Origin of the sequence: Bradyrhizobium sp. CW1, from assembly GCF_023100665.1 — a bacterium.
GTDB classification, from domain to species: domain Bacteria; phylum Pseudomonadota; class Alphaproteobacteria; order Rhizobiales; family Xanthobacteraceae; genus Bradyrhizobium; species Bradyrhizobium canariense_D.
Window position 1 is genome coordinate 7,628,346 of sequence record NZ_CP064684.1, and the last position, 113,724, is coordinate 7,742,069.

A 113,724-nucleotide genomic window follows, 5' to 3' on the forward strand; every position below is an offset into this window, starting at 1 on the left:
AGCTCATAGGCGATCTGCTTGTTGAGCAATCCCTCCGACAGCATCATCAGAACCCGGACCTGCTGCGGCGTCAGCGTCACCAGCCGGTCGCGCAGGCGCGTCATGTCGGGGTCGGCGACTGCCGACAGATCAGTGTCGGCGGGAACCCAGACGTCGCCCTCCATTACCTTGAGGATCGCGTCGCGCAAGGTGTCGACGCCGAAGCGCTTCGGGATGAACCCGGAGGCGCCGAAGTCGAGCGAGCGGCGGATGGTGGCGCTGTCGTCGGACGCCGAGACGATCACCACCGGAATAGCCGGATATTGCGCGCGCAGATAGATCAGGCCGGAAAAGCCGGAGATCCCGGGCATCGACAGGTCGAGCAGGATCAGGTCGACGTCGGAGGTCTGTTCCAAAAGCTTGGTCAGATCCTCGAACGATCCAGCCTCGTCGATCCTGGCCGAGCTCAGGACGCCCGTCACCGCCTGCCGCAACGCGTCGCGGAACAATGGGTGGTCATCGGCAATGATGAGATGGGTCGAGGGAGCGTTCATCGTTCTCTTGCTGGCAATCGCACCGGGCCAGTAAGCCGGCGCGGGGCCCTGGTCAATTCTTTCCCGACCAGCCGTGGCATGCAAGTGGACATTATCCCTTTGCGGCAACGGGGTTAATCCACAGGCCGGCACTATGTTGCCGGATGGAAGGCTCGCAGTGTCAGGCGAGCGTCAGTGTGAAAGGCCGAAAGTCGTATTGGGGCGGGTTTCACGCCAATGTTACCTTGGGGGCAAGGCTTGGGTTGATCCGGCATGACCGGACATCCAGGGCGCGAGGAAACGATTTTTCGGGGAGCGACTCAACATGTCGACAATGGCTGTGTCTCAAGCAGGCGCGGGAGGGATGACGAAGGACGAACGGTTCGTCATTCTCGCCTCCTCGCTCGGTACCGTCTTCGAGTGGTACGACTTCTATCTCTACGGTTCGCTGGCCGGCATCATCGGCGCGCAGTTCTTCTCGGCCTATCCGCCGGCAACCCGCGACATCTTCGCGCTGCTGGCCTTCGCGGCCGGCTTCCTGGTGCGCCCGTTCGGCGCGATCGTGTTCGGCCGTGTCGGCGACATCGTCGGCCGCAAATACACCTTCCTCGTCACCATCCTGATCATGGGTCTGTCGACTTTCATCGTCGGCCTGCTGCCCAACGCTGCCACCATCGGCATCGCGGCCCCGATCATCCTGATCGCGCTGCGTCTCGCCCAGGGCCTCGCGCTCGGCGGTGAATATGGCGGTGCGGCCACCTACGTCGCGGAGCATGCTCCGAACGGCAAGCGCGGTTACTACACCTCCTTCATCCAGACCACGGCGACGCTCGGCCTGTTCCTGTCGCTGCTGGTGATCCTGTTCACGCGCTCCGCGCTCGGCGAACCCGACTTCGCGGCATGGGGCTGGCGCATTCCGTTCCTGGTCTCCGTGCTGCTGCTCGGCGTTTCGGTCTGGATCCGGCTTCGCCTCAACGAATCCCCGATCTTCCAGAAGATGAAGGACGAGGGGAAGAGCTCGAAGGCCCCGCTGACGGAAGCCTTCGGCAACTGGCAGAACGGCAAGCTCGTGCTGCTGGCGCTGTTTGGCGGCGTGATGGGCCAAGGCGTGGTCTGGTACACTGGCCAATTCTACGCGCTGTTCTTCCTGCAATCGATCCTCAAGGTCGACGGCTACACCGCCAACCTGCTGATCGCCTGGTCGCTCCTGCTCGGGACCGGCTTCTTCATCGTGTTCGGCGTGCTCTCCGACAAGATCGGCCGCAAGCCGATCATCCTCGGCGGCTGCCTGATCGCGGCGCTGACCTTCTTCCCGATCTTCAAGATGATCACCACCAATGCCAACCCGGCGCTGGAAAAGGCGATCGAGTCGGTCAAGGTCGACGTGGTGGCAGATCCCGCAGGTTGCGGCGACTTGTTCAATCCGGTCGGCACCCGCGTCTTCACCTCGCCTTGCGACACGGCACGTGCCTACCTGTCGCAGTCGTCGGTCAAGTACTCGACCACGCCAGGTGCGGCAGGCTCCGGCGTGAAGGTGATGGTCAACGGCAAGGAAGTTCCCTACGCCAACGCCAAGGACGGCAATCCGGCAGTGCTCGCCGCCGTGCAGGGAGCCGGCTATCCGAAGGCCGGAGATGCGGGCATCGTGAAGATGGCGCATCCGTTCGACATCTTCCGTCCGCAGGTGGCCGCGGTCGTCGGATTGCTGTTCGTCCTGGTGCTCTTCGTCACCATGGTGTACGGCCCGATTGCCGCGATGCTGGTCGAACTGTTCCCGACCCGCATCCGCTACACCTCGATGTCGCTGCCCTACCACATCGGTAACGGCTGGTTCGGCGGCCTGCTGCCGGCGACCGCCTTCGCGATCGTGGCCTCGACGGGCGATATCTATGCGGGCCTCTGGTATCCGGTCATCTTCGCGTCGATTACCGTCGTGATCGGCTTGTTCTTCCTGCCGGAGACCAAGGACGTCGATATCAAGTCGACCTGATCGACGCAGATCGAGATCAACACCAACCGGCCGCGGTCTCCGCGGCCGGTTTTGTTTTGGCCTACTGATTGCTACCGAGGAATTGCAGCACCACCTCGCGCCGGTGCGGGCGGGCGCGATGCTCGATCAGATAGATCGCCTGCCAGGTGCCAAGCGCGAGCTTGCCGCTCAGGACCGGCACATGAAGCGAAGTCTGGGTCAGCATTGTCTTGACGTGCGCCGGCATGTCGTCCGGTCCCTCGGCATCATGCGTCCAGCCGGCGTTCTCGGGCGCGAGCCGGGACAGAGCCGTGGTGAGATCCACGAGCACGGAAGGGTCGGCGTTCTCCTGGATCGTCAGCGATGCGGAGGTGTGACGAACGAACAGCGTCAACGCGCCGTCTCGCGCGCCTGCCTCCGCCACGAACTTCGCAGCTTCAGCGGTGAGATCGGTGAAGCCGCGGCCGGGCGTCTGCACGGTCAGCAGCGACGATGCGATGGTGGTGGCTTGCACCGACGATGGCGCCGAGCGCGTGATGGATTTGGCTGATGTCATCATCACTCTCTCAATTCGGAAAGCTGCCATAGGTGGGCAAAGCGAAGCGTGCCCACCGACTCACGCAACGAAAACAAAAATGGTGGGCACGGCGCGTCGCGGCCTTGCCCACCCTACCGCATCTCGCCACGTGCTAAATCTTCCCCGACACGTCCTTCTGCACGCGGTTGGCCATGTCGATCAGCCGGCGCCAGGCCCTTTCCAGGAATGACATCACGCGATCGACGTCCTGGTCGCTCGGCAGCGGGATCTCGATCCTGCGCTCGCCCTCGGCGGCCTTTGGTGCTTGCGGCTCCGCCTTCTTGAGCGGATCCGTTTTCGGCAGCGCCTCGTCGATCTTGCCTGACACGGTCGGCCCCGCCGCAAGCCGTCCCTTCAGCGTCTCGACTTCGGCCTGGAGCCTGCCGATCTCGGCGTCGAGCGCGGTACGTTCATCGGGCACCGCGTAGCAGGCCCAGCCGGCGCCGCTGCGGGTGCAGGTCGACACCGTGCCGGTGCGGCTGTCGAGCCGCAGCACCCCCTCGGGGATGGGCGTCATGCTGTAGCGGCCGTTTTCGCTGTCGGGCGCGGATTGCGCGACGAGGCAGCCGCCGCTGATGGTCAACACCGCGGCGAACGCCGCCGCCGCCAGCCATGATGCTGTGGATGAATTCGCTGCTCTCATCGCGTTCTCCGCCACGACGCGCAGGTAGCACGTCCAAAGATGGCGCTCATAAAGGTGGCACGTCTCGCAATTCTACACCCCGGCGAGGCGATCCGCCGCCCAAAACGCGCCTTTGACATGAACGATCACGGCGCCCCCTTTGATCCCGGCAGCCGGGCGAAATGGCGACGGCATCCGCCGATCCAGCGGAGACCTGCTGCGGTGCGGCGTCACGCTGTGTGCAGCGCTGCCGCCCGCGCCGATATTGTAAGATAAATCAAATACATAACAGGAATGGACACAATCGTGACTTGGCTTGACTTGATTATGGGCCATCAGTATGGTCCGCGCGGCTTTTGAGGGTGGCGGGCGTAATTTCCATTCAACCGCGGCGTTTCGGGTCTTCGTTGCATGACACAGGGCACGGGACACGGCGAGAATGGAGATCGCGATAGATCGCCCGAGGAAGCTGCGCTTTCCGAACGGCTCGGAAATCTTGATCAGCGGTTGTCCGAATTTCGCGGCCGCCACGTCAAGACCGAGCAACCCGCAGGTGACGGTGAGGACAGAGCGGCCAGAGCCTCGGCGATGGCGCTTGGTTTTCGGTTATCCTCCGAGTTGGTCGCCGGGGTCGTTGTCGGAGCGGGGATTGGCTGGGGTTTCGACCGCTTGCTGTCGACGTCGCCTTTCGGATTCATCGTGTTCCTGCTGCTGGGCTTCGTCGCCGGCGTGGTGAATGTGGTGAGAACGGCAGGCGCGGGTCAAAACAGGCGCGGTGGTTCTTAGGCGGTCCACACCAGGAGAGGAATGATCGTGCCGGCTCGTGCCGGTACGGGCCGGGCCCGACCGGCAGACCGAGACCCGCCGGCATCGCCCGGCAGACCAAGAGATGCCGCGCTGATGAAAATCGATCCGATCCACCAGTTCAACATCGAGCCTCTCTTCACCCTGGGCCATATCGGCAACCACACGATCGCCTTCACCAACTCGTCGCTCTACATGCTGGTGGCGGTCGCGATCATCTCGATCCTGATGCTCGCCAGCGGCACGCAGCTGGTTCCCGGCCGGCTGCAGTCGGTCGCCGAGATCTCCTACGAGTTCGTCGCCTCCACCATCCGCTCGACCGCCGGCGCGGAAGGCATGAAGTTCTTCCCGCTGATCTTCTCGCTGTTCATGTTCATCTGCGTTTCGAACCTGGTCGGCATTATCCCCTACACCTTCACGATCTCGAGCCATCTGATCGTCACCGCGGCGCTCGCGCTGCTGGTCTTCTTCACGGTCCTGATCTACGGCATTGCCAAGAACGGCCTTAAATTCTTCTCGATCTTCGTGCCCCACGGGGTCCCCGGCTACATCCTGCCGCTGGTGATGTTCATCGAGATCCTGTCGTTCTTCCTGCGGCCGGTTTCCCACAGCGTCCGTCTGTTCGCCAACATGCTGGCCGGCCACATCGCGCTGAAGGTGTTCGCGGGCTTCGTCGCCATGCTCGGCTTCTCGCTCGGCGCCCTTGGCTGGGTCGGCGGCGTGCTGCCGCTGGCGCTCACGGTCGCGCTGTACGCTCTCGAGATTCTGGTCGCGTTCCTGCAAGCCTATGTGTTTGCGATCCTGACCTGCATCTACCTCAACGACGCCATTCATCCGGGACACTGAGCGGTCCGGGGAATTTCCACCCAAAACCCAATCTTTCTTCCAAGGAGTCTAAAATGGATCCGGCAGCAGCAAAACTTATCGGCGCGGGCATCGCATGCATCGGCATGGGCGGCGCGGGCGTCGGCGTCGGCGTGATCTTCGGCAACTACCTCGCCGCGGCCGTTCGCAACCCCTCGGCCGCTCAGGGCCAGTTCGGCAATCTGATCTTCGGCTTCGCCGTGACCGAAGCGCTCGGCATTTTCTCGCTGCTGATCGCGCTGCTGCTGCTGTTCGTTCCGCTCTGAGAACGATTTTTCGCGCCGCTTCAACCGAGGCGACGCGCATGACTGCAACAGGAGTACTCCATGGCTGAAAGTCATGGCGGGGCGAAAAGTCCGGCGGCGGGCGCCCACACCGGGTCCGAAGGCGGTCACGGTGGCGGTTTTCCGCCGTTCGAGAGCGGCACTTATGCTTCACAGCTGGTGTCGCTCGCGATCTTCTTCGTCGCGCTTTACGTGATCGTGTCCAAGCTCGCTCTGCCGCGCGTCGGCGGTGCGATCGAGGCGCGTCAGAACAAGATCGAGGGCGACCTCGCCGAAGCGCAGAAGCTGAAGGACCAGTCCGAAGCGGCGCTGAAGGCCTATGAAAACGAGCTTGCTTCGGCACGCTCGCGCGCGCAGGCCATCGGCAACGAATCCCGCGACAAGGCGAATGCGCAGGCGGACGCCGAGCGCAAGGCCTTGGAAGAGCAACTGGCGGCCAAGCTCGCCGAGGCAGAGAAGACCATCGCCTCGACCCGTGCGACCGCCATGAGCAACGTCCGCGGCATCGCGGCCGATGCGGCAGGCACCATCGTGCAGCAGCTCACGGGCGTGGTTCCGGACGCGGCATTGGTCAATGCCGCCGTTGATGCGTCCTTGAAGGGTTAATCGATATGTTCTTCGATCCTGAAACCTGGGTCGCCATCGCCTTCGTGATCCTGATGGTCGTGTTCGGCTATCTCGGGGTCTTCAAGAAGGCCATGACTGCGCTCGACCATCGCGCCGATCGCATCAAGGCCGAGCTCGACGACGCGACGCGCCTCAAGCAGGAAGCCGCCAAGGTGCTCGCCGACTACAAGGCGCGCACCGCCTCGGCCGAACGCGAGGCCGCCGACATCATCGCCAACGCGAAGAGCGAAGCCGAGCGCATCGCAACCGAGGCCAAGGCCAAGGTGGAAGATTTCGTCGCTCGCCGCACCAAGACCGCGGAGGGCAAGATCGCGCTCGCCGAGGCTCAGGCGGTGGCCGATGTTCGCGCCGCAGCGGCCGAAGCCGCCGTCCAGGCCGCCTCCACGATCCTGTCGAAGTCGGTCAGGGGCCAGGTCGCCGACGATCTGCTCGCCAAGGGCATCACCGAAGTCAGGCAGAAGCTGAACTGAGAGATCTTGCCTTCACCAATCAAAAAGCCGGCGCGATCAGCGCCGGCTTTTTTGTTTGTCGGGCACTGCATCGGCAAATCTGATGTCATCGCCCGCGAAGGCGGGCGATCCAGTATTCCAGAGACAGCCCTGATAGATCGAGAAGCCGCGGCGTACTGGATGCCCCGCCTTCGCGGGGCATGACGACTATCTTGACGTGGTTACTTCTTCTTCGCCCGCGCCTTCGGCTCGGGCGACAGCGCCTGCGGATCGAAGCCGACATAGAAGATGTAGCTATCGGCGTCCTTGGCCGAAGGCATCGGGTAGACCAGATCCTCGGCCACGAAGGTGAACGGCACGCTGCCGCCCTCCGACATTCCGACCGTGGTCCGGTAGGCCTTGGAAGCGATCACCTTCTCGCCGACGCCGCCCTGCACCACGGCGACGCGCAGCGGCACCTCGACGCTCGCAGGCGCGCCGGCGGGTCCGGCAATGACGCGGCCCTGGATGCCGATCCGGGCCGTGATATCGCCGCCATTGCGGGCGCATTCGCGCGCCATCTTGGTGATGGTGGCCTGGAAGCGGATCTCGTTGCCGACGGCCGGCTTCCCGGTGGCACCGACCGCGTAGGTGGAGGCTCCGGCACGCACCGTGACCTGCGGGCAATCAAGATCGTCATCAGCCGCCGGCTGGCCCGGCGCAGGCGCCGGCTTGGGTTGGGCCGGCTCGTCCGACTTGCCGCCGAACAGGCCCTTGAATCGATCGGTCAGCGACTGCGCCGCGACCGGCGAGATGGAGACGAGCGCAACTGACAACGCCAGCGCGACCGCCGCCCCCCGCCGCAACGCATTCCGCGATGACCGAAGCTCCTGCACCATCAACACCCATACTCCTGACGACATCCCGACCGATCACCGGCCGGGTTGCGCCGTTATATCGTCAAAACCGGCGAACCCAAGGCAGCAAACAAGGAGACTTTGGCCGCATCAATCAACGGGCTCAGCCGCGGAAATCCTCGTGCAGCAGGCCGAACAGCAAATGGTCCTGCCAGACCCCGTTGATGCAGAGATACCGGCGCGCCAGCCCCTCGCGGGAGAAACCGCACTTCTCCAGCACCCGGATCGAGGGCGCATTGGTCGGGATGCAAGCGGCCTCGACCCGGTGCAGATTGAGCTCCCCGAACAGCGTCGGCAGCAGCACCCGCAGCGCGGCCGTCATGTAGCCGCGCTGGGCGTGGGGCTTGCCGACCCAATAGCCGATGGTGCCGGCCTGGACGATGCCGCGGCGGACATTGGCGAGCGTGATGCCGCCGACCATGGCGCCGTCGAGCTCCCGGAAGATCAGAAAGGGATAGGACCGGTCCGCGGCGATGTCCTCGGAATAGCGGCGCAGGCGGCGGCGGAAACCGGAGCGGGTGAGATCATCCGACGGCCAGATCGGCTCCCAGGGGGTCAGGTAATCGCGGCTGGACTCGCGCAGATGGGCCCATTGCAGGAAGTCCGACATCTGAGGCGCGCGTAGCAACAGGCCGTTGCCGCGCGGCGCGAGAGCGGCGGGTCCACTGGATGGCAGGCGAAAGAGGGCCATGGTGATGCTTCCCGGGGCGGATCAACCCGTGCGCGGCTCCTAATGCAGCCGCGCCTTGGCGCGTGCCCGGGTCAATCCTTCCGCAAAAGACACCGCCGTGTCCAGACCCCTGCCACTGCCCAATGCGACAACCGCAGGGCGGCTGCGCGAAAGCAGCGCACGCGCCGCATCCCGGGTCGATTCGACGCTGACGGCGTCGATCCGGGCCACCAGCTCCTCGGCGGTCTGGGGCCGGCCATAGGCCAGCACATGCCGGGCGAGTTGCTCGGCGCGGGACGAGCAGCTCTCCAGCGCCATCAGCAGCCCCGCCTTCATTTGCGCCTTGGCCCGCGCGATCTCGACCTCGGTCAGGGTCTCGACCGAATCATTCATGATGTCGACCACGACCTCCATCATCTCGGGCGCATCGGCCGGATCGGTGCCGGTGTAGAGGCCGAAGAAGCCGGTGTCGGTATAGGGGGCATGGAACGAGTAGATTGAGTAACAGAGGCCGCGCTTCTCGCGCACCTCCTGGAACAGCCGCGACGACATCCCGCCGCCGAGGATGTTGGTAAAGACCTGGAGCGAGAACAGCGACAGATCGGTCTGCGGCACGCCCTCCAGGGCCAAGGTCAGATGCGCCTGCTCGAGCTCGCGATGCACCACCTTGGTGCCGCCCTTGCCGAATTGTGCGGGTTGCGGCTTGGGACCCGCTGTCCCCTCAAAACTGGCAAAGCGCTGCTCGACCTCGGCGACCACCTGCTTGTGATCGACCGCGCCGGCGGCCGCCACCACCATGTCAGGGCCGCGGTAGTGCGTCGACAGATAGTCGCGCAGCGAGTCGCGGCTGAAGGCACGCAAGGTCTTCGCAGTGCCGAGCAGCGAGCGGCCCATCGGCTGGTCGGGATAGCAGAGCTCGTTGAGATGCTCGAACACGACGTCGTCAGGCGTGTCCTGCGCCGCGCCGATCTCCTGCACGATGACGTTCTTCTCGCGCTCGAGTTCGTCGGGCTCGAAGGCGGGATTGGCCAGGATGTCGGCGAGCACGTCGAGTGCGAGCGGCACGTCGGCCTTCAGCACCCGCGCATAATAGGACGTGGTCTCGGTCGAGGTGCCGGCATTGAGGTCGCCGCCGACCGCCTCGATCTCCTCGACGATCTCGCGCGAGGAGCGCTTCGTCGTGCCCTTGAATGCCATATGTTCCAGAAGATGCGAGATGCCGTGCTCGTTGGGCTTCTCGTCGCGCCCGCCGACGCCGGCCCAGACGCCGAGCGCCGCGGTCTCGAGATGAGGCATCTTGTCGGTGACGACAGTGAGGCCGGACGCAAGCTTGGAAATCTCGACGCTCATCCGGCAACTCCCTGTTTCGCGGCGCGGCTGACCGACAGCACGAACCGCTCGACCTCGGTCTGGTCGTTCTTCATCACCTTCATGTGTTCGGATTTGGTCATCAGACCATCGAGCCAGGCCGGCAGTTGCGGCCGCTGGCCGCAGGCCGCTTCGACCGCATCGGGGAATTTGGCCGGATGGGCGGTGGACAGCACGATGCTGGGAACCGTCCTGTCCGTGGTGTCGCGGTCGGCGACCGCAAGCGCGACCGCGGTGTGGGGATCGACCAGCTCGCCGGCCTCGCGCCAGGCGGCGCGGATCGCGGCCGCGGTCTCGGTCTCGTCGGCCCGGCCTGCGTCGAACCCCTCGCGGATCGCGGCCAGCGTCGCATCGGGCAGCACGAAGCGTCCCGATTGCTTCAGTGAATCCATCAGACGGCGCACGCCGGCGGCATCGCGCCCGCCAGCCTCGAACAGCAGCCGCTCGAAATTCGAGGAGATCTGAATGTCCATCGACGGCGAAGCCGTCGCGTGGACCTCGCGCACCTCGTAGATCCCGGTCTTCAGCGTGCGCGCCAGGATGTCGTTGACGTTGGCGGCGATGCCCAGGGTCCGCACCGGAAGACCCATGCGCTTGGCGACATAGCCGGCGAAGATGTCGCCGAAATTGCCGGTCGGCACGACGAAGTCCACCGCGCGCGCGGGTGCACCGGCGGCAACGGCGGAGGTGAAATAGTAGACCACTTGGGCGACGATGCGCGCCCAATTGATGGAATTGACGCCGGACAGCGACGTCGCATCGCGGAAGCGATGGTTGTTGAACATCGCCTTCACGAGGGCCTGGCAATCGTCGAAATTGCCCTCGACGGCAAGCGCATGGACGTTGGCCGCGCCCGTCGTCGTCATCATTCGCCGCTGCACCTCGGAGATGCGGCCATGCGGGAACAGCACGATGAGATCGACATTTTCGAGTCCTGCGAACGCGTCGACCGCAGCACCGCCGGTGTCGCCCGAGGTCGCGACCACGATGGTGGTGCGCTGGCCGCGCTGGGCGAGCACGTGGTCCATCAGCCGCGAGATCAGCTGCATCGCCACGTCCTTAAAGGCGAGCGTCGGGCCGTGGAACAGCTCCAGCACGAACTGGTGCGGCGCCATCTGGCGCAGCGGCACCACCGCCGGATGGCGGAAGGTGGCGTAGGCCTCGTTCGCCATACGGCCGAGCTCGGCGTCCGAGATCTCGCCGGCGACGAAAGGGCGGATCACCTCGACCGCGACCTCCCAATAGGGACGCCCGAAAAAGCCGGCGATGGCGTCAGGCGAGAGTTGCGGCAAGGTGGCCGGCACATACAGGCCGCCGTCGCGAGCGAGCCCGGTCAGCATCACGTCGCAGAAGCCGAGTTCGGGGGCCTCGCCCCGGGTCGAGATATAACGAGTCAAACTGCCCTCCAAAGGCCGGCCGAGCCTGGACTCGGTCCGCAAGCCTTTGATTTTACGAAATTACTTGTTAACAGCCAGAGGCTTTGGGCCACCATAAAGTGTTTTGCGGCATCAGGAAACCGCTTCGCGCCTGGGGCCGTCCAAGGAAAAAGGCTGCCAACGAAAAGCGCTGCCAACGAAAAGGGCTGCGGCAATGCCGCAGCCCTCTCTTGGAAGGTCTGTCGTTGTGTGCAGACCGGTTTGGCGTCTTGGGGTCACCGACCCGCAAAAACTGTTCGCGCAAGCTTTCGTCGGCTGTCACGATATCGTCAAGGGACAAAACGGAATGTGTGAGAAAATGTTCCTGTTTTTCCCGACACGTTTCGGCGCGGGCAAACGTTCGCCAGCAGCTTGGCGTCACGCATTACCATTATATCCCGAACGACAGCACAGTTCGGGAACGAACGACGGCTGCGCTCATTGTGTCGGCGGATGGTGTCGGCGCTATCCATGCATTGCCCGGCTGAGCGCCGAGACCGGTCCGCCCGCCGAACCGGCAGCATCCTGGTGCAGCCGGTTCGGTGCCCTGAGGCGTCAGTTCATCCCGATTTCCACCGCGATCCGGATCAGGTCGGAATGGTTCTTGGCACCGAGCTTCTGCTTGAGCAGAGAGGTGGTGTTGGCGACGGTCTTGTAGGAGATGCCGAGCGCCTCGGCGACCTCGACGATCTTGTCGCCTCGCCCCAACAGGCGAAGAATCTCGAGCTCCCGCGGCGTCATCTGCGAGGCTGGATTGGCCTTGATCGCCGCGCCGGAAAACGTCACGGCTTCCGCGAGCTGCGGTGAGATGAAATTGTCGCCCGCAACCACCTTGCGCACCGCCTTGAGCAGGATCCGGGGATCGTCGCCCTTGGAGACGTAGCCCTGGGCCCCGAGCTCGACCGCCCGCACCACGAAGGCTGGATCATCGTTCATGCTGAACATGATGATCTTGGCGTCGGGATCGTCCTTGCGAATGCGCCGCATCAGTTCAAAGCCGGAGACGTCGGGCAGGCTGATGTCGATCACAGTGACGTCGGGCCGCCTGCTGACATAGGCGCGATGCCCGGATTTGGCGTCGGTCGCCTCGTCGATCCGGATCGAATGGTCGGAGGAGAACAGGGTGCGGCAACCGGACAACACCACGGGATGGTCGTCGACAATCAGGACGCGGGTCGCCGGCTTGGCAGTATCTTGCATTGTAACTCTCTAGTTTTTCGATTCATAAACCGACGGGAACAAATGGAAAGAGCAAAATCCCCTGATGCGCGTTAGAATTGACCTAATGTGGCAACGGCTGTCCTTCAGTACACAATTGTTTCTGCCGCTCGGCCTGCTGTTCATGGCGGCGCTGATCATGGGCGGCGTCCTGCTGCACGTCTTCACGACCGGTCAGCTCGCCGAGGAGAACCAGCCGGCCCAACGATCGACCAAAGCCGTGGCCGAGGCCCTCAACAACGCTCTGCGTTCATCCGACCATCCGCGAAGGACCCTGGATGACTTCGTGCGGATGCTGGACGAGTCCTCAGATATTCAATTCCTTCCTGCAGGAGCGGTTGCTCCTCCCTTTGCGTCGAGGGGCCTGCAAGGTTCGCATGGCCCACCAAAATGGTTCGTCAGTCTCCTTTCCATTCCGGACTTGCACATCGCATTTCCGGTATCCCTCAACGGCGAGCATTTCGGCGACATCGTGTTTGTGCCGGACCTGTCCGCAGCGCTGTTCGAGACCTGGGTGGGCTTCCTCGCCTTGGCCGGCTTCGTCGTCGCGCTGACCGGGCTGACAGGGGTCGTCGCCTATGTGTTTGCGGGATCAGCCCTGCGACCACTGCAGGATCTTGGCGCAGGCCTCACGCGGCTACGACGCGGCGACTACGCAACACCGATCTCGGTCGGGGGACCGCCGGAAATCCGGCAAAGCTGCGAGGAGGCCAATGCGCTGGCCGAAACGCTGGTGCAGTTGAGCCAGGACAATCGCGACCTGCTGCACCGCCTGGTCTCGCTCCAGGACGACGAGCGGCGCGATCTCGCGCGCGAACTGCACGACGAACTCGGTCCGCTGCTGTTCGGCATCCGCGTCGGCACCATCGCATTGGTCGATGCCTCGCCCCCGGCGGGAAATCTCAGCAGTTCGGCGCAGGAGGTGTTGCAATCGGTCGAGGCGCTCCAGCAGACCAACCGCCGCATCCTCGACCGGTTGCGACCGCTCTACATCGAGGAATTGGGTCTGGAGACCAGTGTGCAGACGCTGCTCCGAAATTTTCGCAAGCAGGCGCCGTCTATCGACCTGACGGACGCGGTCGATCCGAATCTCAACGCGATCGACGGGCCGCTGGCTCAAACCGTCTATCGCGTGATTCAGGAGGCGCTGACCAACGTGCTGCGTCATGCCGGCGCCAGCCATGCCCATGTGCAGGCGACCTTCGCCGGCGAGACGGTCGTCATCGAGATTTCCGACGACGGCGGCGGCTTTCCCGAAGGGAATCTGTTCGGCCGCGGCCTGACCGGCATGCATGAGCGCGTGCGCGCACTCAGCGGATCGCTGTCACTGCTGCGCGTGGACGACAGAACCTATGTGCGCTGCCGCCTTCCCGCCGAACCGGCACGCGAGGCGCCGGTCAGCGATTGAAGCGCTTTCGAGCGAAGTGGATACCGGTTCGCGTGAAGAAAACGCCAAAACAGAATCTGGTGTTCGGCTCTGATTAATCAGAACGGAAACTCTAGCACGCACAGCCAAGCTGCGCGTTCTGTCGCGCCGGCTCGCACAGCGTGGTGCGGATCTTGCCGTCGGGGCTGAAACAAAACGAGGCGCGAATGCGCAGCGCGCCGGCGACGGAATATTCGAGATCGACGCCGTGGGGTGCAGGATGGATTTCCTCCAACCCGAAACCGGCCGACGAGAAAGCGCTGAGCCGCGGCTGCCAATAGGCTTCGAGCTCGCTCCGGCCGCGATAGCGCTGCGTGCCGTTGCACGTGCATTCGACCTGGGCGTCATCCGCATAGAGGTCGAGGAGCGTCGCGAGGTCGCCCTTCCTGCAGGCATCCACCCAATCGACGACAATTCCCATCTGGTCGAAATCACTCACGCTGCAATCCTGTCTGCCGCGGAAAATTACTGGCGGCTTAGGACCACACTCGTGAATGTGCGCTGAATGGTAAACCCCGGGCGATACCGGGTTCCCTAAGTGGATCTACGGAGCTCAGCCCCGCCGCCGCCCTCTTGCCCACACGGCGAAGGCGATGAGCACGGCGCCTGCAAGGGTGAACCAGGTGATGGCGTATTGCAGGTGATCGTCCTTGAGATGGACGTCGAGCGGCCCCGGCCGCGGAATGCCATTCTCGGGCGCCGGCTGCTCGAGGTCGACATAGAACGGCGCAACCGCGCCCCAGCCCAGCGCGCTCGCGATCGCCACGTGATCGCGCACGAACCACAGCCGCTTGCCGCGGTTCTCCGCCGGGGTCAGCCAGCCCGGTGCCTCGGGGAAGCGCAGATAGCCGGTGAACGAGACCGCCTGCCCGGTGACGAGCTTCCTGACCGCGCGATCCTCGACGCTGCGATCCTGCATGGTGTTTTCGACGAAGCCCGCATCGATCACCACCGTCTCGCCGCTCGGCAGCCGCGCCGGCAGGAAGGCCCAGGTGCCGGGGCCCGACGCGTCCTTACGCACGGCGGATCCGGAGGAATAGACCATCGCATCGGGCAACGGCGCGTAGGTCGCGGTAAAGCTGACACGGCGGAATTCATCGCGCGCGGGACTTAGCGCGGCCCATCGTGCCGGCGGCGGCAGAGTGACCGGTGCCTCCGCGAGGCGCTCGGTCAGTGCGGCGATCAGCTCGTGCTTGGCGATGCGGCGCTGCAATTGCCAGACGCCGAGCGTGACGCAGACCGCGGTCAGGAAAAGCGTAAACAGCGCGAAGCCGGCCACGCGGGGCTTGCGCGCGGTCTCGTTCATTTCGCGCGGTCGACCAGCCGGCCCGGCGCCGCCTTATGGTGGAATTGCAGTGCGATCAGCAGCGACTTCATCGCGCGCAACGGCAGCAGGGTAGTCGCAAGGATCAGCGGCAGCCACAGCACCGCGTGCAGCCAGTACGGCGGCTGGTACTTGACCTCGATGACGAGCGCGCAGCCGACGACGATCGCGCCGGCCAGCATGATGATGAAGATCGCCGGACCGTCACCGGAATCGATGAAGGCGTAGTCGAGGCCGCAACGCTCGCAGCAAGGCGCAAGCGTCAGGAAGCCTGCATAGAGCTTGCCCTGGCCGCAGCGCGGGCATTTGCAGGCAAGCCCGCGCAGCGCGCTTTGCAGGACGGTGGCTTGCGGCTCGGACGTATCGGCGGCTTCGTTCATGGCAAAAGGTCTATCACAGTTTCTGCCGAAACCCCTGCGCGCAAAAAAGCAAAAGGGCGGCCCGGGGCCGCCCTTTCTCGATCCGAAGCCAGCCCGCTCAGTGCGCGCCGTGAGCCATGGTCTCGGCGCCGTGTCCCCAGACATAGATGCAGAGGAACAGGAACAGCCAGACCACGTCGACGAAATGCCAGTACCAGGCGGCGAACTCGAAACCGAGATGCTGGGTCGGCGTGAAGTGGCCGGCATAGGCGCGGAACAGGCACACCAGCAGGAAGATGGTGCCGACCAGCACATGGAAACCGTGGAAGCCGGTCGCCATGAAGAAGGTCGCGCCGTAGACGTTGCCGCCGAAGGAGAATGCCGCGTGGCTGTACTCATAGGCCTGCACGCAGGTGAAGAGCGCGCCGAGCACGACGGTGAGGATCAGGCCATATTTCAGGCCCTGGCGATCGTTCTCGAGCAGCGCATGGTGGGCCCAGGTCACCGTGGTGCCGGAGGTGAGCAGGATCAGCGTGTTCAGGAGCGGCAGATGCCAGGGATCGAAGGTCTCGATGCCGTGCGGCGGCCAGGTGCCCGGCACGGTGCAGGCGCCGGCCGCGGTCCCGAGACCACAGCCGAACACCGCATCGCGGGTAGCGTGGACGGCGTCGGCCGGGAATAGCGCCGCGTTGAAATAGGCCCAGAACCAGGCGACGAAGAACATCACCTCCGAGGCGATGAACAGGATCATGCCGTAGCGGTGATGCAGCTGCACGACGCGGGTGTGGTCGCCCTTGTACTGGGCTTCCCTGATCACGTCGCCCCACCAGCTCGCCATGGTGTAGAGCACACCGACGGTGCCGACACCGAAGATGATCGGCGCAGCCGAGAACATGTGGTGCATCCAGGTGATCGCGCCGACCGCCATGATGAAGGCGGAGATGGAGCCGACGACGGGCCATGGCGAGGGATCGACCAGATGGTAGTCGTGATGCTTGGTGTGCGCCGTTGCCATTTGCGGTCTCGCTCCTCAATCCCGTGCCTGTCAGGCACTTATCCCCTTATTCCAACCCCGGCGCGTGAGTCCGGAGATCAGAGATTTCCCTTGCGTTTGTCGTCTTCGCTGGCCGCGAGCGGCTTCACCACCGGATCCTTCACCGGATAGAACGTGTAGGACAGCGTGATCGTGTTGAGACCGTCGTTCTCGTGGTCGTCGGCAATCGACGGATCGACATAGAATACGACCGGCATCTCGCGCTTCTCGCCCGGCGCCATGGTCTGCTCGGTGAAGCAGAAGCAGTTGATCTTCTGGAAATAGGATCCGACCGTCAGCGGCGCGACATTGTAGGCGGCCTGGCCTGCGGTGGTCCGCGCGGCCTGGTTGGTCACCGTGTAGAAGACGGTCACGACCTGGCCGATATTGACCTCGATCTCGCTCTGCTCGGGCTCGAACTTCCAGGGCAGGCCGGGCGCGACGTTGGAATCGAAGCGCACCGCGATCTTGCGTGCGATCGGGCCGCTGGCCGGCGCCGAGGTCGCGACCTGGGTCGTGCCGTTGAAGCCGGTGGCGCGGCAGAACCAATTGTAGAACGGCACCGCCGCGTAGGAGGCGCCGACCATCAGCGCGACCACGCCGCCGCAGATCGAGGCGACCACCACGTCGCGGCCAAGCCCCCTGGCAGGCCTGCGCCCCTTGGTGGCCGTCCGGCTCTGATCCCGCGATATGGTCGGCTTCTGATCCATGTTTCCTACATCGGCCGGACGAGCACGGCCGGCCCCTTGACCATGGTCACGGCGAAGAACAGCACTACGAGCACGCCGAGCGCGAGTGCGATCGCGATCGAGCGCTGACGACGGCTCTTCTTCTGCGCCTCGGTGAGGACGATTCCGTCTATCTCGGGTTTGTCGGCCATCCCTGTGATCATGCGCCCCCTACCATCGGCGCAAGCGCCCGGAACACGACCTCGGCCAGCAAGGTCGCAAACAGCGCGAACAGATAAAGGATGGAGAACGCGAACAGCTTGCGGGTCGCCCGCAGCGATTGGCTGCGCTCGCGACGGACATAGACGTTGATGGCGAACCCCAGCATGCCGGCGCCGAGGATCAGCGAGACGATGCCGTAGATGGCGTCGAAGTAGCCGAGCGCCCAGGGCGCGGCCGCGACCGCGATCAGCACGATGGTGTAGAGCAGGATCTGAAGCCGGGTCGCGTCGGGGCCGGCGACGTTGGGCAGCATCGGAATGCCGGCGCGCGCGTAATCGTCGGAGCGGAACAGCGCCAGCGCCCAGAAGTGCGGCGGCGTCCAGAAGAAGATGATGGCGAACAGCAGTAGCGGCTCGACGTCGACCGTGCCTGTGACCGCGGCCCAGGCCACCACCGGCGGCAGTGCGCCGGCGGCACCGCCGATCACGATGTTCTGCGCGGTCCAGCGCTTCAGGCCGATTGTGTAGATCACGACGTAGAAGAAGATGGTGAAGGCGAGCAGCGCGCCCGCGATCCAGTTGACCAGGATGCCGAGCGTCATCACCGAGAAGAAGGCGAGCGTCATGCCGAAGGTCATCGCCTCGGGACGGGTGATGCGGCCGCGCGGAATCGGCCGGTTCGCCGTGCGCGACATCTTGGCATCGATGTCGCCTTCGAGCGCCATGTTGAGCGCGCCGGACGCGCCGGCGCCGACCGCGATGCAGAGCAGCGAGGTGATGGCCAGCACCGGGTGGAAATGCCCGGGCGCCATCGCCATTCCGACCAGCGCGGTGAAGATCACCAGCGACATCACCCGCGGCTTCAGGAGCGCGATGTAATCGCCAACCTCCGCTTCGGAGATGCGGGGATTGATGTCGATGGCGTTGTGGTCGAGGACGGACACTAGACTGACTCGCTTGGTTGTCGAGCCGCGGCGCCCGTCACGGGCGCCGCGAGCATTGGCTTACTGCACGCGGGGCAGCACTTCGAACTGGTGGAAGGGCGGCGGCGAGGGCAGCGTCCATTCCAGCGTGGTCGCACCTGCACCCCACGGATTGTCGCCAGCCGGCACCTTCTTCGCGAAGGCGTCGATCACGCAGTAGAGGAAGATCAGCACGCCGAAGCCGGAGATATAGGAGCCGACCGACGAGACCAGGTTCCAGCCCGCGAACGCGTCGGGATAATCGACATAGCGGCGAGGCATGCCCGACAGACCGAGGAAGTGCTGCGGGAAGAACACCAGGTTCACGCCGATGAAGGTGACCCAGAAGTGCGCCTTGGCGAGCCCTTCATTGTACATGTAGCCGGACATCTTCGGGAACCAGTAGTACCAGCCGGCGAAGATTCCGAACACCGCACCGAGCGACAGCACGTAGTGGAAGTGCGCGACCACGTAGTAGGTCTCCTGGAGCACGCGGTCGACGCCGGCATTCGCCAGCACCACGCCGGTGACGCCGCCGACGGTGAACAGGAAGATGAATCCCACCGCCCAGATCATCGGCGCGCGGAACTCGATCGAGCCGCCCCACATCGTGGCGATCCACGAGAAGATCTTCACGCCGGTCGGGACCGCGATGACCATCGTGGCGGCGACGAAATAGGCCTGCGTCGCCGAGGACATGCCGACCGTGTACATGTGGTGCGCCCACACCACGAAGCCGATGCCGCCGATCGCGACCATGGCGTAGGCCATGCCGAGATAGCCGAACACGGGCTTGCGCGAGAAGGTCGAGACGATCTGGCTGACCATGCCGAAGGCGGGCAGGATCAGGATGTACACTTCGGGGTGACCGAAGAACCAGAACAGATGCTGGAACAGCACGGGATCGCCGCCGCCTTCCGGATTGAAGAACGTCGTGCCGAAATTGCGGTCAGTGAGCAGCATCGTGATCGCACCGGCGAGCACCGGCAGCGACAACAGCAGCAGGAACACCGTCACCAGGATCGACCACACAAACAGCGGCATCTTGTGCAGGGTCATGCCCGGCGCGCGCATGTTGAAGATCGTGGTGATGAAATTGATGGCGCCCAGGATCGAGGAAGCGCCCGCCAGATGCAGCGACAGGATCGCGAAGTCCACCGCCGGGCCCGGATGGCCCGAGCTCGACAGCGGCGCGTACATGGTCCAGCCGGCGCCGACGCCGTTGGCGCCCGGCTCGCCCTCGACGAAGGTCGACATCAGCAACAGCGCGAACGAGGCCGGCAGCAGCCAGAACGAGATGTTGTTCATGCGCGGGAACGCCATGTCGGGCGCGCCGATCATGAGCGGCACGAACCAGTTGCCGAAGCCGCCAATCATCGCGGGCATGACCATGAAGAAGATCATGATCAGACCATGGGAGGTCACGAACACATTGTAGGTGTGCGTCTCGTGGAAGATCTGCACGCCCGGATACATCAGCTCGGCACGGATCGCGATCGACATCGCGGCGCCGATGACGCCGGCGATGACCGCGAAGATCAGGTACATCGTGCCGATGTCCTTGTGGTTGGTCGAATAGACGTAGCGCCGCCATCCGGTCGGATGGGCGTGCTCGTCATGTCCGTGGTCTTGCGCGTGATCGCCGTGTGCCGCTGCGCTCGTTGCCATTTTCTAATCCTGCCTTGCGTCCCGATCGGACCTCTGGAGGTCCCGCCTTATGTCGCCTTCAGTTTCCTCGAACCCTGCGCCCGGCGCTCACTGCGTCGGGCCGGCCGTGGAGGCGTAGGTGCTGGTGCCGCCGCTCGCATATTTCTTCTTCGCGGTCTCGACCCAGGAGGCGAACTCCTGGTCGCTCACCACACGGATCGCGATCGGCATGAAGGCGTGGTCCTTGCCGCACAATTCCGAGCACTGGCCGTAGAACATGCCGGTCTTGGTGGCCTTGAACCAGGTTTCGTTGAGCCGGCCCGGAATGGCGTCGATCTTGACGCCGAAGGCCGGCAGCGCAAAGGCATGAATCACGTCGGCCCCGGTCACCTGAACCCGAACCACCTTGTTGACGGGCACCACCATCTCATTGTCGACGCCCAGCAGACGGGGCTGCTTGTCCTGGGCCATCAGCGAGTCGAACTCGAACTTGCCGTTATCAGGATAGGCGTAGGACCAGTACCACTGCTTGCCGGTCGCCTTGATGGTCAGATCCGCCTTCGGCACGTCGAGCTCGAGGAACAGGAGGCGGAACGACGGCACCGAAATGCCGACCAGGATCAACACCGGCACGAGCGTCCACGCCACCTCGATCAGCGTGTTGTGCGTGGTCCGCGACGGCACCGGATTGGCTCTCGCGTTGAACTTCACGACAACGATCACGAGCAGCGCCAGAACGAACAGCGTGATCAGCGTGATCAGCACGAACAGGAAATTATGGAACCAGACGATGTTGTCCATCACCGGGGACCCGGACTGCTGAAGCGTCCACTCCCACGCAGCCGGCTGCCCCAGCCCGGCAAATGCCGCACCGCCCGTCGCCAGCGTCAGACCCGCCACGGCCAATCCCAGCAAGTGCCGGCCCACCGGGCCCATCGACATCTTCATGCCGTTCGCGCTCCCCTAACGAAATCACCCCAAGTGCATTCCCCTATTTTCGGGAAACGCTTTATTCGATCCCCCCGTCTGACAAACCGCCGCGCAAGAATACCTCTAAGAGGAATTGGGGCCAGATCGCTAGAACGCCGAAATCAAGCCTCTCAAACCATAATTCTTGATCTATCGCAATGCAGTCTTGAGCCTCGTCTGTCAGCCATCACCCGCAAGATATTTCCTAGTAACATCAGACAAAAATACCATTTCCCGGGATGCTGCCGCTTGACAGCGGAATTGCCCGCGGTAGGCACTTGGCGCACAGCCGCACAGGAACCTGATTCGTGCGGGCGATTGCGGCCGGGGCGGCGTGGAATTTGCTTGCGAATCGCCTTCAAGACGCCGTCATTCCCGTATCAGTCCGCCTGACGCGAGCGACCCAGGCGAGCAGAGGGACCGACCCGATGGGGTTTTCGAGATCCATGGCAAGGCGGGCTAAAAGCCAGGCTGGCAGCCTCACGATGCTGGCCGCTCTGCTGGCGGCGGTCGTCGTCCTGGCGCTTCCGGGCCTCGCCCATGCGCAGGGCGCGGTGCGCTCCGTCCATGGCGACTGGCAGATCCGCTGCGACACCCCGCCGGGCGCCCAGTCCGAGCAATGCGCCCTGATCCAGAGCGTGGTGGCCGAAGACCGCTCCAACGCCGGCCTGACCGTGATCGTTCTCAAGACCGCCGACCAGAAGAGCCGCCTGATGCGGGTGGTCGCCCCCCTCGGCGTTCTCCTGCCCTCCGGCCTCGGCCTCAAGCTCGACAACCAGGACGTAGGCCGTGCCGGCTTTGTCCGCTGCCTGCCCAATGGCTGCGTCGCCGAGGTCGTCATGGACGACAAGCTGCTCGGCCAGCTCCGCACTGCCAAGACCGCGACCTTCATCATCTTCGAGACCCCGGAAGAAGGCATCGGCTTCCCGCTCAGCCTGAACGGGCTCGGCGAGGGCTATGACAAGCTGCCGTAGTGCGAAGGGCGGTTAGGCCCGCGAATCCTATTGTTTCCGTAATGTGAGACTTGGCGCCCTCGCGGAAGTGCCGGGAAACCATTATCTTGCCTCACATCCCCCGATAATGGACGGACGCATGACCAACCCTGCCACAACCTCCCTGCTCGACCGCGCCAATCTCGACCGCGATCAGGTTCGCAACGAGCTCGCGCGCGGGCTTGCCGGTGCCGACGACGGCGAATTGTTCCTGGAATACAGCCAGACCGAAGCGCTGATGTTCGACAATGGCCGGCTGAAGCAGGCGACCTACGATACCTCGCAGGGTTTTGGCCTGCGCGCCGTCAAGGACGACGCCGTCGGCTACGCGCATTCCTCCGACGTGTCGCTGCCGGCGCTGATTCGCGCTGCGGACGCGGTCGCGGCCGTGCGCGGCGGTTATTCCGGCAGCTTCGCCGCGCCTCCTGCGCATACCAACGTGCGGCTTTATAGTGACGACAATCCGCTCGATGCCCCCGGCTTCGAGACCAAGGTCAAACTGCTCGCCGAGATCGACGCTTATCTGCGCGACAAGGATCCGCGGGTGCGGCAGGTCAGCGTCAGCCTGGGCGCGACCTGGCAGGTGGTCGAGATCCTGCGGCCCGACGGCGAGAGCTATCGCGACATCCGCCCGCTCGTGCGCGTCAACGTCTCCGTCGTCGCCGGTCAGGGCGACCGCCAGGAGAGCGGCAGCAAGGGCTATGGCGGCCGCGCCGGCTACGCCGAATTCATCGAAAGCAAGAACTGGCGCGACGCCGCCGACGGCGCGTTGCGTGAGGCTCTGGTCAACCTGGAATCGATTCCCGCCCCCGCCGGCGAGATGGACGTCGTGCTCGGGGCCGGCTGGCCCGGCGTGATGCTGCATGAGGCGGTTGGCCATGGCCTCGAAGGTGACTTCAACCGCAAGAAGACGTCCGCGTTTGCCGGCCTGATGGGCCAGCAGGTCGCGGCCAAGGGCGTGACCGTGGTCGACGACGGCACGATTGCCTCGCGCCGCGGCTCGCTGTCGATCGACGATGAGGGAACGCCGACCAACCGCACCGTGCTGATCGAGGACGGCGTCCTGGTCGGCTACATGCAGGACCGTCAGAACGCCCGCCTGATGAACATGAAGCCGACCGGCAACGGCCGCCGCCAGGGCTATGCCCACGTGCCGATGCCGCGCATGACCAACACCTACATGCTGGCGGGCGACCGCGATCCGGCCGAGATCCTCGCGTCGGTGAAGAACGGCGTCTTCGCCGCGAATTTCGGCGGCGGCCAGGTGGATATCACCTCGGGCAAATACGTGTTTCAGTGCACCGAGGCTTACAAGATCGAGAACGGCAAGATCGGTGCGCCCCTGAAGGGCGCCATGCTGATCGGCAACGGGCCGACCGACCTGCATCGCATCCGCATGATCGGCAACGACCTCGCGCTCGATACCGGCATCGGCACCTGCGGCAAGAACGGTCAGGGCGTGCCGGTCGGCGTCGGCCAGCCGTCGCTGTTGATGGAACGCATTACGGTGGGTGGAACAGGCGGATGAGCGTCGAGAAGATAACTGTCACCACCAAGCGGAAGAGCAGCGGCTGGGGCGGCCAGCTGGTGCAGCTCGCCGGCATCGTCGCGGCGGTGTTCATCGCCAAGGGTGCGCTGGCCGAGCCGTTCTACGTGCCGTCGGGCTCGATGGAGCCGACGCTGTTGATCGGCGACGCCTTGATCGCCTCGAAATTCCCCTACGGCTACGGCACCTCGTCGCTGCCGATCCAGATCAACCTGCCCGAGAGCGGCCGCGTCTTCGCGGAAACGCCGAAGCAGGGCGACGTCGTGGTCTTCCGCTGGCCCGGCGACCGCTCGCAGGCCTGGGTCAAGCGCGTCGTGGGCCTGCCCGGCGACCGCATCCAGCTGCGCCAGGGCCAGCTCTTCGTCAACGATCGCCCCGCCGAGTTGAAGCCGGACGGCGTTGGTGCCGCCGAGGACGACAATGGCGGCAGCGAACCCGCCTATCGCTATGTCGAGACGCTGCCGAACGGCGTCTCGCATCTGATCTTCAAGATGCGTGACAACGGTCCGCTCGACAACACGCAGGAAGTGACGGTGCCGGCAGGCCATCTCTTCGTGCTCGGCGACAACCGCGACAATTCCGCCGACAGCCGCGTGCCCTTGCGCTCCGGCGGCGTCGGCATGTTGCCGATCGACAATCTGGTCGGCCGCGCAGACGCCGTGCTCGGATCCTGGGATCTCGGTATCCGGGGCCAGCCGGTGTGGACCTGGCTGTCCGGATTTCGCATGGCGCGGTTTTTCACCGCCGTGCATTGAACCGATCTCATGACCTTCGACGACGTCAGAAAATTCGCACTGACGTGGCCGGAGGTCGAGGACGGTACCTCCTACGGCACGCCCGCACTAAAGGTGCGCAAGAAGATGCTGGCGCGTCTGAAGGAAGATGGCGACAGCCTGGTGATGCCGGACGTCCCGGTCGACGAGCGCGCGATGCTGGTCGAGAGCCAGCCAAAAATCTTCTACTTCACCGATCACTACGCCGATTATCCGATAGTGCTGATCCGCCTGTCCAAGGCAAAGCGCGCGATCGTGGAGTCGCTGCTGCGGCGGCGTTGGCGCGCGCTGGCTTCGAAGGCGGCGCGAGCGGATTATGATGCACGCGTGAGCGCGTGACGACTGTCATGGATGAGGCCCGCTTCCTCGCGCTGGCGCTAAAGAACCCGATTAACGTCGCGATTCTCGATGAGCTCCACCAGCTCGCGCTGCCCGATGCGTGGCTGGTCTCGGGATGTCTCGTGCAATCGGTTTGGAACGTGCTCACCGGCCGTGCGATCGATTACGGCATTGCCGATTACGACGTCTTCTACTTCGACCCTGACACCTCCTGGGACGCGGAGGACGTCGTGATCCGCAAGCTGCAAGCGCGCCTCGATCATCTCGGCGTCAAGATCGAGACCCGCAACCAGGCACGCGTGCATCTGTGGTACCCGGCCAAGCACGGCCTGCCCTATCCGCCGCTGTCGTGCTCGACTGACGGTATCGACCGTTTCCTCACACAGAACACGCAAGTGGGCGTGCGGCGCTCGGACGACGGTTTCCACGTTTATGCGCCGCACGGCTTCGATGACGTGGCGGGCTTGATTGCACGCCCCAATCCAAGCCCGAATTTCTCCGCAGCGAATTACGCGGTAAAGGCCGCGAGATGGAGGGCGTTGTGGCCCGAGCTTACGGTGATTGCGCCGGAATGATCCGAGCTATCTCACCACGCCCGACGTGAATCCCGCCTTCCGCCGCGGCGGCTTGATCTCCTTTTTCAGGAAACAGCGCGCTTCGCGTCCCGTGTAGCCCGGGCGGGCATAGGTGAAGGCGCGGCATTTGTTGTCGGCGGTGCAGACGGCCTTGCAGGCTTCTTCGCCTTCGCCGTCCTTCATCTCGAAATTGCGCAAATCGCCGCCGGGGCGGTCGATGGAGGTCTCCACGCCTTCGACACGCGGCTCGATCACACCGGCGCCGCGCACGCCGGAGATGCAGCAGCTTCCCGGCACGCGCGCAGGCACCGTGTTCTTCAGCCAGCACACCGCCGAGCCGCCTTCGATGTCAGGATAGTTGAAGCTCCACGAGCGGCAACGGCGGTCGCGCTCGCACAGCAGCGCGCAATCCTCGGGATCGCCCGACGTGACCGGAGAGCTGAAATAATCTCCGCCTGGCCGGTCGAACGCCGTCTGGGCGCGCGCAGGCCAGCTCGCAAACACGAGCGAAAGCAACGCGGCGCAGGCTACGACGCCTGCCAGGACGCTTGCCATGACGGCCAGGCGGCCCTTCCCCATCGGAACAGCTTTCGAGTTATTGACGACGCTCGGGTTTTTCAGCTGGCCATTTGATCGCCGCAAACCTGTACGGGCGATGAACGGCCCGAGTCCGATCGTTTTGCCTTGGGTCTAGAACGCGTATTCCGCGTAGGCCGGTTCCACCGAGCGGTTCCAGGGACCGTTGAACTTGTCGAGCATCTCCTCAGCCGGCGTGCGGCCGGAATCGATAATGCGATCGAGCGGCTCCAGATGCCTGGTCTCGTCGCGGCCAAGCTGGTCGATCCGGCCGCGCCGGCGCAAGCCGGCATGCGCCAGAACGAGGCACTCCTTGGCGATCTCGAACAGATAGCGGTCCTTGATTCGCGACTTGAACCCGAAGCGTGGCACGTCGTCGCGCAGCGCCTGACGCTCATGCGCGGTCCAGTGCTTCACGAGGTCCCAGGCGGCATCCAGCGACACATCGTCGTAGAGCAACCCGGCCCAGAACGCCGATAGCGCCGGCAGACGGCCCCACGGGCCACCGTCGGAGCCGCGCATCTCGAGATAGCGCTTGAGCCGCACCTCCGGGAAAATCGTCGAAAGATGGTTGGCCCAGTCCGACAGCGTCGGGCGTTCCCCGGGCAAATTGTTGTTGCGGCCATCGAAGAAGGCGCGGAACGAGGAGCCCGAGACGTCGATGTAGTCCTCGTCGCGCTTGACGAAATACATGGGCACGTCGAGCGCGTAGTCGACATAGCGCTCGAAGCCCATGCCGTCCTCGAATGCCCACGGCATCATGCCGGCGCGCGCGTTGTCGGTGTCGCGCCAGATCTCGGACCGGAAGGAGAGAAAGCCGTTTGGCTTGCCCTCGGTAAACGGCGAATTGGCGAACAAGGCGGTTGCGGCCGGCTGGAGCGCGAGCGAGACACGCAGCTTCTTGACCATGTCCGCTTCGGAGGAGAAGTCGAGATTGGTCTGTACCGTGCAGGTCCGGTACATCATGTCGAGGCCGTACTGGCCGACCTTCGGCATGTAATTGGTCATGATCTTGTAGCGGCCCTTGGGCATCACCGGGATGTCGGCGCGCGACCAGGACGGCGTCATGCCGAGGCCGAGGAAGCCGATGCCGAGCGGCGTTGCGATCTCGCGCACCTGCGCCAGATGCGCCATCAGCTCACTCTGGGTCTGGTGCACGTTCTCGACGGGGGCACCCGAGAGTTCGAACTGCCCGCCAGGCTCGAGCGAGATCGCGCCGCCGCCAGTGACGTCGTAGAGGCCGATGATGTTGCCCTTCTCCATGATCGGCTCCCAGCCGAGCAGGAGTTTCATGCCTTCGAGCAGCGCGCCGATACCGCGCGCGCCCTCGTAGGGCACCGGACGGTGGCCTTCGAGCGTGAACGGCGTCTTCTCGTGCTCGGTGCCCATGCGGAATTCGGACGGGTCCTTGCAACCAGCCTCGAACCACGCGACGAGTTCGTCGCGCGATTGCAGCGGCGTCATATCGATCTGGTCTCGCGCCATATCAGACTCTAATCAAAAGCGCTTCGATCGAACGCGCGTGGGTGACAGGGATGGTCCGCGCAGCCACCGGCTGCACGGACGAGCTGGTTTGCCGCGCGATCATCGCAACGGCGTGGTTTCGTTGACGTGGGCAGGCGGCAGTTTCATCTCGCCGCACGAGCAGCCCAGACGGTCGAGCAGACCGCTGAGCTTCACGGCATCCGCATCGGACAGCTTCGAACCGACATATTTCTCGATCGCGGCCGAATAGGCGCCCCACATCCGCTTCTGCAATTCGCGGCCGGCTTCCGTGATCTCCACGAACTGGCCGCGCTTGTCGATCTTGCATTCACGCCGCGAGGCGAGGCCTTCGTCGACCAGGCGGTCGATCAGCCGCGATGTCGAATATTGCGGGATCAGCATCTGCCGTTCGAGTTCGACCGGCCGAAGCTCGCCCGAGGGCGCCCGTGACAGTTCGAGCAGCGCGTCATACCATGCGAGCGGCGGGAAGCCGGCCTTCTTCAGGTCCTGCTCGACGCAATTGAGCACACGGCTCTGCACCCGCATCAAGCGGATCCAGGCGGAAGTCGCCTCGGTCGATGGTTTGCGTTTCATGGTCCCGCTCAAGCTCGTCGCCCGTCTCTTACCCTATTCGATGCACCTGCATCAATCTTGACTATTTCAAGCAGATGCATGTAGTCGTTCTTTCGCCTGAACCAAGCAACAAGAGGAGGAAATTCCATGAAATTGTACTATTCGCCCGGTGCGTGCTCGCTGTCCCCCCATATCGCGCTCCTGGAAGCCGGCCTGCCCTATGAACTGGTCAAGGTCGATATTCGGGCCAAGAAGCTCGAAAACGGTGAGGATTATCTGAAGCTGAACCCCAAGGGCCAGGTCCCTGCGCTGGGCCTCGATAGCGGAGAGATCGTGACCGAAGGCCCGGTGATTGTCCAGATGATCGCCGATCAGGCCTCAGCCAAGGCGCTGGCGCCGGCCCACGGCAGCGCCGAGCGCTACAAGCTGCTCGAATGGCTGAACTTCCTCACCTCGGAGGTCCACAAGAGCTTCGGCCCGATGTTCGCGCCGACGCTGAACGACGAGGCCAAGGCCTTCTTCAAGGACCGCGTCATGGGCAAGCTGAAATACATCGACAGCCAGCTCGCCGGCCGCGACTACCTCATGGGCAAGCAGTTCACGGTGGCCGACGGTTATCTCTTCACGATGCTGACCTGGGGCGACCGGATGAAGTTCGACCTCTCGGCGATGCCGAACCTTGCCGCGTACAAGACCCGCGTCGCGGCGCGGCCGCAGGTGCAGGAAGCGATGAAGAAGGAAGGGCTGATCCAGGCTGCCTGAGGCACACATGCGAAAGGCCGGATCGAGAATCCGGCCTTTCGTATTTTTCATCCCGGCTACGGTTCAGAGAATCACGCCGCCGCCTTCTTTGGCGCGAAGCGGCCGTAGAAGGTCTCGCCCTTCGCCGCCATCTCTTCGAGCAATTTCGGCGGGGTGAAGCGCGATCCGTATTTCGCCTCCAGCTTGTGGCAGAGTTCGACGAACTTCTTGGGACCCATGAAGTCGATGTAGGACAGCGTGCCACCGGTGAACGGCGCAAAGCCGAAGCCGAGGATCGAGCCGACATCCGCTTCGCGCGGATCGGTGATGACGTGGTCCTCAACGGTGCGCGCGGCCTCCACCGCCTGCACTACCAGGAAGCGCTGCTTCAACTCCTCGACGTCGAGGGTATCTGGGTCGAGCTGCTTGGGCTGCAGCGCGGACAAGCCGGGCCACAGGCTCTTCTGTCCCTTGCCCTTCTCGGGGTAGTCGTAGAAGCCCTTGCTGTTCTTGCGGCCCAGACGGCCCTGCTTCTCGACCATTTCCACCATCAGCTTCTTCTGATCGGGATTGATGGCGTTGGGGCCGAGATCGGCTTCCGTCGCCTTCATGATCTTGAGCCCGAGGTCGAGCGCGACCTCGTCCGACAGCGAGAGCGGGCCGACCGGCATGCCGGCCATCTTGGCGCAGTTCTCGATCATCGCCGGCGGCACGCCCTCGAGGAACATCTCGTTGCCCTCGGCGACGTAGCGGCCGACGCAGCGATTGGCGAAGAAGCCTCTGGAGTCGTTGACGACGATCGGCGTCTTGCCGATCTGCCGGACGTAGTCGAGCGCGGTCGCGATCGCGAGATCGCCGGTGTTCTTGCCCTGGATGATCTCGACCAGCATCATCTTCTCGACCGGCGAGAAGAAGTGGATGCCGACGAACCTGCCTTGGTCCTTGAAGGATTCCGCCAGCGAGGTGATCGGAAGCGTCGAGGTGTTGGACGCGAAGATCACGTCCGGCTTCATGTGCTCCTGCGCCTTGGCAAAGGTATCAGCCTTGACCTTGCGGTCCTCGAACACGGCCTCGATGACGAGATCGACGTCCTTGAGCGCGGAATAGTCCGCGGTCGCCGTGATGCGCGCGAGCAGCGCTTCTGCGTCGCCGGGCTTGGCGCGGCCCTTCTTGATCTGCTCCTCGATCACCTTTTGCGCATGCGCCTTGCCCTTGTCGGCGCTCTCCTGGTCGCGATCGATCAGGACGACGTCGAGACCGGCACGGGCTGAGACATAGCCGACGCTCGCGCCCATGAAGCCGGCGCCGATCACGGCGATCTTCTTCACCTTGGTCGGCGGCACATCCTTCGGACGGCGCGCGCCCTTGTTGAGCTCCTGCATCGACAGGAACAGGCTGCGGATCATCGCAGCCGCTTCCTTCGAGCGCAGCACCGAGGTGAAGTAGCGCGACTCGACACGGAGCGCGGCGTCGATCGGCAGCTGCAGGCCCTCGTAGACGCAGCTCATGATCGCGCGTGCGGCCGGATAATTGTCGTAGGTCTCGCGGCGATAGATCGCGTTGCCGGCCGGGAACATCATCATGCCGGCCTTGGAGAACACCGGACCGCCCGGCAGCTTGAAGCCCTTCTCGTCCCAGGGCGCAACAGCCTTGCCGCCGCCCTTGATCCAGTCCTTTGCCGCCTTGACGAGGTCGGCGGCGGGAACGATGGCGTGGATCAGATTCAGCGCCTTGGCTTTCTCGATCGTGACCGGATCGCCCTTGAGCAGGATCGTCATCGCGTCCTGCGGCGGCACCAGGCGCGGCACGCGCTGCGTGCCGCCGGCGCCCGGGAACAGGCCGACCTTGACCTCGGGCAGACCGAGGCGGGTCTTGGGATTCTCCGCCGCCACGCGATAGTGGCAGCACAGCGTAATCTCGAAACCGCCGCCGAGCGCGAGGCCGTTGATCGCCGCCGCCCACGGCTTGCCGGAGGTTTCGATCGAGCGCAGCACCTGCGAGAAGCGCCGGCTCTGCTCGAACAGCATCTGGTTCGCGGCCGTCTCGCCCTGCTCCCCAAACACTTTTGCGTAGGCCTGATTCATGCCCTCGAGCATGGAAAGATCGGCACCCGCGCAGAACGCCTCCTTGGCGGAGGTGATGACGACCCCCTTCACCACGGCGTCGGCCGTGGTCGCCTTGACGATCGCGTCGAGCTCGCTGGTCGATGTCTCGTCGAGCACGTTCATCGAACGGCCCGGGATGTCCCAGGTCACGAGCGCGATGCCGTCGGAATCGGTCTCAACCTTGAAGTTCTTGTAAGCCATGCTGGTTGCTCCCTGCCCTTAGACGCGTTCGATGATGGTCGCGGTGCCCATGCCGCCGCCGATGCACAGCGTCACCAGTGCGGTCGCCTTGTTGGTGCGCTCGAGCTCGTCGAGCACCGTCCCGAGGATCATGGCACCGGTCGCGCCGAGCGGATGGCCGAGCGCGATCGCACCGCCATTGACGTTGATCTTGGCGTTGTCGATGTCGAAGGCCTGGATGTAGCGCAGCACAACCGAGGCGAAGGCCTCGTTGAGCTCGAACAGGTCGATGTCCGACTTCTTCATGCCCGAGCGCGCGAACAGCTTTTCGGTGACATCAACCGGACCGGTCAGCATCATCGCGGGCTCCGAGCCGATATTGGCGAATGCGCGGATCCTTGCACGCGGCTTCAGTCCGTACTTGCCGCCGGCTTCCTTGCTGCCGAGCAAAACGGCGCCGGCACCATCGACAATGCCCGACGAATTGCCGGCGTGGTGCACGTAATTGACGCGTTCGATTTCCGGATGCGACTGCACCGCGACGCCATCGAAGCCGCCCATCTGCGCCATCATCGTGAACGCCGGCTGCAGCTGCGCCAGCGACTGCATCGTCGTCGAAGGACGCATATGCTCGTCCTTGGCGAGGATGGTGAGGCCGTTGATGTCCTTCACCGGGACGACCGACTTGTCAAAGCGGCCTTCTTCCCAGGACTTCGCCGCACGCTGCTGGCTCTGCACCGCATAGGCGTCGACGTCGTCACGCGAGAAGCCGTATTTGGTCGCGATCAGATCGGCCGAGACACCCTGCGGCATGAAATAGGCCGGCACTGCCATCGAGGGGTCCATCGGCCAGGCGCCGCCGGAAGCGCCGATGCCGACGCGGCTCATCGATTCGGCGCCGCCGCCGATCACGAGCTCGTGCTGGCCGCTCATCACCTGGGCTGCGGCAAAATTCACGGCATCGAGGCCGGAGGCGCAGAAGCGGCTGATCTGGACGCCCGGCACCGCTTCGCCGAGGCCCGCCTTCAGCGCGGCAAAGCGCGCGATGTCGGAGCCGGCTTCGCCGACCGGATCGACCACGCCGAGAATGACGTCATCGACGGAATCTTCGGGGAGGTTGTTGCGGTCCTTCAGCGCCTTGAGCGGCACGGTCGCGAGCGCGAGCGCGGTGACTTCGTGCAGCGCGCCGTCCGCCTTGCCGCGGCCGCGCGGGGTGCGGACGTGGTCGTAGATGAATGCCTCAGGCATGACGCCCTCCTGATGTGATGATCTTGTGGTCGTGATCCGGTCGCAGCGAAAGCGGCTTCAGAACGCTTCCGCCGGCAGTTCCATGATGGTGGCGCAGCCGGCCTGGATGCGCGCGAGATTGGCGGCGGTCTCCGGCAGCATCCGCTCCATGAAAAAACGGCCGGTGACGAGCTTGGTCGAGAGATAGGGCGTCGCACCGCTCTCGGCAATCTTGGCTTGCGTCACCTTCGCCATCTTCGCCCACATATAGCCGAGCGCGACGAAGCCGAAGAGATTGAGGTAATCGGTTGCGGCGGCACCGGCATTGTCGGGCTTGGCCATCGCGTTCTGCATCAGCCAGGTGGTGGCCTGCTGGAGATGGCCGAGCGAGGCCGAGAGCGGAGTGATGTAGGGCTTCATCGCCTCGTCGCCGCCGTTCTCCTTGGCGAAGGCCATGACCTCGCCGAAGAACGCCATGATGGCGCGGCCGCCGTCGCGCGGCAGCTTGCGGCCGACGAGGTCGAGCGCCTGGATGCCGTTGGCGCCTTCGTAGATCATGGCGATGCGGGCATCGCGCACGAACTGCTCCATGCCCTGCTCGGCGATATAGCCGTGGCCGCCATACATCTGCTGCGCCTGCACCGCGTTGGCGAAGCCGTAATCGGTGAGAAAGCCCTTCAGCACCGGCGTCATCAGGCCCATGTGATCATCGGCGGCCTGGCGGTCCTTGGGATCCTCGGAGCGATGGGCGACGTCGCTCTTCAGCGCGGTCCACATCACGAAGGCGCGCGCGGCCTCGTTGAAGGCGCGGATCGACAGCAGCGTGCGGCGCACGTCGGGATGGACGATGATCGGATCGGCCGGCTTGTCCGGCGCCTTGGCACCGGTGAGCGAACGGCCCTGGATGCGATCCCGCGCATAGGCGACCGCGTTCTGATAGGCCACTTCCGACTGCGCGAGACCCTGCACGGCGACGCCGAGGCGGGCCTCGTTCATCATCACGAACATGCCCTGCATGCCCTTGTTCTCTTCGCCGATCAGCCAGCCGGTGGCGTTGTCGTAGTTCATCACGCAGGTGGAATTGCCGTGAATGCCCATCTTGTGCTCGATCGAGCCGCAGACCACGCCGTTGCGTGCGCCGACCGAACCATCGGCATTGACCAGGAATTTCGGCACCACGAACAGCGACACGCCCTTGATGCCGGCGGGCGCGCCCTCAATGCGGGCAAGCACGAGGTGGATGATGTTGGGCGCGAGGTCATGCTCGCCGGCCGAGATGAAGATCTTGGTGCCCGTGATCTTGAAGCTGCCGTCGGCCTGCCGCACCGCCTTGGTGCGGAGCATGCCGAGATCGGTGCCGCAATGCGGCTCGGTCAGGTTCATGGTGCCGGTCCACTCGCCCGCCACCATCTTCGGCACGTAGGTCTGCTTCTGCTCCGGCGTGCCGTGGACGATCAGCGCCGCGGTCGCGCCCATGGTGAGGCCGCCATACATCGAGAACGCCATGTTGGCGGAGATCTGGAATTCGTTGACCGCCTGGCTCAGCGTCACCGGCAGACCCTGGCCGCCGAACTCGGTTGGTGCCGACAGGCCGAGCCAGCCGCCCTCGGCGACCTGCTTGAACGCCTCCTTGAATCCCGTCGGCGTGGTGACGCTACCGTCATCGGCGCGCTTGCAGCCTTCGAGATCGCCCACGCGATTGAGCGGCTGCAGCACTTCTTCGGCGAGCTTGGCAGCTTCGCCGAGAATGGCTTCGCGCACGTCGCTCGACGCGTCGGAGAAGCCGGCCAGATTGTCGTAGCGGTCGATCTGGAAGACGTCGTTGAGCAGGAAGTTCACGTCTTCGACGGGGGCTTTGTAGATCGGCATGGTGGTCTCCCGGCAGGCCTTGAAGTGACGGTATTGGCTTAGGATTGAGTGGCGGCAAGCTGTTCCGCCATCAGGCGATGCAGCATGTTGATCGCCTTCAGCGGCCGCACCATCACCTTGAAATGCGTGATGCGCCCCTCGCCGTCGAAGCTGATGATGTCGACGCCGTTGATCTCGATGCCGTCGATCATGGTCTTGAATTCGAGCACGGCGCCGCTCTCACTCTTCCATTCACCGACATAGCTGAAGCCGGGACCGCCAAGCACCTTCTCAGCGCTGGCCAGATATTTGAAGGTGATGTCGCGGCCGCGCTGCGGCGCGTGCACGACAGGGCTTTCGAAGACGGCGTCGGGATGGAGCAGGTCCCAGAGCGCTGCCCGGTCATGCGACTTCATGTAGCCGTACCAGGACTCGAGGCCGGTCATTCAGGTGCCTCCCTAAAAGGCTCGGGCAAAAAACGCGAAAACAACCCCATGCACAGTAGCGCGAAGGTTGACTCCATTGGGGTTTTCGGGGCGGTTTTTGCCCTCGTTATCGGGTCGCCTCATATGCACATTGACGCATATGCGCCGATGCGCATAAAGTCAAGCCAATTGGTTAAGATCGACAACAGGAGGACCGGGTCATGGCTTTGGGCGACGCAATCCTCGCTTGCCTGACGGAACGTCCGATGACGGGCTACGAGCTCGCCAAGACATTCGATTCCTCGATCGGCTTCTTCTGGAAGGCCGACCACCAGCAGATCTACCGCGAGCTCTCCAAGCTGCGCGACCGCGGCTACATCCAGGGCCGCGAGGTCGTGCAAACCGGCAAACCCAATAAACTGATCTATACGCTGACTCCGGAGGGCCGAACAGCGCTGCGGCACTGGGCCGCGCGGCCAAGCACGCCCCCTTCCATCAAGGACGATCTCCTGGTGCGGTTGCATGCGCTCGACAGCATCGGCCTCGAGCCCATGCGCACCGACCTGATGGCCCGGCTCGAGCACCACCGCGATCGCCACGAGAACTACGAGCGCATCCTGAAGAAGCGCTTCCCGGAAGGGGCGGCGTCCGGCGTGCTCGACCTCGGTAACCTGCTGCTGCTTCAGCTCGGCGCCCGGCACGAGCAGATGGTGGCCGATTTCTGCGAAGAGGCGCTCGAGGCCCTGTCGGCGATGAGCGCAAGCGGCACCGTGGTGCCGCTGGAGGATGGCAAGCGCGAGGGCAAGGGCTGAGGGGCTGGCCAGACGCCATGACGTGCCGTTGCGTATTATTCCGCTGTCATCGCCCGCCTTGTGCGCAATTGCGCACGGGGGCGGGCGATCCAGTATTCCAGAGGCTGCGCGGCTGGAATCGAGAGGCTGCGGGTACTGGATGCCCCGCTTTCGCGGGGCATGACAGCGGTGGGTGTCGCACCCCGCCGCCCAACTTTAAGACACCGTCAACGGGTTCCTTAACCCGTTATTTACCGTAACAGACAAAAGTCGGTTTTCGAGGCAGACGACCCGCGCCAAATCCGATTGTCTTTGCAACCGGCACGCGAGGGAAGACTGGAGGCGCCGGATGGGGCGCCGGAGTCGGAACCGGACAGAGTCATGAATTCGCGCGTATCGTGGAGTGTTGACGGCATCGATCCATCCGTCCGGGAGCGGGCCGAAGCTGCTGCGCGTCGCGCCGGCATGTCACTCAACGATTGGCTGAACTCCACGCTCGGCGAGACCGCCCCGCCAAACTTTCGCGGACTTTACGACCAGCGTCCGCAAGCCCAGAACGTCCCGAGCCAGGTACCGACTCAAGTACCGAGCCAGGAAAGCCGCGAAGTTGCCGACATCCACCAGCGGCTCGACGCCATCACCCAGCAGATCGAGCGGATTTCAAAGCCCGCGCCGCGGCAAGATTCTTCGCGACAAGATACTCCGCGACAAGACGTTTCGCGCGAGCAGGGCGTTGCGCGCCAGCTCAACGACGCGATCTCGCGGCTCGATGCAAGGCTGTCGCAAATCTCAAAGCCGCAGCAGGCTCCGGCACCACGACAGGCCCCCGTTGAAACGCGCCAGCGCCAGGCCGATGCGGTCGAGCGCGCGGCAGCACAGGTCTATCGCAACTCACCGCCCCTGAGCCCCGCTTCGTTCGACGTCGCGGTGGCCGAGATCACCGCACGGCAGAGCGAGCTCGACGGCTTTACGCCCAGGCAGATGCCGCCGCGCGCCGCGCCGCCGATCGCGCCCGCGGCAGCTCCTTACGCGCCCCCGATGGCGCCGCCCGCGCCTGCCTATGCTCCGCCGCCACCCCAGCCGGGGCCGGATTTCTCTGCGCTTGAGCGCCATCTGCTCAAGATCACGAGCCAGATCGAATCGCTGCAGCGCCCTGACAATACCGAGCAGGCGATCAACACGTTCCGCAGCGAGCTTGCGGAGATCCGCAACGCCATCACCGAGGCGATGCCGCGCCGCGCGATCGAATCGATCGAGAACGAGATCCGCTCGCTGCATCGGCGCATCGACGAGACCCGCTCCAACGGCACCGACGGTCAGGTCCTGTCCGGCATCGAGCACGCGCTGTCCGAGATCAAGCAGGTGCTCCGCACGCTGACGCCGGCCGAGCAGCTCACCGGCTATGACGAGGCGATCCGCAATCTCGGCGCCAAGCTCGATCTGATCCTGCGCGCCAATGACGATCCGTCGACGGTCCGCCAGCTCGAAGGCGCGATCTCGGCGCTGCGTGGCATCGTCTCCAACGTTGCCTCCAACGAAGCGCTGGCACGGCTCTCGGACGACGTGCAGCTGCTGTCGTCCAAGGTCGACCAGGTCACCCGTGCGTCCGGCCAAGGCGACAGTTTTGCGGTGCTGGAACAGCGCATCGCGGCGCTCACCGCCGCTCTGGAAACGCGCGAGCGCCCTCAACCATCCGAGAGCAGCGAGCAGCTCGAAAGCGCGATCCGCGCCCTGTCTGACCGTTTCGATCGCATGCAGGTCGGCAACGACTCGGCTTCGACCTTCGCTCATCTTGAACAGCGGGTCTCGTATCTGCTGGAGCGGCTCGAGGCCGCCTCCGATCCGCGCAACGGCAATTTCAGCCGCGTCGAGGACGGGCTGCACGACATCCTGCGCCACCTGGAGCGGCAGCAGGCGACCTATTCCGCGCTGGCCGAGAGCCGCAACTCCGCGCCGCCCGCCGATTCCGGCATGGTCGATCTCGTCAAGCGCGAGCTCTCCGACATCCGCTTCAGCCAGGCCGAGACCAACCGGACCACCCAGGATTCGCTGGAGGCCGTCCACAACGCCCTTGGCCACGTCGTCGATCGTCTCTCGATGATCGAGGGCGATCTTCGCAATGTGCGCACCGCGCCGCCCGCCCCTGCGGCGCAGCCGATGCCGATGCCGATGGCCGCTCCCATGGCGCCCGCGCCGATGGCGCACGAGCCGCGGCCGCAGCAACAGCAGCACCCGAAATACGATCCGAAGCCCGAGCTGCCCAATCCAGCCGCCGCGCAGGCGGCGCACGCCGCCTTCGCCGCCGCGCCGCGCGAATTCCAAGCCGCCGCGCCGGCGGCGCCGCCGCCGATGCCGATGGCACCGCCGGTTCCGCCACGCGCGATCAGCGAAATCCTGGAGCCGCATACCGCGCCCACGCGCGCCGCGCTTGCGCCCGAACTGCCGCCGGATCATCCGCTCGAGCCGGGCACAAGGCCGGGTGCACGCATCGCCACGCCGTCCGAGCGCATCGCTGCGTCCGAAAGCGCAATCAGCGAAATCCCGGCCGCGCCCAAGGAGCCGGTGTCGTCGTCGAGCTTCATCGCTGCCGCGCGCCGCGCAGCGCAAGCCGCCGCCGCGCAGCCACCCGAGAAAACCGGCCGGGCCGCCAAGGCGTCTGCCGGTCGCGCCAAGGACAAGGGCCAGGAAGGCGGGTCGACCATCACCTCGAAGATCCGCTCGCTGCTGGTCGGCGCGAGCGTGGTCGTGATCGTGCTCGGCACCTTCAAGATGGCGATGAACCTGCTCGATGGCAGCAGCTCGTCGCCAGCGCCGCAGGCGATGGAGAATACGTCGAGCGAGCCCGCGCCGCGAGCCCTGCCGTCCATTGAGAACAAGCCCGCCGCGCCAGAGCAGGTCACGCCCTCGATGACCTCGCCGACGCCGATCGGAAAGCAGTCGCAGAACAATGCCGCGCCGGGGTCCGTGACGAGCCCGAGCGGCACCGCTTCGGTCGAAATCCCGCAAACCGCGGCGCCAACCCCGCCTGCGGCGTCGAGCGACGTCACCGGCGCGCTGTCGGGCACGAGCCGCGCGAAACTCGCGATGATCCAGGTGCCGCCGACCGAAAAGCTGCCTGACGGCATCGGTGGCCCCGGCTTGCGCACCGCCGCGATGAAGGGCGATGCGACCGCGGCCTACGAGATCGGCGTGCGCTTTGCCGAGGGCAAGGGCGTGGCCGCGAATTACGACGAAGCCGCCAAATGGTACGACCGTGCGGCGCAGGCCGGCGTCGTGCCCGCAACCTTCCGCCTCGGGACACTCTACGAAAAGGGTCTTGGCGTGAAGAAGGACGCCGACATCGCCCGCCGCTACTACACGCAGGCGGCCGAGCGCGGCAACGCCAAGGCGATGCACAATCTCGCGGTGCTCGACGCCGATGGCGGCGGACGCGGAGCCAATTACAAGAGCGCGGCACTGTGGTTCCGGAAGGCCGCCGACCGCGGCGTCGCCGACAGCCAGTTCAACCTCGGCATCCTCTATGCCCGCGGCATCGGGGTCGAGCAGAACCTCGCCGAGTCCTATAAATGGTTCACGCTCGCCGCCGCCCAGGGCGATGCGGACGCGGCCGGCAAGCGCGACGACGTCGCCAAGCGGCTCGACCCGCAATCGCTCGCCGCCGCCAAGCTCGCGATCCAGACCTTCAGCGCCGAACCGCAGCCCGACGACGCCGTCAATGTTGCGGCCCCGAACGGCGGCTGGGACAGCGCCCCGCAGGCCAACGCGAAGCCTGCGCCGAAGCCGGTTGCCGCCAAGCGCGCGGCCTCGGCTGTGCATTAATCGGTTTAGTACGCTTTCTCCTCTTGTCGTCGCCCGGCTTGACCGGGCGACCCAGTATTCCAGAGGCGTCGGTTGGATACGGAGAAGCTGCGCCATAGTGGATGCCCCGGTCAAGCCGGGGCATGACGGCGGAGAAGGTGGCGGAATGCTCGGTTCGCTGCGAGCCGTGATCTGATCTCTCTTAGCCCATTCACCACGCCTGAAATTCCTGGTCCCGCCGGCCACCGAATTCCGCTATTGAAGGGCGCGGCAATCGTTCTGCCCTCCTGCGAGCATTCCGCGCAATCGATCCGTCTCGCGGGAAGCGTGGTCTCTCGATGCAGCTCTATCTCCCGATCGCCGATCTTCCGGTCAATGTCTTCCTCGTGCTAGCGATGGGCGCGGCGGTCGGCTTCGTCTCCGGCATGTTCGGGATCGGCGGCGGCTTCCTGATGACGCCGCTTCTGATCTTCATCGGCATCACGCCGGCGGTCGCGGTCGCCTCCGTCGCGAGCCACATCGCCGCCTCGTCCTTTTCCGGCGCGCTCGCCTATTGGCGGCGACGCGCGATCGACCCGGCGCTGGCAAGCGTGCTGTTATGCGGCGGCGTGACCGGGACGGCGCTGGGCGTGTGGACCTTCACGCAGCTGCGTGCGCTCGGCCAGCTCGATCTGATGATCGCACTGTCCTACGTCGTGCTGCTCACCACCGTCGGCAGCCTGATGTTCTCCGAAGGCCTGCGCGCCCTAATGCGGACCCGGCGCGGCGCGGTGCCGCCACGACGCACCCACAACTGGATCCATGGCCTGCCGCTGAAGATGCGGTTCAAGCGTTCCAAGATATACCTCTCGGTCATTCCGGTCGTGATCATCGGCGTCCTGATCGGCTTCATCGGCGCCATCATGGGCATCGGCGGCGGCTTCATCCTGGTGCCGATCATGATCTATCTGCTGCGGGTGCCGACCTCGACGGTGATCGGCACCTCGATGGTCCTGACGCTGGTCACGATGCTGTTTGCGACCCTGCTGCATGCGGTGACCAATCACCTCGTCGACGCGGTGCTGGCGCTGATCCTGATGGTCGGCGGTGTCACCGGCGCGCAGTTCGGCGCACGCGCCGGTCAGAAGATCCGCGGCGAGCAGCTGCGGCTGCTGCTCGGCCTCTTGATCCTCTCGGTCGGCGTTCGCTTCGCCATCGAGCTGGTGATCCGGCCCGAAGACCTCTTCACCATCCGCGAGCTGGGGGTGAACGGATGATGCGCACAGCTCTCGCGGTCCTGCTCGTTCTGCTGCTCGGCTCCGTCGCACGCGCCGAGCGGCTGATCGTGTCGGTCTCCAACCATCGCGTCACGGTGACGCCGAATTATTCCGGCGAGGAGCTGGTGCTGTTCGGCTCGGTCGAGAAGGACGCCTCCACGCCCGCCGATCGCAAGAGCTACGATCTCGTCGTCACCGTGATGGGCCCGCGCGCCGAGATGGTGACGCGGCGCAAGGAGCGCACCTTCGGGATCTGGATCAACACCGACTACCGCCAGTTCCTGGAGGTGCCGAGCTATCTCGCGCTATTTGCCAACCGCTCCTTCGATGTCATCACCTCGCCCGAGATCGCGCGGCGTCAGCAGATCGGGCTTAACAACGTGCTGCTGACCCAGCGTGTCAGCGGCGACTATGCCGATGTGGTGCCTAACGACGTGTTCCGCTCCGCCTTCATCCGCCTGCGCACCCAGCGCGGTCTCTACCGCGAGGATCCGAGCGCGGTGACATTCCTGACGCCGACGCTGTTCCGCACCGGCATTCCGCTGCCGGCGGAGGTGCCGATCGGCACTTACGAGGTGGAGATCAAGCTGTTTGCCGACGGCGCGTTCATCGGCAAGACCGAGACCGCGTTCGAGATCGTCAAGGTCGGCTTCGAGCAGTTCGTCGCCACCACCGCGCGGCAGAACGGCCTGATCTACGGCCTCGTCACCGCCGCGATGGCGCTGATGACGGGATGGATGGCTTCGATCGTGTTTCGCAAGGATTGAGGAGACTACGCTCTCTCCTCTCGTCGTCGCCCGGCTCGACCGGGCGACCCAGTATTCCAGAGGCCTGCGTTAGGCGACTCGCTCTCACAATTACCGCCGCGGCGTACTGGATGCCCCGGTCAAGCCGGGGCATGACAGTCGGGGCTACGGCGCCTGCACCACCGTCGGCACGCCGGGCTCGAGCAATCGCAGCCGCGTCCCGAAGCCGAGCACGTCGAAGGTCTTGCGTAGATCCTCGCTGTTCTGGCGGAAATGCGCCCAACCCTCCGTATGAACCGGCACGATCATCGCATCGGGGAAGGCGCGCGCGGTCTCGATGGTGTCGTTGGTGTCCATGGTCAGATGGAACGGCCCGCGCGTTTGCGCGGCGCCGGCGAAAGGCATCACCACGCCGCATTTGAAACGGCGCGCGACCTCGGCGACGCCGTCGAACCAGGTGGTGTCGCCGCTGATGTAGACCGATGTGGTGTCGGTCCGGCTCGACGACACCACGAAGCCGATGACGTCGCCTGACAGCGGCTCGATGCCGGCCGGCCCGTGACGCGCCGGGGTCGCAGTAATCGTCAGCGAGTTGCCGTCACGATCTTTCAGATGCGCCGTGCCCCACGGCGCCAAACCTTCGACATGCCCGCCGAGGCGCTGCGCGCCGGCCTCGGTGGTCAGCACGCGCTTCACATGTTTGAGAAAGTCGCGGCCGGAATTGTGGAGATTGTCCGAATGCTGGTCGTGGCTGAGCAGCACGGCATCGATCGGGCCGATCGCATCGGCCTTGAGCGCAGGGCCGATCGTCTTCTCCAGCTTCACATGCGGCAGCTGATAGGCGGTGTGCGCGTCATCGAAGGTCGGATCGGTGAGCAAACGGAAGCCATCGATCTCGATCAGCGCAGTGGGACCGCCGATCAGGGTGATGGAAATGGGCATGATGGACGCCTCTTACGAGACGGATTTGGCGGGCCGCGTCACCAGGTAGATGCCGAGTGCGACCGGGATGATTCCGAGCAGATCGCGCGCCTCGACATGTTCGCCGAGCACGAGATACGCAAACAGCATGCCGAGCGGCGGCATCAGGAAATGATAGGCACTGGCAGCCGTCGCGCCACACACTTTCAAGAAATGAAACCAGAGCCAGTACGCCAGGATCGAGCCGCCGAGCACGAGGAAGGCGAAGGCGCCGATCAGGCCCGGCGTGAAGTCGATGGCATGAACGTCGGCGAAGGTGAGCGCCACCGGCGTCAGCACGATGCCGGCGGCAAGATTCTGCACGCCATTGCCGACCCACAGCGAGCCCTTCGGCGCGAGCAGCTTGAACAAAATGGTGCCGGCAACGAGAGAGGCGAGCGAGGCCAGCGTGAACACGATGCCGTGCAGCGAGTCGGTGCCGACCGCCAGGCGGTGCCAGACGATCAAGGTCACGCCGATGATTCCGAGCAGGAGGCCGCTCGCCTTGCGCCAGGTCATGCCTTCGCCGAGCAGAAGCGCGGCGAGGCCCGCCGTGAACACCGGATTGGCCGACACGATCAGGCCGCCGAGGCCGGCGGAGACCGATTGCAGTCCGGTGTAGCCGAGGCCGAGATAGAGCGCGTTGTTGGCGACGCCGAGCACGGCGAAGATCGCGGCATCGCGCCAGGACAGCGACCAGTCGTCGCCGCGGACCAGCGTGGCACCGAGGATCAAGATGCCGGCGAGCGAGAAGCGCGCGGCGAGCAGGATCAGCGGCGGGCAATGGGTCACGCCGATCTTGCCGGCGACGAAGGCGTAGCTCCAGAGCAGGCAGAACAGGCCGATGGCCAGCGGCAGCGTGTTGAAGCGGCTGCGCGGAACGGCAAGCGAAGGGGCGAGCGACATGAGGGGCATTCTCCTGAGCCCTCGATCTAGGGAGCCGGCTTGTCATTTGGAAATTAAATGATTAACTTCAGCCAGTGGATTTTCGAATGGAGGCAGCCATGCTCGATCTGGAGCTCCTGCGCAGCTTCGTGTCGGTGGTCGATGCCGGCGGCTTCACCCGCGCCGGCGAGCGCGTCCATCGCACCCAATCGACCGTCAGCCAGCAGATCAAGCGGCTGGAGGAGGATGTCGGCCAGGTCCTGCTGCATCGCGACGGCAAGGACGTGCGCCCCACCGAAGCCGGCGAGCGGCTGCTGTCCTATGCGCGGCGGTTGTTGTCGCTTGCGGAAGAGGCGCGCGACGTGCTGCGCCAGCCCGACGGCGAAGGCGCAATCCGGCTCGGCATCCCCGAGGACTTTGCGGCGTATCGGCTGGCGAAACTGCTCGGCGCGTTCTCGCGCTCGCATCCGGGCCTGCGGCTCGATGTGCGCGCCGACCAGAGCAAGAATCTCGCCCGCGACCTCGATCGCGGCGAGCTCGATCTGGCGCTGTTCAAGCGCGCGGCCGGTGAGAAAGGCGCGATTGCGGTGTGGCCGGAGCAGGTGCACTGGGTGACCAGCAAGAGCCATCCGATCCACGCCGATGTCGCCTCCGTGCCGCTGATCGGCTTTCCGCTCGGCTGCCTCTACCGCGCCGGCGCCATCCATGCGCTGGAAAGCGCGGGCCGCATTTGGCACATGTCCTATACGTCATCGAGCCTGGCCGGCATCCAGGCCGCGGTCGCGGCCGGCATGGGCTTGAGCATCCTGTCGGAGATGGCGATCCAGTCCGACCACCGCGTGCTGAGCGCGAAGGACGGCTTTGCGCCGATCAACCGGACCGAAGTGGCGCTGATGGCCGCGCCGGGCGCAAGTCCCGCGACGTTGCGGCTGGCAGATCGGCTGGCGGAGTTCTGCGACGACGTGCAGGCGAAAGCGGCTTAGCTGCACCGTGACGCGGCGATCGCGTGGACGCGGCGGTCGCCGAGCAGGTGCGCGACAAAACCGTTCATTGGAAAGATCTTTGCAAACGCCACATCGCGGATGCTGAGGCCGCCGGCGTAGGCGCCGAAGGCGGGCATCACGGCACGCTCGCCGTCACAGGCGAAACAGCGGCGCTCCATCGAGCGGCCGCGCGCGGAGACACGCGCCTTGGGATGAAGATGGCCGGCGATCTCGCCGCTCGCGCCCGTCGGCTCGTGGCGGAAGGTGATCGGACCGATCGCAACTTCGTCGGCGACGGTGCCGCCGAGATCACGCGGCAGCGCCGGATCGTGATTGCCTGAGATCCAGATCCAGTCGCGGCCAGCCTGCAAGGCGGCGACCGCGTCGCGATCCTCCGCCGACAGCCGTCCATGCGCCGTGCGATCGTGAAAACTGTCGCCGAGCGCGATGACGATTCGGGGATCATGGCGCGAGATGACAGCAGCGAGACGACTGAGCGTCGCGATGGTGTCGTAAGGCGGCAGCAGCACGCCGCGCATGGCGAAGCTGGAACCTTTTTCCAGATGCAGGTCGGAGACGACGAGCAGGCGCTGCTCTTCCCAGAATAGCGCGCCGGAGAGATCGGCCGCGAAGGTCACGCTGCTGATGCTGACATTCGAAACGCGCATGTCCTCGATATCCCCTGAAACCAGCGCGCCTGCCCCCACGTCAAAACCTGCTGTTATCCCATCGCCTCTTTGACGAGCTCGTCGGCGGCCTCCGCCAGGAGCTCGTCTCCAGCTTCGCCATAGACTGACTCGCGGCCGATTTCCAGCATCACGGGGACGGCGAGCGGGGAGACGTGGTCGAGTTCCCGATGCGTGATGCGGCCCCGGATGCGGGTGAGCATGTCGCTGAGGCGTCGCAGATCGAGCAGGCCAGTGGCGGCATCGGCACGGGCGGCGCGCAACAGCACGTGATCGGCCTGGTGCTTGCGCAGGACGTCGTAAACGAGATCGGTCGAGAACAGCACCTGACGGCGGCTCTTCTCCTCACCGGTGTGCCGCCGCGCAATCAGGCCGGAGATGATCGCGCAATTGCGGAACGTGCGCTTCATCAGCGCGGATTCGGCAAGCCACGCTTCGAGGTCGTCGCCGAGCATGTCGGGATCGAACAGCGCGTCGAGGTCGATCCTGCCGTCCCGGATCATGGAGGACATGTCGCCGAGCGCCCAGACCGCGATCGCATATTCATTGGCGACGAAACCGAGCGGCCGGGCGCGGGCGCGCTCCAGCCGGCGCGTCAAGAGCATGCCGAGCGTCTGATGCGCGAGACGGCCTTCGAAGGGATAGCAGACGACGTAATGCTTGTTGGCGCGGGGAAAACTCTCGACCAGCAGCTCGCGCACCGCCGGCACGCGCGAGACGTCCTTTTGCAGCGACAGCCAGTCGCGCACCTGCTCCGGCAAGGCGCCCCACGCGCGCCCGTCATCGAGCAGGCGGCGAACCCGTTCGGCAAGATAGGTCGAGAGCGGAAACTTGCCGCCCATATAGGACGGCACCTTCGGGTCCTTGTCGTTGGCGCGCGAGACATAGACCTGGTCTTCGACCAGGGTTTCGTAGCGCACCACCTCTCCTGAGAACACGAAGGTGTCGCCCGGGCTGAGACCCTCGATGAAGGCTTCCTCGATCTCGCCGAGCAGCCTGCCGCCGCGCGCGATCACGCCGGTCGACCCGCCTGCTTTTCCTTGACCTCCGCCGCGCGAGCGCACCAGCCGCACCTTGAGCATGTCGTCCTCGACGATGGTGCCGACATTCATCCGGTAGCTCTGCCGCACCCTGGGATTGGCGACGCGCCAGCGTCCCTCCTTGTCCTGCTTGATCCGCGCGAAACGCTCATAGGTCTTCAGCGCGTAGCCGCCGGAGGCGACGAAATCGACCACGTCGTCGAAGTCCTGCCGCGTGAGATCGGCGTAGGGCGCGGCGGTGCGGACCTCACCGTAAAGCTCGTCGGAGAAAAACGGCTCGCCGCAGGCGCAGCCGAGCACGTGCTGGGCCAGCACATCGAGCGCACCCAGGCGCAGCGGCGGCGTGTCCTGCGCATTCTCCGCGATGGCGTCGATCGCGACGCGGCACTCCAGCACCTCGAATCGGTTCGCGGGCACCAGCACCGCGCGCGAGGCTTCGTCGAGCCGGTGGTTGGCGCGGCCGATGCGCTGCATCAGGCGCGAGGAGCCCTTGGGCGCGCCGATATTGACGACGAGATCGACGTCGCCCCAGTCGACGCCGAGATCGAGCGAGGAGGTACAGACCACGCCGCGCAGTTTGCCCGCCGACATCGCGTCTTCGACCTTGCGGCGCTGGGCGACGTCGAGCGAGCCGTGATGCAGCGCGATGGCAAGATTGTCGTCGTTCATGCTCCAGAGATTCTGGAACAGCATCTCGGCCTGGCTGCGGGTGTTGACGAAAACCAGCGTGGTCTTGTTCGCCTTGATCAGCTCGTAGATCTCGGGAAGTGCGTGGCGCGCACTGTGGCCGGCCCAGGGCAGGCGTTCGCGCGTGTCCATCATCTCGACCAGCGGCGGTGCGGCGCCGCCGGCAAGGACGATGTCGGCCGCCGCTTCCTTGCCGCCGGGCTGCGGCACCAGGAAGCGCGCCAGCGATTCAGGCTCGGCCACGGTCGCCGACAGGCCAATCGCCCGCATCTGCGGCGCCAACCGCCACAGCCGCGCGAGTCCAAGCGACAGCAGATCGCCGCGCTTGGACGTCACCAGCGCGTGCAGCTCGTCGAGCACGATGCGCTTCAAGGAGGAAAACAGGAACGGCGCGTCGTCGGAGGACAGCAGCAGCGCAAGCTGCTCCGGCGTCGTCAGCAAAATGTCCGGCGGATAGCGCCGTTGCCGCTGCCGCCGCGACGTCGGCGTGTCGCCGGTACGGGTCTCGATCTTGATCGGCAGCGCCATCTCGGCGACGGGGCGCTCGAGGTTGCGCGCGATATCGACCGCGAGCGCCTTGAGCGGCGAGATGTAGAGCGTGTGCAGGCCGCCGGTGCGTTGCAGACTGCGGCCGGTGGAGATCACCGATTTCGCCGAAGCTTTGGGCGCGGAGCTCAGCTCGACCAGCGTCGGCAAGAATCCCGCCAGCGTCTTGCCGGCGCCGGTGGGCGCGATCAGCAATGCGGATCGGTCCTCGCGCGCCTTCTCCAGCAGCGCCAATTGATGCGCGCGCGGCGACCAGCCGCGGGCCGCGAACCACGCCTTGAAGCGGTCGGGCAGCAGCGCGGCAGGTTCGACCGGGATTTTGCGGATGCGGGGCGGCACGGCATCACAGGTAAGCCGTGGGGACGGGTTCGTCGAGGGGGTGAACGACGAGGGCGATACTGCCGTTCCCTCTCCCCTTGTGGGAGAGGGTGGATCGCCGCGAAGCGGCGAGACGCGTGAGGGGTATCTCTCCGCGAAAGAGCATCGTTCGAGTACGCGGAGAAAGCCCCCTCATCCGGCGCTTCGCGCCATCTTCTCCCACAAGGGGAGAAGAAAGCGCCCCTACTCCGACATCGGCTTGTCGGAGATGTCCCAGTCCTTGCCGGTGAAGGTGGAGATGAAGAGCGTCTTCATCGGCGTGTAATCGTCAGGCGTGTAGTCGTAAGTGACGCCGTCGAGGAAATAAGGCGAGTGGAAGCCTTTGAGGTTGGAAGCCTGCTTCAGCACGTTGGCGCGGGTGAGCTCGTCGCCGCAGCGGCGCAGGATCTCGCCCATGGTGACGGCCTGGCCGTAGCCGGCGAAGGCGATGGTGTTGTCTTGATCGATCGCCGGCGTGTACTTCTTGCGCAGCTCCTCGAACGCCATGACGTCGGGGTCCTTCTCCCATTTGGGCAGGCCGACTTCCTTGTTGTAGCGGATGGCGACGATGCCGGCGGCGTTCTCGAGGCCCGCGGCATTGAGGATGGAGCGGCCGGTCGAGCCGGCCGACAGCAGCTGCAGCGGCTTCCAGCCGAGCTCGGCTACTTTCCGGATCGACTGCGACGAGGCCTTGCCGGTGGAGATGTTGTAGAAGACGTCCGCACCCGACTTCGAGAGGTTGATGAGCTGGGAATCGACCGTCGGATCGGTCAGATCGTAGGTCTGCTCCATGATCACCTTGGCGGTGCCGCCGGCGTCTTCCAGAACCTTCTTGAAGGGGCCGAGGAAGTCGCGGCCGAAATCGTCGTTCTGGTACAGGATGCCGACCTTCGCGTTCGGCTTCACGCTGACGACGTGCCGCGCCAGGATCCGCGCCTCGGTCGGATAGAGCGGCAAGCCAGCCATCGTCCATTTGAACTCTTTCGGGTTATTCCACTTCGACGCGCCGGTGTTGAGCAGCAACTGCGGCACGCCCTTCGAGTTGAGGTATTTGTGCACGGCGGTCTGCGGCGCGGTGCCGAGCGAGCCGTAGAGCGCGAGCACCTCCTCCTGCTCGACCAGGCGCCGCGTCGCCTCGACGCATTTCGGCGCGCTGTAGGCATCATCCATGGTGAGGAATTTGACCTTGCGTCCGTTGATGCCGCCCTTTTCGTTCAGCATCTGGAAATAGGCCTCGCCGACGCGCCCGAGCACGCCGTAGAGCGAGCCGGGGCCGGAATGCGGCACGGTCTGCCCGATCTTGATCTCGGTGTCGCTGGCGCCGGAATCGTATTTCTTCTCCGCGGCCCAGACATAGGGCGCGGGCAAGGTGGAGGCCGCGATGGTCGCGAGCGCGGCGGCGCTGAAATCGCGCCGCGATGGATTCCTGGTCATTGTTTGTTTCTCCCTGGTGCGCGCATTGTGCTGGCATCGCCGCACGGCTCGCAAGTGGGAAGTCGCGGCTTTGCGACGCAATGACGCTTAAAGCGCCGCTTATAGCGCCTAAACTCAAGTTTTCTCGGCGACCACGACGAGGCCGCCCACCGGTTCGTTGTTCTCGGTGCGTGGCGAGGCCTGCTCCAATGTGAGGAGCTTGAGGCCGGCCTTCGCCATCGCATCGCGCACATATTCCGCCGAATGGGCATAGCGCAGGCCTTCGCCGAGAACGATGCCGCTGCCGTCATGGGTCTCCAGCGTGAACGCAAGCACGCCGCCGGGCGCGAGCACGCGCCTGGCTTCGCCGAGCACCGGTGCGAGATCGGGGAGATAGACGAACGCATCGGCAGCGACGACGAGGTTTGCGCTCGCCTCGCTCCTGCTGCGCAGGCCTTCGATCATGTCGGCGACTTCGAGCTCGGCATAGAGGCCGGTGGCTCGCGCCTCCTTGACCATGCCGGGCGACAGATCGATGCCGATGAACTGGTCGACCTGTTTGGCGAAGGCGGCGGCCGCGAGCCCCGTACCGCAGCCGAGATCGATGGCGCGCTTGAACAGGGCGGGCTTCTTCGCGGCGACGCGGGCAGCCACCACCGCCTTGAAGATCAGCGACGGCGCGCGATAGCCGAGATCGTTGATCAGCACGTGCTCGAAGCGCGGGGCGTATTGATCGAACAAGGCCTGCACATAGGCCTTGGGCATCTCGGACAATTGCGCATCGCCGAGGCGTATCAGATGCAGATGAGCGCCATGCTGATCGCTCGGGTCGGACTCGCGCGATTTGCGAAAGGCCGCAATGGCCTTGTCGCGCTCGCCGAGTTGCGCGCGGATTTCGCCGAGCGTGAACCAGGCCGAGGTGAAATTCGGCGCAATCTCGATGGTCTGCTCCAGCAGGTCGGCGGCGGCCGCCAGATCGCCCTTGAGCTGGAGGTCGCGCGCGAACTCGAAGCGGCGGTCGGCCATGAGATCGCCGGAGGTCAGGAACAAGCGCAGGGGCATTGTGGGAACCAGGGAACGAAGCGGTGATGACTCGAAGATGCGGGGTCGCGACCTATATAACAGGCATGCGTCCGCAAGACATCCTGCTGCCAGTTGCCGCCGGCCTATGCTGTAAGCCGGGCGGCTTCCATATCGACCCCGTCCGGCCGGTCGAGCGGGCCGTGATCACCCACGGCCATTCCGACCATGCCCGCGCCGGCCACGGCGCGGTGCTGGCGACGCAGGAAACGCTGGACATGATGCGGCTGCGCTATGGCGAGAATTTTGCCGGCTCCACCCAAGCAATCCACTATGGCGAGGAGATCCGGCTCGGCGACGTCAGCGCGAAGTTTCACCCGGCCGGCCATGTGCTCGGTTCGGCGCAGGTCGCGGTCACCTGCAAGGACACCTGCATCGTCGCCTCCGGCGACTACAAGGATGCGCCCGACCCGACCTGCACGCCGTTCGAGCTCGTACGCTGCGACGTCTTCATCACCGAGGCAACGTTCGGCCTGCCGGTGTTTCGCCATGGCGATGCGGCCGACGAGGTCAAGAAGCTGCTGGCGTCGGTGGCGCTATTTCCGGAGCGCGCGCATCTCGTCGGCGCCTATTCGCTTGGCAAGGCGCAGCGCGTGATCGCTCTGCTGCGCCAAGCGGGTTACGACGCGCCGATCTATCTGCATGGCGCGATGGAGAAGATCACGCATTACTATCAGAGCCGCGGAATCGAGCTCGGCGAGTTGCGGCCGGCGAAGGGCGTCAAGAAGGCGGCGCTCGCCGGCACCATCACGCTGGCGCCGCCCTCTGCAACATCCGATCTCTGGACCCGCCGGTTTCCCGATCCCGTCACGGCATTCGCCTCTGGCTGGATGCGGGTGCGCGCCCGCGCGCGGCAACGCGGCATCGAGCTGCCGCTGGTGATCTCGGATCACGCCGATTGGGACGGCCTCACCGCCACGATCGCCGCGACCGGTGCCGGCGAGATCTGGGTTACCCATGGCCAGGAAGACGCGCTGGTGCATTGGTGCCAAAGCAAGGGTTTGCGGTCGCGGCCGCTCGATCTCGTCGGCTATGGCGACGAGGAGGAGACCGAGACGCCGCTCGCTGACGAGGCCGAAGCATGAACCGCTTCGCCGAACTTCTCGACCGCCTCGCCTACGAACCCGGCCGCAACAACAAGCTGCGGCTGATCACGAGTTATTTTCGCGAGGTCGCCGATCCCGATCGCGGCTACGCGCTGGCCGCGCTGACCGGTGCGCTGAGTTTCAAGCACGCAAAACCTTCTCTGCTGCGCGATCTTATCGCCCAGCGAACTGACCCGGTCTTGTTCGGCCTATCCTGGGACTATGTAGGCGATCTCTCCGAGACAATCGCGCTGATGTGGCCGAAGGCCGTGGGTGTCCACAACAACCCACCTCCCCCAACCCTCACCGAGGTGGTCACCACCCTGCGCACCCTCGGCAAGACCGAGCTGCCGAAGCAGCTCGAGCGCTGGCTCGACGAATTGGATGAGACCGGCCGCTGGGCGCTGTTGAAGCTCGTCACCGGCGCGTTGCGCATCGGCATCTCCGCGCGCCTGGCAAAGACCGCGGCCGCCGCGCTCGGCGACAAGGACCCGCATGAGGTCGAGCTGATCTGGCCCGGTCTCGCGCCGCCTTATCTCGACCTGTTCGCCTGGCTGGAAGGCCGCGGCGACAAGCCAGTCAATCGCGATCCCGCGCCGTTCCGTCCTGTCATGCTGGCGCATGCGATCGAGGACACCGATTTCGCTGCACTCGATCCCGCCGACTACATCGCCGAATGGAAATGGGACGGCATCCGCGTGCAGGCGGTGGCCGGCCGCGACGAGCACGGCCACATCACCGCTCGGCTCTATTCGCGCACCGGCGAGGACATCACCGGGAGCTTTCCGGACCTCGTGCCGTCGCTGCGGCTGCCCGGCGCCATCGACGGCGAGCTTCTGATCCTGCGCGAAGGGCGCGTGCAAAGTTTCAATTTTCTGCAGCAGCGGCTCAACCGCAAGGTCGTGTCTCCGAAGCTGATCAAGGAATTTCCGATTCATCTGCGCGCCTACGATCTGCTCGGCGACGACGAGAACGATTTGCGCGAGCTGCCTTTCGCGGAGCGGCGCGAACGGCTGGAGACCTTCATCGGTAAGCTCGACGATCCCCGCATCGATCTGTCGCCCACCGTCGCCTTCGCAAGCTGGGAGGCGCTGACCGCAGCACGCGCCGATCCCGCCAGCGCTGGTGCGGGCGAGGACGCGGACGCCGTCGAAGGCGTGATGCTGAAGCGGCGCGACGCACCCTATCTGCCGGGGCGGCCGAAGGGACAATGGTGGAAATGGAAGCGCGATCCGCACATCATCGACGCCGTGCTGATGTATGCGCAGCGCGGCCACGGCAAGCGCTCGTCCTACTATTCCGACTACACCTTCGGCGTTTGGACCGCAGGGCCGGGCAGTGACGAACTGGTGCCGGTCGGAAAAGCCTATTTCGGCTTCACGGACGAGGAGCTGCTCCAGATCGACCGCTTCGTGCGTCGCAATACCACCGAAAAATTCGGCCCCGTCCGCCACGTCGTGCACGAGCCAGACAAGGGGCTGGTGCTGGAGGTCGCCTTCGAGGGGCTGCAGCGCTCACCACGGCACAAATCCGGCGTCGCGATGCGCTTTCCCCGCATCAGCCGGCTGCGCTGGGACAAGCCGCCGCGGGAGGCCGACCGGCTGGAAACGCTGGAAAAGATGCTGAAAGCGGAGGCGGCCGAGGTTGAGGCTTAAGAAGCCCCGGGCGTGTGCTTGCCCGAATTAAAATCCCGTAAGCCGATTGACGCCCCCTCACAGGTTCCCCATGTCCCCGCCTTGCCCTATGATAGGTCGAATCCCCTGAGGAGTTTGAGATGGCCCACGACGTCAGAGATTTGCCGGCCGGCCGCAGTGACGGCCTGCACCGCTTTCTCGGCGGCTCGCCGCTGGCGGTCGCGTTTCGCCTGGTGCTGCTCTCGATCCTCGTCGGCGTCGTGCTGGCGGCGATCGGCTTCGACCCCTGGAATATCATCTTAAGCATTCGTCTTCTGTTCCAGCGTTTGTGGGATCTCGGCTTCGATACCGTGAACTGGCTGTGGCGCTACTTCCTGCTCGGCGCTGTCATCGTGATTCCGATCTGGCTGCTGATGCGCGTTTTCGGCGCGCCACGCAGGTAAAGGATTTGGAGCTGGCGGCCGATGCAATTGCGCTTTGTCGGCTGCGGCGACGCCTTCGGATCCGGCGGCAGGCTCAATACCTGCTTCCACGTCTCGGGGCGCGAAGCCAACTTCCTGATCGATTGCGGCGCGTCGGCTTTGCCGGCACTGAAGCGGCTGGAGATCGACCGCAATGAGATCGATCTCATCCTGATCACGCATTTCCACGGCGACCATTTTGCCGGGCTGCCGTTTGTCCTGCTCGACGCACAATTCTCGCGGCGGACGCGGCCGCTCACGATCGCCGGCCCCAAAGGCATCGAGACGCGGCTGCGTGAGGTGATGGAGGCTCTGTTCGAGCACTCCTCGAAGACGAAACAGCGCTTCGAGCTGTCCGTCGTCGAGCTCGCGCCCGAGCAGAGCCAAAGCTTCGGCGCGGTGACGGTGACGCCCTATCCCGTCGTGCACGGCGAATCCGGTGGACCGTTCCTCGCTTATCGCGTCGAAGCCGAGGGTCGCACGCTGGCCTACAGCGCCGATACCGAATGGACGGAGACGCTCATTCCGCTGGCGCATGGCGCCGACCTTTTCATCGCCGAAGCCTATATGTACGAGAAGGTGGTCAAGAATCACCTCAGCCTGACGACCTTGGAACAGCACCTTCCCGAAATCGGCGCAAAACGCCTCGTGCTCACCCATATGAGCGAAGACGTGCTGTCGCGCCTCGACGACATCGCCCATCTCGCCGCCGAAGACGGCATGGTGCTCGTGTTCTGACATGCACGCACCCGTTCACTTGAAGATCGGTTCCCGTCAGGTCTTCGCCATCGCAGGCCCGGCGATGGTCGCCAACCTCACCACGCCACTGATCGGCGTGGTCTCGACCACCGCGATCGGACTGCTGGACGACGCCGCGCTGCTCGGCGGCGTCGCCATCGCGTCCGTCATCTTCGATTGCCTGTTCTGGCTGTTCGGTTTCCTGCGCATGAGCACGCTCGCCTTCACGGCGCAGGCGCTCGGCGCCGGCGAGACGCGCGAGCTGACCGCGATCCTGGTGCGCGGCTTCATCGTCGCCGGCTTGATCGGCGTAGCACTGATCGCGCTGCAACTGCCGCTGGCCACCGTGCTGTTCGACCTGATGGGCGGCAGCGAAGGCGTCACGCGCGCGGCGAAAACCTACTTCGTGATCCGGATCTGGTCGGCGCCGCTGGCGCTCGTCAATTATGTTATCCTGGGCTGGCTGGTCGGCCAGGCTCGCGCCAACCCGGCGCTCGCGCTCCAAATCGTCATCAATCTCGTCAACGCGGCGGCGACGATCCTGCTGGTGCTGGTCTACGACACCGGGATCGCAGGTGCTGCGATCGCAGCGCTGCTGTCTGAAGCGGCCGGATTCGGCCTCGGCATGATCGTCTGCCGCCGCTATGCGGACGGTGGGTTCGCGGTGCCGTACGCAGAGCTGTTCGACCGGGCCAAGCTGATGCGGCTGCTGGCCGTGAATTCCGACATCCTGATCCGTACCGCGGCGCTGATCGCCGTGTTCTTGTTCTTCACCGCCAAGGGCGCGCGGGCCGGCGACGTCACGCTGGCCGCGAATTCCGTGCTCAACAATTTTCTGCTGGTCAGCGCCTTCTTTCTCGATGGTCTAGCGAACGCAGCCCAGCAGCTTTGCGGCCGTACGCTCGGCGCACGCGACGCCAGGGGATTTGCTGATTCGACCCGGCTGGTGCTGCTATGGGGGCTCGGCTTCGCGCTGGTCGTGTCCGCGCTATTCGCGGTATTCGGGCCGAACTTAATCGATTTCATGACGGCGAGCGAAAGCGTCCGTCGCGGCGCGCGGGAATTCCTGCCGTTCGTCGTGCTCGCGCCGATTCCCGGCGTGTTCGCCTTCGGCTTCGACGGCATCTATATCGGCGCGACCTGGGCGCGTGAGATGCGCAATCTGATGCTGGCCTCGCTCGCGATCTTCCTCGCCACATGTTGGGCGCTGCAATCGTTCGGCAATGCCGGGCTGTGGAGCGCGCTGATCGCCTCCTACGTCTCGCGCGGCGGCTTGCAGGCCGCGCGCTATCCGGCGCTGTACAGGAAGACGTTTTCGAGGTCGTAGCTCTCGTGTCCCGGACACGCTGCAGGGTGAAACGCTGCTGCGCGGAGCCGGGACCCAGAATGCCGCGAGCGTGGGCCCCGGTTCAGCAGTGCATCACTAACGTGCTGCGCTGCGCTCGGGGCACGAGACCGCCTACATCCCCGGCCAGTCTTCCGCCGTCAGCGTGGCGGCGTCGGAGCCGACGATCTCGGAGAGAGAATCCCGCCCCGTCCGCAATAGGGTCGAGGCGAGGTCACGCTTGATCTCGTCGACGATGCCGAGGCCCTTGTAGACCAGCGACGAATAGAGCTGGATCAGGCTCGCGCCGGCGCGGATCTTCGTCAGCGCGGCGCCGCCCGAGTCCACCCCCCCGACACCGATCAGGGGGAATGCGCCCTCGACGCGCACATAGGTCTCCGCGACCATCCGCGTCGACAGCCGGAACAGCGGCCGGCCGGACAGGCCGCCCTGCTCCTTGGCGCGCATCTCCTCGCGCAGCGTACTCGGCCGCGCGATCGTGGTGTTCGATACGATCATGCCATCGACCCGGCGCGAGCGCGCGACCTGCACGACGTCGTCGAGCTGGGCGAGGCTCAAATCCGGCGCGATCTTGAGCAGCACCGGCGTGTCGCCGGCGCTCTCGCGCACCCGCTGGCGCGCGTCGATCACCCTGGCGAGGAGATCGTCGAGCAGCGCGCCTTCCTGCAGATTGCGCAGGCCCGGCGTGTTCGGCGAGGAGACGTTGACGGTGAAATAGCTCGCGACCGGCGCAAAGGTCTCGATCAGCTTGACGTAATCATTGACCCGATCGGGCGAATCCTTGTTGGCGCCGACATTGACGCCGACGATGCCGCCGTGCTGCGCGCGCGCCGCAAGCCGGCGCAGGGCTGTCTCCGCACCGTCATTGTTGAAGCCCATGCGGTTGATCACGGCCTCGTCGCGCTCCAGACGAAACAGCCGCGGTCGCGGATTGCCGCTTTGCGGCTTCGGCGTCACCGAGCCGATCTCGACGAAGCCGAAGCCGAGCCGCAGCAGCGCATCCGGCACTTCGGCGCTCTTGTCGAAGCCCGCGGCCATGCCGATCGGATTGGGGAAGTTGAGCCCGAACGCACGCACCGCAAGCTTGGGATCGTCAGCGTGCGGCTTGCCCGGCGGCAGGAAGCGCAGGCCCTGGATCGCGAGGCGATGCGCATCCTCCGGATCGAGCCAACGCAGCACCGGCAGCGAGAGAGCGTCGAAAGCGCGGATCACGGGGCAAGCTCCGGAACATCGTGGCCGCCGTCGGAGCGCGTGTTGAGGTTCATCACAGCCATCACCGCGCCGAGATCGAGCTCGCCATAGAGATGCGGAAACAGCTCCTCATTGCGCGAGCGCTCCCAGCGCAACGCGCTGCCGAGCGCATCGCCGTCGACCTCGACCAGGAACAGCGCGCGCTGCCCGACATAATGCTTCTGCAGGGTCTCGGGAACCTGGGCGGCGGTCGAGAAATGGATGAATCCGTCGCGCGAATCGTCCGCGCTGCCGCGATAAACGCCCTGCCGTTCCGCCTCGCGCCAGGCCGAGGCCGGACAGATTTTGTAGATCTTGACCACCGCTTACGCAGCCCTGTTTGCCCGGGGAGACAGCTCTTTGAGTCTCCTGGGGATTTTCGTCTCTCGTGGGTCGTTAAATCCCGGGCGGGACCGTAAAGGCCACCCCTGCCGAACTCAAGACTTAGACGCCGCCTCTTGCACCGAAAACGGAAAACCGATTGATTTGAGGATAGTTTTCCTGAGTTGCGACGGGCTGGACCTTCCATGGTCAGGCAGGCCAAAGCGCAGAGGATGCTCACCCACGACCAGATCTGGGGCGCGCTGGATCGGCTGGCGGCGCGTGCCGGCCTGTCGCCGTCCGGCCTCGCCAAGCGCGCCGGGCTCGATCCCACCACCTTCAACAAGTCCAAGCGCGTTACCTCCGACGGCCGCGAGCGCTGGCCCTCGACCGAATCGATCGCGAAAGCGCTGGCGGCGGCAGATTCGTCGATCGACATTTTTGCCAGGCTGGTCGGCGACGAGGCAGGCGGCGGCCGTTCGGTGCCGCTGCTCGGCTTCGCACTGGCGGGCGCGAGCGGCGCCTTCGACGAGTCCGGCTTTCCCGTCGGCAAGGGCTGGACCGAATTTGCCCTTCCCGCCTTCGAGGGCAACCATAGCTTCGCGCTGCAGATGTCCGGCGAAGCGCTTGCGCCCGCCTATCGCGACGGCGACATCATCCTGGTCGCGCCCGGCGCGCCGATCCACAAAGGCGATCGCGTGGTGGTGAAGACCAACGCGGGCGAGCTGACGGTGGCGACGCTGAAGCGCCGCACCGCAAAGGCTCTGGATTTGCAGCCGCTCGATGCGACGCAGGCCGAACGCAGGATGGCGGCGAGCGAGGTGGTGTGGATCGCGCGGATCGTGTGGGCAAGCCAGTGAGGCCTCGGTGTCGTCCTGGCGAAAGCCAGGACCCATTACCTCGGGAGAAGTTGTGGCACCAATTGGCCACTCCGAGTCTCCGTAACCACATCCGGCGGTGGCTATGGGTCCTGGCTTTCGCCAGGACGAATCGGGGAGATAGGTCGCGCCACAACTCAGTTCCGTAGCCCTCACGCACTCCGCGCCAGCGCGCCGTCGATCATGTTGACCGCGTTCTGCACGCCATACACCGCGACAAAGGAGCCGAAGCGCGGGCCCTTTTCCTGGCCGAGCAGCACCTGGTAGAGCATGTTGAACCAGTCGAGCGTCACGCCCGGACGGCCGTCCTTGCCCTTCTTGACCTGGTCGAGGAACGGCTCGCGGCGGCCGATCTCGTAGACGACGTTCTGGATGTCCTCGGCCGAGGCGTCCTGCGGAAGCTGCGATAATGCATCCCGCAAATCCTGCAGCGCCGCGCGCTCGGTCTCGGTCGGTTCGCGGAACGTCTTCGTCGGCGCGACGAAGTCGCGATAATAGTTGATGGCATAGCCGACCATCGCGTCGAGCTTGGGATGCGTCTGCGGGCTCACACCGGGTCGGTAGCGACCAATGAAACCCCACAGTGTCTCGGCATTCTCCGCATTCGACGACGACACCAGCGTCAGCAGGAGCTGGAACGTGACGGGCATGTCGAACTTCGGCGGATGGCCATTGTGGACATGCCAGACCGGATTGCCGAGCTGCTGCCTGGCGTCCTGCTTCGCAAAGCCGTCGATGAACTGCTGGTAGTCGTCGACATTGCGCGGGATGACGTCGAAATACAGCCGCTTGGCCGCCTTCGGCTCGCGATACATGAACAGCGACAGCGATTCCGGCGAGGCGTAGCGCAGCCATTCGTCGATGGTCAGCCCATTGCCCTTCGACTTCGAGATCTTCTGGCCCTTGTCATCGAGGAAGAGCTCGTAGTTGAAGCCCTCCGGCGGCGTGGCGCCGAGCGCCCTGGCGATCGCGCCGGAGAGTTTGACCGAGTCGATCAGGTCCTTGCCGGCCATCTCGTAATCGACGCCGAGCGCGACCCAGCGCATCGCCCAATCGGCCTTCCATTGGCACTTGACGTTGCCGCCGGTGACCGGCGTCTCGACTTCCTGGTTGGTATCGGGATCGAGGTAGGTCACCGTGCCGGCCGCAACGTCGCGGCGGATCATCGGCACCTGCAGCACGACACCCGTGGTCTTGCTGATGGGGAGGAACGGCGAATAGGTCGCGCGGCGGTCGGGACCGAGCGTCGGCAGGATGATCGCCATCACCTTGTCGTAGGCCGCGAGCATTTTGAGCAGCGTCGCGTCGAAACGGCCGGACGTGTAATAGTCGGTCGAGCTCGCGAATTCGTAGTCGAAGCCGAAATGATCGAGGAAGGCGCGCAGCCGCGCATTGTTGTGGTGCCCGAACGACGGGTATTCGTTGGAGAACGGATCCGGCACCCGCGTCAGCGGCTTGCCGAGATGCGCGGCCAGCATCTCCTTGTTGGGGACGTTGTCGGGCACTTTCCGAAACCCGTCCATGTCGTCGGAGAACGCGAGCAGGCGGGTCTTGATCTTGTTCTCGGTCAGCACATGAAAAGCGTGCCGCACCATCGAGGTGCGCGCGACCTCGCCGAAGGTGCCGATATGCGGCAGGCCTGATGGCCCGTAGCCGGTCTCGAACAGCACCTCGTCCTTCGGGCTTTTCTTCAGCCGCGCGACAATGGCCTTCGCCTGCTCGAACGGCCAGGCGTTGGACTGTTCGGCGAGCGCACGCAGATCGCTCGGATTCGCGGCAAGATCGATAACAGACATCTAAGGGGCCTCCGGGCCGCGGAAAATAGCGATTTCCGGGCAGAATGCAATTTTGTGAGACCCTCATCCTGAGAGCTTGTGACGCTTTTGCTCGTTCGGAGCGCCTCCGCAGCGCATAAATGATAACTCATTGACGAACTCAGAGCCGCCATTTACCGCGATAAACAGCCCCACTCCGGCGGCAGCTAGAGGTCGGTGCCGTGCTTGGATTAACGAGCGCTCCATAGGAGCGGGTCTCGAAGGATGCCCGTGAAGGGCGGGCCGCGCTCCCCACCATGAGGGTCTTCTTGCGCCTCACGTCCCGCGCGGCTTGACCCGCCGGGTCGGCAGCGCATTCGCCGGATCTTCCGGCCAGGGATGGCGCGGGTAGCGGCCGCGCAAATCGGACCGCACGGCACTGTAGCTGCCGCGCCAGAAACCGGGGAGATCGCGCGTCACCTGCACCGGGCGCTGCGCCGGCGACAGCAGTTCCAGCACCAGCGGCACCTTGCCGGCGGCGATCGAGGGATGGGTGTTGAGGCCGAACAATTCCTGCAGCCGCACCGCGATGGTCGGCCCCTGCTCGGCTTCATAGTCGATCGCGAGCACGCTGCCGGTCGGGGCCTCGAAATGCGTCGGCGCCTCGCGGTCGAGCCGCGCGCGCATCTCCCACGGCAACAAAGCCATCAACGCGTCGGAGAGATCGCCGGCGGAAATATCCTTCAGCGCGATCATGTCGTAGAGCGCCGGCACCAGCCAATCGTCGCGCCGCGCGATCAATCCGTCGTCCGAGAGATCGGGCCAGCTGTCGCCTTCGGCCCTGCGCAAAAACATCACGCGATCGCGCCATTGTTTGGCTACCTTCGACCAGGGCAGCCGGTCGAGTCCGGCGGCGATCAACCCGTCGGCGAAGATGCGCGCAGTGTCCCCCGAGGGCGACACGGCGAGCGTCGCCTCGGAGAGCGTGATCGCGTGCAGCGCGCGCTTGCGCCGCGCCCGCAGCGCCATCGCGCCGCGATCGAACGAGATCTCCTCGACGGATTCGATATGCTCGGCGAAATGCCGCTCGATCTCGTCCTGCGAGATTTGCGCCGCGAGCAGAATGCGCCCGCTCGCCGCCGTGCCGGTCATCTCGCCGACCGCGATATAAGGCGTGCGCGCGAGCGACGAGGTCTGATCCACCGCAGCACCCCGGCCGTTGGCGAGCACGAAGCTGCCATTGCCGCGGTTGCGCGCGACGCGATCCGGGAAGGCGTAGGCGAGCATCAGGCCGGTCGAGAGGTCACCTTCTGCGGTCGCCGCCTTCTCTGACGCCGCCACCTGCGAAGCCCAGCGCCGGGCGAGGTCGCGCGCGCTTGCGGCACGCGGGGAACGGTCGCGGCGGAACTGATCGCGCCGGTGCTCGAGATCGACGCTGTCGCCGCCGAGCCCGCGCTCGGTGATGATGGCCGCGATCTCGGCGGCGGCCTCGCCTTCGCCGGCACGGTGCGAATCCACGATCATGCGCGCGAGCCGCGGCGGCAGCGCCAGCGCGCGCAGGCTCTTGCCCTCCGCGGTGATGCGGCCATCGCCATCGAGCGCGTTGAGCTCGGAGAGCAGGCTTTTTGCTTCCTTCCAGGCCGGCTGCGGCGGCGGGTCGAGAAACGACAGCGCGGCAGGATCGGCGACGCCCCATTGCGCGAGATCGAGCACCAGCGAGGACAGATCGGCGCTGAGGATCTCGGGCTGGGTGTAGGGCGCTAGCGAGGCTGTCTGAGGTTCGTCCCAGAGCCGGTAGCAGACACCGGGCTCGGTGCGGCCGGCGCGGCCGCGGCGCTGGTCCGCCGCCGCGCGGGAGACGCGCACGGTCTCGAGCCGGGTCAAGCCGATGTCGGGCTCGTAGCGCGGCACGCGGGCGAGACCGGAATCGACCACGATGCGCACGCCCTCGATGGTGAGCGAGGTCTCCGCGATCGAGGTCGCCAGCACCACCTTGCGCGTGCCCTTGGGCGCCGGCGAGATGGCACGATCCTGCACGGCGGCGTCGAGCGCGCCAAACAGCGGCACGATTTCAATGCTGGAATCGTGTATGCGTTCGGCGAGGAAATTCTGGGTGCGGCGGATTTCGGCGGCGCCCGGCAGGAACGCCAGCACCGAGCCGGCATCGGCCCGCAGCGCCGAGGCGATCGCATCCGCCATCTGCCGCTCGATCGGCGCGTCAGCCTTGCGGCCGAGATAGCGCGTCTCGACCGGAAAGGCGCGGCCCTCGCTTTCGACGACGGGCGCTTCGCCCAGCAATTTTGCCACGCGGGCGCCATCGAGCGTTGCCGACATCACGAGGATGCGCAAATCCTCGCGCAAGCCCAGCTGCGCGTCGCGCGCCAGCGCCAGGCCCATGTCGGCATCGAGCGAGCGCTCGTGGAATTCGTCGAACAGCACGGCGGCGATGCCCGACAGTTCGGGATCGTCGAGAATCTGGCGGGTGAAGATGCCCTCCGTCACCACCTCGATGCGGGTCGCGCGCGAGATCTTCGAGCCGAAGCGGACGCGATAGCCGACAGTCTCGCCGGCGCGTTCGCCGAGTGATTTGGCCATGCGGTCGGCGCTGGCGCGCGCCGCGATGCGCCGCGGCTCCAGCACGATGATCTTCTTGCCTTTGGCCCAGGGGGCATCGAGCAGCGCCAGTGGCACGCGCGTGGTCTTGCCGGCGCCAGGAGGGGCCACCAGCACGGCGGCATGATGCGCCTCCAGCGTGCGCGAGAGGTCGTCGAGCACGGCATCGATCGGGAGGGGCGTGTCGAAACTGAGGGGCAAGGCCTGTCCATTCGTCACGCCCGAGCAAAAAGCGCGAAGCGCGTCTTCGCACGGAAGTCGCCGGGCATCCACGTCGTCACACTAGAAAACAGACGTGGATGGCCGGGACAAGCCCGGCCATGACGGAATCGTTGCGAGGTCGGATCGCTAGCCCTGCACCGGCGGCCGTCCAACACTCTCATAGACGAAGCCGGCCGCAGCCATCTCCTCGGGGCGGTAGATGTTGCGCAAGTCGACAATGACGGGCTGTGCCATGGTTGCCTTCAGCCGGTCGAGGTCGAGCGCACGGAACTGCACCCATTCGGTGACGATCACGATCGCATCGGCGCCTTCCGCGCAGGAATAGGCGTCTTCGCAATAAGTGATGCTGGGCAGCTCAGTCTTCGCCTGCTCCATGCCGACGGGATCGAAGGCCTTCACCTTCGCGCCCATGTCGATCAGGCCGGTCACCAGCGGGATCGACGGCGCGTCGCGCATGTCGTCGGTGTCGGGCTTGAAGGTGAGCCCGAGCACGGCGATGGTCTTGCCGCGCAGCGAACCGCCGAGCGCCTGGCTCACTTTTCGCGCCATCGCCCGCTTGCGGTTCTCGTTGACCGCGAGCACGGATTCGACGATGCGCAAGCTCACGTCGTAGTCCTGCGCGATCTTGATCAGCGCCTTGGTGTCCTTTGGGAAGCAGGAGCCGCCGAAGCCCGGACCGGCGTGCAGGAACTTGGTGCCGATGCGGTTGTCCAGGCCAATGCCGCGCGCGACCTCCTGCACGTTGGCGCCGACCTTTTCGGAGAGGTCCGCGATCTCGTTGATGAAGGTGATCTTGGTCGCGAGGAAGGCGTTGGCGGCGTATTTGATCATCTCGGCGGTGCGGCGTTCCGTGAACATCAGCGGCGCCTGGTTCAGCGACAGCGGACGATAGATATCGCTCATCACCTTGCGGCCGCGCTCGTCGGAGGTGCCGACGACGATGCGGTCGGGGAATTTGAAGTCGCGGATCGCCGCGCCCTCGCGCAGGAATTCGGGATTCGAGGCGACGACGACGTCGGCTTTGGGATTGGTCTCGCCGATGATGCGCTCGACCTCGTCGCCGGTGCCGACCGGAACGGTCGACTTGGTCACGACGACGGTGAAGCCGGACAGCGACTGCGCGATCTCTTTCGCAGCGGCATAGACGTAGGACAGATCAGCATGGCCGTCGCCGCGGCGCGACGGCGTGCCGACCGCGATGAAGACAGCATCGGCATCCGCAACCGGCTTGGACAAATCGGTGGTGAACTCCAGCCGCTTGGCCTTGACGTTGGTCGCCACCAGCTCGTCGAGCCCAGGCTCGTAGATCGGGATCTCGCCGCGATGAAGGGCCGCGATCTTCTTCTCGTCCTTGTCGACGCAGATGACGTCGTGGCCGAAATCCGCAAAGCAGGCTCCGGACACCAGTCCCACATAGCCCGTGCCGATCATAGCAATGCGCATGAAAAACCCTGTTTGGCTTGGTTAACAAAACCCCAATTCCACGGCGGTTTAGCATTTTCCCGGGGTGAGGGAACAGCCCGCGTGCAAAAAACGGCACAGCAATTGTACCAGTAAAGAAATCGTAAGCCGCAAGGCGGCAAACTGCTCCGCGTTCACACAGATGCTGGCGGAACACGCCTCGAAAAGAGACACCATGGCACCATCAGGCACAATCGCCGCGAGCGGGGGACTCAAGGCCCCGGCTGCTGCGCGCGTCGATTGGGTCGATTACGCCAAGGGCATCTGCATCGTCATGGTCGTGATGATGCATTCGGTGCTGGGGGTCGAGCTTGCCGCCGGCGAGACCGGTTTCATGCATGTTTTGGTGGCCTTCGCGAAGCCATTCCGGATGCCGGATTTCTTCCTGATTTCGGGTCTGTTCCTGTCACTGGTGATCGACCGGGACTGGCGAACCTATCTCGACCGCAAGATGGTGCATTTCGCCTATTTCTATGTCGTCTGGGTGACAATCCAGTTCGGCTTCAAGGCCCCCGCATTCGCAGCGGAAACGAGCTGGCGCGACGCCGGATTGCTATATCTGGAATCCTTCGTCGAGCCGTTCGGCACGCTATGGTTCATCTACCTCCTGCCGATCTTCTTCGTCGTCACAAAACTGACACGGCGCATGCCGCAGCCCGCGATATGGCTCGTCGCGGCCGCGCTGGAGACGGCGCGCATTTCGACCGGCTGGACCGCGATCGACGAGTTCTGCGCGCGCTTCATCTATTTCTATTCGGGCTATCTGTTCGCGCCCTACGTGTTCGCGCTGTCGGACCGCGCGCGCAATCATCCCGCATGGGCGCTGACAGCGCTCGCGACATGGGTGCTGGTCAATGCCGGCCTCGTTGCGCTCGGCGCCAGCGAATGGAAAATCGTATCGCTCGTGCTCGGCTTCGCCGGCGCCTGCGCCATCATCACGATGGGCACGCTGCTCGCGCGCGTGCAATGGCTGAATGTCTTCCGCTTCTGCGGCGAGCATTCGATCGTGATCTATCTCGCCTTCTTCCTGCCGATGGCGGCGACACGGACGCTGCTCTTGCGCACGGGCATCATTCCCGACATCGGTGCGGTGTCGCTGATCGTGACCATCGCCGGCGTGATCGGCTCGCTCGCAATCTGGCAGATCGCACTGCGCCTTGGCGGCAACTTCCTGTTCGAGCGGCCCGATGCGTTCTGGATCGCGCCGAAGAAGACAAGCGCGGTGTTGCAGGCGGCGGAGTGATACTCTGCTGTCATCCCCGCGAAGGCGGGGATCCAGTATTCCAGAGGGCAGCAGTCGTATACGGAGAAGCCGCAGCGTACTGGATTCCCCGCCGTCGCGGGGAATGACAGCGGGGGATGCGGGAAATGACAGTGGGGATAGCGGCATCCGCAAGCCAAAAATCCACCTCCCAAGGCTGTCAAATCCCGCAAAAATTCATACATTGCGGCCATGCCCAAGAGCTCCCCAAAGACCACCGCCCAAGCTGACACCAAGGCTGCCGCGCCCAAGGCCGCCGAAACCAAGCCCGCTGCTGCGACAGCTGCTGCCAAGCCCGTTGCCGCGAAGGCGGCCGGCAAGGGCGATCATGTCTTCCTGGTCGACGGTTCCGGCTACATCTTCCGCGCCTACCATGCGCTGCCGCCGATGAACCGCAAGTCCGACGGCTTGCAGGTCAATGCCGTGCTCGGCTTCTGCAACATGCTGTGGAAGCTGTTGCGCGAGATGCCCGAGGACAACCGGCCGACCCATCTGGCGATCATTTTCGACAAGTCGGAAATCACCTTCCGCAACAAGATCTATCCTGAGTACAAGGCACACCGGCAGCCGGCCCCGGACGATCTGATCCCGCAATTTTCGCTGATCCGCGAGGCGGTGCGCGCCTTCGACCTGCCTTGCCTGGAACAGGTGGGCTTCGAGGCCGACGATTTGATTGCGACCTATGTACGGCAAGCCTGCGAGCGCGGCGCAAGCGCGACAATCGTGTCCTCCGACAAGGACCTGATGCAGCTCGTCACCGACTGCGTCACCATGTACGACACCATGAAGGACCGCCGCATTGGCATCCCCGAGGTGATCGAGAAGTTTGGCGTGCCGCCGGAGAAGGTGGTGGAAGTGCAGGCGCTGGCCGGCGATTCCACCGACAACGTTCCTGGCGTGCCCGGCATCGGCATCAAGACCGCGGCGCAGCTGATCGTCGAATATGGCGATCTCGAGCAATTGCTGTTCCGCGCCACCGAAATCAAGCAGCCGAAGCGGCGCGAGGCGCTGATCGAGAACGCCGAGAAGGCGCGCATCTCGCGGCAGCTCGTATTGCTCGACGACAAGGTCGACCTCGACGTCCCGTTGGACGATCTCGCCGTCCACGAGCCCGATGCGCGCAAGCTGATCGCGTTCCTGAAGGCGATGGAGTTTTCCACGCTGACGCGCCGCGTCGCCGAATTCTCGCAGATTGACCCGGCCAACGTCGATGCAGATCCCGGCTATTCCAGCGGCGCCAGCGTCTTCTCGCCGCTGCCGCCTTCGGACGTCGTGCCGGCCCCGGGACCCGGCGCGCCGGCGCAAGTTCCGGTGGGCCAGCGCAACCCTTCGGCGAGCAAGGAGGACAAGGCCGCGAGTCCGAAGGGCGCGCCGATTTCGCTCGCCGCCGCGCGGGAAGAGGCTTTGCGCAAGCTTCCGGTCGACCGCAGCAAGTACCAGGCCATCAAGACGCTCGCGGAATTGAACGCGTTCATCGCGCGCATTCACGATGCCGGCCATGTCGCGGTCGAGATCCGGGGAAACTCGATCGATCCGATGCAGGCCGACCTCTGCGGTATCGCGCTGGCGCTGGCGCCGAACGAGGCCTGCTACGTGCCGCTGGCGCACAAGCAGTCCGGCGGCGGCGCCGGCCTGTTCGACGCGGGCCTCGCGCCCGACCAGGTCAAGCACACTGATGCGATCGAAGCGTTGCGGCCGGTGCTGGAATCACCAGGCATTCTCAAGATCGGCTTCGAAGTCAAATTCACCGCGGTGATGCTGGCGCAGCACGGCATCACACTGCGCAACACCGATGATGCGCAGCTGATCTCCTACGTGCTCGATGCCGGCCGCGGCTCGCACGCGCTGGAGCAACTGTCCGAGCGCTGGTTCGGTCACGCGATGCTCAAAGACAACGAGCTGCTCGGCAGCGGCAAGGGCAAGATCACGTTCGACCAGGTGCCGATCGACAAGGCCGCGTCGCTGTCGGCGGAAGGCGCCGACGTGACCTTGCGCGTCTGGCGCGTGCTGAAGCCGCGCCTCATCGCCGAGCACATGACCACGGTCTACGAGACGCTGGAACGCCCGCTGGTCGCGGTGCTCGCACGCATGGAGCGGCGCGGCATCTCGATCGATCGTCAGGTGCTGTCGCGTCTCTCCGGCGACTTCGCCCAGACTGCGGCCCGTGTCGAAGCCGAGATCCAGCAGATCGCGGGCGAGCCGGTCAATGTCGGCAGCCCGAAGCAGATCGGCGACATCCTGTTCGGCAAGATGGGACTGTCGGGCGGCACCAAGACCAAGACCGGCGCGTGGTCGACCACCGCTCAGGTGCTCGACGAACTCGCCGAGCAGGGCCACGAGCTCCCGCGGAAGATCCTGGAGTGGCGCCAGGTCTCTAAGCTGAAATCGACCTACACCGACGCGCTGCCGACCTACGTCAATCCCCAGACCCACCGCGTCCACACGACCTACGCGCTGGCCGCGACCACGACGGGCCGACTGTCGTCGAACGAGCCGAATTTGCAGAACATTCCGGTGCGCACTGAGGACGGGCGCAAGATCCGGCGCGCCTTCATCGCAACGCCAGGGCACAAGCTGGTCTCCGCCGACTATTCACAGATCGAGCTGCGGCTGCTCGCCGAGATCGCCGACATTCCCGTGCTGCAGCAGGCGTTTCGCGACGGTCTGGACATTCACGCCATGACGGCATCGGAAATGTTCGGCGTGCCGATCAAGGGCATGCCGAGCGAAATCCGGCGCCGGGCCAAGGCGATCAATTTCGGCATCATCTACGGCATTTCGGCATTCGGCCTTGCCAACCAGCTCGGCATCGCGCGCGAAGAGGCCTCCGCCTACATCAAGAAATACTTCGAACGCTTCCCCGGCATCCGCGCCTACATGGACGAGACGCGCGACTTCTGCCGGAACCACGGCTACGTCACCACGCTGTTCGGACGGAAGATGTACTATCCCGACATCAAGGCTTCGAACGCCTCGGTGCGCGCCTTCAACGAGCGCGCCGCGATCAACGCCCGGCTCCAGGGCACCGCCGCCGACATCATCCGCCGCGCCATGACGCGGATGGAGGATGCCCTGGTCCTGAAGAAACTGTCTGCGCAGATGCTGCTGCAGGTGCATGACGAATTGATCTTCGAGGTACCGGACGCGGAGGTCGAGGCGACGCTCCCCGTCGTGCAGCACGTGATGCAGGACGCGCCGTTCCCGGCCGTGCTGCTCTCGGTGCCGCTGCATGTCGATGCACGCGCAGCGAACAATTGGGACGAGGCGCATTGATCGGACGGTACCGCCCCGGCGAAGGCACACGCACAAGCTGAATTGTCCTCCGAGCAATTGCGCGATGGCCCCACTGCGCCACGCATATTAGAACCGTGCCGTCTCCCGCACCGGTTCAGCCATGCCCCACGCCTCCGCCCTGCTCGGCTTCGCTCTCGTCTGCCTCGGCCTCGTGCTCACGCCCGGGCCGAACATGATCTACCTGATCTCGCGTTCGATCACGCAAGGGCCTGCGGCGGGCATCGTCTCGCTCGGCGGCGTGGCGCTCGGCTTCTTGTTCTACATGCTGTGCGCGGCATTCGGCATCACGGCGCTGCTGCTCGCCGTTCCCTTCGCCTATGACGCGCTGCGCTTTGCCGGCGCGGGTTATCTGTTGTGGCTGGCCTGGCAGGCAGTGAAGCCGGGCGGGCGCTCGCCGTTCCAGGTGAAGCAGCTTGCGATCGACAGCCCGCGCAAATTGTTCGCGATGGGGTTCGTCACCAATCTGCTCAACCCGAAGATCGCGATGCTTTACCTCGCGCTGCTGCCGCAGTTCATCGATCCCACCGCCGGCAGCGTGCTGGCGCAGTCAGTGGTGCTCGGCGCGATCCAGATCGCGATCAGTGTCAGCGTGAATGCGATGATCGCGCTCGCGGCCGGGTCGATCGCGCTGTTTCTCGCAAGCCGGCCAAGCTGGATGCTGGTCCAGCGTTGGCTGATGGGCACGGTGCTGGCCGGGCTTGCGGTGCGGATGGCGGTGGAAGCGCGGAAGGTGTGATTTTCCCCTCTCCCCGCTTGCGGGGAGAGGGAGAGAAAGATCAATCTAGCTTCGCCTCCATGCCCCGCTTCACCGCCGGGCGGGCCATCAGGGCCTCGTACCAGCGCTTGACGTTGGGAAAGTCGGCCAGGTCAACCTTGTGGCGAGGGTGACGCCAGGCCCAGCCCAGGATGGCAAAATCGGCGATCGAGAGCTCGCCGGCGACGAAATCGCTGGACTCCAGCCGGCGGTCGAGGACGCCGTAGAGCCGTCGCGTCTCGGCCATGTAGCGCTTGAGGCCGTAGGCGCGGTCCTGCTCGTTCTCGAGCGCGATGAAATGGTGCACCTGGCCCGGCATCGGCCCGAAACCGCCCATCTGCCACATCAACCATTCATAAACGGGAATGCGGCCCGAAAGCGATTTCGGCAGAAATTTGCCGGTCTTTTCGCCGAGATACAGCAGGATCGCACCCGACTCGAAGATGCTGACGGGCTTGCCGTCCGGGCCATCAGGATCGACGATCGCGGGGATCTTGTTGTTGGGTGAGAGCTTCAGGAACTCCGGCGCCATCTGTTCGCCCTTGCTGATATTCACCGGGATCCCCTTGTAGGGCAGCCCCATCTCCTCCAGCGCGACCGAGATCTTGCGGCCGTTCGGCGTGTTCCAGGTGTGCAGCTCGATGGTCATTTGTCGCGTGTCCTTGCCCAGCCTTCTTGCAGGTTTTCTTGCCCGAGATATCCGGCATCCACCTACCCCAGAACGTTGCACCCCCACAACCGGCCGCCCGGGATGGCCGATCCCTGTTGACGGGGGAAGCCCCCTCTGGAATGTCGAGGCCGTCGCGGATAAATTCCGCCACCTCCAAAAATGCTCCCGAGGGCCCGCCGTGTCTAAATCAGCCTCCCGCGCCCGCCTGTTCGAGATCATCCGCCGGCGCTCCTTCGGCCGCGGCGAGGTGACGCTCGCGTCGGGCCGCAAGAGCGACTTCTACTTCAACCTCAAGCCGACCATGCTCGACCCGGAGGGTGCGACCCTGCTCGCCGAGTTGACCTATGAGGCGCTGAAGGATGACCAGCTCGATTTCATCGGCGGGCTTGAGATGGGCGCGGTGCCGCTGGCCGGCGCGCTGGCGCAGATCTCCTGGATCAAGGGCCATCCCATCGCGGCCTTCTTCGTGCGCAAGAAGCCGAAGGAGCATGGCGCGAAGCTTGCGATCGAGGGGCTGCCCAGGGGCGAGACGCTGGAGGGCAAGCGCGTCGTGATCGTCGAGGATGTCACCACCACCGGCGGCTCGGCGATGAAGGCCGTGGAAGCGGTGCGCGAGACCGGCGCGGAAGTGGTGCTGGTGCTGACCATGGTCGACCGCGAGGAAGGCGCCGACGACACCTTTGGCGCGGCCGGGCTGCCGTTCCGCTCGCTGTACAAGGCGTCGGAGTTCTTGAAGGCTTGAGCGGCTAGACTTTTTCCGCCGTCGTGCCCGGGCTTGACCGGGCATCCACGTCTTTGCCGCACCAGAGATCCTGGATGGCCGGGACAAGCCCGGCCATGGACGAGGTCCACCCGTCCGGCGACACCGCTCCTCCCCCCTCAACCGCTCATTTACCATCCCGCCTTATGGTGAATCATGTGCTGAGACCTGATGGTCCCGGCCGGTTGGGTAGCGCCGGGTGGAGTAAGCGTTTGCGTACAGTCATGTCCCATGCGCGCCGGTGGCGTCGCGCGATGCTCGTAGCCGCCACATTGGCAGCACCGCTGGTTGCGGCTCCGGCCCCGGTTTCGGCCGAAGGCCTGTTCGACTTCTTCTTCGGCGGAATGCAGCAGCAGCAGCGGCCGCAGCGTGAGGTGCCGCAGCAGCCGAGCTCCTACGCCGATCCATTCACCGGCCAGCAGAACGGCGCAAGTCCGCCATACGTGCCGCCGACACGTTCGGCTGCGGCCGGCGGCTCGGGACCGGCGTTCTGCGTGCGCAGCTGCGACGGCAAATATTTTCCGCTGATGCGCGGTCTCACCTCGCCCGCGCAGATGTGTCAGGCGTTCTGTCCTGCAAGCGCCACCAAGATCTATTTCGGCTCCTCGATCGACGGCGCGGCGTCGCAGACCGGCGAGCGCTATGCCGATAGCGAGAACGCGTTCGCCTATCGCAAGGCGCTGCGCGCCGACTGCACCTGCAACGGCCGCGAGCCGGTCGGCCTTGCTCCGGTCGATCTGGCGCTGGACTCGTCGCTAAAGCCCGGCGACGTGATCGCCACCAGCGACGGTCTCGTCGCCTATACCGGCATCCGCGTCGGCAACGACCAGGCCGCGGACTTCACCCCGGTCGCCTCCTATCCCGGTCTCACCGCGCAGGTCCGCGCACGGCTCGGCGAGATGAAGGTGGCGCCGGTGCGCGCCGACACGGTGGCGGCGGATGCCCCTGCCGCGGAGATCGTGCGCGAGACGCTCCCCGACGTGACGGTGCCGAAAACGCAAAAGCCGGCGAAGCGGGCTGGGCTGGACTAGCTCAGGCTCGTCTGTAGCCAAGCCGTCATTGCGAGCGACTTGTCCGCCGAAGCTCGAAGAGCGAAGGCGGAAGCGAAGCAATCCAGTCTGGCTCCGTGGAGGCACTCTGGATTGCTTCGTCGCAAGAGGCTCCTCGCAATGACGGAGGATGGTGGGTCACCGTCCGATGATCACGCCGATCACGTTCGGCGCCGCCAGATATTTCTCCTCGATCGCCGCGCGCGCGGCGGCGCGGTTGTCTGCCGTGAGCAGGCCGCGCTTCTCGGCTAAAATCATCCAGCAAAAACCCCACCAGTCGGTGAGCATGCCTTGGTCGTCGACGAGATCATAACCCTGCTCGGCGGCGAAGATGCGCGCATGCGCTTCGTCAAGCGTGTCGAGGAACAGATGGTCCTGCGCCGAAAACAGATCGTCGCTGACGTCGTCGATGGTGTAGCCCCAGATCGACTGGCACACCGCGTTGAACTCGCGGTCGAACTGGTCGTCGTCGACCGCGTGGCGCCGCGCCGCCTGATGCAGCCGCGACAGCGAGCGCGCGAAATCGGCGATCCTGGTGAGGGCAAATTGATCGAAGGCAATGGTGGACATGTAGTCCTCGCGAAGTCTGGCAGACGCTAGATATGGTGTCGGCAACACGCCGAATCACAATGATATATCAAAGACTTGCTAAAGTGTTCTTAATTTGTTCTGATGTTAGGCGCGATTGTTGGAGAGCGTCGTCCTGGCGAAAGCCAGGACCCATTACCCCGGTCAGTGTTGCTTTTGCGGGTTGGGCCATGAGCACGAGCAGCTACTTCGTCTACATTCTCGCAAGCCGCCATCACGACACGATCTATATCGGAATCACCAACGACGTCCGCGCGCGGCTTGAGCTACATCGTTCGGGTCGCGGCTCGAAGTTCGTGCACAAGTATAAAATCTTCCGCCTCGTTCATGTCGAAGCCTACGCAACACTGCAGGAGGCGATCGCGCGCGAGAAGCAGCTCAAGTTCTGGAAGCGGGACTGGAAGATCAAGCTGATCGAGGAAGAAATCCCGATTGGAATGATCGGTCAGGCCTCATCTGACAGGCGGGTAATGGGTCCTGGCTTCCGCCAGGACGACACCTTCTTCGTTGCACCAGCCCCTGCTCAATTCGCCGCTGACATCAACTTATCCCCGCACGCGCTTGCGTAAAATTTGCCGCCGCATTGGCGCTTGATGGCGGCGCAGCGGGCGGCGGAGGATGCGTTTTGCGGAAGCGTGACGGCGCAGCTCAGGCCGTCGGCGCTGCGGCCGATCTTGCCGGCGGCGAAGGCGGCGCTGGACGCGGTGATGCAGACGACGAGGAAGGTGGCGGCGGCGATTTCGATCAGCCGTCGCGTCACAGGTCTCATCAGAGAGTTCATCGGGCGCCTCCTCCACACTGATGGCTGAATTGGCCGCCATTCTAGCACCAAATCCACGTTTCCCCGTATGCGTCCGGGTTCCCAAATCGGCCCGTTCCTTGCATAATTTTACGCCAAACGCAGTGCACGGTCGCACCAGCAATGGTTCCGTACAGAGGCAAGATGCGTAGGGTCAGTAGTGTTCTCGCGACCAGGAAGTGACGACTTTGCAAGATTCATCGTTCCAGCCCAATTTCTCCGCCCCCAACCAGCCCATCGACGAACTCGCTCTGGCTGAGATCAAGGGCGCGATCCTGGCGAAGCTGCGCCTTGCCATCGGCAAGGATGCGGGCATGGCCACCAAGCACGACTGGTACCAGGCCGCGGCGCTGGCGCTGCGCGATCGCATCGTGCATCGCTGGCTCACGGCCGAGAAGCACAGCTACGATGCGGGGCGCAAGCGGGTCTATTATCTCTCGCTCGAATTCCTGATCGGCCGCCTCTTCAGCGACGCGCTGAACAATATGGGGCTATTGAAGATCTTCGAGGTCGCGCTCGGCGATCTCGGCGTTTCCTTGCCTGAGCTGCGCAAATGCGAGCCGGACGCGGCGCTCGGCAATGGCGGCCTGGGCCGTCTCGCCGCCTGCTTCATGGAAAGCATGGCGACGCTGTCGATCCCTGCGATCGGCTACGGCATCCGTTATGATTACGGCCTGTTCCGTCAGATCATCAATCAGGGCTGGCAGCAGGAATATCCGGACGAATGGCTCGGCTTCGGCAACCCTTGGGAATTGCAGCGGCCCGAAGTGATCTATGACATTCGCTTCGGCGGCGGTGTCGAGCATGTCGAAGACAAGGGCCGCGATCGCGCGATCTGGCATCCGTCCGAGACCGTGCAGGCGATGGCCTATGACACGCCGATCGTCGGCTGGCGCGGCCAGCACGTCAACGCGCTGCGGCTGTGGTCGGCACGCTCGCCCGATCCGTTGAAGCTCGATGCCTTCAACACCGGCGACTATGTCAGCGCCAGCGCCGAGCAGTCGCGCGCGGAAGCGATCTGTAAATTCCTCTACCCGAACGACGAGAGCCCGGCGGGCCGCGAGCTGCGCCTGCGCCAGGAATATTTCTTCGTCTCGGCTTCGCTGCAGGACCTGATCAAGCGGCACCTTGCGTCGGACGGCCAGCTTCGCAGCCTGTCGAGCAAGGTCGCGGTGCAGCTCAACGACACCCATCCGAGCCTGGCCGTCACCGAGCTGATGCGGATCCTGATCGACGACCACAATTTCCGCTGGGACGAGGCCTGGAAGATCACGGTCGCCACGCTGTCCTACACCAACCACACGCTGCTGCCTGAGGCGCTGGAGACCTGGCCGGTCGAGCTGTTCGAACGGCTGTTGCCGCGGCATCTCGAGATCATCTACCGCATCAACGTGCAGCATCTCGCGCTCGCAGAGGCGCGCGCCCCCGGCGACATCGACTTCCGCGCCTCGGTGTCGCTGATCGACGAGCGGAGCGGCCGGCGCGTGCGCATGGGCCAGCTCGCCTTCGTCGGCTCCCACCGCATCAACGGCGTCTCGGCGATGCATTCGGACCTGATGCGGGAGACCGTGTTCCACGACCTCAACCATCTCTACCCCGGCCGCATCACCAACAAGACCAACGGCATCACCTTCCGCCGCTGGCTGATGCTGGCGAACCCGAAACTGACCGATCTGTTGCGCGAGACCTGTGGCGACGCCGTGCTCGATGATCCGACGCAGCTCAGCCTGATCGAGGCCCGCGCCAGCGACGTCGAATTCCAGAAGAGGTTCCGCGCAGTCAAGCTTCACAACAAGACGGCGCTGGCGCGCCTGATCGGCGAGCGCCTCGGCATCAAGGTCGACCCGAACGCGCTGTTCGACGTGCAGATCAAGCGCATCCACGAATACAAGCGCCAGCTTCTCAATGTCATCGAGACGGTCGCGCTGTACCAGGCGATCAAGGACGACCCCAACGGCAACTGGGTGCCGCGGGTGAAGATCTTTGCGGGCAAGGCGGCGGCGAGCTACCGCTACGCCAAGCTGATCATCAAGCTGATCAACGACGTTGCGGAAGTCGTCAACAACGACCCCGCGATCGGCGGCAAGCTCAAGGTCGTCTTCCTGCCCGACTACAATGTCAGCCTCGCCGAGGTGATCATTCCCGCGGCCGACCTCTCCGAGCAGATCTCGACGGCCGGCATGGAAGCCTCCGGCACCGGCAACATGAAGCTGTCGCTCAATGGCGCCCTCACGATCGGCACGCTCGACGGCGCCAACATCGAGATCCGCGACCATGTCGGCGCGGAGAACATCGCGATCTTCGGCATGGAAGCCGGCGATGTCATGATCCGGCGCAAGCAGGGGCTGGACGCCTCCGACGTGATCCGCAATTCGCCGAAGCTCCAGCGCGCCATCAATGCGATCGGCGCCGGCGAATTCTCGCCCGGCGATCCCGGCCGCTTCGAATCGATCGCGCATGCGCTGCGCTATCTCGACCATTACATGGTCAGCGCCGACTTCGATTCTTATTACGAGGCGCAGCGCAGCGTCGATGCGCGCTGGCAGGTGGCGCCGGCCTGGACCCGCGCCTCGATCCTCAACGTCGCGCGCATGGCGTGGTTCTCCTCCGACCGCACCATTCGCGAATACGCCGAGGAGATCTGGAACGTGCCGGTCAACCCCACCACGCCGCTGCTGCCGACCTTGCGCGACGTCGCGGGCTGAATTTCCGCGACGTGAAATCGGTTACTCACGAGGTAATTGCACAAGCCGGCGGCGGACGTGATATGACGTCCGTCATTGAACGCCGGATCGAATAATGCACGCCAAGCTCCCGCACCCTTTCGACGACGCCACCCGCGTCACCGCCGGTGACTCCAGCTGGCAGGGACACACCAGCGACGATTACTGGGCCTTTGTCGGCCCGTTCGGCGGCGCCACCGCCGCGACTATCCTGCGTGCGCTGATCGAGCATCCGGAACGTGCCGGCGACCCGCTGGCGCTCACCGTGAATTACTGCGCGCCGATCGCGAAGGGTGCCGTTCGATCTGGACGTGCGGCTGGTGAAGGCTAATCGCTCCAGCCAGCACTGGAGCGTCGAACTGTCGCAAGGCGGCGGCGAGGTCGCAACGCTCGCCACCGCCGTGTTCGCCGAACGCCGGCCGTCCTGGGAGCACAGGGTGGCGCAATATCCCGATGCAAAGCCGTTCGAAGAGACGATGCCGTTCCCGAAGATCGCGGCGTCCTGGGCCAACCAGTACGAATTCCGCTTCGTCGAGGGCGAGATGCGGATCGGCCCGCTCAAGCCCGAGCTCGCCAGCACTTACTCAAAGCTCTGGATCAGTGATCGCGAACCGCGCAAGCTCGACATGCCGTCGCTGATGTCGATGTCGGACGCCTTCTTCGGCCGCATCTTCCACGCGCGACGCGAGCTGGTTCCGTTCGGCACGGTGTCGCTGACGACGTATTTCCACACTGACAGCGAAGAGCTCGCCGCCGAGGACATCACGCGCGTGCTGGCGACGGCCGATTCAAAGATCATGCACAAGAGCTACGCCGACCAGAACGCCGAGCTGTGGTCGCTGAACGGAAGACTGCTCGCGACCACGACGCAGATCGCCTATTTCAAGGCGTAGCTGCTTCCGCGAGTTCGCCATCAATCCAGACTGTTTCCGCGGAGGGATTCTGGATTGCTTCGCTGCGCTCGCAATGACGGTGGAGAGACATCTTGAAAAGCAAAAGGGCGGCCTCGCGGCCGCCCTTTCGAATTTCAAACGACGCAAGCTTACTCCGCCGCGAGCTTCACGTCCGGTGCAGCGGCGCGGACCTCGGCGTCGACCTGGGCTTCGAACTTGGCAAAGTTCTTCTGGAACATGCCGACCAGCGCGCGGGCGGTCTTGTCGAACTCGTCCTTGTCCTTCCAGGTGTTGACCGGGTTGAGGATCTCGCTCGGCACGCCCGGCAGCGCGGTCGGGACCGCGAAGCCGAAATATTTATCGGTGCGGAATTCGACGTTGCGAAGCGAGCCGTCGAGGGCCGCGGTCAGCAGCGCGCGCGTCACCTTGATCGGCATGCGCGAGCCGGTACCGTACTTGCCGCCGGTCCATCCCGTGTTGACCAGCCAGCAGTCGACATTGTGCTGGGCGATCAGGTCGCGCAGCATGTTGCCGTAGACGGAGGGGTCGAGCGGCAGGAAGGGCGAGCCGAAGCAGGTCGAGAATTCCGGCTGCGGCTCATTGCCGAGACCGCGCTCGGTGCCAGCGACCTTGGCGGTGTAGCCCGACAGGAAGTGATACATCGCCTGCGCCGGCGAGAGCTTGGCGATCGGCGGCAGCACGCCGAAGGCGTCGGCGGCGAGCATCACCACGTTCTTCGGCTGCGGTGCGCGGCCGGTGCGCGAGGCGTTCGGGATGAACTCGAGCGGATAGGCCGAGCGCGTATTCTCGGTCTTGGAGCCGTCGTCGAAATCGACCACGCGGGTGTCTTCGTCCAACACGCAGTTCTCGAGCACCGCGCCGAAGCGGGTCGAGGCGGCATAGATCTCGGGCTCGGCTTCCTGCGACAGCTTGATGCACTTGGCGTAGCAGCCGCCTTCGAAGTTGAAGACGCCGTTCGGGCCCCAGCCGTGCTCGTCATCGCCGATCAGCGTGCGGTTCGGATCGGCTGACAGCGTGGTCTTGCCGGTGCCGGACAGGCCGAAGAAGATCGCCGCATCGCCCTTGGCGCCGACATTGGCCGAGCAATGCATCGGCATCACGCCGCGCTCGGGCAGATAGTAGTTCAGCGTGGTGAAGACCGACTTCTTCATCTCGCCGGCATAGTAAGACCCGCCGATCAGCACGATCTTGCGGGCGAAATCGATCGCGACGACATTCTCCGACTTGCAGCCATGGCGCTTCGGATCGGCGCGGAAGCTCGGCATGTCGATGATGGTGAGCTCGGGCACGAACGCCGAGAGCTCGATCGCCTCGGGACGGATCAGCAGCGTGCGGATGAACAGCGAGTGCCAGGCGAGCTCGGTGAAGACGCGGGTCTTGATGCGATAAGCCGGATCGGCGCCGCCATAGAGGTCCTGTGCGAACAGCGACTTGCCTTCGGCGTGCTTGAGGAAGTCCTGGTAGAGCGTCTCGAACTGCTCTGCGGTGATCGACTGGTTGCCGGCCCACCACATCTTCTTGTCGGTGGTGGCGTCACGCACCGTGAATTTGTCCTTGGGGCTGCGGCCGGTGAACTCGCCGGTGTCGGCGCAGAGCGCGCCATCGGCCGACAGCACCGCCTCGCCCGCGGAGAGCGCGTATTGATAGAGTTGCGGCGCACCGAGGTTCCAGTGAACCTGCTTGAGATTCTTTAAGCCGAATTTGTCGGCGCCGAAGGCACCGTTGCGCACGCCCGTCTCTTGCACGAAAAATCCTCCTAGAACCCACTCAGCGCGATCATGCTTGGCGCCGCCGCGGTCACCGTGATTACAGGCCGTTCGGCCTCGGTTGGAACGACCTAATACTGATGAACGCTGGCGTTGCCAAGCTGATCCCTTAGGATTTGGTTTATTCAAGGACCGCGCCAAACGTCGCGCATGTCAGCTCTGAGCAGGCGCATCAAAAAATCGACAATGATCGCGCAACCAAATGTGCGTTTCGGCGTTTCCTGAGGTTATTGCAACGCACAATGTCCAAGACAGCTGAAGGACAATCGCAGCCCGCCCTATCGTACCGCGCCTTCGCCGATGAGCGCGAAGGGCCCCCACATCGCTGGATAGGCGTTGCGCGGAGACGAGGTGTCGTCAACGTAGGTTAACATCGCGCGGCGCAAGGCTTCGGCACGCCCGATTTGTGGTTCGTTTTTGAGCAGCTCGAAAGTCATCGTGGTCAGGCGGGTGGCAGCTTCCGAATCCACGGCCCAATGCGAGACCAGGAGCGCGCGCGCACCGGCGTAGAAGAACGAGCGCGCCAGTCCCGACAGGGCCTCGGCGCCGGGCTTGTCGCCCGCGATGGTGTTGCAGGCCGACAGTACAACCCAATCCGCATTGAGCTTGAGCTGAGCGACTTCACTCGCGGTGAGTAGACCGTCGTCGAGTTCAGTGGGCTGATCGGGAATGGAGAGCGCGAGCGAGGGCTCACCCAGTCCCTTGATGTCGCCGGCAACGAGGCCGTGGGTGGCAAAGTAGATGATGCCGTATTGAGCAAGCGCTGCACGCTTGAGCGTCGTCTCGCTGGCGTCGCGGCCGAGATGAATGTCGGCCTCGGAAGCCCCGACATCCCTGGCCACCGCGTTCAACTCATCGGCGGTGTCGGGCAGTTGCGGCAGCGCCTGCGCAAGCCGCGCGCGATCGACGCCGGCACCGCGCCAGAAATCACTATAGGCGATGGTCGCGATGCTGCGCGCGGCGACCTTGCCGTTCGCGGCGCGCCGCTCGGCGGGCCCTTCCAGTGCAGGATTGAACACGGGATCGCCGAAGCCGGTCATCGGCTTCACGCTTTGATCCCGACGCGCGAAGGCCCGCAGCGATTTCAGACTGCCCACCGACGGCAGCACCGAGACGGCCTGGCGCCGCAGCAGCCAGGCGGCGCCGCGATAGCCTTCGAGCGTGTCCGGGATCGCAGCCTGCGGCTTCTCCGTGACGAGCAGATGAAACGGCAATGCGGTCAGCGCAGCCGACGGCACCACCAGCAGGCTGTGCTTGTGCTTTGTCAACGCCTCGACCGGACCGAGCAGCGCGACATGGAGCTCGTTGGCGAGCGCCAGATCGAACAATCCGGATTTGCCGGAGGCGTCGCGCGCTTTGCCGACGTCGAGTCCCTTGCGGAATGCCGTCACCTTCTGCGTCAGCGCATCCGCGCCGAGTGGGATGGCCTTCCAGTCGACGCCCTCGCGCGTGATCGCGATGACACAGCTCTGCTTGTCGACGACGGAATAGAGCACCATCGCCTCGTCGGCCGACAGCAGCAGCCGGATGTCCTTTGCCGTCAACGGCAGCGGATTGGAGAGTGACGCGTAGTCGGGAAACTCGACCGCGAGCGTCTTCTGCAAGCCCGCACGCTCGTTGGCAATCATTGCAATCCGCGCGCGGCTGCGCTGTTCGGTTGCGAGATCGCGCTGCGCGGATTGCTTCGACACTGCGGCAACGATCGCCTTGTCGAGTGCCTCTGACTCAGCCGCGAGATCCTGATCCCGGCGCACCAGCTCGGCGAGCCGGTCGCTGCCGGCGGCAAGCCGAACCGCGAGCTTGTTCACGGCGGATGCGGCGGAGGATTGCGTGCCGCGCTGGATCGCGGCGAGGGCCTCGTCGAGCGCCTTGTCGCCGGACAGCAGATCTTGTTGGCGCGCGGCGAACAGGACCGGCAAGACGATGCGCAACTGGGCGCGATCGCCCCGAAGAGTCCTTTCCGCGAACGGCAATGCGTCCGCGGCGCGCCCGGCCACGTAGAGGAAATAAGCCAGATTGCCGGTCGAGGTCATGACCTCGGGATGATCGGGCCCGAGTGCATTTTCGCGGATGACCAGCGCGCGACGATAGAGCGGCTCGGCGTCACCGTAGCGCTGCTGGTGCTCGTAGAGGCCGGCGAGATTGTTCAGCGAGCGGGCGACGTCGGGATGATCCGGTCCCAGCACCTTATCCCGGATCGCGAGCGAGCGCTTGATCGGCGCTTCCGCGTCCGCATCGCGATTGAGATCGCGATAGACCTGGCCGAGATTGTTCAGGACGGTGGCCACCGCCGGATGCTCGGAGCCGCCAGCCTTCTGGTAGATCGCGAGCGCCCGCTGAAACAGCGGCTCGGCTTCGGCATAGTGCTGCTGCTTCACATAGAGCGTGGCGAGATTATTGAGTGACTGGCCGACATCGGGATGCTCGCGCGACAATCCCTTCTCGCGAACGGCGAGCGCGCGCTTGAACAGCGGCTCAGCCTCGGCGTAGCGGCTCTGCCGCTGGTAGAGCGCGGCGAGGTTGCTCAGTTCGGCTCCGATCAACGGGGTTTCGAGACCGAGCGACTTTTCCATCAGCATGATGGCGCGCTTGTAGAGCGGCTCCGCCAGATCGTCGTGGCCCTGACCGGCATGAACCTGGCCGAGGTTGTTCAGCGCGGCGGCGAGTTCGCGACCTGTGTCGCTCTTCTCCAGGTTCGCGACCATACCTTGCGCCAAAGGCAGTGCTTCCGAATATCTGCCGGCGCTCATGAGGGTGTTGATCCGCGCGCTCTCCGCGGCGAGACCTTTCTGGGCGACGCTAGGCGTGACAAGCGATGCGGTGATCGCGAGCGTCAAACCCGCAACCAGCGTCCGTCTATTCCATTCTGTCATGACGCTCTCGCCGCCGCCTTCTGACCGGTAACGAACTTGGGTCGCGGCGATGGGCAGCAGCGTTCAATGTGTTGCGCTCTGGTTCATCCTGGTGCGCGCTTCGCCGGCGAGGCGAACCAGCATCTTGCGCAGCGCCGTGCCATCAGCCACCCGCTCCGGAAAATCCAGCCGCAAGACGGTCTGGCCGTCCTGCATGTCGAGGCCCTCCGGGTCGCAGCCGGTGCAGCGCCAGTCGCCCGCGGCAGCACCGAGCAGTTTTGTTGCATAGAGGCCCATGGCCTCGCGGTGGTCGGCATTCATGTGCTCCACCGCGCCCTCCTCCGCCGTCAGCAAGTCCTCGGCCCCCGTGAGGTCGGTCAGGAATTGCTCCGGCTTGAGGTCGACGATCCGGCCGAAGCCGGCGACCAGATGGGTTCCCGTAGGCCGGATCCGAAAGAAAGAGAAATCTTTAAAGGAAACAAAGGCTCCCGCTGAGGGATGAGCATTGAGATACCGTCGCCGGAGCAGATCCTTGTCGGCATCGGCCGGCTCGGCATGGCCGGACAGCATGATCCGGGCACCTTCCAGCGGATCGCCCGCCGCCCGCTCGTCCAGCATCAAGGACACCCGGCTGTCGGCCAGGATGTTCCTGGTGTGCACGGCCAATCCTGAGATCAGCAGGATCGGAGAGCCATCCGGATGGCTCGCCAGATTGACCAGGGAACAATAAGGATCGCCGCTGCCGGCCATCAATGTCGCCAAGGCCCCCTGCCGTGACCGCCGCAGCAGCGATTTGGCGAGCTTTCCGGGGTCGAAGTCGGGGGTCGGTTGCATCGGCTTTCTCGGGTCAGGTGGTTGCATGGAGGGCCTTTTTTCGGGTAAACCGGGGCCCGGTTATGGGTCGAGATGCGGCGAATCTGCCGTGTTTCGTGGAACTTGGTCACACTTCAGCCTAGCTTGCATTGCTCGGTGACAAGGTTCGAATGCCAACATCGGCACCCATGTATGCGGCGCATCAGTGGATTGCTCGCCGTTTTCAAGCCACGACCCAAACGGAAAGCAGAAAGCAGAGGCTCATGCCCACAATCGCTTTGGTCGACGACGACCGCAACATTCTCACATCCGTCTCGATCGCGCTGGAGGCCGAAGGCTATCGCATCATGACCTATACCGACGGCGCCTCAGCGCTCGACGGTTTCCGCACCACCCAGCCCGATCTTGCCATCCTCGACATCAAGATGCCGCGCATGGACGGCATGGAGACGTTGCGCCGGCTGCGGCAGAAATCCGACCTGCCGGTGATCTTCCTGACCTCGAAGGACGAAGAGATCGACGAGCTGTTCGGCCTCAAGATGGGCGCCGACGACTTCATCCGCAAACCGTTCTCGCAGCGCCTGCTGGTCGAGCGCGTCAAGGCGGTGCTGCGCCGTTCGGCGCCGAAGGACCCGACCGTCACGCCGAAGGAGAACGACGCCAAGGCGCTCGACCGCGGCCTGCTGCGCATGGATCCTGAACGGCACACCTGCACCTGGAAAAACGAGCCGGTGACGCTGACCGTCACCGAATTCCTGATCCTGCAGGCGCTCGCGACCCGGCCCGGCGTGGTGAAGAGCCGCAACGCGCTGATGGACGCCGCCTATGACGACCAGGTCTATGTCGACGACCGCACCATCGACAGCCACATCAAGCGGCTGCGCAAGAAGTTCAAGGTGGTCGACAACGAGTTCGAGATGATCGAGACGCTCTACGGCGTCGGCTACCGCTTCAAGGAAGCCTGAGGCGCACGCGCCTCCACGAAAGACCGAGAGCATCGCCGGTTCTGATTCCATCGGGACCGGGATGGCTCTAGGATGCGGGGACCTTCGCACGAGCTGTCCTAACGCGGGCGTGAGCATTGCTTGACCGAACGCAGCCTGACGAGAACCAGAACGCCGAGGACGTCACCGCCCACGGCGCTCCGGATCAATTGGCTGAGGACAAGCTGGCCGTGCGGGGCTGGCGTCCACTGAACTGGTTGAAGCGCGCCGGGCAGTTCTTCTTCGCGCTGTCCTTCTCGAGCCTGACCCGCCGCATCGTCTCGCTCAACCTCGCCGGCCTGGTCGCGCTGGTGGCGAGCATCCTCTATCTGTCGCAATTCCGCGCCGGCCTGATCGACGCGCGCGCGCAGAGCCTGCTGGTGCAGGCGGAGATCATCGCCGGCGCGATCGCGGCGTCCGCGACGGTGCAGACCAACGCCATCACCATCGACCCCGACCGGTTGCTCGACCTCAAGCCGGGCGAGACCTATGGCGGCTCGGACGAGTATTCCCCGCTGGATTTTCCGATCAATCCGGAGCGCGTGGCACCGGTGCTGCGCACGCTGATCTCGCCGACCAAGACGCGCGCCCGCATCTACGACCCGAACGGCAGCCTGCTGGTCGATAGCCGCAGCCTCGATACCGTGGTGCGCTTCCCCCTGCCGTCAGTGTCCGCCGAGAAGCCTGGCATGGTCGAACGCGGCATGGTCGCGGTCCGTACTTGGCTCAATCGCGGCGACCTGCCGCTCTATCGCGAGCTCGGCCCCGAGAACGGCAATGGCTATGCGGAGGTCGGCGACGCGCTCCAGGGCCAGAAGCGCTCGATGGTGCGGGTCAATGCGCGCGGCGAGGTGATCGTCTCTGTCGCGGTCCCCGTGCTGCGCTCGCGCGCCATCCATGGCGCGCTGATGCTGTCGACGCAGGGCGACGACATCGACCAGATGGTCACCGCCGAGCGCCTCGCCATCCTCAAAGTGGGCGGCGTCGCCGCCGCGGTCATGATCATGCTGTCGCTGCTGCTCGCCAGCACGATCGCAGGTCCGGTCCGCCGGCTCGCCGATAGCGCCGAGCTGATCCGCCGCCGGATCAGGACCCGCGTCGAAATTCCCGACTTCACCCGTCGTCGCGACGAGATCGGCCATCTCTCCGGTGCGCTGCGCGACATGACCAGTGCACTCTACAGCCGCATCGAAGCGATCGAGATGTTCGCCGCCGACGTCGCGCACGAATTGAAGAACCCGTTGACCTCGTTGCGCTCCGCGGTCGAGACGTTGCCGCTGGCGCGCAACGAGAACAGCCGCGCGCGCCTGCTCGAGGTGATCGAGCATGACGTCAAGCGGCTCGACCGGCTGATCTCGGACATCTCCGACGCCAGCCGTCTCGATGCAGAACTGCAGCGCCAGGATGCGATTCCGGTCGACCTGCGCCGCCTGCTGACGACGCTCGTCTCCGTCGCCAATGAAACCAAGCTCGGCCATGACGTCGCGGTCGAAATGCGTTTCGAGGGCCGCAGCCCGACCGACAATTTCGCCGTGACCGGCCACGATTCGCGACTCGGACAAGTGGTCTCCAACCTGCTCTCGAACGCACAGTCCTTCTCCGAGCCCGGCAACAAGGTGCGCCTCACCTGCCGCCGCGTACGCGGAGAGATCGAGATCGTGGTCGACGACGACGGCCCCGGAATCCGCGACGACGCGCTGGAGCGCATCTTCGAGCGCTTCTACACCGACCGCCCTCATCAGGGCTTTGGCCAGAACTCCGGCCTTGGCCTGTCGATCTCCAAGCAGATCGTCGACGCACATGGCGGACGCATCTGGGCGGAGAACCGCCTCGGCCCGGCGGACGAGGACGGCGCGCCCAGTGTTGTCGGCGCGCGTTTCGTGGTGAGGCTGCCGGCGCTATGAGCGACGGTGGCCCCAGCGTTCACGCCTCGGCGGTCAAGGTTGGAGATCTGGCGGTGCTGATCCGCGGGCCCTCGGGCTCCGGCAAGTCGCGCCTTGCCTTCGATTTGATCATGGCAGGACGCAGCGGCGTGCTCGAAACGGCCGTTCTGGTCGGTGATGACCGTGTCCATCTGGCGACAGTCGGCCGCGAAATTGAGGTCCGCCCCGCCCCGGTTCTGGCCGGCCTGATCGAGATCCGGGGGCTGGGAATCCGCCGCTGCGACTTTGTGGAGCATGCGACCGTCGGCCTCGTGGTCGATCTGGACGCCGCGGATGCGGAGCGGCTGCCGCCGGCCCAATCCCTGAAAACAGCCATTTTAGGTGTCGAAATACCACGAATCCCAGTCGGCCGCGACTATTTGCCCCTTCCTCTGGTTGTCGCGGCCTTGACCACTACCAAGAGTTCATCTCCCGTTAACCCTTCAGGCGATTGTTTGAAGGGAAATGGTAACCATATGAACCCCACACTCGCGACCGAATAGACCGGCGCAGCTCCCCTTATCCATCCGTCTAGATTCAGGGAGATACGCAACATCCCCTCTTGCGCGGGGGCTCTGGATCGTCAAAGTGGCGCGTTCGTGCGGTGCACCAAAAGCGCCCGCGAGGAGTTTTCCGATGATTGGTCTAGTACTTGTGACCCACGGGCGCCTTGCCGACGAATTCAAGGCAGCGCTTGAACATGTCATGGGCCCACAAAAGCAAATCGAAGCGATCACGATCGGCGCCGAAGATGATTCCGATCTCTGTCGAAGCGACATTATCGAGGCGGTTAACCGCGTCGATTCCGGCGACGGCGTCGCGATCCTCACCGACATGTTCGGCGGCACGCCGTCCAATTTGGCAATATCCTGCATGAGCCGGCCGAAGGTCGAAGTGCTCGCGGGCATCAACCTTCCCATGCTGGTGAAGCTCGCCAAGGTGCGCGAGGAGCGTCCGCTCCCCGACGCGATCGCGATGGCCCAGGAAGCCGGCCGCAAATACGTCACCATCGCCAGCCGCGTCCTCGCCGGCAAATGAGCGACGAGGCGCCGCAAGCCGGGACGGGCGTGCCCGCGGGCGCGATCTCCAAGGACCTCCTGATCATCAACAAGCGCGGCCTGCACGCGCGGGCCTCCGCCAAGTTCGTTCAGGCCGTCGAGCGTTTCAGCGCGCAGGTCTGGGTGACGCGCGGCGGCGAAACCGTCGGCGGCACCTCGATCATGGGCCTGATGATGCTCGCCGCCGGTCCCGGCACCACCATCACGGTCGCCGCGTCCGGCGATGATGCCGAGGCCGCGCTCGCGGCGATCACCGAACTCGTTGAAAGCAAATTCAACGAGGAAGGGATTTAGGCGGATTCGCTTCGATCAATTCCCCGGCGGCGCGATGTAGATGTTCCAGCTCATCGACGGACCGGCTTTGCCGTGAGTGAAACGGCGCGTCGTCATTACGATGCGCTCGGCCTTCGGCGCAACTTCGGACACCCATTTTTCGAACGCCGGCAGGCGACCATCGGCCGGGTCGAACACGCCGATGAAGCCGTATCGCTTGACGTCATCGGGCGAAATCAATCCGGACCCCCAGGCCTCGAGCGGCGTGAACGCGGCCGGATGATCCGGGCTGTAGAACACCATCGGCTGGATCGATTCCATGGTGCCGGCGACGACCGCCCAGTGCGAGGCGAAGCGCGCGTGCCAGGCCTGCGTCAGCTCGCGCGCGAGATCCGAGCGCGCGCCGTAAGTCGCCGTATTGCCGGCATTGGCCGCCATCTCGCGGGCGGCGATCCAGGGCGAGGCGATGAGCGTGGCAACGCTGAGCACGAGCCAGATCGCGACAATGTTGAACAGCGCAGCGCTCTGCACCCGCAACGCCGGGATCGCGACCAGCGCCAAGGGCACCAGGAAGAACAGCGAGATGCCCCAATCGGTCTTCATGTAGATGCTGAAGGCCAGCGCGCCGAGCGCGGGGCCGACCGCGACGATGATCTGGATGAGCCAGACGTTGCGCGCCTGCGAAAGGTTCACGCTGGAATTCGCGCCGCGCGCCCAGTCCCGCGTGACGATGCGCAAGGGCGCACGCAGGAGCAGCCTGAACCAAGGTGGCACCAGCGCCATCGCCAGCGCGGCCAGCGCCACCGGCAATGCCAGCAGCGCGACATTATGCAGGGCATAGCCGGTCACGAGCTGATGCACCTGGCCGCTGTCCTCGAGGCTGTAGGTATCGCCGGCATAGGTCAGCGGCACGAAATGCGCGTCCGCCAGCCACACGATGTGCGGGATCATCGCCACCACCATCGTCGCGATCGCAACCCACGGTGCCGGCGACGACAGGAATCTCATTCGCTCCGGATGGATCAGCGCGGCAAGCCCGATGGCGCCGATCATGGTCAGCACCCAGTATTTGGTCATCAGCGCCAGCGCGCCGGCAAGGCCGAGCAACACTCCGGACTGCCAGCTCCGCTTCTCGAACGCATTGAGATAAGCGAGCACGAGGAGCGGCAAGGTGACGAGCTGGAGCAGGTCGGGATTGTACTTGAAACCCTTGAAATTGAAGATCGGGTAGAGCGCGACCATCACCACGACCAGGAACGCGCGCCGCGCATCCACGACGCGCAGCGCGATGAGCCAGCAGATCACCATACCGGTGCCGACGGTCGCCATCGCCAGCGCATAGGTCGCCCAGTCCGTCGGCGGGAACACTGTGAACCAGAGGCCGGCGACCCAGCCCGACAGCGGCGGGTGCTTGCCATAGCCCCAGAGGAATTTCTGCCCCCAGCCCCAGGCTTCCGCGACGTCCATGTGAACGTCCTGCGCTGCCTTGAGATTGATCAGGATGAAGGTCCAGAGCACCGCATGCAGGATGGCGAGCTGGATCACCAGCCAGAGGCGCGCCTCGGGGCGGGTCGCGCTGGCAACCAGCCAGGCGCGAAAGCGGGCATAGCTCACCCGGGTCTTCGCGCGCGCTCGGGCAGACGGGATCGAGGTCGTCGTCATGGGCCTGGACATCAGGCGTTGCGTAGCGCGTTTCGGGCCTTCGTGGAATCAGCTTGGCGTGAACAAAGGCCCTGAAATTACAGCAATATGGTTGCCGCACGGGGGTGTGAGTGGTATCCCGCGCCCATGACGACCGTCCCCATTTCCAACATCCGCAATTTCTCCATCGTCGCCCATATCGACCATGGCAAATCGACGCTGGCCGACCGCCTGATCCAGATGACCGGCGGCCTCACCGACCGGGAAATGGCGGGCAAGGAGCAGGTGCTCGATTCCATGGATATCGAGCGCGAGCGCGGCATCACCATCAAGGCGCAGACAGTGCGCCTCGCCTACCGCGCCAAGGACGGCAAGGATTACATCTTCAACCTGATGGACACGCCCGGCCATGTCGACTTCGCCTACGAAGTGTCGCGGTCGCTGGCGGCCTGCGAGGGTTCCCTGCTGGTGGTCGACGCCAGCCAGGGCGTGGAGGCACAGACGCTCGCCAACGTCTACCACGCGCTCGATGCGGGGCATGAGATCGTTCCGGTCCTGAACAAGGTCGACCTTCCCGCCGCAGAGCCGGAGAAGGTCAAGCAGCAGATCGAGGACGTCATCGGCATCGACGCCTCCGAGTCCGTGATGATCTCGGCCAAGACCGGCCTCGGCGTGCCCGATGTGCTGGAAGCGATCGTCACCCGCCTGCCGCCGCCGAAGGGTGATCGCGAAGCGACGCTGAAGGCGTTGCTCGTCGACAGCTGGTACGACGTCTATCTCGGCGTGGTGGTGCTGATCCGCGTCGTCGACGGCGTCATGAAGAAGGGCAGCCGGGTCCGCATGATGGGCACGGGCGCGGCCTATGACATCGAGCGCGTCGGCTTCTTTACCCCGAAGATGACGCAGGTCGACGAGCTCGGCCCCGGCGAGATCGGCTTCATCACCGCCGCGATCAAGGAAGTGGCCGACACCCGTGTCGGCGATACCATCACCGACGACAAGAAGCCGGTCACCGAGATGCTGGCGGGCTTCAAGCCGGCCATTCCCGTGGTGTTCTGCGGCCTGTTCCCCGCCGACGCCGACGACTTCGAGACCTTGCGCGCGGCGATGGGCAAGCTGCGCCTCAACGATGCCAGCTTCTCCTACGAGATGGAGACCTCGGCCGCACTCGGCTTCGGCTTCCGCTGCGGCTTCCTCGGGCTGTTGCACCTGGAGATCATCCAGGAGCGTCTGTCGCGCGAATTCGATCTCAACCTGATCGCGACCGCGCCGAGCGTGATCTACAAGATGAGCCTGACCGACGGACAGGAAATCTCGATTCACAATCCCGTCGACATGCCTGATGTGGTCAAGATCGCGGAGATCCAGGAGCCCTGGATCGAGGCCACGATCCTCACCCCCGACGAATATCTCGGCAGCGTGCTGAAGCTGTGCCAGGACCGCCGCGGCTCGCAGAAGGAGCTGACCTATGTCGGCTCCCGCGCCATGGTGAAATACGATCTGCCGCTCAACGAGGTCGTGTTCGACTTCTACGACCGCCTGAAGTCGGTCTCCAAGGGCTACGCCTCGTTCGACTATCATCTCACCGACTACAAGCCGGCCGATCTGGTCAAGATGCAGATCCTGGTCAACAACGAGCCGGTCGACGCACTCTCGATGCTGGTGCATCGCACCCGCGCCGAGGGGCGCGGCCGCGCCATGGTTGAGAAGATGAAGGATTTGATCCCGCCGCACATGTTCCAGATCCCGATCCAGGCGGCGATCGGCGGCAAGGTGATCGCGCGAGAGACGGTGCGCGCGCTGCGCAAGGACGTCACCGCAAAGTGCTACGGCGGCGACATCACGCGTAAGCGCAAACTTCTGGAGAAGCAGAAGGAAGGCAAGAAGAAGATGCGGCAGTTCGGCAAGGTCGACATCCCGCAGGAAGCCTTCATCGCCGCGTTGAAGGTGGACAGCTGAGGCGACGGCTTTAGGCCGCCGCGAGCGCGGCGAGACAGGTCCGGTCCGCGCTTTTCGGGACCGAAAACAAAAAAACGCGAAAACAACCCCATGCACAGTAGCGAGGGGCTTGTTCGGATTGAACTTTTGATTTTCAGAATTTCGTTTGACTCGTCGGGCAAAACAGGGGCATGATGGCATCATGCAGCACGTGGCAATGCCGTGCGCATGAGAGGCAGCATCGGCCTCCCGACGCTTTGGGAAGATGTGGGCTTCAGGCGAATTGCTTCTACGCCGGTGGAAGCATCACTCCCGTCAACTCGCCCAGCCTGTCCAGAAGCCGCTCCTGAAAATCGGGATCAACTGCTTCGTGCGCCGGCTCTTGTTGCCGGAGGTCATGCCAGTAACGACCGCTGACCAGGGCGGCGGGATCATCGCTCACAGCGAGCCAGGTCTGCGTCCGTTGTCCGGTGGCCACGCCGACCGGCGCTCCGGCACCGCCCATTTTGGTGCGCGCCCAGCCGGGATCGACGGCGTTGCTCAGCACCTGCGGCCAACGCCGCGCCAAGGCAAAGGCCAGTGCGACCATGTGCAGTTTGCTCTCCGCGTACGCCTTGGCCGGATCCCAGGTTCGCCTCGTCCAGTCGAGATCGCTCAACGATCCCTCTCCGCCGCGATGTAGTCCGCTGCTGAGATACACCAGCCGATCGGGGCGCTTCATCAGGGCGGTGAGCAAATAGGGCGCGAGCGTGTTGATTGCCAGGGTGGTGGCGTGGCCTTCGGGCGTCGGGCCGCGGCTGCGCTCGGTATAGACCCCGGCGTTGTGGATGACCGCGTCCATTCGTCCGATTGCGTTGACCTGATCTGCCACGTGTCTCGTCTGGGCGGCGCTCTTGAGATCGCCGATCACGACCCGTGCGGAATGCGATTCAAGCTCGGAGATTGCGGTCGCACGTTCCGCTGATCGTGCGTGCAGGACGACCTGGTGGCCCTGTTCGAGCAGAGACTGGGCAGCTGCGCGGCCCAGACCGTCCGTGCTGCCGGTGATGAAGACGATTGCCATTGCCGCTCCTGTTCGACCCCCGCTTCGGCGCCTGCGTCGAAACCTCAAGGAGAATGCAACATGTTCGACTGATCATGCCGTGGCGCAAGGAGCGCCGAACGAAGACATCACAACCGAACAATCTTCCGGGATGCGCATTAACATCCGATAAGTTGGGAATGACCGCATGTCGAATTTCGTCATGCTGCTGGTCGAGGACGACTCACTCCAGCGCGAAGTTCTGTCCGACCTTCTCAAGGACGAAGGGTTCGAAGTCGTCGAGTGCGCCACTGCGGAAGCCGCGGAGCTTATCGTGGCCTCGACGGGCACGGAGCTGCGGGCGCTCATCACCGATCACAACCTCGCAGGGAGAATGACCGGGCTTGAGCTCGCAGAATACGCTCGCAGTGCTCATCCGGGGCTCAACATCGTGCTGATGTCCGGGACGGTGATGGCGCCGCTGCCGCCCAACACGACCTTTTTGCGCAAGCCGTTTGCGCCCGCCCATTTGCTGGCGGCCGTGTAGAACCAGGATGCTCTCGAAGGTCATCCGCCCGAATTTTCTGCGCCGACGGTGTTCTCGCTCTCCGGCACCGTTAGCCGGACGGAATGACCCTGCCGCATGGCGAGCGATGCCGCGGCCACAGCCGCCTCGAAAGCGGCTTCCTTGGTCTGGTAAGTGTTCCGGATTTCGCCATCGTGGTCGACGTGCCAGGCACCGTCCCTGCCAACAATATCATAGGCTGCGAGGCCCATAGTCTATCCCTCCTTCATGCGTCCGGTGTTGCCTTGGACGCCTGGGTGCTGCTCACCGGGTCCGACGCCGGGAAACTGTCCTTCAAGCCCTTGTCCAGCTCGTCGTCCCTGGCCTTGTCGCGTCGGATGCCACGCTTGAGATCTTCCGCGTTCTTGTCCGGCGGTGCCGGATCGAATTTCTCGGTCATGCAAGTGTCCTTTCGCTACCTCAAACGCCTTGAGCTCCTGACCGTTCCTTCAGAGGAACCAACGCTGTCCGGTTTGGTGTTGAATGGAAAACCAGAGGGCGCCCGCAGCGCGGGTCTCTTTCATTCAGGTTGCGCCTCCAGCTATAATGCATCCTGAGATAGTATACGCATCGTTCCATCAGGAGAATGCAATGAAAGCGTCGGTTCTTGCGTTAGGGGGCTTGCTGATTTTGTCGATCACATCAGCGAACGCAGCACCCAAAGCCACTGTCGCCCCGACCACGGCGGCCAGTTCGGTCGCATGTTCCACCTCGGGTGGCGGCTTTGGGAGCTATCCGTCAGGCTGCCGAAACGGAGCTAACTTCAAGACCTACAATGAATGCAAGGAATCAGGCGTCAAGCGCGGCTGGAGACACGAAGACATGGCGTGGTACTGCAGCGGTCTGGGACTGCAATAGCGAGCGGTCTTTGTGCTTTTCACGCCGCGAACTGGAGTGGCCCATGGAATGCACAATCCGTCCTGCACTTGAAGATGACGCCGCTCATATCAGCGCGGTCATCGTGCGTGCACTGCGGGAAACCAACGCGAAGGATTATCCGAACGAGGTCATCGAAAGGATCGTGCGCGGCTTCAGTCCGGACGCTGTGCGGCAGCTCATTGGGCAACGCACCGTTTTTGTCGCTACCATCCGCAGCCGCATCGTCGGGACCGCGAGCCTCGACGGGTCCGTCGTCCGCACTGTCTTCGTCGCTCCACACGTTCAGGCCCGCGGCATCGGCAAGCTGCTGATGGCCGAGATCGAGCGTACCGCACGCGAGCGCAACATCCCTTCGCTGACCCTTTCTTCCTCAATCACCGCTGAAACCTTCTACGCCGGCCTTGGATTCAGGGCGGCGCGCGACAGCTATCATGGTGACGAACGCACGATCGTCATGGAGCGATTGCTCGATGGCAGTTCGTAAGATGGGCTTGGCGCTTGCGAAACCCATCGCCCCTCATTGATCCTCCCCGCCAAATCCGCCACGATAGTGCCTCTCGCACTCGCGATGGAATGGAGCAAGGAAAGGCAAATGTCCGAGCTTCCTAGAGCTGGCCTGACTGAGCCGCCGGCGTCGACCATGCAGATGCTCGCGCACGCGCCCATGAGCGACGTCATCGATGCCTTGGCCGGCAGACGGATCACCGCGAGAGCGCTGGCGGAATTCTATCTCGCGCGCATCGCGGCCTATGACCGCGACGGGCCTAAGCTCAACTCGGTCCGTGCACTCAATCCCGATGCGCTCGCCGGCACGAGGCCGTCGGCCCAGCGGCCGCTGGCGGGCGTCCCTATCCTACTCAAGGACAATATCGCGACCGGAGACGAACAGCCGACCACGGCGGGCTCGCTGGCGCTGGAGGGCGCGCGCGCCAGGGATGATGCCACCATCGTCAAGCTGCTGCGGAGCGCCGGCGCGGTGATCCTGGGCAAGGCGAACCTGACGGAGTTCGCCAACATGCTCGCGATCGACATGCCCTCGGGCTATTCATCGCTGGGCGGGCAGGTAAGAACCCCTACGCACCAGGGCTGATGGACGAGCACGGCATCCCGGTTCTGACCCCAGGGGGCTCAAGCTCGGGTTCGGCGGTCGCGGTGGCGGCCGGACTGTGCGCGGCCTCGATCGGTACCGAAACCTCGGGCTCGCTGCTGCACCCCGCCAGCCTGAACGGCCTCGTCACCGTGAAACCGAGCGTCGGGCTGATCAGCCGCGCCGGCATCCTGCCGCTTGCGCACAGCCAGGACACCGCCGGTCCGATGACGCGCACGGTGCGCGATGCCGCGATGTTGCTGAATGTGCTGGCTGCCAAGGACCCGCTCGACCCAGCGACGCAAGAGCAGCGGCGGCCGGCCGACTACACCGCCGGCCTCGTCGCCGACGCGATGAAGGGCGCGCGCATCGGCGTGCCGAGCGACCCCGCTGACCCGCTGAACGATTGCTATTACGGCAAGCTGCCGGCGAAGTCGGCCAAGCTGATGGCTGAGGTGATCAAGGTGCTGGAGGATCTCGGCGCCGTCATCGTGCGCGCCAGCATGCCCACACTTGGCTGGATCGGTGGGCCGGGCACGACCATGGCTGTGCTCAACCGCAATCCGCTCAGCGCCCACAAAGGCACGGTCGCAAGGCCGCCGGTCGTCTTTCTGTACGAGCTGAAGCACGATCTCAATCTCTACCTGAGGGATTGGGCGACCAACACTGACATCAAGACCATGGCCGACATCGTGGCCTTCAACGCAGCAAACGCCGACAATGCGCTGCGTTTCGGACAGGACCACTTCCTCGCCGCTGACTTGACCAGGGGCGATCTGAGCGAGCCCGAGTACAAGTCCGCACGTGCCATGGACCTGCTCTCCGCCAGGACGCGCGGCATGGACGCCTATATGAACCAGCACGAGCTCGACGCGGTGCTATTCCCCGGCGCCTATGGCGCCGCAATCGCCGCCAAGGCAGGTTATCCCAGCGTCATGGTGCCCGGCGGATTCGTCTCGGGGACAGACGACGGCAAAGACACGCCCGACTATCCGCTCGGCGTCACTTTCGCAGGGCGCGCCTGGAGCGAGCACAAGCTGCTGCGTCTGGCGTATGCCTTCGAGCAAGCAGCCAACGCACGCAGGCCGCCGTCGGGTCTGCCCGAGCTGTGATGTCGCCCGTGTCAGCGCGAGCTGGCGAGACCGACGCTAGGACCAGCTTGATCCTCCCCGCCGGATAGACCACGATTGCCTCCTTACCGCTCACACCAAGAATGGGCGAGGAAACGCGCATGAACGCAACTTCCGGATACCAAAGCCGGTATCGCTACCGCCGCGCGGCGAGCACGTTCGAAGGAGGGGTTTGCAACGCTGCGCGCCTCTCGCTGAGCGCATGATCGAACAGTTCGAGCACCAGGCCGAAGGCTGCCAGCTCCTCTTCCTCGATGGCGCCGTCATCGTAGCAGCCAAGTGTTTCGACGATGATGGCGTCGACCTCCTGCTGCATGGCCAATAGCTCGTGGTCGAATTCCGCGGTGCGCACCTTGGAAACCAGCGCCAGAATTCTGTTGCGATGGCCAGTGTTCTCGTCGCGTTCATCCCGATTCAGATATTGACGCAGCCAGGCGCCGGCCGAGCCAATGCCGGAGAGAAGCAGGAGCGCAAACCAGAAGTAGTCGCCATATCTGTCGAGGAAGGTGCGCTCGGTCCCGTCGATCACGGCCGCCGCTCCCCGATGAACCGGCAGCTCGGCTTCCTTCTCGGTGTCCGGCTTGGTGATTTGCGCAGCGCCAGGCACCTGCCTGGCAATCGCCTGCCGGAGGGCAAATTGCTGGCGGTAAAACGCTGACACTGTCGTTTCGGACAAGGCTTTCCGGGCGACGATCAAATGGCTGACACTGACGGTCTCCACCTTGTCATCGGGCCAGGCTGGATTCGCATTGAAAATGCTTGGCGGAATTTCCTCCGATTCATAACGCGGATGCTTCAGGGCGATGGCTTCCGATGCGTCGATCGCGAGAAATTTCGGCTCGCCACGCGCCCGGGCGGTCGCGGCGACGGCGTCGGCAGTTATCTTGCTGTCGAGCGGACCGACAGCCATGAAGGCGTCGAGGCTCGGGTCACGCGCCAGCTCCTCGAGCTGGCCAGTGCCGAATTGAGTGACCGTGACCTTGTCCGGCTCCACACCGGCGGCGCTCAGGATGACTCTCAGCAACGCGGCGTTCGCCGGGGTCGCGCCGATCACCCCCACCCTGCGCCCTGCGAGATCGGCGACCTCCTTGATTTTGGGCGCCGGCTTTCGCTTGGAGCCCTTGCCCGCCGGTCCCGAAGAAGACCACAGCACGACGAAGTTCTTGCGCAAGATGACGACTGTTTGCGCGTCGGCCGGCATTTCCAGATCGCCGCGACCGACCGCAAGGTCGGCCTTGCCGGCACCGAGCAGAGCGAGAGCTTCGGCCGCTCCGGCGGTCGCGATCGGAGACAACCTCACCGTCCTGCTTTCGTTGGCAAAGGCCTCGGTCATCGCCTCGATCACCTTGTGATCGTTGCTTCCCGGCGGTCCGACGGCAATCCGAAGCGTTATCGGCCGCAGCGCGTAATACAACGTGCCCGCAGCGGCACCGAAAACGAGAAATCCGATGGCTAAAATCAGCAATAGGGTCTTCGTCTGTCTCCGCCCTCTGCGGGCTGCGTCACTGCGTTTCATCGGAGCATCAGACGAGGACATTTGCCGCTGCCGGTTGGAGGCCAAAATCGCTGCCTGTTTCGGAACAGTATCATGCTCTTCTGGAAAACGATAATGTCGGAGCAGCCCCAATAGTTTCTTGGCCCGGCGTGAGCCTTTCGAGCTTGCGCGATCATCTCTGATTCCGCACTTCACGTGGCGATGGCCGGATTGACGCCACACCAACTTGATCCCCCTCGCCAAATAGATCACCATCGTGCGATTGACCGCTCACGGTAGAATGGGCGAGGAAACGCGCATGAACGCAACTTCCGGATTTGGCCTCGTCGAGCGGGCACGGGCTATTGCGCCGCTGATCGCGCGCGAAGCCGACGAGATCGAGCGGACGCGGCGACTGACCGATCCCGTCGTCGGCGCGCTGATCGAGAACGGGCTCTATCGCGCGCTGCTGCCGCAGAACCTTGGTGGCGCCGAAGCGCCGCCGGAAGCCTTCATGCAGATGCTGGAGGAGATCGCGAAAGCGGATGCCTCCACCGCCTGGTGCCTCGGCCAATGCACGGTCTGCGCCATGATCGCGGCCTCGCTCGACCACGACACCGCGCAGGAGATCTTCAACACGGCGCCGGGCATCCTCGCCTGGGGCGCGATCGCGCATGAGGCGCGGGCGGTCGAAGGCGGCTATCGCGTCACGGCGCGCTGGGATTTTGCCTCCGGCTCGCGGCAGGCGAGCTGGCTCGGCGCGCATGTCCGCATCGTCGGAGCCGACGGCGCGCCGCGGAAAAATGCCGACGGCTCGGCGGAGGTGCGCACCATCCTGTTTCCGGTCGCGAGCGGCGTGCTGCACGACGTCTGGCAGGCGATCGGGCTCGCCGGCACCGGCACCGATTCCTACGAGGTCGCCGACCTGTTCATCCCCGAGCGCTTCACCGCGTTTCGTGACGTGCCGTCCGCGCTACGCGAGCAGGGTCCTCTTTACAGGATCGGCACCGGCTCGACGTTCAGCCTCGGCTTTGCCGCGGTGTCGCTCGGCGTGGCGCGCGCCACGCTGGATGCCGCGATCGCGCTGGCGCGCGGCAAGCATCAGTCGCTGGCGGCAAGCGCCATGCGCGACAACCAGGCGGTCCAGGGCCTGATCGGCCGCACCGAGGGCGACCTGCGGGCCGCGCGCGCCTATCTCTATGCGACGGCAAGTGCGATGTGGCGCGATCTCTGTACGACCGGCGAATTCAGCGCGGCACATCGGGGCTCGGTTCGCCTCGCCGCGACCTGGACCATCCACCAATCGGCCAAAGTGGTCGACACCGCCTATCACATGGCCGGCGCGACCGCCGTATTCCGCAGCAATCCGTTCGAGCGCCGCTTTCGCGACATGCACGCCATCGCTCAGCAGATCCAGGCGCGCGACACGCATTACGAGGATGTCGGTAAGATGATCCTTTCAGGGGACCGCTGACGTCGAGCAGTTACGAAAGTGCACGCACGCTGACCTATATTGAGTTGCCCTCCGGCGTCTTCGTCGCTGAACCTTCGTGAATTTTCTCCGACTAATTTCCATAGCTATAGGAACGACAGCTTTTCCGCTGTAACCGCGCCGACCACATGGAAGTGATGATTCCGAATTCTTCTTAGCGCGCTGGATTTGCGCAAGAGAGGTCCGTTATGGGCCGAACAGCTGGCAGGAAAGTCAGTTGCCATGCCATTCAGGGGCGTTCGCCGGGATGGCACCATGGTGGCATTCTCATTATCGCCATCCTCTGCATCGCATGCACTTTCCTGTTTGCGAGCGAGGCCGTGGCTCAATGCTCGGCGCGAGACGTCCTGCGGAATCACCTGAAGCTCAAGCAAGCGCCGTCTGGGCCGCAAATCCCAATCAAATCCGCCGTCGATGTCCCTGCGTGGAAGACGATCAGGATCGGGACGTTTGCAAACTTCTTCGCCCTCAGTAACGCTTTGGATGCGGCAGGTTGTGGCATCGGAAACTCGGCCGGCGAAATTCTCGCGCGGCCGACGTTTACCGTGAGCGCCACGACAACGAGCGTAGAGCTTTTCACGGTGTCGGCAGCCGAACTGGGCTTTCGGACCGACACTGCGTTGCTGGCAGACATCTACGCGCGCGCCAAACAATTGGGTTTCGGCCTGGCGGCTGCAGAAGTCGGACCACAACTGAGGCTTCAATATTTCGACCAGCCGATCGGTGAGTTTCTCATCATCGGAATGGAGCCAATCAGGACCTGGCAGGGCGCCCCCGTCATCTTGAATGTAGCCAATGGCGGCGCGGGACTTATCCTCATCGGCCAGGATGGCAGCGCCGACGCACAGATCCCCGCGGCATCCCGTTTTGTATTCGTGCGGTCCCATGAAACCGCTCCTGCCGAGGCCGTAACACTTGTCGGCCACTGAATTTCCGGGTTTGTGCATCTCGAGACGCAAGACAACAGGTCAGCACCTTAACCCTAGGCCACCAGCGCGGCGTCCTCGCCTACGCCGTCGATGCCGCGCTGCGCGGCGAGCAGGCTGATGATCTGCGCATTCGGCCGGGCCTTGCTGAACAGAAAGCCCTGGCCTTCGTCGCAGCCCTCAGTGCGGAGGCAGCTCAGCTCGGCTTCGGTCTCGACGCCTTCGGCGGTGATGGTGACGCCGAGGCCTTTGCCGAGGCTGACGATCGAGCGAATGATCGCCTGTGCCTCGCGATTGGCGCCGAGATCGCGCACGAAGGACTGGTCGATCTTGATCTTGTCGAACGGGAAGCTGCGCAGATAGCTCAGGCTGGAATAGCCGGTGCCGAAATCGTCCATTGAGATGCGCACGCCGAGCGCGCGCAGCGCGTGCAGCGTCGCCAGCACCTGGGCGCTTTTCTCCAGCAGCAGCGTCTCCGTGATCTCGAGTTCGAGCCGCCGCGGCGGCAGGCCGGAATGCTTCAGCGCATCCGTCACCACCGAAAGCAGATTGCCGCTGCGGAACTGGAGCGGCGACAGGTTGACGGCGACGCGGACGTCGTCCGGCCAGGTCGCGGCATCGTGACAGGCCCGGCGCAGCATCAGGCCGCCGAGCGGATTGATCAGCCCGGTTTCTTCCGCGACCGGAATGAACTCGGCCGGCGAGACCATGCCGCGCTCGGCATGCGGCCAGCGCACCAGCGCCTCGAAGCCGGTGATGCGGCCGCTCTGGAGGTCGATCAGCGGCTGATAGTACGGCCGCAGCACGTCGTTCTGAATGGCGTCGCGCAGCTCGACCTCGATCTTGCGGCGGGTCTGCGCTTTCGCATCGAGCGCCGCCTCGAAGAACGCGAACGATCCGCGCGCATCCAGCTTGGCGCGCGACAGCGCCATGTCGGCGCTCTTGAGCAGCTTTTCGGAATCGTCGCCGTCGCCCGGCGCCATCGCGATGCCGATGGAGGCACCGACCACCACGGAATGGCCGTCGAGCAGATAGGGATCGGCGATGGCTTCGAGCAGGCGCTTGGCCAGCAGCACCGCATCCTCGGGACGCGTCAGGCCGCTCTGCACGATGGCGAACTCGTCCGAGTTCAGCCGCGCCAGCGCGTCGTTCTCGCGCAAGGTCGAACGCAGCCGCTTGGCGACGCCACGCAGCAGCTTGTCGCCGACCGCGTGTCCCAGCGTGTCGTTGACCGCCTTGAAATTGTCGAGCCCCAGCATCAGCAGGGCGACCTTGTCGGTGCTGCGCCTCGTATGCAGCAGCATCTCGTCGACCTGCTGGCGCAGCAGATTGCGGTTTGGCAGACCGGTCAGCCCGTCATGCTGGGCCATGAAGGCGAGCCGCGCCTCGGCGCGCTTGCGCTCGGTGATGTCCATCAGCGCGAGCAGCACCGCGGGCCGCTCGGCATAGATCAGTTCGCGCGAATAGATCGCAAGGTCGATCAGGGCGCCGTCGGCCCTGACGTGCTTCCAGGTGCGTCCGGCCTGCTCCTCGCCGGCCGCATCGGCGGTCCAGGGCGGCTCACTGTCGAAAGCCTGAAGGGAACGGATCGTCAGCCGCTCGAACTCGGCGCGGCTGTAACCGTAATGGGCGACCGCGGCATCGTTGACGCCGAGGATGCGCTCATCGTCCAGCGCGCAGACGATCATTGGGACGGGATTGCCGTCGAACAGCAGGCGAAACGAGGCCTCGCGCTGCTTCAGCTCGGTGATGTCGACGCGCAGGCCGACGACGCCGCCGTCGTCGGTCAGCCGCTCGTCGATCAGGATGACGCGGCCGTCCGCCAGCTTCTGTTCGTGGCGCGCGCCGGGCTGATAGAGCCTTTGCAGCCGCTCGGCGATCCATTCTTCCTCATGGCCGGCAGCCTCGGGATAGTCGCCGCGGGCGACGCCGATGCGCAGCGTGTCCTCGAGGCGCGCGCCTTCCTCGAACAGATCGGCGGTCTTGCTGTAGATCTCCGCGTATTGCTTGTTCCAGAGGACGTAGCGGCCCTCGGCGTCGAGAAACACGATGCCTTGCGGCAGGATCTCGATGGCCTGGCGCAGGCGCTCATGGGATTTGCGCGCTTCCGCGATCGCGGCCTCAGCCTCGGCACGGCTGCGCAGAACTTCGTCGCGTTCGGACGGAAGATGAGGGGGGCGCGCAAAGCGCGGCTTGCGCGGGTGCAGGCCGCCGAGCACGCTGCCCATTCGCTTTTTCGGCTTTCGAAACCCCAAACTCAACTTCACTCGTCCCAGTCGCACCCAGCCCCGCAACTCTTGGGGCAAGTGTCTGAAAAAAAGGTAATCCTGGGTGGCATGGCGATGGGACGCACGGTCTGGCAGTCTCGACAAAACAGCCCTCATTGCCCGTTTGCAAGGCGCGGCCGTGCCGATGGGCGCTCCAAGCGCATCGCATTGTCGTCATCGGAGAACGAGATGGCGCAAAATTGCGCGCTGCCTTGAATCATTTCCGGGATCCCGCGCGCTTGCATGCAGAAGGGGGTGAGTACGCGTCCCACGCACGAATTTTGGTCAATGCATGAGAGGGTTATCGCATTGTTAAAAACCGGCCGGCCGACGCACCGGGAACTACGACTTCGAGACGATATTTCAGCGGAAGGACTGTTCCTTAACCCTGACGCTGTGTTGGGTTATAAGAATGTCAACATGAGTCCCCGCCGCCTCGCCCCTCTCCTGCTCGTCATGACGCTCCTGGCCGCCGGCGACGCGCTGGCCCAGGACAAGGGCAGCGTCAACCCAAAGCCGCTGCCGCCGCTCGCCAATCCAAACGATCCCACTATCGGCGCCAAGGAGCTGTTCGCGCGAAAGCTGCTGCCGTCGAAGGGACCGGCGCACGTCATCGGCTCCTATGTGAAGGGCTGCATCGGCGGCGCCGAGCAGATGCCGCTCAACGGCGACAATTGGCAGGTGATGCGGCTGTCGCGCAACCGCAGCTATGGTCACCCCGCGATGATCGCGCTGATCAAGCGGCTTGCGGCAAGAGCGCACAAGGACGCGGGATGGCCGGGCATCCTGGTCGGCGACATCGCCCAGCCGCGCGGCGGGCCGGCGCTGTCCGGCCATGCCAGCCACCAGATCGGCCTCGATGCCGACATCTGGCTGACGCCGATGCCTGACCATCGCTTATCGCGCGAGGAGCGCGAGGACATGTCGGCGGTGATGATGGTGCGCCCGGACCGGCTCGACATCGATCCGAAGGTGTTCACGCCGGGCCATGTGCTGGTGCTGCGCGACGCGGCGCAGGAGCCGGCGGTGCAGCGCATCTTCGTCAATGCCGCGATCAAGAAGGCGCTGTGCCGCGAGGCCAAGGGCGACCGTTCCTGGCTGTCGAAGATCCGGCCGTGGTGGGGCCACGACTATCACTTCCACATCCGCATGCACTGCCCGGCGGGCGCGAGCGACTGCGAGGGCCAGCCGTCGCAATCCGAGGACGAAGGCTGCAAGCCCTCCGATCTCGCCTATTGGTTCAGCGACGGCGTGCTGCACCCCAAACCCCCGCCGGAGCCCCCGAAGCCGAAACCGCCGATGACGCTGGCGCAGATGCCGGCGGCGTGCAAGGCCGTGCTGCACGCGGGCAATGCGAAGCCGTAAAACTCTCCGCCAGGATGACGAATTCCTGGTTGGCGCTATGCGAACCGTCGCCTTTGACCTGTTCCGCCACCCTGTTATGATGACCCAGCGATCGCTTGCCGGACCGTAAGTCCGTCGGGCCTGCCGGAACAGCGCTTCCGCCGGTCGCAAGCCTCATTCAACCCACGCCGTCTTGCGCGCGCCGCCTTGCGTGCCCTGAGCGCGCGCATGGAGCGCTGCCGATGTCCCGCCTTTCCGTGCTTTTTTCAGCTTTATTCCTTCTGGCCGCGGGCCTTTCGCCTGCTGGAGCCGAGGACAAGACCATCACCGTGTTCGCGGCCGCCTCGATGAAGAACGCGCTCGACGAGGTCGACGCCGCCTACACCGCCAGGACCGGCGTCAAATTCATCGTCAGCTATGCCGCAAGCTCCGTGCTCGCCAGGCAGATCGAGCAGGGCGCGCCGGCCGATGTATTCGTCTCCGCCGACACCGACTGGATGGATTACGCGATCTCCAAGAAGACTATCAACGAGCCGACCCGGGTCAATCTGCTCGGCAACAGCATCGTGCTGATTGCGCCGAAGGATTCCAGGCTCGACAACGTCCCCATCGGGCAGGGGTTCGACCTCGCAAAACTCGCCGGCGACGGCAGGATCGCGACCGGCGACGTCAAGTCCGTACCAGTCGGGAAATATGCCAAGGCGGCGCTGACGAGCCTGGGCGCCTGGCAGGCGGCGGAGCCGAAATTCGCGATGGCCGAGAGCGTGCGTGCCGCGCTGACGCTGGTCGCGCGTGGCGAGGCCAACCTCGGCATCGTCTATTCCACCGATGCCAAGGTCGAGCCCGGCGTGAAGATCGTCGGCACCTTCCCGGCGGATTCGCATCCGCCGATCATCTATCCCGTCGCTGCGACCGCGACGGCAAAGGGCGACACAAGCGACTATCTCGCCTTCCTGCGCTCGACCGCCGCCAAGACCATTCTCGAAAAATACGGTTTCAAGTTCCTGATCAGCCCCTCTACTTAATTTGCGATTTGATGCTCGACATCTCTCCCGCCGAATGGACCGCGATCCTGCTCTCGCTCAGGGTTGCCGTGATCGCGACGCTGGTGGCAACGCCGTTCGGCATTGCGCTGGCATGGCTGCTCGCGCGGCGTGATTTCTGGGGCAAGTCGGTGCTCGATGCGCTGGTGCATCTCCCGCTGGTGCTGCCGCCGGTCGTCACGGGTTATCTGCTGCTGCTCACTTTCGGCCGCCGCGGACTCGTCGGCGCTTTCCTGGCGGACCATCTCGGCATCGTATTCGCCTTCCGCTGGACCGGTGCCGCGCTTGCCTGCGGCCTGATGGCGTTTCCGCTGCTGGTGCGCCCGATGCGGTTGTCGATCGAGGCGATCGACCGCCGGCTCGAGCAGGCCTCCGAGACCCTCGGCGCCACTCCTTTCAAAGTGTTCTTCACGGTGACGCTGCCCTTGGCGCTGCCCGGCGTGCTCGCCGGCATGGTGCTTGGCTTTGCCAAGGCGATCGGCGAGTTCGGCGCGACCATCACCTTCGTCTCCAACATTCCCGGAGAGACCCAGACGATTTCGTCCGCGATCTATTCGCTGATCCAGACCCCGGACGGCGACGCCGCCGCGGGACGGCTCGTGATCGTCTCGATCGTGCTGGCGCTCGGCGCGCTGATCGCGGCCGAATGGTTCGCCCGCCGCGCCACCGCGCGCCTGCACGGGAATTGACCATGCTGCGCGTCGACATCGAAAAGCAGCTCGGCGAGTTCTCGCTGTCCGCGTCCTTCGCGAGCGAAGGCCGCGTCATCGGACTGTTCGGAGCGTCGGGCGCCGGCAAGACCTCGCTGGTCAACATGATCGCGGGGCTGCTGCGGCCCGACCGCGGCACCATCGTGATCGACGGCGAGACGGTCGACGACAGCGCGGCCGGCATTCATGTGCCGACCTGGCGCCGCCGCATCGGCTATGTGTTCCAGGATGCGCGGCTGTTTCCGCATCTCAACGTCGCGCAAAATCTCGACTATGGCAGGCGGATGAACCACCTCGCGCCCGATCCGGCGCAGCACAAGCGCGTCATCGAGCTGCTCGACATCGGCGCGCTGCAGGGTCGCCGCCCCGGAAAGCTCTCCGGCGGCGAGCGCCAGCGCGTCGCGCTCGGTCGCGCGCTGCTGTCGCGGCCGCGCCTGCTGCTGCTCGACGAGCCGCTCGGCGCGCTCGACGAGGGCCGCAAGCTGGAGATCCTGCCCTATCTGGTGCGGCTGCGCGATGAGGCCAACGTCCCCATGGTCTATGTCAGCCACGACGTCGCCGAGCTGCGCCAGCTCGCGACGCAGATCGTGATGCTGAAGCAGGGCCGCGTGACGTCGTTCGGCGGGGTGAAGGTGCTGACGTGAGGGGTCCGTTGAGCAGGCAACGGATGAGGCAAGCCGCCGGCCCACCCTCCGCCGTCGTCCTGGCGAAAGCCAGGACCCATACCGCGTGATCTATCAGCGGCAGGTGGTGTGCGTACCAGCGAAGAAAACGTAACTGCCGGTGTTCGCAAAACTACTCCCCGGGGTAATGGATCGTACCGCGAGCGGCGATCGCGCTGCATTGGATGGTGGCGGTGCCGGCCGAGTGATCCTCGCCGACACCGCTACCGAGACCCGCCACTACCAGCCGCGATCGACGTTGCGCACCTCACCCGTTCGCGCGTCCACATCGACCTCCATCCAGCGGCCGGCGCGATCACGGCCTTCGATCTGCCATTCGTCGCCGAGGAACTCGGTGTGCGAGACGGTCATGACGCCGATGTCGGTGGCGACGTCGAGCGCGACCTGCATCGAGATCTGATCGCCGGTGTCATAGGCCATCGCGGGCGCGGCCGATCCGAGCCCGATCGCGACGATGGCCGGCAAGATGAGCTTTCGCATGGATTACTCCTGTCGGATGCGTTTACGCCGCTAAGAACGAGCGGCATCGCGGAGCGTTCCGGGAGCAGCGGTCACGAAGACGCGCAAATCTTCGGCGGTTGCGGCGATTTGGGGGCGGTTCCAGCGTTGTCGCCATCGCTCTCCGCCGTCGTCCGGCGAAAGCCAGGACCCATTACCCCAGAGAGGAGAGTGGGTGGGCCAGATCGTCACCACCAGCCTTCGCAAAACAGCTGACGGTGGGTATGGGTCCTGGCGCCTGTGCGCAATTGCGCACTAGGCCAGGACGACGAAGAAGCAGACGTGCGCTTCATCAATGACCGCCAACGCGGATGTGGCGTTAAACCCCAGCCACCGAGCTCCACAGATCCGCCAGCTTGCGCCGCAGGACCTGCCTGCGCGTCAGCGGCGCGGGCGTTTCCTCGTCTTCCGGCAGGCGCAGGCCGACGACGTTGACTCGGCCACCGGAGATGGAGCGCGCCACGAGCACGATCGGATCCAGCACGAGCTCCGCGCCCTCTTTCGGCGCGCGGTCGAGATGGACGTCGAAATAATCAGCGAGCGTGTGCCCGCGCTCGTCCTCGCCGACCTCCACGCCGTAGATCTCCGCGAGCTCGGCGAGCGTGTGCTCGCCGGAGACCATGAAGTCGCCCAGCAGATGCGGGTCCGGCGCTGAGCTCGGCTGCATGTCGACGAAGAAGCGGTCAAGCGATTCGGCCTTTTCCGGCGGCGCCAGCAGATAGATGTAATCGCCGGGCGCGATCGGCTCGGCTTCCGCCGGCGTCAAAATGTTCTCCTTGCGGATCACCAGCGTCGGCTTCGACCAGGACGGGATCAGGCCGCGGCGAAAATACAGGCTCTTGGACCGCACCGGATAGCCGACGAGCTGCTGCTCGAGCTGGCCGGGCAAGTCCAATTCGACACGGCGCGGGCCGCGTTCGGCGCGCGGCAGCGCCACGTGCAGCTTGCGCGCGGCCGGCCCCAGGGTCCAGCCTTGCAGGAGGAGCGAGATGATGACGACGACGAAGGCGACGTCGAAATAGAGATAGGCCTTCGACAGCCCGACCAGCATCGGGATCGAGGCCAGGAAGATCGCGACCGCGCCGCGCAGGCCGGTCCAGGCGATGAAGATCTTTTCGCGCCAGTTGAAGCGGAACGGCGCCAGGCAGACGAACACGGCGATCGGCCGCGCCAGCAGCATCAGGACGAATGCGATCCCGACCGCCGGCAGCACGCTGCCGCCGAGCCGGCTCGGCGAGACCAGCAGGCCGAGCAGGACGAACATCACGATCTGCGCCAGCCAGGTCGCGGCGTCCAGGAAGGCCACCACCGAATTATGCGCGCGGGTCGGGCGGTTGCCGATGATGATCCCGGCGAGATAGACCGCGAGGAAGCCTGAGGCATGCATGATCTGCGAGCCGCCGAAGATGACGAGCGCGGCGGTGGTGACAAACGGCGCATGGAGGCCCTGCGGCAGCGCGACCTTATTGAGCGCGATGACGACCAGACGCCCGCCGATCACCCCGACGACGGCGCCCAGCACGGCCTCCTGGGCGAACTCCATCAGCACATGCGCGGCCGTGCCTGTTCCCAGCGAGATGTACTCGACCAGCATCAGGGTCAGGAAGATCGCGAAGGGATCGTTGGTGCCGGATTCCACCTCCAGCGTCGCGCCGACGCGCGGGCGCAGGCGCAGGCCCTGGGTATGCACCAGCAGGAACACTGCGGCCGCGTCAGTCGAGGCCACCACGGCGCCGACCAGCAGCGACTCCGTCCAGTTGAGGTCGAGCGCATATTTCGCGAACGGCGCCGTGATCAGCGAGGTCAGCAGCACGCCGACGGTCGCGAGCACCATGGAAGGCGCGAGCACGGTGCGGATGCTGGCAAAGCGGGTCCGCAAGCCGCCGTCGAACAGAATCAGGGCGAGCGCGACCGAGCCGACCAGATAGGTGGTTCGGACGTCGTCGAACTGCAGCTGTCCGGGACCGGAATCGCCCGCGAGCATGCCGATCGCGAGGAAGACGAGCAGAAGGGGCGCGCCGAAGCGCAGCGCAAGCAGGCTTGACAGGATCCCGGCCAACACCAGGACGGCACCGAGCAATATGGCGAGGCTGACACTGTCGAGGGAAGCCATCCACCTTCCGGGTACGAAATCGCTGGAATTGCATCCTTATCGTCGGCGGACTCCCACGCCAACCCATTTTCTCCCGCTCGCGGCAATCTGCCCGCATTTTGCGGCCTTAACGCACTTCACTTGGCGGTGTATCGGTGGTCCGGCCGCGCCCTTTGTGGGATTCTCCGGCGCGCTCGAATCAACGCCTCCCGCCCGCTCCCCGACGAGACCGATAGACATGGACCTCAAAGACTTCATGGAGTTCGTGCAGACCACCGCGCGCAGCGTCGGGGCGGAAATCTCCTCGCCCTGGTTCTACCTGCAATTCGGGCTCATTCTGGCCGCGGCCGGCATCGCCTATGCCGCGGAAGCCGCCGTTCGCAGCCGCGTCGACATGACCTCGCTGGCGATGCGCTGGCCGCTGCCGCTCCGGCACTTCGTCCGGGTGATGGTCTCCAGCGCCTCGACGGCGGTTTTCACCCTGCTCGTGATCGTCTCCCGCGTGGTCATGTACCACGCGACCTGGCCGAGCCGCAGCTATCTCCTGATGGTCGCCGCCAAGCTGGGGCTGGCCTGGCTCGCGATCCGGCTCTTGACCTCGGTGCTGCGCAACGCCTTCATCGTCAAGCTGGTGTCGATCACGGCCTGGTTCGTCGCGGCGCTCTCGATCCTCGGCCAGCTCGATGCGACGGTCGACCTGCTCGACTCTTTCGCCATCGTGCTCGGCGGCCTGCGGCTGACGCCGTTGCTCGTGATCAAGGCGGGTGCGCTGCTGCTCATCGCGCTCTGGCTCACCAACATCGCCAGCAATTTCGCCGAGAGCCGGATCAACTCGACCACAGATCTGACGCCATCGGTGCAGGTGCTGCTGGTCAAGATCATCCGCATCGGCCTGCTTGCGGTCGCGATCGTGATCGCGCTCGGCACGGTCGGCATCGATCTCTCGGCGCTCGCGGTGTTCTCCGGCGCGGTCGGCGTTGGCATCGGTATCGGCCTGCAGAAGATCGTCGCCAATTTCATCTCGGGGATCATCCTGCTCGCCGACAAATCGGTGAAGCCCGGTGATCTCGTCACCATCGGCGACAACACCGGGCGGATCAGCGCGATGAAGACGCGCTATATTTCCGTCGCCGCCGGCGATGGCCGCGAATTCCTGGTGCCGAACGAGGATCTGGTGACGCAGAAGGTCGTCAACTGGACCTACACCGACAAGAACACGCTGGTGAAGATCGCCTTCGGCACCAATTACGACGCCGACCCGCGGCTGGTCTGCAAGCTCGCCGCCGAGACCGCGGCCGCTCACCCGCGCGCGCAGAAGGGCAAGCCGCCGAATTCCATCCTGACCGAGTTCGCCGAAGCCGGGATGAAGTTCTCGCTCACCTTCTGGATTGCCGACCCCGACGGCATGGACAACGTCAAGAGCGACGTGATGCTGGCGCTGTGGGACGCCTTCAAGCGCGAAGGCATCCGGGTTCCCTACCCGGTTCGCGAAATCCGCGTCCGCGGCGGCGCCCTGCCGGTGGAAACCATCATGGAAGTCCCGAATTAGGCCCGCTTTCAGGCGCAAGGCAGGGCAGGCCTGACTTGCATGAAGGCGCGCAATCATTAAATTGGGCGCGAAATCAAGCCTTTCCGCCGATATCGAGCCCACCCCAGAAGATTGCGCCCGCATGAGCTACGTCGAAGCTACCGATACCTCGCTCCGCAAGACCGGGCAGATCAAGCTGCATGGACCAAGCGCCTTTGCCGGCATGCGCAAGGCGGGAGCGCTGGTGGCGAAGTGCCTCGACGAGCTCACCGACATCGTCGGGCCCGGCGTTCCGACCGACCGCATCGACCAGTTCGTCCGCGACTTCGCGTTCAGCAACAATGCCTATCCGGCGACGCTGATGTATCGCGGCTACCGCTATTCAACCTGCACCTCGCTCAACCACGTGGTCTGCCACGGCATGCCCGGCGACCGTCCGCTGAAAGAGGGCGACATCGTCAACATCGACGTCACCTTCATCGTCGACGGCTGGTACGGTGATTCCAGCCGGATGTATGCAGTCGGCCCGATCGCACGCAAGGCGGAGCGGCTGATCGAGGTGACCTATGAGGCCATGATGCGCGGCATCGCCGCGGTGAAGCCCGGCGCCACCACCGGCGACATCGGCCACGCCATCCAGAGTTTCGTCGAGCCGCAAGCCATGAGCGTGGTGCGCGATTTCTGCGGCCATGGCCTCGGGCGCATGTTCCACGACGAGCCGAACATCATCCATATCGGCCGGCCCGGCGAGGGCGTGCAGCTCAAGCCCGGCATGTTCTTCACAATCGAGCCGATGATCAATCTCGGCAAGCCGCATGTGAAGATCCTCTCCGACGGCTGGACCGCCGTGACTCGCGACCGCTCGCTATCGGCGCAGTTCGAGCATTCGGTAGGCGTCACCGCCACCGGCGTCGAGATTTTCACGCTGTCGGAGCGGCACGGCGAGAAGCAGATCGGGTGATCCCGGCGGCTGACGTTCGCATTCGCCGGCTGGCGTGAAACGGATTTGCCGCCGCAATTGACGGTTGCAAAAACGGTTATCCGCGGCAATGCTGGCGGCCGATGCCCGCCAAGACCGACCACGACAAGAGCAAGCCCGAAGAAGCGCCGCACTATCTCGGCCATCGCGAACGGCTGCGCGAGCGCTTCTACAGCGCGGGTGCGGACGCGCTCAGCGACTACGAGCTGCTGGAGATGGCACTGTTTTCGGCGCTGCCGCGGCGTGACACCAAGCCGCTGGCGAAGTCGCTGATCAAAATTTTTGGCTCGTTCGCCGAGGTCGTGCACGCGCCGGTGGCGCGCCTGCGCGAGGTAGACGGTGTCGGCGAGTCCGCGATCCACCAGCTCAAGCTGCTCGCGGCGGCGGCGCATCGCGTCGCCAAGGGCGGGGTCAACAGCCGCAACGCGCTGTCGTCCTGGAACGAAGTGATCGACTATTGCCGCACCAGCATGGCGTTCGCCGACAAAGAGCAGTTTCGCCTGCTGTTCCTCGACAAGCGCAACCAGCTCATCGCCGACGAGGTGCAGCAGACCGGCACCGTCGATCACACCCCGGTCTATCCGCGAGAGGTGATCAAGCGCGCGCTGGAATTGTCCGCGACCGCGCTGATCCTGGTGCACAACCACCCCTCAGGCGATCCCTCGCCCTCGCAGGCCGACATCCAGATGACCAAGGCGATCATCGACATCGCAAAACCGCTCGGCATCGCCGTGCACGACCACATCATCGTCGGCAAGAGCGGGCATGCGAGTTTGCGCGGGATGCGGCTGATCTAGTAGCAATATCGCGGATCGACCGGGACATAGGAGCCGTCCCGGCGCTGCGCGTAGCAGCCGCGCTGATAGGCGTAATAGCCGGAGCGGCGGCGTTCGCCCTAGGAGGCGATCGCAGCGCCCGTGCCGGCACCGACGACGGCGCCGATGGCGGCGCCGCGGCCTCCGCCGATGGCGCCACCCACGATCGCTCCACCGACGCCACCGAGGATGGCACCGCCAATGGCGTCCTGCGCCGCCGCCTCATGAGCCGGCATCGCGATCACGACCGCCAGACATGCCGCGATAGCGAAACTTCCAATGCGAAGACCTCGAAGCATGCTCGCCCTCCCCTGTGGTCAGACGAGTCATAGCGCCGCAGCCGGATTCGGACCAGAAAAATCACCATTTCGGGACCCGGCGCGTCACGCTATGGCGTCGGAGGCTCGGATCGAAGGCGGCTCAGACCATGGCGCATGCGCAGCACGGGCCGGCCGCTTCATCTCATGCATCGACCCAGCGCTGCACGGCCTCGGCGGTGTCGGCTGGCGTGGTGTTGAAGCAGATCGCGGCGTCGGGCGCCAGGCGGTGGACGAGGTTGAGCACCTTCTCGAACAGCAGCAGACGCTCCCGAGGCTCGCGCAGCCCCGCGCCGATCACGATGCAGTCGAAATTCTCCTCGCGCAACGCTACCGTGACGGCGGCTTCCGCCGCGGCATCGAGATCGATCAGGCAACTCGTGACCTCGTAACCGAGATCGCGCAGGCGCAGCAGCTGCGCATCGATATAGTTGCGCACGAGCTCCGGCGTGAGCTGCGGGAATGCGCTGTAGTCCGCGTTGCCGGGTTCGATGCCGATCGCGAGGACGCGCGTGGTCATGTTGGACTCCCTGGCCAGACTGCCTCGCGTCGCTAACGGGGCAGCGGCCCTGCCGGTTCCGTCGCGGACCGCCGCCCTGATCCCGGTCCTGCCGCTCATTTTCCCGGCGAGGTTGTAACCCACTTCACACGCGGCGCCCCGGCGGCCTGCCAGACTTGCAGGAGATCACGCTGGCCTCACGCCCTGATCACGGCACCTGGTTCATTTCGACTGACGCGCAGTTGCGAAAACTCATTCATTGCGGGAGCGGAAAATGATTTCATTCGAGAGTCTGAAAAGCGAATACGAGCGTAATTGGGCCAATCTCGAGATCCGGCCTTCGCGCCTCTCCGACGCGAACGCGATCGCGCGCAAAGCCATCAACGGCAAGGCGACCTATCAGCAGATCGAGCGGTTGACCGGCGTGCCCTGGTATTTCGCTGCCCTCTGCCACTACCGCGAATCCAATTTCGATTTCGACACCTATCTCGGCAACGGGGAAACGCTCCATCGCGCGACGACGCTCGTTCCGAAAGGACGCGGTCCGTTTGCCACGTTCGTGGACGGCGCCGTGGACGCCTTCAGAATCGAGAATTTTGTCGGCGCTCACGACTGGGGGATCGCGCGGATTCTGTTCCGGCTCGAAGCGTTCAACGGCTTCGGCTATCACGCCAAGGGCTGCAACTCGCCCTATCTCTATGGCGGTTCGACGCTGTATGGCCCGCCCGAGGCAAGGGCCGGAAAATTCGTCCGCGATCATGTGTTCGATTCGAACCACGTCGATTCCCAGCTCGGCACCGCGGTGATCCTGCATGCGATGATGTCGCTGGATTCCTCGATCACCCTCGACGGCAGCCCGCAATTCGCAAGCCGCGCCGAGCCGGAGGACGACGCGGCGTCGACGATCGTCCTCATGCAGCAGGCGCTCAACAAGCTCGGCGCCAATCCGCCGCTCGCGGAGGACGGCATCAGCGGGCCGAAGACCAGGGCCGCGGTCTCGCAGTTTCAGCAGCAGAACGGCCTGAGAGATACCGGACTTCTCGACGGCGCCACCGTCGGCGCCCTCACGCGCGCGGCGCAGTCGGGCCCCACCGGACCGACCGGCGATGTCTCCCGGATCATGAAGCGGCTGGAGGACCTCGCGCAATTGCTGCGGCCGCCGGTCGGCGGTGTGACGCCGGCAACGACGACATCGGGCAATACGCTGCCCGCCACCAATGATCCGATCAGCCTGTTCGAACGGCTCTTTTCCCTCGTCAACAAGTCAGCCCCCATGCCAGGACCAGTCACCCTCACCCCAACCAGCCCCGCTCCCGTCGACCAGTTGAAGCAGGTCGTCGACCTGCTCGGCACCTTGCTCAACCGGGACGGCAAGCCCGTCCTCGGCCAGGTCAATGGCGCGCTCGGCGAGACCATCGGCAAGATGCTCGACGGCAAGAAGACTGCGCTCGGCATCGGCGGCTCGCTGATCACGGCGCTGCTGTCGTCGGTGACGGCGAGCCCCAATGCGGGAGGCCTTGCCGGGTTGCTCGGGACGCTCGTGTCGGCGGTGCCGGGCCTCGGCCAGTTCGCGATGCCGATCTCGCTGGCGCTCACAGCCTGGGGCGTGCTCGGCAAGATGGAGAAGTGGGCCCAAGGCACAGCGCCGCCGCCCAAGCCGACGACGTAGCCTGCCACCATCCTTCGAGACGCCCGCCTATGGCGGGGCCCTCAGGACGAGATTGCGTTTCGCGGCGCTACTGCCGCAGCATGATCAGGGGATCGGCGGTATCGGGGACGCGCCGCCATTGCGCGTTGTCGTCGGCCTCGAACTGCCAGGCCTCGCCGGCCTTCGACAGCAGGATGATCTGGCCGCGGTCTAGCCGCCATTGCGTCGGGTTGAACTGCGCGATGGCCGCATCGCATTTCGGCTTGAGGAAGACCTGGAAATTGTCCGGCCCGGCTTCCGTGTTGGTCAGCGTTAGCCCGCAGACAGGCTGGCCGTTGCCGCGCACGATCGACCAGTCGCCGATCATCTGGTCCATCGACTTCGCCATCGAGCGGGCGGCGGCGAGGTCTTGCAGGATGTAGACGCCCTCGCCCTGCCGCAGGCCCTCGAAGATGCCGGCCTCGACCTCGGTGAAGTCGATCACGGCCTCACCGCTCGCATCCTGCAAGCGGACGATGTCGAGACCCCTGACGCTCCAGGCGACGATGTCCTTGGTGAAAGGCAGCGCGGCCTTGCAGGCCGGCTCCAGCTCGAGCTTGAAGCCCTGCGCCGCGGCGTCGGCCTTGAGCGTGACGACGCAGGTCTTGCTGCGCTCGGTGGTCGAGAGCTCCCACTGCCCGGGCATCTCCTTCTTCAGGGTCGTCGTATCCTGCGCCTGCGCGATGCCGATCGCGGCCAAGCAGGCCACGACGGCGAATGTAACGACGCGAAGAACTCCCATCAGCGTCCCTTGAACGGCGTTTCGGCAACCGGCGTCAACGGCGCCTTGCCTGAGAACCAGGACTTGAGATTGTCGACCACGAGCTGATCCATCGCGTTGCGCGTCACCACCGAGGCCGAGCCGATATGCGGCAGCAGCACCACATTCTGCATGGCCTTGAGCTCGTCCGGCACGTTCGGTTCGGCCGCGAACACGTCGAGGCCGGCCGCGAGGATGGTGCCGGACTTGAGCGCCTGGACCAGCGCCGGTTCGTCGATCACCGAGCCGCGCGCAACGTTGACCAGCACCCCGCGCGGGCCGAGCGCCTTCAGCACCTCGGCGTTGATCATCTTGTTGGTCGAGGCGCCACCGGGCACGATCACCATCAGCGTGTCCACCGCCTTCGCCATCTCGATCAGGTCGGGGTAGTGCTTGTAGGAGACGTCCTTGGACGGGTTGCGGGTGTGATAGACCACCGGCACCAGCGAGGCATCGAGCCGGCGCGCGATCGCCTGTCCGATCCGGCCCATGCCGACGATGCCGACCTTGCGGTCGCGCAGCGAGCCGACGCTGAGCGGATAGTTCTGGGTCTGCCAGAGACCGGAGCGCACATAACGGTCGGCCTTGATGAACTCGCGCACCGTGGAGATCAGAAGCCCCATCGCGACGT

Annotated in this window: 102 protein-coding genes and 3 pseudogenes (2 of these 105 running past the window's edge); 52 read left to right on the forward strand and 53 right to left on the reverse strand. The window is 64.8% G+C overall.

The window, feature by feature from the left end:
- Positions 1–533: the 5' portion of a response regulator transcription factor gene (locus tag IVB54_RS36510; RefSeq protein WP_018459987.1), read on the reverse strand. 139 nt of this gene lie to the left of the window's left edge; 533 of the gene's 672 nt are visible here — the first part of the coding sequence; its start codon is at positions 531–533; its stop codon lies off the left edge, out of view.
- A 343-nt stretch (positions 534–876) separates the two neighbouring features.
- Between IVB54_RS36510 and IVB54_RS36515 the strand changes: the two genes are divergently transcribed.
- Complete coding sequence (locus IVB54_RS36515; RefSeq protein ID WP_018459988.1) at positions 877–2,502, forward strand: MFS transporter; 1,626 nt, start codon at positions 877–879, stop codon at positions 2,500–2,502.
- A gap of 61 nt (positions 2,503–2,563) precedes the next feature.
- Here IVB54_RS36515 and IVB54_RS36520 read toward each other — a convergent pair whose 3' ends face one another.
- Positions 2,564–3,037: a secondary thiamine-phosphate synthase enzyme YjbQ gene (locus IVB54_RS36520; protein ID WP_026233919.1), complete on the reverse strand. Its 474-nt coding sequence runs from the start codon at positions 3,035–3,037 to the stop codon at positions 2,564–2,566.
- A gap of 133 nt (positions 3,038–3,170) precedes the next feature.
- Positions 3,171–3,701 (reverse strand): hypothetical protein, encoded by a 531-nt coding sequence (locus IVB54_RS36525; protein ID WP_026233920.1) that lies wholly within the window; start codon positions 3,699–3,701, stop codon positions 3,171–3,173.
- Between the two features lie 390 nt (positions 3,702–4,091).
- Between IVB54_RS36525 and IVB54_RS36530 the strand changes: the two genes are divergently transcribed.
- The 5 genes from IVB54_RS36530 to IVB54_RS36550 all read left to right on the forward strand — a co-directional run bounded on the left by IVB54_RS36530 (position 4,092) and on the right by IVB54_RS36550 (position 6,729).
- On the forward strand, positions 4,092–4,466 hold the full coding sequence (locus IVB54_RS36530) for an AtpZ/AtpI family protein (RefSeq protein ID WP_018459992.1): 375 nt from the start codon (positions 4,092–4,094) through the stop codon (positions 4,464–4,466).
- 114 nt (positions 4,467–4,580) lie between these two features.
- On the forward strand, positions 4,581–5,330 hold the full coding sequence (locus IVB54_RS36535) for a F0F1 ATP synthase subunit A (protein ID WP_018459993.1): 750 nt from the start codon (positions 4,581–4,583) through the stop codon (positions 5,328–5,330).
- 53 nt (positions 5,331–5,383) lie between these two features.
- The gene (locus IVB54_RS36540) at positions 5,384–5,614 is read left to right on the forward strand and encodes a F0F1 ATP synthase subunit C (protein ID WP_007599451.1); all 231 of its coding nucleotides are present in this window, start codon (positions 5,384–5,386) and stop codon (positions 5,612–5,614) included.
- Positions 5,615–5,674: 60 nt separating this feature from the next.
- On the forward strand, positions 5,675–6,238 hold the full coding sequence (locus IVB54_RS36545; protein WP_018459994.1) for a F0F1 ATP synthase subunit B': 564 nt from the start codon (positions 5,675–5,677) through the stop codon (positions 6,236–6,238).
- Positions 6,239–6,243: 5 nt separating this feature from the next.
- Positions 6,244–6,729 carry a F0F1 ATP synthase subunit B gene (locus IVB54_RS36550; protein WP_018459995.1) on the forward strand — a complete coding sequence of 162 codons (486 nt, stop codon included), beginning with the start codon at positions 6,244–6,246 and terminating at the stop codon, positions 6,727–6,729.
- 200 nt (positions 6,730–6,929) lie between these two features.
- Here the strand turns inward: IVB54_RS36550 and IVB54_RS36555 are convergent, their stop codons facing one another.
- The 5 genes from IVB54_RS36555 to IVB54_RS36575 all read right to left on the reverse strand — a co-directional run bounded on the left by IVB54_RS36555 (position 6,930) and on the right by IVB54_RS36575 (position 12,257).
- Positions 6,930–7,586 (reverse strand): hypothetical protein, encoded by a 657-nt coding sequence (locus IVB54_RS36555; RefSeq protein ID WP_018459996.1) that lies wholly within the window; start codon positions 7,584–7,586, stop codon positions 6,930–6,932.
- Between the two features lie 121 nt (positions 7,587–7,707).
- A complete protein-coding gene (locus tag IVB54_RS36560; RefSeq protein WP_007599447.1) occupies positions 7,708–8,295 on the reverse strand; it encodes a GNAT family protein in 588 nt (195 codons plus the stop codon).
- 39 nt (positions 8,296–8,334) lie between these two features.
- A complete protein-coding gene (locus tag IVB54_RS36565; protein ID WP_007599446.1) occupies positions 8,335–9,624 on the reverse strand; it encodes a pitrilysin family protein in 1,290 nt (429 codons plus the stop codon).
- The gene (gene thrC / locus IVB54_RS36570; protein WP_247776974.1) at positions 9,621–11,039 is read right to left on the reverse strand and encodes a threonine synthase; all 1,419 of its coding nucleotides are present in this window, start codon (positions 11,037–11,039) and stop codon (positions 9,621–9,623) included. Before thrC ends, IVB54_RS36565 begins: the two co-directional genes overlap by 4 nt.
- A 573-nt stretch (positions 11,040–11,612) precedes the next feature.
- Positions 11,613–12,257, reverse strand: coding sequence for a response regulator transcription factor (locus tag IVB54_RS36575; RefSeq protein ID WP_018459998.1), 645 nt, complete (start codon positions 12,255–12,257; stop codon positions 11,613–11,615).
- Between the two features lie 85 nt (positions 12,258–12,342).
- On the opposite strand from IVB54_RS36575, the gene IVB54_RS36580 reads away from it, so the two are divergent.
- On the forward strand, positions 12,343–13,683 hold the full coding sequence (locus tag IVB54_RS36580) for a histidine kinase (protein WP_018459999.1): 1,341 nt from the start codon (positions 12,343–12,345) through the stop codon (positions 13,681–13,683).
- Positions 13,684–13,774: 91 nt separating this feature from the next.
- On the opposite strand, the gene IVB54_RS36585 is transcribed toward IVB54_RS36580, so the two are convergent.
- The 9 genes from IVB54_RS36585 to coxB form a co-directional block, all read right to left on the reverse strand.
- Complete coding sequence (locus tag IVB54_RS36585) at positions 13,775–14,140, reverse strand: nuclear transport factor 2 family protein (protein ID WP_026233921.1); 366 nt, start codon at positions 14,138–14,140, stop codon at positions 13,775–13,777.
- Positions 14,141–14,254: 114 nt separating this feature from the next.
- A complete protein-coding gene (locus tag IVB54_RS36590; protein WP_018460001.1) occupies positions 14,255–15,007 on the reverse strand; it encodes an SURF1 family protein in 753 nt (250 codons plus the stop codon).
- On the reverse strand, positions 15,004–15,405 hold the full coding sequence (locus IVB54_RS36595) for a DUF983 domain-containing protein (protein WP_018460002.1): 402 nt from the start codon (positions 15,403–15,405) through the stop codon (positions 15,004–15,006). Before IVB54_RS36595 ends, IVB54_RS36590 begins: the two co-directional genes overlap by 4 nt.
- A 97-nt stretch (positions 15,406–15,502) precedes the next feature.
- On the reverse strand, positions 15,503–16,399 hold the full coding sequence (locus tag IVB54_RS36600) for a cytochrome c oxidase subunit 3 (RefSeq protein WP_018460003.1): 897 nt from the start codon (positions 16,397–16,399) through the stop codon (positions 15,503–15,505).
- Between the two features lie 77 nt (positions 16,400–16,476).
- Positions 16,477–17,127: a cytochrome c oxidase assembly protein gene (locus IVB54_RS36605; protein ID WP_018460004.1), complete on the reverse strand. Its 651-nt coding sequence runs from the start codon at positions 17,125–17,127 to the stop codon at positions 16,477–16,479.
- A 5-nt stretch (positions 17,128–17,132) separates the two neighbouring features.
- Positions 17,133–17,309 carry a hypothetical protein gene (locus IVB54_RS36610; protein ID WP_026233922.1) on the reverse strand — a complete coding sequence of 59 codons (177 nt, stop codon included), beginning with the start codon at positions 17,307–17,309 and terminating at the stop codon, positions 17,133–17,135.
- On the reverse strand, positions 17,306–18,250 hold the full coding sequence (locus IVB54_RS36615; protein WP_018460006.1) for a heme o synthase: 945 nt from the start codon (positions 18,248–18,250) through the stop codon (positions 17,306–17,308). Before IVB54_RS36615 ends, IVB54_RS36610 begins: the two co-directional genes overlap by 4 nt.
- Before the next feature lie 60 nt (positions 18,251–18,310).
- A complete protein-coding gene (ctaD, locus tag IVB54_RS36620) occupies positions 18,311–19,936 on the reverse strand; it encodes a cytochrome c oxidase subunit I (RefSeq protein WP_007605061.1) in 1,626 nt (541 codons plus the stop codon).
- An 87-nt stretch (positions 19,937–20,023) separates the two neighbouring features.
- A complete protein-coding gene (gene coxB / locus IVB54_RS36625) occupies positions 20,024–20,863 on the reverse strand; it encodes a cytochrome c oxidase subunit II (protein ID WP_247776975.1) in 840 nt (279 codons plus the stop codon).
- A gap of 449 nt (positions 20,864–21,312) precedes the next feature.
- Here coxB and IVB54_RS36630 point away from each other — a divergent pair, with 449 nt between their 5' ends.
- From IVB54_RS36630 to IVB54_RS36650, 5 genes are all read left to right on the forward strand, one after another.
- On the forward strand, positions 21,313–21,858 hold the full coding sequence (locus tag IVB54_RS36630) for an invasion associated locus B family protein (protein WP_026233923.1): 546 nt from the start codon (positions 21,313–21,315) through the stop codon (positions 21,856–21,858).
- A 118-nt stretch (positions 21,859–21,976) separates the two neighbouring features.
- On the forward strand, positions 21,977–23,404 hold the full coding sequence (gene tldD, locus IVB54_RS36635) for a metalloprotease TldD (RefSeq protein WP_026233924.1): 1,428 nt from the start codon (positions 21,977–21,979) through the stop codon (positions 23,402–23,404).
- Positions 23,401–24,177: a signal peptidase I gene (gene lepB, locus IVB54_RS36640; RefSeq protein WP_018460010.1), complete on the forward strand. Its 777-nt coding sequence runs from the start codon at positions 23,401–23,403 to the stop codon at positions 24,175–24,177. Before tldD ends, lepB begins: the two co-directional genes overlap by 4 nt.
- A gap of 9 nt (positions 24,178–24,186) precedes the next feature.
- The gene (locus IVB54_RS36645) at positions 24,187–24,534 is read left to right on the forward strand and encodes an MmcQ/YjbR family DNA-binding protein (protein WP_018460011.1); all 348 of its coding nucleotides are present in this window, start codon (positions 24,187–24,189) and stop codon (positions 24,532–24,534) included.
- An 8-nt stretch (positions 24,535–24,542) separates the two neighbouring features.
- The gene (locus tag IVB54_RS36650) at positions 24,543–25,109 is read left to right on the forward strand and encodes a nucleotidyltransferase family protein (protein ID WP_018460012.1); all 567 of its coding nucleotides are present in this window, start codon (positions 24,543–24,545) and stop codon (positions 25,107–25,109) included.
- 6 nt (positions 25,110–25,115) lie between these two features.
- Here the strand turns inward: IVB54_RS36650 and IVB54_RS36655 are convergent, their stop codons facing one another.
- The 3 genes from IVB54_RS36655 to IVB54_RS36665 all read right to left on the reverse strand — a co-directional run bounded on the left by IVB54_RS36655 (position 25,116) and on the right by IVB54_RS36665 (position 27,764).
- On the reverse strand, positions 25,116–25,688 hold the full coding sequence (locus IVB54_RS36655; protein ID WP_018460013.1) for a PAN domain-containing protein: 573 nt from the start codon (positions 25,686–25,688) through the stop codon (positions 25,116–25,118).
- A gap of 111 nt (positions 25,689–25,799) precedes the next feature.
- Positions 25,800–27,170, reverse strand: a complete 1,371-nt coding sequence (locus IVB54_RS36660; RefSeq protein WP_018460014.1) for a glutamate--cysteine ligase — start codon at positions 27,168–27,170, stop codon at positions 25,800–25,802.
- 99 nt (positions 27,171–27,269) lie between these two features.
- Positions 27,270–27,764, reverse strand: coding sequence for a MarR family winged helix-turn-helix transcriptional regulator (locus IVB54_RS36665; protein ID WP_007599417.1), 495 nt, complete (start codon positions 27,762–27,764; stop codon positions 27,270–27,272).
- Between the two features lie 126 nt (positions 27,765–27,890).
- Between IVB54_RS36665 and gstA the strand changes: the two genes are divergently transcribed.
- On the forward strand, positions 27,891–28,505 hold the full coding sequence (gene gstA, locus IVB54_RS36670; RefSeq protein WP_018460015.1) for a glutathione transferase GstA: 615 nt from the start codon (positions 27,891–27,893) through the stop codon (positions 28,503–28,505).
- 71 nt (positions 28,506–28,576) lie between these two features.
- Here gstA and IVB54_RS36675 read toward each other — a convergent pair whose 3' ends face one another.
- Genes IVB54_RS36675 through IVB54_RS36690 form a run of 4 tightly spaced genes read right to left on the reverse strand, consistent with a single transcriptional unit; the run spans position 28,577 to position 34,290 of the window.
- Positions 28,577–30,790, reverse strand: coding sequence for an FAD-dependent oxidoreductase (locus tag IVB54_RS36675; RefSeq protein WP_085351979.1), 2,214 nt, complete (start codon positions 30,788–30,790; stop codon positions 28,577–28,579).
- Between the two features lie 18 nt (positions 30,791–30,808).
- Positions 30,809–32,017: an acetyl-CoA C-acetyltransferase gene (locus IVB54_RS36680; RefSeq protein WP_018460017.1), complete on the reverse strand. Its 1,209-nt coding sequence runs from the start codon at positions 32,015–32,017 to the stop codon at positions 30,809–30,811.
- A 57-nt stretch (positions 32,018–32,074) separates the two neighbouring features.
- Positions 32,075–33,865, reverse strand: a complete 1,791-nt coding sequence (locus IVB54_RS36685) for an acyl-CoA dehydrogenase C-terminal domain-containing protein (RefSeq protein ID WP_018460018.1) — start codon at positions 33,863–33,865, stop codon at positions 32,075–32,077.
- 38 nt (positions 33,866–33,903) lie between these two features.
- On the reverse strand, positions 33,904–34,290 hold the full coding sequence (locus IVB54_RS36690) for a nuclear transport factor 2 family protein (protein WP_018460019.1): 387 nt from the start codon (positions 34,288–34,290) through the stop codon (positions 33,904–33,906).
- 200 nt (positions 34,291–34,490) lie between these two features.
- On the opposite strand from IVB54_RS36690, the gene IVB54_RS36695 reads away from it, so the two are divergent.
- From IVB54_RS36695 to IVB54_RS36710, 4 genes are all read left to right on the forward strand, one after another.
- On the forward strand, positions 34,491–35,081 hold the full coding sequence (locus IVB54_RS36695) for a PadR family transcriptional regulator (protein ID WP_018460020.1): 591 nt from the start codon (positions 34,491–34,493) through the stop codon (positions 35,079–35,081).
- Between the two features lie 360 nt (positions 35,082–35,441).
- The gene (locus tag IVB54_RS36700; protein WP_247364182.1) at positions 35,442–38,879 is read left to right on the forward strand and encodes a tetratricopeptide repeat protein; all 3,438 of its coding nucleotides are present in this window, start codon (positions 35,442–35,444) and stop codon (positions 38,877–38,879) included.
- Between the two features lie 317 nt (positions 38,880–39,196).
- Entirely contained in the window at positions 39,197–40,114 is a 918-nt protein-coding gene (locus tag IVB54_RS36705) for a sulfite exporter TauE/SafE family protein (protein ID WP_018460022.1), read from the forward strand.
- The gene (locus tag IVB54_RS36710; RefSeq protein WP_018460023.1) at positions 40,111–40,881 is read left to right on the forward strand and encodes a TIGR02186 family protein; all 771 of its coding nucleotides are present in this window, start codon (positions 40,111–40,113) and stop codon (positions 40,879–40,881) included. Before IVB54_RS36705 ends, IVB54_RS36710 begins: the two co-directional genes overlap by 4 nt.
- A gap of 144 nt (positions 40,882–41,025) precedes the next feature.
- On the opposite strand, the gene IVB54_RS36715 is transcribed toward IVB54_RS36710, so the two are convergent.
- Complete coding sequence (locus IVB54_RS36715; protein ID WP_247364184.1) at positions 41,026–41,802, reverse strand: MBL fold metallo-hydrolase; 777 nt, start codon at positions 41,800–41,802, stop codon at positions 41,026–41,028.
- A 12-nt stretch (positions 41,803–41,814) separates the two neighbouring features.
- A complete protein-coding gene (locus IVB54_RS36720; RefSeq protein ID WP_018460025.1) occupies positions 41,815–42,726 on the reverse strand; it encodes a DMT family transporter in 912 nt (303 codons plus the stop codon).
- A gap of 98 nt (positions 42,727–42,824) precedes the next feature.
- Between IVB54_RS36720 and IVB54_RS36725 the strand changes: the two genes are divergently transcribed.
- A complete protein-coding gene (locus IVB54_RS36725; RefSeq protein ID WP_026233925.1) occupies positions 42,825–43,688 on the forward strand; it encodes a LysR family transcriptional regulator in 864 nt (287 codons plus the stop codon).
- On the opposite strand, the gene pdeM is transcribed toward IVB54_RS36725, so the two are convergent.
- The 4 genes from pdeM to IVB54_RS36745 form a co-directional block, all read right to left on the reverse strand.
- Positions 43,685–44,356 (reverse strand): ligase-associated DNA damage response endonuclease PdeM, encoded by a 672-nt coding sequence (pdeM, locus tag IVB54_RS36730; protein ID WP_018460027.1) that lies wholly within the window; start codon positions 44,354–44,356, stop codon positions 43,685–43,687. The genes IVB54_RS36725 and pdeM overlap by 4 nt on opposite strands.
- A 53-nt stretch (positions 44,357–44,409) precedes the next feature.
- The gene (locus IVB54_RS36735) at positions 44,410–46,986 is read right to left on the reverse strand and encodes a ligase-associated DNA damage response DEXH box helicase (protein WP_018460028.1); all 2,577 of its coding nucleotides are present in this window, start codon (positions 46,984–46,986) and stop codon (positions 44,410–44,412) included.
- 222 nt (positions 46,987–47,208) lie between these two features.
- Positions 47,209–48,438 carry an ABC transporter substrate-binding protein gene (locus IVB54_RS36740; protein ID WP_085384950.1) on the reverse strand — a complete coding sequence of 410 codons (1,230 nt, stop codon included), beginning with the start codon at positions 48,436–48,438 and terminating at the stop codon, positions 47,209–47,211.
- Between the two features lie 114 nt (positions 48,439–48,552).
- Positions 48,553–49,479 (reverse strand): methyltransferase domain-containing protein, encoded by a 927-nt coding sequence (locus IVB54_RS36745; RefSeq protein WP_018460030.1) that lies wholly within the window; start codon positions 49,477–49,479, stop codon positions 48,553–48,555.
- A 65-nt stretch (positions 49,480–49,544) separates the two neighbouring features.
- On the opposite strand from IVB54_RS36745, the gene IVB54_RS36750 reads away from it, so the two are divergent.
- The 5 genes from IVB54_RS36750 (at position 49,545) to IVB54_RS36770 (ending at position 54,742) form a co-directional block, all read left to right on the forward strand.
- Entirely contained in the window at positions 49,545–50,582 is a 1,038-nt protein-coding gene (locus IVB54_RS36750; protein WP_018460031.1) for a ligase-associated DNA damage response exonuclease, read from the forward strand.
- A complete protein-coding gene (locus IVB54_RS36755) occupies positions 50,579–52,237 on the forward strand; it encodes an ATP-dependent DNA ligase (protein ID WP_018460032.1) in 1,659 nt (552 codons plus the stop codon). Before IVB54_RS36750 ends, IVB54_RS36755 begins: the two co-directional genes overlap by 4 nt.
- 119 nt (positions 52,238–52,356) lie before the next feature.
- Entirely contained in the window at positions 52,357–52,659 is a 303-nt protein-coding gene (locus IVB54_RS36760; protein WP_018460033.1) for a DUF6460 domain-containing protein, read from the forward strand.
- A gap of 21 nt (positions 52,660–52,680) precedes the next feature.
- Positions 52,681–53,415, forward strand: coding sequence for an MBL fold metallo-hydrolase (locus IVB54_RS36765; protein ID WP_018460034.1), 735 nt, complete (start codon positions 52,681–52,683; stop codon positions 53,413–53,415).
- A gap of 1 nt (position 53,416) precedes the next feature.
- The gene (locus IVB54_RS36770) at positions 53,417–54,742 is read left to right on the forward strand and encodes an MATE family efflux transporter (RefSeq protein WP_247776976.1); all 1,326 of its coding nucleotides are present in this window, start codon (positions 53,417–53,419) and stop codon (positions 54,740–54,742) included.
- Between the two features lie 132 nt (positions 54,743–54,874).
- Here IVB54_RS36770 and IVB54_RS36775 read toward each other — a convergent pair whose 3' ends face one another.
- Complete coding sequence (locus tag IVB54_RS36775) at positions 54,875–55,972, reverse strand: quinone-dependent dihydroorotate dehydrogenase (protein ID WP_018460036.1); 1,098 nt, start codon at positions 55,970–55,972, stop codon at positions 54,875–54,877.
- Positions 55,969–56,313, reverse strand: coding sequence for a DUF952 domain-containing protein (locus IVB54_RS36780; protein ID WP_018460037.1), 345 nt, complete (start codon positions 56,311–56,313; stop codon positions 55,969–55,971). The genes IVB54_RS36775 and IVB54_RS36780 overlap by 4 nt, the downstream gene beginning before the upstream one ends.
- Before the next feature lie 204 nt (positions 56,314–56,517).
- Here IVB54_RS36780 and IVB54_RS36785 point away from each other — a divergent pair, with 204 nt between their 5' ends.
- The gene (locus tag IVB54_RS36785) at positions 56,518–57,171 is read left to right on the forward strand and encodes a helix-turn-helix transcriptional regulator (protein ID WP_018460038.1); all 654 of its coding nucleotides are present in this window, start codon (positions 56,518–56,520) and stop codon (positions 57,169–57,171) included.
- A 170-nt stretch (positions 57,172–57,341) separates the two neighbouring features.
- Here IVB54_RS36785 and IVB54_RS36790 read toward each other — a convergent pair whose 3' ends face one another.
- The 3 genes from IVB54_RS36790 to IVB54_RS36800 all read right to left on the reverse strand — a co-directional run bounded on the left by IVB54_RS36790 (position 57,342) and on the right by IVB54_RS36800 (position 63,221).
- Positions 57,342–58,985, reverse strand: coding sequence for a lysine--tRNA ligase (locus IVB54_RS36790; RefSeq protein ID WP_018460039.1), 1,644 nt, complete (start codon positions 58,983–58,985; stop codon positions 57,342–57,344).
- 294 nt (positions 58,986–59,279) lie between these two features.
- Positions 59,280–61,757, reverse strand: a complete 2,478-nt coding sequence (gene hrpB, locus IVB54_RS36795; RefSeq protein ID WP_026233929.1) for an ATP-dependent helicase HrpB — start codon at positions 61,755–61,757, stop codon at positions 59,280–59,282.
- A gap of 147 nt (positions 61,758–61,904) precedes the next feature.
- Entirely contained in the window at positions 61,905–63,221 is a 1,317-nt protein-coding gene (locus IVB54_RS36800; RefSeq protein WP_018460041.1) for a UDP-glucose/GDP-mannose dehydrogenase family protein, read from the reverse strand.
- A 193-nt stretch (positions 63,222–63,414) separates the two neighbouring features.
- Here IVB54_RS36800 and IVB54_RS36805 point away from each other — a divergent pair, with 193 nt between their 5' ends.
- The 3 genes from IVB54_RS36805 (at position 63,415) to IVB54_RS36815 (ending at position 68,530) form a co-directional block, all read left to right on the forward strand.
- Positions 63,415–64,482 carry an acyltransferase family protein gene (locus IVB54_RS36805; RefSeq protein ID WP_026233930.1) on the forward strand — a complete coding sequence of 356 codons (1,068 nt, stop codon included), beginning with the start codon at positions 63,415–63,417 and terminating at the stop codon, positions 64,480–64,482.
- Between the two features lie 210 nt (positions 64,483–64,692).
- Positions 64,693–67,773, forward strand: a complete 3,081-nt coding sequence (polA, locus tag IVB54_RS36810; RefSeq protein ID WP_018460043.1) for a DNA polymerase I — start codon at positions 64,693–64,695, stop codon at positions 67,771–67,773.
- 121 nt (positions 67,774–67,894) lie between these two features.
- Positions 67,895–68,530: a LysE family translocator gene (locus IVB54_RS36815; RefSeq protein WP_018460044.1), complete on the forward strand. Its 636-nt coding sequence runs from the start codon at positions 67,895–67,897 to the stop codon at positions 68,528–68,530.
- Between the two features lie 40 nt (positions 68,531–68,570).
- Here the strand turns inward: IVB54_RS36815 and IVB54_RS36820 are convergent, their stop codons facing one another.
- Complete coding sequence (locus IVB54_RS36820; protein ID WP_018460045.1) at positions 68,571–69,197, reverse strand: glutathione S-transferase family protein; 627 nt, start codon at positions 69,195–69,197, stop codon at positions 68,571–68,573.
- Positions 69,198–69,396: 199 nt separating this feature from the next.
- Between IVB54_RS36820 and pyrE the strand changes: the two genes are divergently transcribed.
- Positions 69,397–69,960 carry an orotate phosphoribosyltransferase gene (pyrE, locus tag IVB54_RS36825; protein WP_018460046.1) on the forward strand — a complete coding sequence of 188 codons (564 nt, stop codon included), beginning with the start codon at positions 69,397–69,399 and terminating at the stop codon, positions 69,958–69,960.
- 272 nt (positions 69,961–70,232) lie between these two features.
- Positions 70,233–71,009 (forward strand): DUF2865 domain-containing protein, encoded by a 777-nt coding sequence (locus IVB54_RS36830; RefSeq protein WP_083926594.1) that lies wholly within the window; start codon positions 70,233–70,235, stop codon positions 71,007–71,009.
- A 156-nt stretch (positions 71,010–71,165) separates the two neighbouring features.
- Here IVB54_RS36830 and IVB54_RS36835 read toward each other — a convergent pair whose 3' ends face one another.
- Positions 71,166–71,597 carry a hypothetical protein gene (locus tag IVB54_RS36835; RefSeq protein ID WP_018460048.1) on the reverse strand — a complete coding sequence of 144 codons (432 nt, stop codon included), beginning with the start codon at positions 71,595–71,597 and terminating at the stop codon, positions 71,166–71,168.
- Between the two features lie 188 nt (positions 71,598–71,785).
- On the opposite strand from IVB54_RS36835, the pseudogene IVB54_RS36840 reads away from it, so the two are divergent.
- Positions 71,786–72,075, forward strand: a pseudogene (locus IVB54_RS36840) (GIY-YIG nuclease family protein).
- A gap of 63 nt (positions 72,076–72,138) precedes the next feature.
- Here IVB54_RS36840 and IVB54_RS36845 read toward each other — a convergent pair.
- On the reverse strand, positions 72,139–72,384 hold the full coding sequence (locus tag IVB54_RS36845; protein WP_240544159.1) for a hypothetical protein: 246 nt from the start codon (positions 72,382–72,384) through the stop codon (positions 72,139–72,141).
- 218 nt (positions 72,385–72,602) lie between these two features.
- On the opposite strand from IVB54_RS36845, the gene IVB54_RS36850 reads away from it, so the two are divergent.
- Positions 72,603–75,119 (forward strand): glycogen/starch/alpha-glucan phosphorylase, encoded by a 2,517-nt coding sequence (locus IVB54_RS36850; RefSeq protein WP_085384957.1) that lies wholly within the window; start codon positions 72,603–72,605, stop codon positions 75,117–75,119.
- 94 nt (positions 75,120–75,213) lie between these two features.
- Positions 75,214–76,030 (forward strand): annotated as a pseudogene (locus IVB54_RS36855) (thioesterase family protein).
- Positions 76,031–76,179: 149 nt separating this feature from the next.
- Here the strand turns inward: IVB54_RS36855 and IVB54_RS36860 are convergent.
- The 3 genes from IVB54_RS36860 to IVB54_RS36870 all read right to left on the reverse strand — a co-directional run bounded on the left by IVB54_RS36860 (position 76,180) and on the right by IVB54_RS36870 (position 81,503).
- Positions 76,180–77,796 (reverse strand): phosphoenolpyruvate carboxykinase, encoded by a 1,617-nt coding sequence (locus IVB54_RS36860; protein ID WP_018460052.1) that lies wholly within the window; start codon positions 77,794–77,796, stop codon positions 76,180–76,182.
- 299 nt (positions 77,797–78,095) lie between these two features.
- Entirely contained in the window at positions 78,096–80,690 is a 2,595-nt protein-coding gene (locus IVB54_RS36865; protein WP_026233933.1) for a CHAT domain-containing tetratricopeptide repeat protein, read from the reverse strand.
- A gap of 63 nt (positions 80,691–80,753) precedes the next feature.
- Positions 80,754–81,503, reverse strand: coding sequence for a DUF2470 domain-containing protein (locus IVB54_RS36870; RefSeq protein ID WP_026233934.1), 750 nt, complete (start codon positions 81,501–81,503; stop codon positions 80,754–80,756).
- Between the two features lie 242 nt (positions 81,504–81,745).
- Here IVB54_RS36870 and IVB54_RS36875 point away from each other — a divergent pair, with 242 nt between their 5' ends.
- From IVB54_RS36875 to IVB54_RS36895, 5 genes are all read left to right on the forward strand, one after another.
- Complete coding sequence (locus IVB54_RS36875; protein WP_007597749.1) at positions 81,746–82,447, forward strand: response regulator transcription factor; 702 nt, start codon at positions 81,746–81,748, stop codon at positions 82,445–82,447.
- A gap of 116 nt (positions 82,448–82,563) precedes the next feature.
- Positions 82,564–84,369 carry a sensor histidine kinase gene (locus IVB54_RS36880; RefSeq protein WP_018460056.1) on the forward strand — a complete coding sequence of 602 codons (1,806 nt, stop codon included), beginning with the start codon at positions 82,564–82,566 and terminating at the stop codon, positions 84,367–84,369.
- Positions 84,366–84,890, forward strand: coding sequence for an HPr kinase/phosphatase C-terminal domain-containing protein (locus IVB54_RS36885; RefSeq protein ID WP_018460057.1), 525 nt, complete (start codon positions 84,366–84,368; stop codon positions 84,888–84,890). Before IVB54_RS36880 ends, IVB54_RS36885 begins: the two co-directional genes overlap by 4 nt.
- Before the next feature lie 133 nt (positions 84,891–85,023).
- Entirely contained in the window at positions 85,024–85,425 is a 402-nt protein-coding gene (locus tag IVB54_RS36890; protein ID WP_007597752.1) for a PTS sugar transporter subunit IIA, read from the forward strand.
- Positions 85,422–85,739: an HPr family phosphocarrier protein gene (locus IVB54_RS36895; RefSeq protein ID WP_018460059.1), complete on the forward strand. Its 318-nt coding sequence runs from the start codon at positions 85,422–85,424 to the stop codon at positions 85,737–85,739. The genes IVB54_RS36890 and IVB54_RS36895 overlap by 4 nt, the downstream gene beginning before the upstream one ends.
- Positions 85,740–85,754: 15 nt before the next feature.
- On the opposite strand, the gene IVB54_RS36900 is transcribed toward IVB54_RS36895, so the two are convergent.
- Positions 85,755–87,380 carry a glycosyltransferase family 39 protein gene (locus tag IVB54_RS36900; protein ID WP_026233935.1) on the reverse strand — a complete coding sequence of 542 codons (1,626 nt, stop codon included), beginning with the start codon at positions 87,378–87,380 and terminating at the stop codon, positions 85,755–85,757.
- A 126-nt stretch (positions 87,381–87,506) separates the two neighbouring features.
- Between IVB54_RS36900 and lepA the strand changes: the two genes are divergently transcribed.
- Positions 87,507–89,318, forward strand: coding sequence for a translation elongation factor 4 (gene lepA, locus IVB54_RS36905; RefSeq protein WP_018460061.1), 1,812 nt, complete (start codon positions 87,507–87,509; stop codon positions 89,316–89,318).
- Between the two features lie 268 nt (positions 89,319–89,586).
- Here lepA and IVB54_RS36910 read toward each other — a convergent pair whose 3' ends face one another.
- Positions 89,587–90,360 (reverse strand): SDR family NAD(P)-dependent oxidoreductase, encoded by a 774-nt coding sequence (locus tag IVB54_RS36910; RefSeq protein ID WP_018460062.1) that lies wholly within the window; start codon positions 90,358–90,360, stop codon positions 89,587–89,589.
- A 181-nt stretch (positions 90,361–90,541) separates the two neighbouring features.
- Here IVB54_RS36910 and IVB54_RS36915 point away from each other — a divergent pair, with 181 nt between their 5' ends.
- Complete coding sequence (locus IVB54_RS36915; protein WP_245288562.1) at positions 90,542–90,865, forward strand: response regulator; 324 nt, start codon at positions 90,542–90,544, stop codon at positions 90,863–90,865.
- A 20-nt stretch (positions 90,866–90,885) separates the two neighbouring features.
- On the opposite strand, the gene IVB54_RS36920 is transcribed toward IVB54_RS36915, so the two are convergent.
- Together IVB54_RS36920 and IVB54_RS36925 are read right to left on the reverse strand one after the other, a co-directional pair.
- Positions 90,886–91,095 carry a hypothetical protein gene (locus IVB54_RS36920; RefSeq protein WP_085352004.1) on the reverse strand — a complete coding sequence of 70 codons (210 nt, stop codon included), beginning with the start codon at positions 91,093–91,095 and terminating at the stop codon, positions 90,886–90,888.
- Between the two features lie 14 nt (positions 91,096–91,109).
- Positions 91,110–91,283, reverse strand: a complete 174-nt coding sequence (locus IVB54_RS36925; protein WP_007604975.1) for a hypothetical protein — start codon at positions 91,281–91,283, stop codon at positions 91,110–91,112.
- Between the two features lie 501 nt (positions 91,284–91,784).
- Here IVB54_RS36925 and IVB54_RS36930 point away from each other — a divergent pair.
- From IVB54_RS36930 to IVB54_RS36935, 3 genes are all read left to right on the forward strand, one after another.
- A complete protein-coding gene (locus tag IVB54_RS36930; RefSeq protein WP_018460065.1) occupies positions 91,785–92,246 on the forward strand; it encodes a GNAT family N-acetyltransferase in 462 nt (153 codons plus the stop codon).
- Positions 92,247–92,354: 108 nt separating this feature from the next.
- On the forward strand, positions 92,355–92,852 hold the full coding sequence (locus IVB54_RS41395) for an amidase family protein (protein ID WP_253075158.1): 498 nt from the start codon (positions 92,355–92,357) through the stop codon (positions 92,850–92,852).
- Entirely contained in the window at positions 92,852–93,961 is a 1,110-nt protein-coding gene (locus IVB54_RS36935) for an amidase family protein (protein ID WP_253075226.1), read from the forward strand. Before IVB54_RS41395 ends, IVB54_RS36935 begins: the two co-directional genes overlap by 1 nt.
- Before the next feature lie 154 nt (positions 93,962–94,115).
- Here IVB54_RS36935 and IVB54_RS36940 read toward each other — a convergent pair whose 3' ends face one another.
- A complete protein-coding gene (locus IVB54_RS36940; RefSeq protein WP_051113073.1) occupies positions 94,116–95,495 on the reverse strand; it encodes a TAXI family TRAP transporter solute-binding subunit in 1,380 nt (459 codons plus the stop codon).
- A gap of 277 nt (positions 95,496–95,772) precedes the next feature.
- Between IVB54_RS36940 and IVB54_RS36945 the strand changes: the two genes are divergently transcribed.
- Both IVB54_RS36945 and IVB54_RS36950 read left to right on the forward strand, forming a co-directional pair.
- Positions 95,773–96,927, forward strand: coding sequence for an acyl-CoA dehydrogenase family protein (locus IVB54_RS36945; protein WP_026233937.1), 1,155 nt, complete (start codon positions 95,773–95,775; stop codon positions 96,925–96,927).
- Between the two features lie 206 nt (positions 96,928–97,133).
- Complete coding sequence (locus IVB54_RS36950) at positions 97,134–97,874, forward strand: hypothetical protein (RefSeq protein ID WP_018460068.1); 741 nt, start codon at positions 97,134–97,136, stop codon at positions 97,872–97,874.
- A gap of 53 nt (positions 97,875–97,927) precedes the next feature.
- On the opposite strand, the gene IVB54_RS36955 is transcribed toward IVB54_RS36950, so the two are convergent.
- Positions 97,928–100,099, reverse strand: coding sequence for an EAL domain-containing protein (locus tag IVB54_RS36955; RefSeq protein WP_018460069.1), 2,172 nt, complete (start codon positions 100,097–100,099; stop codon positions 97,928–97,930).
- A gap of 459 nt (positions 100,100–100,558) precedes the next feature.
- Between IVB54_RS36955 and mepA the strand changes: the two genes are divergently transcribed.
- The 4 genes from mepA (at position 100,559) to modC (ending at position 103,879) form a co-directional block, all read left to right on the forward strand.
- Positions 100,559–101,503 carry a penicillin-insensitive murein endopeptidase gene (mepA, locus tag IVB54_RS36960; RefSeq protein ID WP_026233938.1) on the forward strand — a complete coding sequence of 315 codons (945 nt, stop codon included), beginning with the start codon at positions 100,559–100,561 and terminating at the stop codon, positions 101,501–101,503.
- Between the two features lie 221 nt (positions 101,504–101,724).
- Entirely contained in the window at positions 101,725–102,507 is a 783-nt protein-coding gene (gene modA, locus IVB54_RS36965) for a molybdate ABC transporter substrate-binding protein (RefSeq protein WP_018460072.1), read from the forward strand.
- An 11-nt stretch (positions 102,508–102,518) separates the two neighbouring features.
- Positions 102,519–103,214, forward strand: coding sequence for a molybdate ABC transporter permease subunit (gene modB, locus IVB54_RS36970; protein WP_018460073.1), 696 nt, complete (start codon positions 102,519–102,521; stop codon positions 103,212–103,214).
- A gap of 2 nt (positions 103,215–103,216) precedes the next feature.
- The gene (modC, locus tag IVB54_RS36975; protein ID WP_018460074.1) at positions 103,217–103,879 is read left to right on the forward strand and encodes a molybdenum ABC transporter ATP-binding protein; all 663 of its coding nucleotides are present in this window, start codon (positions 103,217–103,219) and stop codon (positions 103,877–103,879) included.
- Between the two features lie 258 nt (positions 103,880–104,137).
- On the opposite strand, the gene IVB54_RS36980 is transcribed toward modC, so the two are convergent.
- Both IVB54_RS36980 and IVB54_RS36985 read right to left on the reverse strand, forming a co-directional pair.
- Positions 104,138–104,398 (reverse strand): PepSY domain-containing protein, encoded by a 261-nt coding sequence (locus IVB54_RS36980; RefSeq protein WP_018460075.1) that lies wholly within the window; start codon positions 104,396–104,398, stop codon positions 104,138–104,140.
- Between the two features lie 337 nt (positions 104,399–104,735).
- The gene (locus IVB54_RS36985) at positions 104,736–106,529 is read right to left on the reverse strand and encodes a potassium/proton antiporter (RefSeq protein ID WP_018460076.1); all 1,794 of its coding nucleotides are present in this window, start codon (positions 106,527–106,529) and stop codon (positions 104,736–104,738) included.
- Between the two features lie 211 nt (positions 106,530–106,740).
- Between IVB54_RS36985 and IVB54_RS36990 the strand changes: the two genes are divergently transcribed.
- The 3 genes from IVB54_RS36990 (at position 106,741) to radC (ending at position 109,812) form a co-directional block, all read left to right on the forward strand.
- Positions 106,741–108,057, forward strand: a complete 1,317-nt coding sequence (locus tag IVB54_RS36990) for a mechanosensitive ion channel domain-containing protein (protein WP_026233939.1) — start codon at positions 106,741–106,743, stop codon at positions 108,055–108,057.
- 121 nt (positions 108,058–108,178) lie between these two features.
- A complete protein-coding gene (gene map / locus IVB54_RS36995; RefSeq protein WP_018460078.1) occupies positions 108,179–108,997 on the forward strand; it encodes a type I methionyl aminopeptidase in 819 nt (272 codons plus the stop codon).
- A gap of 101 nt (positions 108,998–109,098) precedes the next feature.
- Positions 109,099–109,812 carry a DNA repair protein RadC gene (radC, locus tag IVB54_RS37000; RefSeq protein ID WP_018460079.1) on the forward strand — a complete coding sequence of 238 codons (714 nt, stop codon included), beginning with the start codon at positions 109,099–109,101 and terminating at the stop codon, positions 109,810–109,812.
- Here the strand turns inward: radC and IVB54_RS37005 are convergent.
- A pseudogene (locus IVB54_RS37005) lies at positions 109,809–110,129 on the reverse strand (hypothetical protein). The gene radC and the pseudogene IVB54_RS37005 sit on opposite strands and share 4 nt — an antisense overlap.
- 163 nt (positions 110,130–110,292) lie before the next feature.
- The gene (locus IVB54_RS37010; RefSeq protein WP_018460081.1) at positions 110,293–110,667 is read right to left on the reverse strand and encodes a hypothetical protein; all 375 of its coding nucleotides are present in this window, start codon (positions 110,665–110,667) and stop codon (positions 110,293–110,295) included.
- A 253-nt stretch (positions 110,668–110,920) separates the two neighbouring features.
- Between IVB54_RS37010 and IVB54_RS37015 the strand changes: the two genes are divergently transcribed.
- The gene (locus IVB54_RS37015; protein ID WP_018460083.1) at positions 110,921–112,315 is read left to right on the forward strand and encodes a peptidoglycan-binding protein; all 1,395 of its coding nucleotides are present in this window, start codon (positions 110,921–110,923) and stop codon (positions 112,313–112,315) included.
- 67 nt (positions 112,316–112,382) lie between these two features.
- Here IVB54_RS37015 and IVB54_RS37020 read toward each other — a convergent pair whose 3' ends face one another.
- Together IVB54_RS37020 and IVB54_RS37025 are read right to left on the reverse strand one after the other, a co-directional pair.
- Entirely contained in the window at positions 112,383–113,075 is a 693-nt protein-coding gene (locus tag IVB54_RS37020; protein WP_026233941.1) for an AprI/Inh family metalloprotease inhibitor, read from the reverse strand.
- Positions 113,075–113,724: the 3' portion of a 2-hydroxyacid dehydrogenase gene (locus IVB54_RS37025; protein ID WP_018460085.1), read on the reverse strand. 340 nt of this gene lie beyond the right edge of the window; 650 of the gene's 990 nt are visible here — the last part of the coding sequence; its start codon lies beyond the right edge, outside the window — the gene reads right to left on this strand; it ends in the stop codon at positions 113,075–113,077. Before IVB54_RS37025 ends, IVB54_RS37020 begins: the two co-directional genes overlap by 1 nt.

Coding starts and splice junctions, on each gene's coding strand:
- IVB54_RS36515 (WP_018459988.1), top strand. CDS start 877: ATGACGAAGGACGAACGGTTCGTCATTCTCGCCTCCTCGCTCGGTACC.
- IVB54_RS36520 (WP_026233919.1), bottom strand. CDS start 3,037: ATGACATCAGCCAAATCCATCACGCGCTCGGCGCCATCGTCGGTGCAA.
- IVB54_RS36525 (WP_026233920.1), bottom strand. CDS start 3,701: ATGAGAGCAGCGAATTCATCCACAGCATCATGGCTGGCGGCGGCGGCG.
- IVB54_RS36530 (WP_018459992.1), top strand. CDS start 4,092: ATGACACAGGGCACGGGACACGGCGAGAATGGAGATCGCGATAGATCG.
- IVB54_RS36535 (WP_018459993.1), top strand. CDS start 4,581: ATGAAAATCGATCCGATCCACCAGTTCAACATCGAGCCTCTCTTCACC.
- IVB54_RS36540 (WP_007599451.1), top strand. CDS start 5,384: ATGGATCCGGCAGCAGCAAAACTTATCGGCGCGGGCATCGCATGCATC.
- IVB54_RS36545 (WP_018459994.1), top strand. CDS start 5,675: ATGGCTGAAAGTCATGGCGGGGCGAAAAGTCCGGCGGCGGGCGCCCAC.
- IVB54_RS36550 (WP_018459995.1), top strand. CDS start 6,244: ATGTTCTTCGATCCTGAAACCTGGGTCGCCATCGCCTTCGTGATCCTG.
- IVB54_RS36555 (WP_018459996.1), bottom strand. CDS start 7,586: ATGGTGCAGGAGCTTCGGTCATCGCGGAATGCGTTGCGGCGGGGGGCG.
- IVB54_RS36560 (WP_007599447.1), bottom strand. CDS start 8,295: ATGGCCCTCTTTCGCCTGCCATCCAGTGGACCCGCCGCTCTCGCGCCG.
- IVB54_RS36565 (WP_007599446.1), bottom strand. CDS start 9,624: ATGAGCGTCGAGATTTCCAAGCTTGCGTCCGGCCTCACTGTCGTCACC.
- IVB54_RS36575 (WP_018459998.1), bottom strand. CDS start 12,257: ATGCAAGATACTGCCAAGCCGGCGACCCGCGTCCTGATTGTCGACGAC.
- IVB54_RS36580 (WP_018459999.1), top strand. CDS start 12,343: ATGTGGCAACGGCTGTCCTTCAGTACACAATTGTTTCTGCCGCTCGGC.
- IVB54_RS36590 (WP_018460001.1), bottom strand. CDS start 15,007: ATGAACGAGACCGCGCGCAAGCCCCGCGTGGCCGGCTTCGCGCTGTTT.
- IVB54_RS36595 (WP_018460002.1), bottom strand. CDS start 15,405: ATGAACGAAGCCGCCGATACGTCCGAGCCGCAAGCCACCGTCCTGCAA.
- IVB54_RS36600 (WP_018460003.1), bottom strand. CDS start 16,399: ATGGCAACGGCGCACACCAAGCATCACGACTACCATCTGGTCGATCCC.
- IVB54_RS36605 (WP_018460004.1), bottom strand. CDS start 17,127: ATGGATCAGAAGCCGACCATATCGCGGGATCAGAGCCGGACGGCCACC.
- IVB54_RS36610 (WP_026233922.1), bottom strand. CDS start 17,309: ATGATCACAGGGATGGCCGACAAACCCGAGATAGACGGAATCGTCCTC.
- ctaD (WP_007605061.1), bottom strand. CDS start 19,936: ATGGCAACGAGCGCAGCGGCACACGGCGATCACGCGCAAGACCACGGA.
- coxB (WP_247776975.1), bottom strand. CDS start 20,863: ATGAAGATGTCGATGGGCCCGGTGGGCCGGCACTTGCTGGGATTGGCC.
- IVB54_RS36630 (WP_026233923.1), top strand. CDS start 21,313: ATGGGGTTTTCGAGATCCATGGCAAGGCGGGCTAAAAGCCAGGCTGGC.
- tldD (WP_026233924.1), top strand. CDS start 21,977: ATGACCAACCCTGCCACAACCTCCCTGCTCGACCGCGCCAATCTCGAC.
- lepB (WP_018460010.1), top strand. CDS start 23,401: ATGAGCGTCGAGAAGATAACTGTCACCACCAAGCGGAAGAGCAGCGGC.
- IVB54_RS36645 (WP_018460011.1), top strand. CDS start 24,187: ATGACCTTCGACGACGTCAGAAAATTCGCACTGACGTGGCCGGAGGTC.
- IVB54_RS36650 (WP_018460012.1), top strand. CDS start 24,543: ATGGATGAGGCCCGCTTCCTCGCGCTGGCGCTAAAGAACCCGATTAAC.
- IVB54_RS36655 (WP_018460013.1), bottom strand. CDS start 25,688: ATGGGGAAGGGCCGCCTGGCCGTCATGGCAAGCGTCCTGGCAGGCGTC.
- IVB54_RS36660 (WP_018460014.1), bottom strand. CDS start 27,170: ATGGCGCGAGACCAGATCGATATGACGCCGCTGCAATCGCGCGACGAA.
- IVB54_RS36665 (WP_007599417.1), bottom strand. CDS start 27,764: ATGAAACGCAAACCATCGACCGAGGCGACTTCCGCCTGGATCCGCTTG.
- gstA (WP_018460015.1), top strand. CDS start 27,891: ATGAAATTGTACTATTCGCCCGGTGCGTGCTCGCTGTCCCCCCATATC.
- IVB54_RS36675 (WP_085351979.1), bottom strand. CDS start 30,790: ATGGCTTACAAGAACTTCAAGGTTGAGACCGATTCCGACGGCATCGCG.
- IVB54_RS36680 (WP_018460017.1), bottom strand. CDS start 32,017: ATGCCTGAGGCATTCATCTACGACCACGTCCGCACCCCGCGCGGCCGC.
- IVB54_RS36685 (WP_018460018.1), bottom strand. CDS start 33,865: ATGCCGATCTACAAAGCCCCCGTCGAAGACGTGAACTTCCTGCTCAAC.
- IVB54_RS36690 (WP_018460019.1), bottom strand. CDS start 34,290: ATGACCGGCCTCGAGTCCTGGTACGGCTACATGAAGTCGCATGACCGG.
- IVB54_RS36695 (WP_018460020.1), top strand. CDS start 34,491: ATGGCTTTGGGCGACGCAATCCTCGCTTGCCTGACGGAACGTCCGATG.
- IVB54_RS36700 (WP_247364182.1), top strand. CDS start 35,442: ATGAATTCGCGCGTATCGTGGAGTGTTGACGGCATCGATCCATCCGTC.
- IVB54_RS36705 (WP_018460022.1), top strand. CDS start 39,197: ATGCAGCTCTATCTCCCGATCGCCGATCTTCCGGTCAATGTCTTCCTC.
- IVB54_RS36710 (WP_018460023.1), top strand. CDS start 40,111: ATGATGCGCACAGCTCTCGCGGTCCTGCTCGTTCTGCTGCTCGGCTCC.
- IVB54_RS36715 (WP_247364184.1), bottom strand. CDS start 41,802: ATGCCCATTTCCATCACCCTGATCGGCGGTCCCACTGCGCTGATCGAG.
- IVB54_RS36720 (WP_018460025.1), bottom strand. CDS start 42,726: ATGTCGCTCGCCCCTTCGCTTGCCGTTCCGCGCAGCCGCTTCAACACG.
- IVB54_RS36725 (WP_026233925.1), top strand. CDS start 42,825: ATGCTCGATCTGGAGCTCCTGCGCAGCTTCGTGTCGGTGGTCGATGCC.
- pdeM (WP_018460027.1), bottom strand. CDS start 44,356: ATGCGCGTTTCGAATGTCAGCATCAGCAGCGTGACCTTCGCGGCCGAT.
- IVB54_RS36740 (WP_085384950.1), bottom strand. CDS start 48,438: ATGACCAGGAATCCATCGCGGCGCGATTTCAGCGCCGCCGCGCTCGCG.
- IVB54_RS36745 (WP_018460030.1), bottom strand. CDS start 49,479: ATGCCCCTGCGCTTGTTCCTGACCTCCGGCGATCTCATGGCCGACCGC.
- IVB54_RS36750 (WP_018460031.1), top strand. CDS start 49,545: ATGCGTCCGCAAGACATCCTGCTGCCAGTTGCCGCCGGCCTATGCTGT.
- IVB54_RS36755 (WP_018460032.1), top strand. CDS start 50,579: ATGAACCGCTTCGCCGAACTTCTCGACCGCCTCGCCTACGAACCCGGC.
- IVB54_RS36760 (WP_018460033.1), top strand. CDS start 52,357: ATGGCCCACGACGTCAGAGATTTGCCGGCCGGCCGCAGTGACGGCCTG.
- IVB54_RS36765 (WP_018460034.1), top strand. CDS start 52,681: ATGCAATTGCGCTTTGTCGGCTGCGGCGACGCCTTCGGATCCGGCGGC.
- IVB54_RS36770 (WP_247776976.1), top strand. CDS start 53,417: ATGCACGCACCCGTTCACTTGAAGATCGGTTCCCGTCAGGTCTTCGCC.
- IVB54_RS36785 (WP_018460038.1), top strand. CDS start 56,518: ATGGTCAGGCAGGCCAAAGCGCAGAGGATGCTCACCCACGACCAGATC.
- IVB54_RS36790 (WP_018460039.1), bottom strand. CDS start 58,985: ATGTCTGTTATCGATCTTGCCGCGAATCCGAGCGATCTGCGTGCGCTC.
- IVB54_RS36800 (WP_018460041.1), bottom strand. CDS start 63,221: ATGCGCATTGCTATGATCGGCACGGGCTATGTGGGACTGGTGTCCGGA.
- IVB54_RS36805 (WP_026233930.1), top strand. CDS start 63,415: ATGGCACCATCAGGCACAATCGCCGCGAGCGGGGGACTCAAGGCCCCG.
- polA (WP_018460043.1), top strand. CDS start 64,693: ATGCCCAAGAGCTCCCCAAAGACCACCGCCCAAGCTGACACCAAGGCT.
- IVB54_RS36815 (WP_018460044.1), top strand. CDS start 67,895: ATGCCCCACGCCTCCGCCCTGCTCGGCTTCGCTCTCGTCTGCCTCGGC.
- IVB54_RS36820 (WP_018460045.1), bottom strand. CDS start 69,197: ATGACCATCGAGCTGCACACCTGGAACACGCCGAACGGCCGCAAGATC.
- IVB54_RS36830 (WP_083926594.1), top strand. CDS start 70,233: ATGCTCGTAGCCGCCACATTGGCAGCACCGCTGGTTGCGGCTCCGGCC.
- IVB54_RS36835 (WP_018460048.1), bottom strand. CDS start 71,597: ATGTCCACCATTGCCTTCGATCAATTTGCCCTCACCAGGATCGCCGAT.
- IVB54_RS36845 (WP_240544159.1), bottom strand. CDS start 72,384: ATGAGACCTGTGACGCGACGGCTGATCGAAATCGCCGCCGCCACCTTC.
- IVB54_RS36865 (WP_026233933.1), bottom strand. CDS start 80,690: ATGACAGAATGGAATAGACGGACGCTGGTTGCGGGTTTGACGCTCGCG.
- IVB54_RS36870 (WP_026233934.1), bottom strand. CDS start 81,503: ATGCAACCGACCCCCGACTTCGACCCCGGAAAGCTCGCCAAATCGCTG.
- IVB54_RS36875 (WP_007597749.1), top strand. CDS start 81,746: ATGCCCACAATCGCTTTGGTCGACGACGACCGCAACATTCTCACATCC.
- IVB54_RS36885 (WP_018460057.1), top strand. CDS start 84,366: ATGAGCGACGGTGGCCCCAGCGTTCACGCCTCGGCGGTCAAGGTTGGA.
- IVB54_RS36890 (WP_007597752.1), top strand. CDS start 85,024: ATGATTGGTCTAGTACTTGTGACCCACGGGCGCCTTGCCGACGAATTC.
- IVB54_RS36895 (WP_018460059.1), top strand. CDS start 85,422: ATGAGCGACGAGGCGCCGCAAGCCGGGACGGGCGTGCCCGCGGGCGCG.
- IVB54_RS36900 (WP_026233935.1), bottom strand. CDS start 87,380: ATGACGACGACCTCGATCCCGTCTGCCCGAGCGCGCGCGAAGACCCGG.
- lepA (WP_018460061.1), top strand. CDS start 87,507: ATGACGACCGTCCCCATTTCCAACATCCGCAATTTCTCCATCGTCGCC.
- IVB54_RS36910 (WP_018460062.1), bottom strand. CDS start 90,360: ATGGCAATCGTCTTCATCACCGGCAGCACGGACGGTCTGGGCCGCGCA.
- IVB54_RS36915 (WP_245288562.1), top strand. CDS start 90,542: ATGCTGCTGGTCGAGGACGACTCACTCCAGCGCGAAGTTCTGTCCGAC.
- IVB54_RS36920 (WP_085352004.1), bottom strand. CDS start 91,095: ATGGGCCTCGCAGCCTATGATATTGTTGGCAGGGACGGTGCCTGGCAC.
- IVB54_RS36925 (WP_007604975.1), bottom strand. CDS start 91,283: ATGACCGAGAAATTCGATCCGGCACCGCCGGACAAGAACGCGGAAGAT.
- IVB54_RS36930 (WP_018460065.1), top strand. CDS start 91,785: ATGGAATGCACAATCCGTCCTGCACTTGAAGATGACGCCGCTCATATC.
- IVB54_RS41395 (WP_253075158.1), top strand. CDS start 92,355: ATGTCCGAGCTTCCTAGAGCTGGCCTGACTGAGCCGCCGGCGTCGACC.
- IVB54_RS36935 (WP_253075226.1), top strand. CDS start 92,852: ATGGACGAGCACGGCATCCCGGTTCTGACCCCAGGGGGCTCAAGCTCG.
- IVB54_RS36940 (WP_051113073.1), bottom strand. CDS start 95,495: ATGAAACGCAGTGACGCAGCCCGCAGAGGGCGGAGACAGACGAAGACC.
- IVB54_RS36945 (WP_026233937.1), top strand. CDS start 95,773: ATGAACGCAACTTCCGGATTTGGCCTCGTCGAGCGGGCACGGGCTATT.
- IVB54_RS36950 (WP_018460068.1), top strand. CDS start 97,134: ATGGGCCGAACAGCTGGCAGGAAAGTCAGTTGCCATGCCATTCAGGGG.
- IVB54_RS36955 (WP_018460069.1), bottom strand. CDS start 100,099: ATGGGCAGCGTGCTCGGCGGCCTGCACCCGCGCAAGCCGCGCTTTGCG.
- mepA (WP_026233938.1), top strand. CDS start 100,559: ATGAGTCCCCGCCGCCTCGCCCCTCTCCTGCTCGTCATGACGCTCCTG.
- modA (WP_018460072.1), top strand. CDS start 101,725: ATGTCCCGCCTTTCCGTGCTTTTTTCAGCTTTATTCCTTCTGGCCGCG.
- modB (WP_018460073.1), top strand. CDS start 102,519: ATGCTCGACATCTCTCCCGCCGAATGGACCGCGATCCTGCTCTCGCTC.
- modC (WP_018460074.1), top strand. CDS start 103,217: ATGCTGCGCGTCGACATCGAAAAGCAGCTCGGCGAGTTCTCGCTGTCC.
- IVB54_RS36980 (WP_018460075.1), bottom strand. CDS start 104,398: ATGCGAAAGCTCATCTTGCCGGCCATCGTCGCGATCGGGCTCGGATCG.
- IVB54_RS36985 (WP_018460076.1), bottom strand. CDS start 106,529: ATGGCTTCCCTCGACAGTGTCAGCCTCGCCATATTGCTCGGTGCCGTC.
- map (WP_018460078.1), top strand. CDS start 108,179: ATGAGCTACGTCGAAGCTACCGATACCTCGCTCCGCAAGACCGGGCAG.
- radC (WP_018460079.1), top strand. CDS start 109,099: ATGCCCGCCAAGACCGACCACGACAAGAGCAAGCCCGAAGAAGCGCCG.
- IVB54_RS37010 (WP_018460081.1), bottom strand. CDS start 110,667: ATGACCACGCGCGTCCTCGCGATCGGCATCGAACCCGGCAACGCGGAC.
- IVB54_RS37015 (WP_018460083.1), top strand. CDS start 110,921: ATGATTTCATTCGAGAGTCTGAAAAGCGAATACGAGCGTAATTGGGCC.
- IVB54_RS37020 (WP_026233941.1), bottom strand. CDS start 113,075: ATGGGAGTTCTTCGCGTCGTTACATTCGCCGTCGTGGCCTGCTTGGCC.